This window comes from Pseudomonas sp. 65/3-MNA-CIBAN-0223 (assembly GCF_040310425.1).
Classification (GTDB): Bacteria; Pseudomonadota; Gammaproteobacteria; order Pseudomonadales; family Pseudomonadaceae; genus Aquipseudomonas; species Aquipseudomonas gregormendelii.
In genome coordinates this window covers 1-112,133 of the sequence record NZ_JBEOPV010000005.1, presented here as the reverse complement: position 1 = coordinate 112,133, position 112,133 = coordinate 1, and the positions used below count along the sequence as shown (strand labels likewise).

Here is a 112,133-nt window from a genome sequence, read left to right as displayed (position 1 = left end):
GTCGGCAAGCGGCTGTCTTCCTGGCTTTCCGGTTCCAGGTTGCCGACCATGCCGGCCAGGTTCGCTTCGACGTAGAGCAAGGCGCCCGCGACGTCCATCAGGATGGCGTCCGTGGGCTCACGCTGGCCTTGGGCCAGGCTCAGGACCACCGCCAACTGATCGATGATCACCTTGCGCGGCTGGCCAAAACCCAGCACCGCCAGGGTGTCGGCGATTTGCCGCAGGGGCGACAGCAGGCTGTCGAGATCGGCAATGTGTTGGCGGTCACTGCGCACGAACAGGTCCAGGCGTTCCTTGACCCGCACCAGCTCTTCGCACAGCGCCACCAGCACCGAGCGCATCGCATCGCGGTCGGGACCGCCCAGGCGCGCGCGCTCGTCATCAACCATTGCGCTGTCAGGCAACGCGTCCTCTAGGGAGTAGCGATCTTTCATGGTCAGCATGCGCCCGGTGGGGTGTTCGGCCTTGGCAATGTAGAACAGCAAACTCTTGAGCAGCTCTGGTGGTGCCGGTTGATTGATGCCGCGCATGCCTTCTTCGAGCAAGCGCTTGAGTTCCGTGTCAGCTTCCTTGAACAGGCTTCGCAGCGCCGGACTGTTGGCGATCGCACCGCCACGCATGCCTTCCACCAGCGCCGAGGCCACCTGCCACAACGGGCTGAGCGGCGCCTGACCGGAGATACTTTCGAGTCGCGCGAACACCTTTGCCAGGTAACCCAGGTGAGTGTCGTCAGCCTGTTCGCGCAGCAATCCAACGAGTGCCATCTGCAGCATTTGCCGCAACTTGCGCAACACATTGGCCAACTCTGGCGGCTCCAGCTGCGCCAGCGCTGCGTCGTCCAGCGGGGGCAAATCCGGCATTTGCGGGCTGAACAGGCTGGTTTCCGACAACAGCCCCTCGCCGCGGGCACTGCGCAAATCATTGATCAGGGGCAGCACCACCAGCGGCAAGTCCCGGCGCGCACCTTGCACCCGGTCGAGGTACACCGGCAACTGCGCCAGCGCCTGCAACAGCAGGTGGATCGCTTCTTCACGATGGCTCACACGGTTCTGCTGCAACGCCTGGGTCAGCTGTTCCATTTCTTCGGCCAGCAGTGCCGCGCCGTAGAATTCGACCATCTGCAAACTGCCGTGAACCTGGTGGATGCACGCCAGGCATTCAGCGAGCGCCAGGGGCGTCTGCTCTTCGTCCATCGCCATGCTCTCCAGATGGAGCGCCGCCTGCCTCAGCGTTTCGGCAATCTCGCCCTTGACCCACTCGAGGGCCACATAGTCGTGCCGATCACCCATAACCACTCCACTGGAAAAAACCTGCGCCTGCCACGCCCTATACTTTATCAGCAGCCTGCGCGCTCGCCGCGGGCAAGGTGAAACCGGACACCGAACGCCTCAGCTGGCTGGCCATCTTCGCCAGGTTACCGATGCTTTCGGCGGTTGCAGTGGAGCCGGAGGAGGTCTGCGAGGTGATCTGCTGGATCACGTTCATCGTCAGGGAGATCTGTCCGGCCGAGGACGTCTGCTGCTGGGCGGCATTGGAAATACTCTGGATCAGCGCCGCGAGCACTTTGGATACGCCTTCGATTTCCTCCAGCGCCACCCCGGCATCCTGCGCCAGACGTGCGCCACGCACCACTTCGGTGGTGGTCTGCTCCATGGAAATCACAGCTTCATTGGTGTCCGTCTGAATTGCCCGCACCAGGGTCTCTATCTGTCGGGTCGCAGCGGATGAGCGCTCGGCCAGGCGCTGCACCTCATCGGCTACCACGGCGAAACCGCGACCAGCGTCACCCGCCATCGAGGCCTGGATCGCAGCGTTGAGGGCCAGAATGTTGGTCTGATCGGCAATGTCGTCGATCAGGCTGACAATGTCGCCGATTTCCTGGGAAGACTCACCAAGGCGCTTGATTCGCTTGGCGGTATCCTGGATCTGCTCGCGAATGTTATCCATGCCGTGGATGGTGTTATGCACCACCTCGTTGCCCTTGTTGGCGATTTCCACCGACCGCTCAGCCACCGCCGAGGACTCGGCCGCGTTGGCCGACACCTGGTCAATGGATTGGGCCATGTCGTTGATGGCCGTGGAAGCTTCGGATATCTGCTGCGCCTGATGCTCGGAGGCTTGCGCCAGGTGCATGGCGGTGGCCTGGGTTTCCTGCACGGCGGCGGCGACCTGGCCGGCGGTCAGGTTGATGGTTGCCACCAGGTCGCGCAGCTGGTCGACGGAATAATTGATCGAGTCGGCAATGGAGCCGGTGAAATCTTCCGTCACCGAGGCCGTCACCGTCAGGTCACCGTCTGCCAGGTCTTCAATCTCGTCGAGCAGACGCATGATCGCCGTCTGGTTACGTTCGTTCTTTTCGGCGGTCTCACGCAGCTGCCGATTGGTTTCGCGCACCATCACCAGGCCGATCAGGATGATCGATGTCAGCGCCAGCAAGCCCAGGACATAGCCGCCGATGGTGTCGGTGTGACGGCCGCCGGCAAGGTTTTCAAAACCATTGGCCAGGTGCGAGGCTTCGTCCAGCAGCGTTTGCGACAGGCCGAAGATGTTGGTTGCTGACTCCCGGACCTTTAACAGTTCAGGCGAGGTTTCGATAATTTCATCGACGGAACCCGAGACGAACTCGAACAGTTCGGAAATCTCGAGCAGGCGGGCCCGGGCATCGCGGTCCTCGACCTGGCTGACTTTCAGCGCCGGATCCCCTTGCAACATGCCCGTCAGGACCTGGCCGAAGCGTGCCGCGTCACGCCCGAAGACGTCGGCAGCCTGTTGCGAATTCTCGTCCCCGGACAACACGGTATTCACCGCCCCCAGGATTCGCTCGGCCAGCAAGGATTGCCGTTGAGCCATCGCGACCTGGGCGGCGGGAGCGCCCCGCTGCAGCAGAATCTCGACGACTTTTTCATACTCAACCTGCAGTTGCGGCACAGTCTCGGCCAGGGTCGCGGCGACCTGGTGCAGCGACAGTACGGTCTGTTCGCTGGTGAGGATGGCGTCGGTATTTTTCAGCAGGCGCTCCCAGTCCGTTTGCACTGCGCGCATTTCCGGGCGCACGGCGGACGGCGCAGGGGGAAGACCGGTAGAAGGGTCGCCTTGCTTCAGATAACTCCAGCGCCGGGCAAAATCATTGCGCGCATCACTGAGCAGCTTGAACGCGGCAGCCTTGCCGGCAGCGGCTTCCGTAGCATTCTTGGCGATACGCTGGGACAGCACGCGTAACTCGCCTGCGTGGCCGATGTACTGTTTATCGTACGTAGCCTGGGTGTTGAGGTACGCGAAATTGGCGAACAACAGCATGATGAAGATGATCAGCGCGATAAACAGCACGATGATCTGCGACCGGCTGCGCGACCCTTCCATTGGCTTGCCTGCTTTTGCTTTTATCATCGGTCCTCGCCTGTTAACTCACATCTACCAACCCACCACAGATCGCTTTGTGGGGTCTGCGTTTACAAAGCGACGTGCATGAACGCCCGCGACTGCGCCAGCGCAAACGGGCTGAACACCTGCCAATCCTGCTCGCGCTTAAACCGGCCCTTGATGAACGGCGCAATCGCCCCGCTCAAGTTATCCACCGGCTCCAGACTTCCCTGGGCAAAATGCTGCAGCCCGTAAACTTCGTCGACCATCAACCCGGCAAACACCTCGTTGTGCTCCACCACCAACACCCGACGCTGCTTGCGCACCGCCGACAGCTCCAGGGCGAAGAAGCCGCAGACATCCATGATCGGCAGCAAGCGCCCCCGCAGGTTGGCCACGCCCTTGACCCAGGGTTTTACCCCGGGCAACTGGGTGAATCGCGGTTCGTGCAAGACTTCACTGATCTCGCCCATGGGAGCGACGTACCAGTGCTCGCCCAATCGAAATCCTATACCGCTCCAGCTGTCCTGGCGGGCCGGCTGGGAAGGCAGGTCTGCCGCCAGCAGACGGCAACGCTGATCGAGTTGCAGCAGCAGTTCGAAGGCAGTCAGCGATTCACTCATGGTCCGATGATCAGCCGGCAAGCACGTTGTTGAGGGTCTTGATCAGGGTGTCTTCGTCGACCGGCTTGGTCAGGTAATCCTTGGCGCCCTGGCGCGTGCCCCAGACCTTGTCGGTGTCTTGATCCTTGGTGGTGATGATAATCACCGGGATGTGCCCGGTTTCCGGGTCCTTGGTCAACTGCCGGGTGGCTTGAAAACCATTGAGGCCGGGCATGACGATGTCCATCAGCACCGCGTCAGGTTTTTCCTGGCGGGCCAGGGCCACGCCGTCGGCGCCGTTTTCGGCTTTCAACACTTCGTGACCATACTTTTCCAGCATGCCCGTCAGTTTGTACATTTCGGTCGGCGAGTCGTCGACGATCAGAATTCGTGCCATGGTCTTCCCCATTCTTGTCGACGCCGGGCCCGTTGGCCGAGCGTCACTGTGCGTGTCCTACTGCGGCAAAACGGCGGCAAACCCTGGAACATGGGCCTGGATCGCGTTCAGCAATTCCTCCCTGCTGAAAGGCTTGGTCAAAAACTGATCGGAGCCGACGATGCGCCCCTTGGCCTTGTCGAACAGCCCGTCCCTGGACGACAGCATGATCACTGGCGTGGATTTGAACGCGCTGTTGTTCTTGATCAGGGCGCAGGTCTGATAACCATCCAGACGCGGCATCATGACGTCGACAAAGATGATGCCGGGATGGTTGTCGGCGATTTTCGCCAGCGCATCGAAACCATCGATGGCCGTGATGACCTCGCAACCTACATTTTTCAGCAACGTTTCGGCGGTGCGGCGAATCGTCTTCGAATCGTCGATCACCATGACCTTCAAGGCGCTGGAATGCTGATCCATATTTACTCTACCGTCGCCTTTGCGAATCAAATTGTCCGTTTTCGGATCTTCCAGGGCTCGAAACCCTTGATGTTCAAGGGCAAAGCCTTTTTAGCACAGTCTCCAAATCCAATCTATCGGGTGACTGGCACTGTGGTTTTCCCTTGACCGCAAACACGCCCGGCGCCAATCTGACGCCACTTTTATATAGCCCTGTGGCCCGCTCCCCTGTGGGAGCGGGCTTGCTCGCGAAGGCGGCGTGTCAGCCAATACAAGTGGTGACTGACACACCGTATTCGCGAGCAAGCCCGCTTCCACAGGGGATCGCCAAAGCCCAAATTCGAGGAAAAACCCATGAGCGTTCGCGTCGGGATTGTCATGGATCCCATTGCCGGCATTTCCTATAAAAAGGATAGCTCGCTGGCCATGCTGCTGGCCGCGCAAAAGCGCGGCTGGGAACTGTTCTACATGGAGCAGCGCGACCTGTATCAGGGCGAAGGCGAAGCCCGGGCGCGCATGCGTCCGCTGAAAGTCTTCGCCAACCCGGAAAAGTGGTTCGAACTGGAGGCCGAGACTGACGCGCTCCTGAGCGATCTGGACGTGATTCTGATGCGCAAGGATCCGCCCTTCGACATGGAGTTCGTCTACTCCACCTACCTGCTGGAGCAAGCCGAGCGCGCCGGCGTGCTGGTCGTCAACAAACCGCAGAGCCTGCGCGACTGCAATGAAAAGCTGTTCGCCACACTGTTTCCCCAGTGCACCCCGCCAACCGTGGTCAGCCGCCGCGCCGACGTGCTGCGTGAGTTCGCCGCCAAGCATGGCGACGTGATCCTCAAGCCGCTGGACGGCATGGGCGGCACCTCGATCTTCCGTCATCGCGCTGGCGACCCGAACCTGTCGGTCATTCTCGAGACCCTGACCGCGATGGGCGCCCAGCAAATCATGGGCCAAGCCTACCTGCCGGCGATCAAGGACGGCGACAAGCGCATCCTGATGATCGACGGTGAGCCTGTGGATTACTGCCTGGCGCGGATTCCGGCCGCCGGTGAAACCCGCGGCAATCTCGCGGCTGGTGGTCGTGGCGAAGCCCGCCCATTGACCGACAAGGATCGCTGGATCGCCGCTCAGGTCGGCCCGACACTGCGCGAAAAAGGCCTGCTGTTCGTCGGCCTGGACGTGATTGGCGAGCACCTGACAGAAATCAACGTCACCAGCCCGACCTGCATCCGCGAGATCGATAATGCCTTTGGCACCGACATTGGCGGCCTGCTGATGGACGCCATCGAGAAGAAGTTGCAGAGCAAGCCATAAGCTGCAAGTGAGATTCGCTCAATGCAGCCTGTCGCTTGAAACTTCAAGCTTGAAGCTAAAAACCAACATTGCGTTATCATGCCGAGCCCTTAAAAACGCGATGTTGGTTTTTTCACCATGACACTTCCGTCCGATCTGCCTGCCGAACTCGCCCGCCGCGGTGTGCGCCCGGCCGATCGCCTCGGATTTACCCTGTTTCTCGCAGCGTTAATTCATTTGGCGTTGCTGCTGGGCGTGGGCTTCACCATGGTAGAGCCCAAGCAGATCAGCAAAACCCTGGAAATCACCCTCGCCACTTTCAAAAGTGAAAAGAAGCCCGAGAAAGCCGATTTCCTCGCCCAGGAAAACCAGCAAGGCAGCGGCACCCTGGATAAAAAGGCGACCCCCAAGACCACCGAGGTCGCGCCCTTCCAGGACAACAAGGTCAAGAAAGTCACGCCGCCTCCTGCCGCTAAACCTGAAGTCCAGGAAGCGCCGCCCAAGGCCGCAGTGACCACGGTTGCGCCGAAACCGAAGAAAGCACCGGCAAAAACCGAAGCGCCCAAGATCGATGCCAAACCCAAGGTGGCCGCGCCGACGTTCGACAGTGAACAGCTGTCCAGTGACATCGCCAGCCTCGAAGCCGAACTGGCCAACGAACAACAGCTGTACGCCAAGCGCCCGCGTATACACCGCCTGAGCGCCGCCTCGACCATGCGCGACAAGGGTGCCTGGTACAAGGATGAATGGCGCAAGAAAGTCGAGCGCATCGGCAACCTGAACTACCCGGACGAAGCGCGACGCAAGCAAATCTATGGCAATTTGCGCCTGATGGTCTCGATCAACCGCGACGGCTCGCTGTATGAAGTGCTGGTACTGGAATCCTCCGGCCAGCCGCTGCTGGACCAGGCCGCCCAGCGCATCGTGCGGCTCGCGGCGCCGTTTGCGCCGTTTACCGGGGACCTGTCGGACATCGACCGCCTGGAAATCATCCGCACCTGGAAATTTGCCCGCGGCGACAGACTTTCCAGCAACTGACCCCCATCTGTAGGAGCGAGCTCGCTCGCGATGGTCGTCAACGATAACGCTGAAAAATAGACACCCCACGGCGCTCTCGGGTTTCTCGCGAGCAAGCTCGCTCCTACAGGGGCAGTGGTTGTCGAGATTTGCGGTATTTCCTGTGCATCCCCAGCTTGTCAGTTTGCCCCTCCAACGCCACACTAGCGCTCATGAAAAACGTCAGCCCCAGTTACCTCAAGCATCATTTCCTGATCGCCATGCCGCACATGGCCGACCCGAACTTTGCCCACACCTTGACCTACATCGTCGAGCACACGGCCAATGGTGCCATGGGGCTGGTGGTCAACCGTCCGCAAGATCTGAATCTGGCTGATATCCTCGAGCAATTGCGCCCGGATATCGAACCACCGGCGCTATGCCAGCACGTACCGATCTTCATGGGCGGCCCGGTGCAGACCGATCGCGGTTTTGTCCTGCACCCCTCAGGCCAGACTTACCAGGCGACCGTTGATCTGGAAGGCGAGCTGTCGCTGTCCACGTCCCAGGACGTGCTGTTCGCGATTGCAGACGGCGTCGGTCCCGGGAAAAGCGTGATCACCCTCGGTTACGCCGGCTGGGAAGCCGGGCAACTGGAGTCGGAACTGGCTGACAACGCCTGGCTGACCTGCCCGTACAGCGCCGACATCCTGTTCAATACCAGCAGCGAACTGCGCCTGGAAGCGGCGGCCCGGCACCTGGGGATCAATCTCAGCCTGCTGACCAGCCAGGCGGGGCACGCCTGATGGCTCTGCGGTTGATTCTCGGCTTCGACTACGGCACCAAACAGATCGGCGTGGCGGTCGGCCAGGTGATTACCGGCCAGGCTCGCGAGCTGTGCACCCTGAAGGCGCAGAACGGCATACCCGACTGGAACCAGGTCGAAGCCCTGATCAAGGAATGGAAACCCGACGCTGTCGTGGTCGGCCTACCCCTGAACATGGACGGAACGCCCAGCGACATGTGCCTGCGCGCGGAAAAATTCGCCCGCCGCCTCAATGGCCGCTACAACCTGCCCTTCTATACCCACGATGAACGCCTGACCACCTTTGAGGCCAAAGGCGAGCGGCGGGATCGGGGCGGACAAAAGGGCAGCTACCGCGACAACCCGGTGGACGCCATCGCCGCCGCCCTGCTGCTGCAAGGCTGGCTCGACGAAAATACCGCACTGTTCGAATCCTGATCACACCCTATCCTGAAGAGCCGCCACGCGACTCTCTAAGCTGCAACCCGGGCCATTGCTCAAGCAGAATCTGGCCCGGGTCCAAGAAGGAGCAACCATGAGCCTGCCCAATCCCGCCGAACTGATCAGCCAGATGGCGACCCGTCTCAAGGCGCACCTGGAACATCGTGGCATCAGCGAGCCACGCTACATCGGCATTCGCACCGGCGGCGTCTGGGTCGCCCAGGCCTTGCTCGATGAACTGGGCAGCGACTCGCCACTCGGCACCCTGGACGTCTCCTTCTATCGCGACGACTTCAGCCAGAACGGCTTGCACCCGCAGGTCCGCCCTTCTGCCCTGCCGTTCGAGATCGAAGGCCAGCACCTGGTGCTGATCGACGACGTGCTGATGAGTGGCCGGACCATTCGCGCCGCGCTCAATGAGCTGTTCGACTACGGCCGCCCGGCCAGCGTGACGCTGGTCTGTCTGCTGGACCTCGACGCCGGTGAGCTGCCGATCCGCCCGAACGTAGTCGGCGCAACCCTGTCGCTGGCCGCCCATGAACGGGTGAAACTGTCCGGGCCATCGCCGCTCGTGCTGGAACTGCAAGATTTCGCCCTTTAATCCGCCCTATTGAGAGTCCCCCTCGCGATGACGCCTCTAGACACCAAGCGCCCGCTGCAGCTCAATGATCAGGGCCAGCTGCGCCACTTCCTCTCGCTCGACGGTTTGCGCCGCGAGCTGCTGACGGAAATCCTCGACACTGCCGACTCGTTCCTCGAAGTCGGCGCCCGGGCGGTGAAAAAAGTCCCGCTGCTGCGCGGCAAGACCGTGTGCAACGTGTTTTTCGAGAACTCTACCCGTACCCGCACCACCTTCGAACTGGCGGCCCAGCGCCTGTCGGCGGATGTCATCACCCTGAACGTGTCGACTTCCTCGGCGAGCAAGGGCGAAACGCTGCTCGACACCCTGCGCAATCTCGAAGCCATGGCCGCCGACATGTTCGTCGTGCGCCACGGTGACTCCGGCGCGGCGCACTTCATTGCCGAGCATGTCTGCCCGCAAGTGGCGATCATCAACGGCGGCGACGGCCGGCATGCGCACCCGACCCAGGGCATGCTCGACATGCTGACGATCCGTCGGCACAAGGGGGGGTTCGAAAACCTCTCGGTGGCCATTGTAGGCGACATCCTGCACTCGCGGGTCGCGCGCTCGAACATGCTGGCGCTCAAAACCCTCGGCTGCCCGGACATCCGCGTGATTGCGCCGAAGACCCTGCTGCCGATCGGCATCGAGCAATACGGCGTCAAGGTCTATACCGACATGACCGAAGGCCTGAAAGACGTCGACGTGGTGATCATGCTGCGCCTGCAGCGAGAACGCATGACTGGCGGCCTGCTGCCGAGCGAGGGCGAGTTCTACCGCCTATTCGGCCTGACGACAGCACGCCTCGCCGGCGCCAAGCCCGATTGCATTGTCATGCACCCGGGACCGATCAATCGCGGGGTGGAAATCGAGTCCGCAGTGGCCGATGGTCCGCACTCGGTCATCCTCAATCAGGTGACCTACGGGATTGCCATTCGTATGGCCGTTTTGTCCATGGCCATGAGCGGACAAACCGCCCAGCGCCAATTCGAGCAGGAGAACGCCCAGTGAAGCTCAGCATTCTCGGCGCACGCGTCATCGACCCCGTCAGCGGGCGGGATCAAGTCACCGATATCCACATTGAAGCCTGCAAGATCGTCGCCCTCGGTGCCGCACCTGCCGGTTTCGTCGCAGTCGATACCATAGACGCCCAGGGCCTGGTGGCCGCTCCCGGCCTGGTCGACCTGAACGTTGCCCTGCGCGAGCCAGGCTATAGCCGCAAAGGCTCGATCATCAGCGAAACCCGCGCGGCGGCTGCCGGCGGCGTCACCAGCCTGTGCTGCCCACCGAAAACCAAACCGGTCCTGGACACCTCGGCCGTCGCCGAACTGATCCTCGACCGCGCCCGTGAGGCCGGCAATACCAAAGTCTTCCCGATCGGCGCCCTGAGCAAAGGCCTCGATGGCGAACAGCTTGCAGAGCTGGTCGCATTGCGCGATGCCGGTTGCGTGGCCTTCGGCAACGGTCTGGAGAGTTTCCGCAACACCCGCACCCTGTGCCGGGCACTGGAATATGCGGCAACGTTCGACCTGACGGTAATCTTCAACTCCCAGGATCATGACCTGGCTGAAGGCGGCCTGGCCCACGAAGGCCCAACCGCGAGCTTCCTAGGCTTGCCAGGCATTCCGGAAACCGCCGAAACCGTGGCCCTGGCCCGTGATCTGTTACTGGTCGAGCAAAGCGGCGTACGCGCGCACTTCAGCCAGCTCACCAGCGCCCGCGGCGTAGCCCTGATCGCCCAGGCCCAGGCCCGTGGTCTGCCGGTGACCGCCGATGTGGCCCTGTATCAGTTGATCCTGACGGATGAAGCGCTGATCGACTTCAGCAGCCTCTATCACGTCCAGCCGCCGCTGCGCACCCGCGCTGACCGCGACGGCCTGCGCGAGGCGGTGAAGTCTGGCGTGGTGTCAGCCATCTCCAGCCACCACCAGCCCCACGAGCGCGATGCCAAACTGGCGCCGTTCGGCGCGACCGAACCGGGCATCAGCAGCGTCGAACTGCTGCTGCCGCTGGCCATGACGTTAGTGGAGGATGGGTTGCTCGACCTGCCGACACTGCTGGCGCGACTGAGCGCGGGCCCCGCCGAGGCGTTGCGCCTGCCGGCAGGCAAGCTGGTGGTAGGGGGTGCGGCGGATATCGTGTTGTTCGATCCGGCGGCCTCGACCGTAGCCGGTGAAAACTGGCTGTCCAAAGGCGAGAACTGCCCGTTCATTGGCCACAGCCTGCCGAGTGTGGTGCGGTACACCCTGGTGGATGGACGGATCAGCCACCAGGCCTGAAAACCAAAAGATCGCAGCCTGCGCCAGCTCCTAAAGGGAAACGCATATCCCTGTGCAGGAGCTGGCGAAGCCTGCGATCTTTTGATCTTGCTTAACGGCTCTGCGCGTTACGCACGGAAACCTGGTCATTCAACGTCCAGAAGTCATACAGCACCCCCAGGAAGAACAACCCACCCGTCACCAGGTACAGCAACCCGCTGATCCATTTCCCCTGGTACATGCGGTGTACACCGAACACTCCGAGGAAGGTCAGCAGAATCCACGCGACGTTGTATTCGATCGGCCCAGCGGTAAAGCGCAGGTCCGCCTCGCGATCCATGGCCGGGATCAGGAACACGTCGATCAGCCAGCCGATACCCAGCAAACCGAAGGTGAAGAACCAGATCGTCCCGGTCACCGGCTTGCCGTAATAAAAGCGGTGAGCACCGGTAAATCCGAGGATCCACAGCAGGTAGCCAATGAGCTTGCTATGGGTGTCCTGATGCGGAACAGGGTGCTGATAGGTATTCATGAATGACCTCGATTCAGACGATAGATAAATATTCTTTAATTCTTTGTGACTTTTTTACGCGTGGCCGACAAATGGCAAATGTTATCCTTCTGTTCTCTAAAGTCTTGTCGCATAAGGCATTTGCCTGAAGACCCTCGTACATCTGTCGCCAATTTGGTTCCCTTGAGACTTTTGCGAATCGACCAACGGACCCGGAATGGACAAAAAAGCTGTTATAAAGTTGCGCGCTAACCAATATGAGCCCTGCCTAATGCGTCCAATTTTCAAGACATGGCTAACCATTTGCCTTTTGATGCCACTGGCCGCCCACGCCACCAATCGTGAGCAACGTCTTCCCAACGTTAATGGTTACACCCCGAAATCCCATGCTTCTGCTCCTTCGAGCAAAAGCAAAAAAACCGCTCCAACCCTGACCAGTAAAAGCAGCCTGGTTCCGCCAATGGCGAGCAAGGAAAGCAGCAACGTGCTGAGCCGTGCGGTGAATGTGCTCGGTACTCCTTATCGTTGGGGCGGTAGCAGCCCAAGTAAAGGGTTTGACTGCAGCGGCCTGGTGAAATACGCGTTCAACGACGCGACATTCGACCTGCCCCGCACGTCGAACGCCATGGCCAGTGGTCATGGCGAGAAAGTCGATCGCAAGGATCTGAAGCCTGGCGACCTGATTTTCTTCAACATCAAGAGCCGTCGGGTCAATCACGTCGCCATTTACCTGGGCAACGACCGCTTCATCCACGCACCGCGTCGTGGCAAGTCGGTGAGTATCGATACGCTGAAAAAACCGTATTGGGAAAAACACTACGTAGTGGCCAAGCGGGTACTGCCGAAAGAACAGAGCGCGTTGCGGGTTGTTCAGCGCTGATCTGAAGCCAAAACATCTTCGCCGGACATTACGGCCCTATCGCGAGCAGGCTCGCTCCCACGTTGGAATGCATTCCGCTGTGGGAGCGGGCCTGCTCGCGATGGCATACTTGAAAGCGCCACCAATCTCCCTCAGAAGTTATCCGGCAACCTCGCCTTCTCCCGCGCATGCTCGCGGCTGATCAGCCCTTTGTTGACCAGATCCTTCAAGCACATATCCAGCGTCTGCATCCCCAACGACGCGCCGGTCTGAATCGACGAATACATCTGCGCCACCTTGTCCTCACGGATCAGGTTACGGATCGCCGACGTTCCTATCATGATCTCGTGCGCGGCAACCCGGCCGCCACCGACTTTCTTGATCAGCGCCTGCGAGACCACGGCCAGCAGGGACTCGGAGAGCATCGAACGCACCATCGACTTCTCGTCTCCCGGAAACACGTCCACCACCCGGTCGATGGTTTTCGCCGCCGACGTGGTGTGCAGCGTGCCAAACACCAGATGCCCGGTTTCCGCCGCCGTCAAGGCCAGCCGAATAGTCTCCAGATCGCGCATTTCACCCACCAGAATCACGTCCGGGTCCTCGCGCAGGGCCGAGCGCAGGGCCGTGGCAAAGCTGCGGGTATCACGGTGAACTTCGCGCTGATTGATCAGGCATTTGCGTGATTCGTGAACGAATTCGATAGGGTCCTCAATGGTTAGGATATGGTGATGACGATGGTTGTTCAGGTAATCGATCATGGCCGCGAGGGTGGTCGACTTGCCGGAGCCGGTAGGCCCGGTCACCAACACCAGGCCGCGCGGGGCCTCGGTGATTTTGCGAAATACCTCCCCCATGCCCAGGTCATCCATGCTCAGGACTTTTGAGGGAATGGTACGAAAAACCGCACCAGCGCCGCGGTTCTGGTTGAAGACATTGACGCGAAAGCGCGCCACGCCGGGCACATCAAAGGAAAAGTCGGTCTCCAGATGCTTCTCGAAATCCACCCGCTGGGTGTCGTTCATGATCGCGTAGATGAGCTCCTGCACCTGTTTGTGGTCCAGGGCAGGCAAGTTGATGCGGCGTACATCGCCATCGACGCGAATCATCGGTGGCAGGCCGGCGGACAAGTGCAGGTCGGACGCGCCCTGTTTGGCGCTGAAGGCCAGCAGCTCAGTGATATCCATAGCGCTCCTCAATTCCAGTAGAATGCCGCCAACCTCAGAACCGCTGGCGCCTCTTGAATGTCCACGATAGCAGACAACATCGCACAGGTTAGTTCGCGCATCCATGCTGCGGCCCAAGCCGCTCACCGCGACGAGCACAGCGTGCAGTTGCTCGCCGTGAGCAAGACCAAGCCCGCCGAAGCGTTGCGCGAAGCACACGCCGCCGGGATCTGCGACTTCGGCGAGAACTATCTGCAGGAAGCCCTGGGCAAACAGCTCGAATTGGCCGACCTGCCCTTGATCTGGCACTTCATCGGCCCCATTCAATCGAACAAGACTCGCGCTATCGCCGAGCACTTCGCCTGGGTGCATTCCGTGGATCGCTTGAAAATCGCACAACGCCTGTCCGAGCAACGTCCCGCCGATTTGCCTCCACTGAATATCTGCATCCAGGTCAACGTCAGCGGTGAAGCCAGCAAATCCGGCTGCACCCCTGAAGATCTGCCGGCGCTGGCGCAAGCCATCAGCCAATTGCCGCGCATCCGCTTGCGCGGGCTGATGGCGATTCCCGAGCCAACTGAAGATCGCGCCGCCCAGGACGCCGCCTTTGCTGCCGTACAGCAACTGCAAGCCAGTTTGAACTTGCCGCTCGACACACTTTCCATGGGCATGAGCCACGACCTCGAGTCGGCCATCGCCATGGGCGCCACCTGGGTCCGTATCGGTACGGCCCTGTTTGGCGCCCGCGGCTCTCAACCAATGCAGCCTTGATGGCTCTCTTTGTAAGGACCTGACATGAGCAAGACTCGTATTGCCTTTATCGGTGCCGGCAACATGGCCGCCAGCCTGATCGGCGGCCTGCGCGCCAAAGGTCTGGAAGCCGAGCTGATCCGCGCCAGCGATCCGGGCGCTGAAACCCGCTCGAAAGTCGCCGCTGAACACGCCATTGCTGTATTTGCCGACAACGCCGAGGCGATCAAGGACGCCGAAGTGGTCGTCCTGGCGGTCAAACCCCAGGCGATGAAGGCCGTGTGCGAAGCGATTCGCCCAAACCTGAAGCCGAACCAACTGGTGGTGTCCATCGCTGCCGGCATTACCTGCGCCAGCATGAACAACTGGCTCGGCGCACAGCCTATCGTGCGCTGCATGCCCAATACCCCGGCGCTGCTGCGCCAGGGTGTGAGCGGGTTGTTCGCTACGGCCGAAGTCAGCGCCGAGCAACGCCAGCAAGCCGAAGAGTTGCTGTCCGCCGTCGGCATCGCCCTGTGGCTTGACGAAGAACAGCAGCTGGACGCGGTCACTGCGGTGTCCGGCAGCGGCCCGGCGTACTTCTTTCTGCTGATTGAAGCGATGACCGCTGCCGGCGTGAAACTCGGCCTGCCAGCAGATATCGCCGCTCAACTGACCGTGCAAACGGCCTTGGGCGCTGCGCACATGGCGGTTGCCAGTGACGTCGACGCGGCTGAATTGCGTCGCCGCGTGACTTCCCCTGCAGGTACCACCGAAGCTGCAATCAAGTCGTTCCAGGCTGGCGGCTTTGAAGCGCTGGTAGAAAAAGCACTCGGCGCCGCTGCGCACCGCTCGGCCGAAATGGCCGAACAATTGGGTCAATAAGGAGCCTTACATGATTGGATTGAACACTGCAGCGGTCTACGTGCTGCAAACCCTCGGCAGTCTGTATCTGCTGATCGTACTGTTGCGTTTCGTGCTGCAACTGGTGCGGGCGAACTTCTATAACCCGCTCTGCCAATTCGCGGTAAAAGCCACCCAACCGCTGCTCAAGCCCCTGCGCCGGATTATCCCGAGCATGTTTGGCCTGGACATGTCGTCCCTGGTGCTGGCGATCCTGGTGCAATTGGCACTGATGGCGCTGACACTGCTGCTGACCTACGGCACGACCGGCAACCCGCTGCAACTGCTGATCTGGTCGCTGATCGGCGTGACCGCGCTGTTCCTGAAGATTTTCTTCTTTGCCCTGATCATCAGTGTGATCCTGTCGTGGGTTGCACCGGGTAGCCACAACCCTGGCGCCGAGCTGGTCAACCAGATCTGCGAACCGGCCCTTGCACCGTTCCGCAAGATCCTGCCAAACCTCGGCGGCCTGGATATCTCGCCGATCCTCGCCTTCATGGTGTTGAAGCTGATCGACATGCTGGTCATCAACAACCTGGCCGAGATGACGATGATGCCGCAGATCCTGCGCTTGCTCATCTAACTCCCAGGCTCACTGCAGTATCGTTCTTCGCGAGCAAGCCCGCTCCCACAGGTAAAGTGCAGACTTGTTGGAGCAAGGCTTGCCCGCGATGGCAACGCCTCGGTATGACAAGTAACAAACAGCCCCGGCCTTTGCTTGCCGCTAACCCCACCGGTCTTTAGACTTACGCCTCATTTCAACGAGAGCAGGGTCGATGCCAACTGCCTTTCCCGCCGATTCTGTTGGCCTGGTGACGCCGCAAGTGGCGCACTTCAGTGAACCCCTGGCCCTGGCCTGTGGCCGTTCGCTTCCAGCCTATGACCTGATCTACGAAACCTACGGCACGCTGAACGCCACGGCGAGTAACGCCGTGCTGATCTGCCACGCCTTGTCCGGCCACCACCACGCCGCCGGTTTCCACAGCCCCGACGACCGCAAACCCGGTTGGTGGGACAGCTGCATCGGCCCAGGCAAGCCCATTGATACGACTAAATTTTTTGTCGTCAGCCTGAACAACCTGGGCGGCTGCAATGGCTCCACCGGCCCGAGCAGCATCAACCCGGAGACCGGCAAGCCATTTGGAGCCGACTTCCCGGTGCTCACGGTAGAGGATTGGGTGCACAGCCAGGCACGCCTGGCGGACGTGCTCGGCATCAACCAATGGGCCGCCGTGATCGGCGGCAGCCTGGGCGGCATGCAGGCGATGCAATGGAGCATTACCTACCCCGATCGCATCCGGCACTGCCTGGCAATCGCCTCGGCCCCCAAGTTGTCGGCACAGAACATCGCGTTCAACGAAGTGGCGCGCCAGGCCATCCTGACCGACCCCGAATTCCACGGTGGCTCGTTCCAGGAAGCAGGCGTAATCCCCAAGCGCGGCTTGATGCTGGCACGGATGGTCGGGCACATCACTTATCTTTCCGATGACTCCATGGGCGAGAAATTCGGCCGCGGCCTGAAAAGTGAAAAGCTCAACTACGACTTCCACAGCGTCGAGTTTCAGGTTGAAAGCTACTTGCGTTACCAGGGGGAGGAGTTTTCCGGCCGCTTCGACGCCAACACCTATCTGTTGATGACCAAGGCGCTGGACTACTTCGATCCTGCGGCGAATTTCGACGACGACCTGGCGAAAACCTTCGCCAACGCCCAGGCCAAATTCTGCGTGATGTCGTTCACCACCGACTGGCGCTTCTCCCCTGCCCGCTCGCGGGAGCTGGTGGATGCGCTGATGGCCGCCAAGAAAGACGTGTGCTACCTCGAGATCGACGCTCCGCAAGGCCACGACGCCTTCCTGATTCCGATTCCGCGTTACCTGCAGGCGTTCAGCAACTACATGAACCGAATTTCGCTTTGAGGACATCATGAGAGCCGATCTGGAAATCATACAGGAATGGATCCCCGCCGGCAGCCGCGTACTCGACCTGGGTTGCGGCGACGGTGAACTGCTGACCTGGCTGCGCGACAACAAGCAGGTGACCGGCTACGGGCTGGAAAACGACCCGGACAATATTGCCGAATGCGTCGCCAAAGGCATCAACGTCATCGAGCAGGACCTGGACAAGGGCCTGGGCAACTTCGCCAGCAACAGTTTCGACATCGTGGTCATGACCCAGGCGTTGCAGGCGGTGCACTACCCGGACCTAATCCTCGACGAGATGCTGCGGGTCGGTCGCCAGTGCATCATCACCTTCCCGAATTTCGGCCACTGGCGCTGCCGCTGGTACCTCGCGAGCAAGGGGCGGATGCCCGTTTCCGATTTCCTGCCATACACTTGGTACAACACGCCGAACATCCACTTCTGCACTTTCGGCGACTTTGAAGAGTTGTGTCGCGAACGTGAAGCCAAGGTCATTGATCGGCTGGCTGTCGATCAACAGCATCGCCACGGGTGGGCCAGCAAGCTATGGCCTAATCTATTAGGTGAAATCGGCATCTACCGCGTCAGCAGCCCCGGCCTGCAGGATCACAAGATCGCGGTGTGAAACACGACATCTCGAGGAGAACCAACATGGGTCGTCTAGCGCTGTTTCTATTTACTGCCTGCCTGAGCGTGACCGCCATGGCCGCCGACGCCATCAAGGGTGAACGCCAGGAAAAATTCGGTGACGTGACGGTGCATTACAACACCTTCAATTCCACCTTCCTGACGCCGGACATTGCCAAAGCCGCGGAACTGACCCGCAGCAAGAACCAGGGCGTGATCAACATTTCGGTGCTCAAGGACGGCAAGCCGCTGATGGCCCAGGTCAGCGGCACCATCAAGGACCTGACCAGCCAGAGCGTAAAGCTCAACTTCCGCCAGATCACCGAACAGGGTGCGATTTACTATATCGCCCAATACCCGGTCGATCAGCAGGAGACCCGCACCTTTAATATTCAGGTGCAGACTGGCGATAAAATCAACACCATCAATTTCAACCAAGAGCTTTTCCCCGGCCAATGATGAACTTCACCCAACTCGTACTGGCCAGCCACAACGCCGGCAAACTCAAGGAACTCCAGGCCATGCTCGGCGATTCGGTGCAATTGCGCTCGATCGGCGAATTCAGCACTGTCGAGCCTGAAGAAACCGGCCTGTCGTTTGTCGAGAATGCCATTCTCAAGGCCCGCAACGCCGCGCGCATCTCCGGCCTGCCGGCGCTGGCCGATGATTCGGGCCTGGCAGTGGACTTCCTCGGTGGCGCACCGGGCATCTATTCGGCCCGTTACGCTGATGGCCAAGGCGATGCGGCGAACAACGCCAAGCTGCTCGACGCCTTGAAAGACGTACCTGAAACCGAACGCGGCGCGCAATTCGTCTGTGTACTGGCCCTGGTGCGGCACGCCGATGATCCGCTGCCGATACTCTGCGAAGGCTTGTGGCAAGGGCGCATCCTGACCCAGGCCAGTGGCGAGCATGGTTTTGGCTATGATCCGCTGTTCTGGGTGCCGGAACGCGACTGCTCCAGCGCAGAGCTGAGCCCTGGCGACAAGAACCTGATCAGCCACCGCGCCCGTGCAATGGAACTGCTGCGCCTGCGTCTGGGCTTGAAATGACCCACGACTCCTCCGCATCGCCGCTGATTTACGGCGGCGCTGCACAACCGCCTCGGGCAGCGCTTGCCGTACTGCCGCCCCTGGCGCTGTACATCCACATCCCGTGGTGTGTACGCAAATGCCCTTATTGCGACTTCAATTCCCACACGGCCAGCCCGGTGCTGCCGGAAGAGGAATACGTCGATGCCTTGCTGGCCGATCTCGATCAGGATCTGCACGCGGTGTATGGCCGCGAGCTGAGTTCGATCTTCTTTGGCGGTGGCACGCCGAGCCTGTTCAGCGCTGCGGCCCTGGGCCGACTGCTCAAGGGCGTCGAGCAGCGCATAACGTTCGCCGCAGACATCGAAATCACCCTGGAAGCCAATCCCGGGACCTTCGAGCAGGAAAAGTTCATGGCTTACCGCGCGCTGGGCATCAATCGCCTGTCGATCGGCGTCCAGAGCTTCCAGGAAGAGAAACTCAAGGCCCTGGGCCGCATTCATAACGGTGACGAAGCCCTCCGTGCTGCCGGCATGGCGCGTCAGGCCGGGTTCGACAACTTCAACCTGGACCTGATGCACGGCTTGCCCGATCAGTCCCTGGACGATGCGTTGAGTGACCTGCGCCAGGCCATCGCCCTTAAGCCGACTCACCTGTCCTGGTACCAACTGACCCTGGAACCGAACACGGTGTTCTGGAACCAGCCGCCGACGCTGCCGGAAGACGACACACTGTGGGACATTCAGGAAGCCGGCCAGGCGTTGCTCGCCGAGCACGGTTACGCGCAATACGAAGTCTCGGCGTATGCCCAACCCGGGCGCCCGGCGCGGCACAATCTCAATTACTGGAGCTTCGGTGACTTCATCGGCATCGGCGCCGGCGCTCACGGCAAGCTCAGTCATCCGGACGGGCGCATCGTGCGCACCTGGAAGACGCGCCTGCCGAAGGACTACCTGAACCCGGCGAAAAGCTTCAAGGCGGGCGAGAAAGCGCTGACCAATGAAGAAATGCCGTTCGAGTTCCTGATGAACGCCTTGCGCCTCACCGAAGGCGTCGAATCGCGGCTGTACCCTGAGCGTACCGGCCTGAGTCTGGAAAGCTTCGCCGAAGGCCGCCTCGAGGCCGAACAAAGCGGCTTGTTGCAGGTCGAACCGTCACGTCTGGCGGCCACCGAGCGCGGGCAACTGTTCCTCAATGACTTGCTGCAGAAATTTCTGAGCTGATTTCAGCCTTAAGGGAAAACGAATGGATTTGATACTCGACCTGCTCGCCACCGTCTCCCGCTGGAGCCGCAGCAACCTGTCGGAGATCTCTCTGGCGCTGGTGGGCTGTTTGCTGGTGCTGTTTGGCGCGGACATCAAGGGCTGGATCGACCAACGCCTGGGCAGCATCGCCGGCGCCTTGCGCGTCCCGCTGATGGCCTTGGTGTGCATGGTCGGCAGCGGCCTCGCGCTGATCTACGCCACGCCGTGGATCATCAAAGGCCTGAGCCAGTTCAACAACTACAGCCTGGCGCCGGTGTTGTTGGTGGTGTTGGTGCTCATCGGCGTAGTGGCCGACCGCCGCTGAATTTGAGCACATACAAAACATTGTGGGAGCGGGCTTGCCCGCGATGAGGCCGTAACATTCAACATCCACGTTGACTGTCAGACCACTGTCGCGGGCAAGCCCGCTCCCACAGGTTTTTGTATTACCGTTCAGGACTGCTTTTCGAACTTCAGATCCCACACGCCATGCCCAAGACGTTCGCCACGGCGTTCGAACTTGGTGATCGGCCGCTCGGCCGGGCGCGGTACGCACTTACCGTCTTCGGCCAGGTTGCGATAACCCGGCGCGACGTTCATCACTTCCAGCATGTACTCGGCGTACGGCTCCCAGTCCGTGGCCATGTGCAGCACGCCGCCGACCTTCAACTTGCTACGCACCAGCTCAGCGAACGACGCCTGAACGATGCGACGCTTGTGGTGACGACTCTTGTGCCATGGATCAGGGAAAAACAGCATCAGGCGATCGAGACTGTTATCCGCCACGCAGCGGTTGAGCACTTCGATCGCATCGCAATCGTAGACTCGAAGGTTGGTCAGGCCCTGGGTCAGCACGCCATTGAGTAGCGCGCCAACACCCGGACGGTGCACCTCAACGCCAATGAAATCCTGCTCCGGCGAAGCCGCAGCCATTTCCAGCAAGGAATGGCCCATGCCGAAGCCGATTTCCAGGGAGCGCGGCGCAGAGCGGCCAAACACTTGATCGAAGTCCACCGGCGCATCGGCGAGCGGCAGCACGAACAGTGGCGTGCCCTGCTCCAGGCCTTTCTGCTGGCCTTCGGTCATGCGCCCGGCGCGCATCACAAAACTCTTGATACGTCGGTGTTGGCGCTCTTCGCCTTCTTCCGGCTGGATAGGCGTTTCTTTTGATTCAGTCATCAATGGCTCTTACTTGATCAGACCATCCAGCGGCGAGGAGGCGCTGGCATAGAGTTTTTTCGGCATGCGACCGGCGAGGTAGGCCAGACGGCCCGCGACGATCGCATGTTTCATGGCTTCGGCCATCATGACCGGCTGCTGGGCATGGGCGATAGCCGAGTTCATCAGCACCGCCTCGCAGCCCAGTTCCATGGCAATCGTAGCGTCGGAAGCGGTACCCACACCAGCATCCACCAGTACGGGAATCTTGGCTTCTTCGAGGATGATCTGCAGGTTGTAAGGGTTGCAGATCCCCAGTCCCGTGCCGATCAGACCGGCCAGCGGCATCACCGCGATCACACCGATTTCCGCCAGCTGACGGGCAATGATCGGGTCATCGCTGGTGTAGACCATCACGTCAAAACCTTCCTTGACCAGCACTTCGGCAGCCTTCAGGGTTTCAATCACGTTGGGAAACAGGGTTTTCTGGTCCGCCAGCACTTCAAGCTTCACCAGGTTGTGGCCGCCCAGCAGCTCCCGGGCCAGCCGACAGGTGCGCACGGCCTCGGCGGCATCGAAGCAGCCTGCCGTGTTCGGCAGGAAAGTGTAGCGATCCGGCGACAGGACTTCGAGCAGGTTCGGTTCGCCCGGGTTCTGGCCGAGGTTGGTACGGCGCACGGCGAAGGTCACGATCTCGGCACCCGAGGCTTCGATGGCCAGGCGGGTTTCTTCCATGTCACGGTACTTGCCTGTGCCTACCAGCAAACGCGACTGGTAGGTACGACCGGCCAGGACGAAGGGCTTGTCGCTACGAACGATGCTCATGGGAAATCCTCTGTTGGGGTGAGGTTCTTGCAGAATTCTGTGCCCTTGCGGGCCGGGCGACTAGCCGCCGCCGATGGCGTGCACAACTTCGACTGAATCACCGTCGTTCAAGGTGGTTTCGGCATGCTGGCTGCGCGGGACGATGTCCAGATTGAGCTCGACCGCTACCCGGCGTCCGGTAAGTTCCAGACGGGTCAGCAGGGCCGCAACGGTTTCACCGTCGGGCAGTTCAAGGGATTCGCCGTTCAACTGAATGCGCATGCCGCAGGCCACCATCATTTTAAGGGGCTGGCATTCTAGCCCGATCAACCAGATCGACCCAAGCCATTCGTCTTGAAACGCAATCCTCCCGGTAGGAGCTGCCGCAGGCTGCGATCTTTTGATCTGGCTTTTTTGAAGATCAAAAGATCGCAGCCTGCGGCAGCTCCTACCGAGGTTTGGTTACCTCAGGCCAGGCGCCAGGCGGCAAGACCCAGGCAAAACCAGCCCACCAGAAACGCCAGCCCGCCAAACGGGGTGATGATCCCAAGTTTGCTGATGCCCGTCATGGTCAACACATACAGGCTGCCGGAAAACAGCAGGATGCCGATCGCAAACGAAGCACCTGCCCACGTGACCAGGCGTCCCTGCATTTGTGTGGCCAGCAGCGCCACGCCCAGCAACGCCAGGGTATGCACCAATTGATAAGTGACGCCGGTGTGGAATATCGCAAGGTATTCAGGCGTCAGGCGGCTCTTCAGGCCATGGGCAGCGAATGCGCCCAGGGCAACTCCGGTAAAGCCAAAAAAAGCGGCCAGCATCAGAAAGCCACGCAGCATGAGAACTCCAGTCAGACTCGATCAACAGGGTCTGTATAATGGCCCGCTCAACGGGTTCGGCCAAGCCATCTCTATGCTGCGTTTAATTGTACGAAGATTCACCAAGGCCGTGCTCTGGTTCGCGGGCGGCAGCGTATTGCTGGTGCTGATATTTCGCGTGGTGCCGCCTCCGGGAACGGCCTTGATGGTCGAGCGCAAGATCGAGTCATGGTTCGACGGCGAGCCCATTGACCTGCAACGCACCTGGAAACCCTGGGATGAGATCTCCGACGACCTCAAGCTTGCGGTGATTGCCGGTGAAGACCAGAAATTCCCGGAGCACTGGGGATTCGATTTTGGCGCGATTCAAAAAGCCCTGGCTCACAACGAGCTCGGCGGTTCGATTCGGGGCGCCAGCACCTTGAGCCAGCAGGTTTCGAAGAACCTGTTCTTGTGGTCCGGCCGCAGCTGGTTGCGCAAAGGCCTGGAAGCGTGGTTTACCGGGTTGATAGAAGTGCTCTGGCCCAAGCAGCGGATTCTTGAGGTTTACCTCAACAGTGTGGAGTGGGATGAGGGCGTGTTTGGCGCAGAGGCGGCAGCGCGGCACCACTTTGGTGTCAGCGCAAAAGGGCTCAGTCGTCAGCAATCCAGCCTGCTGGCGGCGGTCCTGCCAAACCCGCGAGTCTGGAGCGCGAGCCATCCCACCAGCTATGTTGCGCGACGCGCAGGATGGGTTCGACAACAGATGAGCCAGCTGGGTGGCGACAGCTATCTGCTGGGCCTGAACGGCTCGCGTCGGCCGCCTTGGGCGCAATGAACGCCCAGAGCAAAAGATCGCAGCCTTCAGCAGCTCCCACAGGTCTACACATTTGTCCGTAGGAGCTGCCGAAGGCTGCGATCTTTTGATCTTATGAACAAAAACGCCCCGATCATCGCTGATCGGGGCGTTTTTCATCGCGTTCGCGAGAGTTACGCCGCGATAGACAACTTGAGCTTGTTCATCGCGCTCTTCTCTAGCTGACGAATACGCTCGGCCGACACGTTGTACTTCTGCGCCAGGTCATGCAGCGTGGCTTTCTCTTCAGCCAACCAGCGCTGATAGAGAATGTCACGACTACGGTCGTCCAGCACTTCCAGCGCCTCGTGCAGGTTGTGGTTGGAGTTGTCACTCCAGTCAGCGTCCTCCAGTTGACGTGCCGGGTCGTACCGGTGGTCTTCCAGATAGTTGGCTGGCGACTGGAAAGCACTGTCGTCGTCTGCTTCGGCAGCCGGGTCGAAGGCCATGTCATGGCCGGTCAGTCGACTTTCCATCTCGCGCACTTCACGCGGTTCAACGCCGAGGCTTTCCGCCACGCGGTGAACTTCCTCGTTATTCAACCATGCCAGACGTTTCTTCTGGCCACGCAGGTTGAAGAACAGCTTGCGCTGGGCCTTGGTGGTCGCGACCTTCACGATGCGCCAGTTGCGCAGGATGAACTCGTGAATCTCAGCCTTGATCCAGTGCACGGCAAACGAAACCAGACGCACACCCATTTCCGGGTTGAAGCGCTTCACGGCCTTCATCAGGCCGACGTTGCCTTCCTGGATCAGGTCAGCCTGAGCCAGACCGTAGCCGGAATAGCTACGGGCAATGTGTACGACAAAACGCAGGTGGGCGAGCACCATCTGCCGAGCCGCCCCCAAATCCTGCTCATAATAGAGACTCTCGGCCAGTTCACGCTCCTGCTCCGGCGTCAGCAATGGAATGCTGTTCACCGTGTGCACATAGGCCTCCAGGTTCGCACCCGGGACCAGAGCATATGCAGGTTGCAAAGAATTGGTCATACGAAAAAACCTCCGTCTTACATAACTCGTGCAGTTCAGCACTGCGAAAATTGACCGGAAACCAAAGAATAAGTTCCCATAAACGCTGAAAGGTCAATACGAGCAAAATGATATTACTTCGGCGCAAGCTCCCGCAGGTGGCGTGCGACTGCAATCCATGCACCGATATACCCCAACAGCACCGCGCCAAGCAAGAGTGACAGACCATCGGCAACCGGTACCCCGGCCAAGGCAAAATCACTCCCGTACAAACCGGCCAGGCCGACCACCGCATCGTTCAGCCAGTCCAGGCCAAACGCCAACAAGCCCCACGAAAATATCCCTGCACCGAATCCATACAGCGCGCCCATGTACAGAAAGGGCCTGCGTACATAACTGTCAGTGCCGCCCACGAGTTTAATCACTTCTATCTCTGTGCGGCGGTTTTCAATATGAAGACGAATGGTATTGCCTATCACCAAAAGTAATGCAGAAACCAGCAGCACGGTCAGACCGAAGACAAAACGGTCGCCCAGCTTCAGGATCGCGGCCAAACGCTCGACCCAGACTAGATCAAGTTGCGCCTGCTGTACCTTGGGCAACTCGGAAAGTTTTTGTCTCAATGCTTCAAGAGCGGGCTTGTCGACCTCATTCGGAGTAACCAGTACCACGCCAGGCAGCGGGTTTTCCGGCAGCTCCTTGAGCGCGTCGCCCAAGCCGGACTGCTGCTGGAACTCTTCTAGCGCCTGGTCGCGGCCTACGTATTCAGCATCGGCGACGCCGGGGATAGCTTTTATCTGCTCACGCAATGCTTCCCCCTGCTCGGGGCTGGCGTCGAGTTGCAGGTAAAGGGAAATCTGCGCCGCACGCTGCCAGGAACCACCTAGACGCTCGACGTTACCGAGCAGAAGTGACAGCCCCATGGGCAGGCTCAGGGCGACCGCCATCACCATGCAGGTAAAGAAGCTGCCAATAGGCTGCTTGCCCAAACGACGCAGGCTGTCCATCAGACTGGCCCGATGGCTTTCAATCCAGGCATGGAACAGCGTGGCAAAATCGGGGCCGTCATCGTCGTCGCGTTTTTTCTTCTGCGGCTGCGGATCGGCGGCCTTCGGGGCAACGCGCTCGGAAACTTTGGGGCTGCGAGTCGCACTCATACGCCGGCCTCCCCGTCACCGATCAATCGACCGCGCTGCAGGGTCAGCATGCGGTGACGCATGCGGGCGATCAATGCCAGGTCGTGACTGGCGATCAGCACGCTGGTGCCGAGGCGATTGATGTCTTCAAATACCCCCATGATCTCTGCCGCCAGGCGCGGGTCGAGGTTACCGGTGGGTTCATCCGCCAGCAGCAAAGCCGGGCGATGGACGATGGCCCGGGCAATGCCGACGCGCTGTTGTTGACCGGTAGAGAGGTCGCCCGGGTACAGGTCGGTCTTGTCGGAAAGCGCCACACGCTCAAGGGCGGAGTCGACGCGCTTGACGATCTCGGCCTTCGACAAGCCGAGGATCTGCAGCGGCAAGGCAATGTTGTTGAACACCGTGCGATCGAACAGCAGCTGGTGATTCTGGAACACCACCCCGATCTGACGCCGCAGAAAGGGGATCTGCGCATTGCTGATGGTGGCCAGGTCCTGCCCGGCCAGCAGCAACTTGCCGGTAGTCGGGCGCTCCATGGCCAACAACAGCCGCAGCAATGTACTTTTACCGGCGCCGGAATGCCCGGTCACAAACAGGAACTCGCCCCGACGGACCCGAAAGCTCAGCTCGTGCAAGCCGACGTGACCGTTCGGATAGCGTTTACCGACCTGTTCGAAACGAATCATGAACGCTCCCGCTCGGCAAACAATGCCTGGACAAAGGGTTCTGCTTCAAAAGTGCGCAAGTCATCGATGCCTTCGCCGACGCCAATGTAGCGAATAGGCAAGCCGAACTGCTTGGCCAGGGCGAAAATCACCCCGCCCTTGGCCGTGCCATCGAGCTTGGTCAGCGCCAGCCCGGTCAATTCAACGGTCTGGTTGAATTGCTTGGCCTGGTTGATGGCGTTCTGGCCGGTCCCCGCGTCGAGCACCAGCAACACTTCGTGCGGCGCGTCCGCATCGAGCTTGCTGATCACCCGGCGAACCTTCTTCAGTTCTTCCATCAGGTTGTCTTTGGTATGCAGGCGCCCGGCCGTATCGGCTATCAATACATCGATGCCCCGGGCCTTCGCGGCCTGCACGGCGTCAAAGATAACCGATGCCGAGTCGGCGCCAGTGTGTTGGGCGATCACCGGGATCTTGTTGCGCTCGCCCCAGACCTGCAACTGCTCGACCGCAGCGGCGCGGAAGGTGTCACCGGCGGCCAGCATGACTTTCTTGCCTTCGAGCTGCAGCTTTTTGGCCAGCTTGCCAATGGTGGTGGTCTTGCCGGCTCCGTTGACGCCGACGACCAGAATGACAAACGGTTTGCTCTGCGAGGTGATTTTCAGCGGCTGCTCAACCGGCTTGAGCATCGCGGCCAACTCCGCCTGCAGCGATTTATACAGCGCAGCCGCATCGGCCAGCTCCTTGCGCGCGACCTTCTGGGTCAGGCGCTGGATGATCACCGAGGTAGCTTCGACGCCGACATCGGCTGTCAGCAGGCGGGTTTCGATGTCTTCGAGCAATTCGTCATCGATGAACTTCTTGCCCAGGAACAGGCTGGCCATGCCCTCGCCAATGCTGGCGCTAGTCTTGGACAAGCCCTGTTTGAGCCGGGCGAAGAAGCCCGCCTTGGATTCTTCGGTACGCACAGGCTCTGCAACAGGCTCAATGACGGCAACCGACGTCTCGACCACTGGCGCTGGTGCTGGCACCGCAGCTGGAACTGGAACTGGAACTGGAACTGGAACTGCAACTGCAACTGCAACTGCAACTGCAACAGGCTCAGGCTCAGGCTCAGGCTCAGTCAGCACCACGGGGGCGACAGGCGGCTCCACAAACAGTGCCTGAGCGGGCTCCGGCGCGACAACCGTCGGTGCCGGGATTGGCGGCGGCAGGTGCGGCGCCAGTTCATCCTCGACCAACGCCACCGGTTCTTCCGCGACGGGCAATTTTAACCAGGGTTCGGCGACCGGAACCGGAGTCGAGGGTTGCTCAGCCACGACTTCAGGTTCAGGCTCGACGATCGGCTGCAGCACCGGCTCGGCGATCGGCAGGACAATCGGCGAGGGTTCCTCATCCAGTACCGGCGCTGGAGCCGGCTCATTAAGTGGCTGTGGCTGTTCGACGACGGTTTCCTGCGGCTTTTTGCGCAGCCATCCGAACAGGCCTTTCTTCTCGCCAGCCGCAGCTGGGGTCTTCTTGTCGTCGTTGGAACCAAACATGGAGGACGGCTATCTCACGGTAGCGACGCGCCCACAGGCGCCTCGGCAAATAAATATTCAATGCTGAACAGACTGCAATAGATCGAGCTTGTTCACGCGCAACATTTTGTAGAGGTGTACGAGACACCTCAGGAAAACGATTTAACACAGGACTGATGCGGCAAAATCGGCGAAAAAGCAGAACTCTGCCAGTAAATGCCGAATTCCCGTCGCGAACCCATACAACCTGATCAAGCATCAAGGCCTGATAGGCGTGGCCGCCGCTAAAACGGATCAGTATCCTAGCACCCTCTCGCCCGCCGACGCTAAGACCAAGCGGGCCGCCCAACAGGTTTAAAAACGAATGAATGCTCTTGCCCGCCGCGCTGCAGGCCTGCTGCTCAGCACAGTTTGTCTGCCACTCTCAGCCTTGGCTGCCGATCCCCAACCCACCCACGAATTCACCCTGGACAACGGCCTCAAGGTCGTAGTGCGCGAAGACCATCGAGCGCCGGTGGTCGTTTCCCAGGTCTGGTACAAGGTCGGCTCCAGCTACGAGACCCCAGGCCAGACTGGCTTGTCCCATGCACTGGAACACATGATGTTCAAGGGCAGCGAAAAAATCGGCCCCGGTGAAGCCTCGTTGATCCTGCGCGACCTGGGCGCTGAAGAGAACGCATTCACCAGCGACGATTTCACAGCCTATTACCAGGTGCTGGCCCGTGATCGCCTCGGCGTCGCCTTCGAGCTTGAAGCCGACCGCATGGCCAGCCTGCGCCTGCCACCCGACGAGTTCGCCCGTGAAATCGAAGTCATCAAGGAAGAGCGCCGCTTGCGCACTGATGACAAGCCCATGTCCAAGGCCTATGAGCGCTTCAAAGCCATGGCCTACCCGGCCAGCGGCTACCACACGCCGACCATCGGCTGGATGGCCGACCTGGACCGCATGAAGGTCGAGGAGCTGCGCCATTGGTACCAATCCTGGTACGTGCCGAACAATGCCACCCTGGTGGTGGTCGGCGACGTCACTCCAGACGAGGTCAAGACCCTGGCCCAGCGCTATTTCGGCCCGATCCCCAAGCGTGACGTGCCTTCAGCCAAGCAGCCTCTGGAACTGGCCGAGCCCGGTGAACGGAAGATTACCCTGCACGTGCAGACCCAATTACCGAGCCTGATGCTGGGCTTCAATGTGCCGAGCATCGCCACGGCTGAAGACAAGCGCTCGGTCAACGCGCTGCGCCTCATCTCGGCCCTGCTGGACGGCGGCTACAGCGGCCGCATCCCGACCCAACTGGAACGCGGTGAAGAACTGGTGTCCGGCGGTTCGTCGAGCTATGACGCCTACACCCGTGGCGACAGCCTGTTCACCTTGTCGGCGACCCCCAACACCCAGAAAAACAAAACCATCGCCCAGGCCGAGGCCGGCTTGTGGAAACTGCTCGACCAGTTGAAAACCACCGCACCTGCCACTGAAGAGCTGGAGCGGGTGCGCGCACAGGTCATCGCCGGCCTGGTCTACGAGCGCGACTCGATAACCAGCCAGGCCACCTCCATTGGCCAGCTGGAAACGGTAGGCCTGTCGTGGAAACTGATGGACACCGAACTCGCCGACCTGGAAAGCGTGACCCCGCAAGACATCCAGAAGGCCGCCAAGCTGTATTTCACCCGCGAACGTCTCAGCGTCGCCCACGTACTGCCACAGGAGACGACTCATGAGTGAGCGTAAAAAACCGCGCCTGGCGCTGATCGGCCTCGTCGTTGTCGCGCTGATCGGCTCCGCGACCGTCTACCTGCTGCGGCCCGACGACTCGACAGCCAGCGAGGCCCTCGACAAGGCCAAGTCCAGCCAGAAGCTGCAATCCCTGGCCGAGCTCGATGGCAAGGCGCCGAGCCACCGCTCCCTGGATGTGCAGACCTGGAACACCGCCGAAGGCGCCAAAGTGCTGTTCGTCGAAGCTCGCGAGCTGCCGATGTTCGACCTGCGCCTGATTTTCGCCGCCGGCAGCAGTCAGGACGGCGACGCGCCCGGCCTCGCCCTGCTGACCAATGCCATGCTCAACGAAGGCGTTGCAGGCAAGGACGTCGGCGCTATCGCCCAGGGTTTTGAAGGCCTGGGCGCCGACTTTGGCAATGGTGCGTTCAAGGACATGGCGCTCGCCTCGCTGCGCAGCCTCAGCGCCGCGGATAAACGCGCGCCGGCCCTGGAACTGTTTTCCGAAGTGGTGGGCAAACCGACCTTTCCCGCCGACTCCTTTGCGCGCATCAAGAACCAGATGCTCGCCGGCTTCGAATACCAGAAGCAGAACCCCGGCAAACTTGCAGGCCTGGAGCTGATGACCCGTCTTTACGGCGACCACCCCTACGCCCACTCGAGCGACGGCACGGCGAAAACCGTTCCTGCAATTACCTTGGCGCAACTCAAGGCCTTCCATGAGAAAGCCTATGCCGCTGGCAACGTGGTCATTGCCCTGGTCGGAGACCTGTCTCGCGCCGATGCCGAGGCCATTGCCGCGCAAGTGTCCAGCGCCCTGCCAAAAGGCCCGGCACTGGCGAAAATCGCGCAACCGGTAGAGCCCCAGGCCAGCATCGGCCACATCGAGTTCCCATCCAAGCAGACCAACCTGATGCTCGCGCAGCTGGGCATCGACCGTGAAGATCCGGACTATGCCGCATTGTCCATGGGCAACCAGATTCTCGGCGGTGGCGGTTTTGGTACTCGGTTGATGACCGAAGTCCGGGAGAAACGCGGCCTGGCTTACGGCGTCTACTCCGGCTTCACGCCCATGCAGGCGCGCGGCCCATTCATGATCAACCTGCAGACCCGCGCCGAAATGAGCGAAGGAACCTTGAAACTGGTGCAGGATGTCCTCGCCGACTACCTCAAGACAGGTCCGACCCAGAAAGAACTCGACGACGCCAAGCGCGAACTGGCCGGAAGCTTCCCGCTGTCGACGGCCAGTAATGCCGATATAGTTGGCCAACTGGGCGCCATGGGGTTCTACAACCTGCCGCTGAGTTACCTGGACGATTTCATGCGCCAGTCGCAAAGCCTGACCGTCGAGCAGGTCAAGGCTGCATTGAACAAACACCTGAGCACGGACAAAATGGTCATCGTCAGCGCTGGCCCGACCGTGCCGCAAAAGCCGTTACCGGCCCCTACTGATAAACCTGCCGAGCAACCGCTCGGGGTTCCGGAGCATTAATGGCCAGTTCTCGCCCTAAAAAACCTGTTCACAACGTGCATAACGGCGTGAATCAATTGCGCATCATCGGCGGCGAATGGGGCAGCCGAAAGCTGAGCTTCCCCGACGCACCAGGCTTGCGCCCGACGCCGGACCGGGTGCGTGAAACCCTGTTCAACTGGCTCGCGCCTTACGTCGCCGGGGCGAAAGTGTTCGACCCCTTCGCCGGCAGCGGCGCGCTGTTCCTCGAGGCATTGTCCCGAGGCGCCGCCATGGGCCAGGCGCTCGACGCCAGCAACATTGCCGTGTCGAGCATCAAGGAGCACCTGGGCACGCTGCGTTGCACCACCGGGCAAATCCAGACGGCCGACGCCTTGCGTTACCTGGAAACCCAGGCCGCCGTGGCCTACGACCTGGTATTCCTCGACCCGCCGTTCAACCAGAACCTGTTGCCAACCGTGTGCACCCTGCTTGAAGAGCGCCAGTGGCTGGCCGACGAGGCCTGGATCTACACCGAGAGCGAAAACGCGCCATCGAGCCTTGGCTTGCCAGGCAACTGGCGCCTGCATCGGGAGCAGAAATCCGGGCGGGTGTACTACGCGTTGTGGCAACGTATGGCACAGATCGCGGGTTAATCGACCCGCCTGAAAAGGTGCCTGCCTCAATAGAGGCAAGCGCCGCCGCCTCGAGAGTAATCGTGTCCCCTCCGTCAGAACGCTTCACCCCCGCCTTCGGCCTTGGCAACCCGCACTTGCAAACATTGTGGGGACCGCTGTGGCGTAAAACCACCCACATTGAACGCGAGCGCGAGCGCCTGTGGCTTGAGGATGGGGACTTTCTTGACCTCGACTGGCATGGCCCGCAGGGCCCCGACACCCCCTTGGTGCTGGTTTTGCACGGGCTGACCGGCTCTTCGAATTCACCTTATGTCGCGGGCGTGCAAAAGGTGCTGGCGGCCCGGGGCTGGGCCAGCGTCGCACTGAACTGGCGCGGTTGCTCGGGGGAACCGAACCTGTTGCCGCGCAGTTACCATTCCGGCGCCAGCGAAGACCTGGCCGAAACCCTCAAGCACCTGCGCGCCAGGCGGCCACTCGCTCCGTTGTACGCAGTTGGTTACTCCCTGGGCGGTAATGTGTTGCTCAAATACCTGGGTGAAAGTGGCCGTGACAGTGGCTTGCAGGGTGCGGTGGCGGTATCGGTGCCCTTTCGCCTGGATCAATGTGCAGATCGCATCGGCCAGGGTTTTTCAAGGGTCTATCAGGCGCATTTCATGCGCGAGATGCTGGCCTACATCAAGAACAAGCAACGCCAGTTCCAGCATGACGGGCGCGAAGATGGGCTGGCGTCCCTGGCGGCCTTGGGCTCTCTGGAGAACATGCGCACTTTCTGGGACTTCGATGGCCGGGTGACCGCTCCACTGCACGGCTATGCCGATGCTGAAGATTATTATCGCCGAGCGTCGAGCCGTTATTTCCTTGGGCAGATCCAAACGCCAACGCTGATGATCCAGGCGGCTGACGATCCATTCGTATTCCCGCACAGTCTGCCCCGAGCCGACGAGTTATCGGCGTGCATCCAGTTCGAATTGCACGCCGCAGGTGGGCATGTCGGGTTTGTCGAGGGTTCGATGAGGCAGCCGGGATACTACCTGGAGCGGCGCATCCCAGCGTGGCTGGCAAATCCCCTGTAGGAGCGAGCTTGCTCGCGAAAAACCCGAGAGCGCTGCGGGGTGCCTGATTTCCAGCGTTATCGTTCACCTCCATCGCGAGCAAGCTCGCTCCTGCAGGTACTGGATTATTCGCCCCTGGCGACGCCTCGCGCAGGATCATTGATCCACTCGCTCCAAGACCCCGCATACAACGCCCCCAACGGATAACCCGCCAGGCACAGGGCGAACAGGTTATGGCACGCAGTCACCCCGGAGCCGCAATAGGCCACCAGTTCCGTCGGCGAACGGTCTGCCAGTTTCGCCGCAAAGCGCTGCTTTAACTGATCAGCCGGCAAGAATCGCCCGTCGCCGCCCAGGTTATCGGTGAACGCTGCGCATTGCGCCCCGGGAATATGCCCCGCTACCGGATCGATCGGCTCCACTTCGCCCTTGAAACGGACCAGGGCACGAGCATCGAGCAAGGTCATGGCCGGCTGGTCGAGACGCTGCTGCAATTGTTCGCTGCTCAGCACCAACGAGGCGTCCGGTTCACCGGTGAAGGTGCTGCGCTCTTTGCCGGGCGCATCCAGGCTCAGTGGCAAGCCGGCGGCATGCCAGGCCTTGAGTCCGCCATCAAGGATGAACACGCCGTCACGCTTGCCCAGCCAGGCCAGCAACCACCAGGCCCGCGCCGCGAACGCACCAGGACCGTCGTCATACAGAACCACTTCACTGTCGGGATTGATGCCCCATGCCTGCAGGCGTTCAATCAGGTCGTCGGGGTTTGGCAATGGATGTCGACCGGTCACGCCCCTGACGACGGTCCCGCTTAAATCCCGCTCCAGGTCGGCAAAACTCGACCCGGCGATATGGCCCTCCGAGTAACTGCGCTGTCCGTAGTCCGGATCTTCCAGGGCAAAACGACAATCCAGGATCACCAGCCCCGGCTGCTCCTTCTTCAGGTCCAACGCTTGCGGGCTGATCAACTGCGCAATAGGCATAACGGGCTCCTGTGATTAAAGCGGTTCTGATTCCTCATGCGCTTCTTCAAGCGCCTGACCCAGCGGCACATAAAATTCTTCATACAGCGCATTGACCTCATCACGCGCCTGATCCGTGACGAAGCCCGCCTCCAGCACCAGCACCTGATACACCCCACGCTTGACGGCTTGCTCACTCAAGTGATTGGAATTTTCCCGCGTCGTGCAGAGAAAACGCACCCAGGAGGTCAGGATAATCCAGGCGTTGAGGGTCAGGGACTCGATCTGCACCTTGTCCATGCGCAGGATCCCGGCCTCGACGAAGCCGGCGTAGATATGCGTGCCATGGATCAGGCAGCGCTGGGAAAAGCGTCGGTAGCGCCCGGCCAGCTCCGGATCGCTGTCGAGCAGGTGCTCGAGGTCACGATGCAGGAAGCGATACCGCCACATGGCTGCCAGCAGTTCCTTGAGGTAGAAACGCTTGTCTTCCACCGTGGAGGCGCGGCCCTGGGGTGGACGCAGGAAGCTGTCCACCAGGCTTTCGTACTCACTGAAGAGCACGGCAATGATCGCCTGCTTGTTAGGGAAGTGGTAGTAGAGGTTGCCCGGAGAAATCTCCATATGGGCAGCAATGTGGTTAGTGCTAATGCTGCGTTCGCCTTGCTGGTTAAACAGCTCGAGGCTGTTCTGCACGATGCGCTCGCTGGTTTTTATTCGAGGGGCCATGGCTTGAGCTTTAATTCAGGAATGCGATGGAGAGCATCTTACGGCCTATCCGCAACCGGATAAAACAAAGCTGCACCAGGATGTCAGTTGACTTTATAGAGCATAGACTCTAGAAAGTTATCCAGTAAAATAAAAATCCGGAGCTGACCATGACCGCTGACGTCGCCTACCTGCAAAACCTGCAGCAGCCGTTGGAAGAACTACGCAGCCTGTTTGATGCTCAACGCGCTGCGTACGCTGCCAACCCGATGCCTCCTGCAGCTCAGCGTCAGCAATGGCTCAAAGCGTTAAGGGATTTGCTCAGCACTGAGCGCCAGGCCCTGATCGACGCTATCAGCCAGGATTTCAGCCACCGCAGCGCCGATGAAACCCTGCTCGCTGAACTGATGCCCAGCCTGCATGGCATCCATTACGCGAGCCAGCACCTGAAAGGCTGGATGAAGCCCTCGCGACGCAAAGTCGGAGTTGCGTTCCAGCCTGCTTCAGCCAAAGTCGTGTACCAGCCTTTGGGCGTGGTCGGCGTGATCGTGCCGTGGAACTATCCGCTGTACCTGGCCATTGGGCCTCTGGTTGGCGCGTTGTCGGCGGGTAACCGGGTGATGCTCAAACTCAGCGAATCCACGCCAGCCACCGGATTGCTGCTAAAGGAACTGCTGGGACGGATTTTCCCCCAGGATCTGGTCTGCGTCGTGCTCGGTGAAGCTGATATTGGCGTAGCATTTTCCCGGCTGCGTTTTGACCATCTGCTGTTCACCGGCGCCACCAGTATCGGCAAGCACGTGATGCGCGCGGCAGCTGAGAACCTGACGCCAGTCACCCTGGAACTGGGCGGAAAATCCCCCGCGATCGTGTCCCACGATGTGCCGCTCAAAGACGCCGCCGAGCGCATCGCCTTTGGCAAGACGCTAAACGCCGGGCAAACCTGCGTGGCCCCCGACTACGTGCTGGTGCCGCACGACCGTGTCGGTGGCTTCGTTGAAGCCTATCGCCAGGCCGTTCGCGGGTTTTATCCGACACTGGCAGACAACCCGGACTACACCGCCATCATCAATGACCGCCAACTGGCGCGCCTCAACGGCTACATCAGCGACGCTACCAGCAAGGGCGCGCTGCTGATACCGCTGTTCGAGCAGGGTCAGGGACGCCGCATGAGCCATAGCCTGTTGCTCAACGTCAGCGATGACATGACCGTGATGCAGGACGAAATCTTCGGCCCGCTGCTGCCGATCGTGCCCTATACGGACCTGGCGCAAGCATTTGCCTACATCAACCAGCGCCCCCGTCCGCTCGCCCTGTATTACTTCGGCTACAACAAGGGCGAACAGCAGCGCGTTCTCCATGAAACCCACTCCGGCGGTGTCTGCCTCAATGACACCCTGCTGCACGTCGCACAGGACGACATGCCGTTTGGCGGCATCGGCGCATCCGGCATGGGCCATTACCACGGCCACGAGGGTTTTCTGACGTTCAGCAAAGCCAAGGGCGTTTTGATCAAGCAGCGCTTCAATGCGGCGAAGCTGATCTATCCGCCTTATGGCAAAGCCATCCAGAAGCTCATCCAGAAGCTGTTCATCCGCTAAACATCATCGCCGGGTAATAACAATAATGAATCCCAGCCTGTCCGATACACCCGCGCTGTCACGTCGCGGCCTGCTGAAATTCAGCTTGGGCGCCACGGCTTTCCTTGCCACGGCCGGTTTGGGCGCAAGCCTCAGCGGCTGCTCCTCAAGTACGCCGGCCAGCGGTTTCGCAATACTGCGCCGAGGGGACCTGCTGTTTTTGCGAGCACTGATTCCAGTGATGCTTGATGGCGCGGTGGCTACCGAGCAAATGCCGCACGCCGTCGATAGCACCCTAAAAAATCTGGACAACGGCCTCAATCATCTCTCGCCGCAGATGCTCAAGCTGACCCAGCAGTTGTTCGACGTGCTCGGCTTGACCGTCACTCGCGGCCCGCTGACCGGCGTTTGGGGCAGTTGGGAGAATGCCAGCGCCGATGAAGTCCGGCAGTTCCTTGATCGCTGGGAAAACAGTTCGTTAAGCCTGCTGCGCATGGGCCATAGCTCACTGCTGCAGCTGGTGATGATGGCTTGGTATAGCCGGCAAGAGTCGTGGGCACATTGCGGGTATCCGGGCCCGCCTGCTGTCTGAGACCGAGGCGAGCCCATCGCGAGCAGGCCCACTCCTACATGTATCGCGCAATCCTGTGGGAGCGGGCTTGCCCGCGATGGCGTCAGCCGATTCACCACAAAATCAAAACAATAACGAGAACCCGAACATGCCCGTACCTGATCCGTTCCGTGAAGGCCTGGCCCGCGGCTGGAAAACCTACAACGGCTCGCAACTGACCGAGGACCTGACCCTGGAAGCCGACGTGGCAATCATCGGCAGCGGCGCCGGCGGCGGCACCACGGCAGAAATCCTCAGCGCCGCCGGATTCAAGGTGTTGCTGATCGAAGAAGGTCCCCTCAAGACCAGCAGCGACTTCAAGATGCTCGAAGACCAGGCCTACGCCAGCCTCTATCAGGAAGGCATCGGCCGCATGAGCAAGGACGGCGCCATCACCATACTGCAAGGGCGCGCGGTGGGCGGCACCACGCTGATCAACTGGACATCGAGCTTTCGCACCCCGCCCCCGACGCTCGAACACTGGGCCCGGGAACATGACGTAAAAGGCCACAGCCCTGCCGACATGGCGCCGTGGTTCGAGAAAATGGAGCAGCGGCTCGGGGTCGCCCCCTGGATGGTACCGCCCAACGCCAATAACGATGTAATCCGCAAAGGCTGCGAAAAACTGGGCTACAGCTGGCACGTGATTCCGCGCAACGTTCGTGGCTGCTGGAACCTGGGTTACTGCGGCATGGGCTGTCCGACCAATGCCAAGCAGTCAATGCTGGTGACGACCATTCCCGCCACCCTGGAAAAAGGCGGTGAATTGCTCTATCTGGCTCGCGCTGAAAAGCTCTCGATCAAGGACGACAAGGTCATCGGCCTGAGCTGTGTCGCGATGGATGAGCGCTGCGTTGCGCCCACGGGCAGGACGATCACGGTCAAGGCGCGACATTACGTACTGGCCGGGGGCGCAATCAACAGCCCGGCGCTACTGCTGCGCTCCGCGGCCCCCGATCCGCACAAGCGCCTGGGCAAACGCACGTTCCTGCATTTGGTGAACATGTCTGCCGCCCTGTTCGATGAGGTGATCAACCCGTTCTACGGCGCTCCGCAGTCGATCTACTCCGATCACTTCCAGTGGCAGGACGGTACCAGCGGCAAGATGTCCTACAAACTGGAAGTACCACCGCTGCACCCGGCGCTCGCCACCACGCTGCTGGGCGGCTTCGGCGAAGAGAATTCCCGACACATGGAGAATTTGCCGCACACCCACGCCATGTTGGCGCTGCTACGTGACGGCTTTCACCCGGATAGTCCCGGCGGCAGCGTCGAATTGCGCGGTGACGACACCCCGGTGCTCGACTATCAGGTTTCTGCCTATGCCTGGGACGGCTTGCGCCGGGCGTTCCACAGCATGGCCGAAATCCAGTTTGCCGGTGGCGCCAATGCAGTGATGCCGATGCATGCTGATGCTCGCCACGTCAAAACCCTGGCCGAAGCGCGCACGCTGATCGACAGTTTGAGCCTGGAGCTCTACCGCACCCGCCTGGGCAGTGCCCATGTGATGGGCGGTTGCGCCATGGGCGAAGAGCCGAAAAACGCCGTGACCGACAGCCTCGGCCGTCATCACCAGATCAGCAACCTGTCGATCCATGATGGCTCGCTATTCCCCACCAGCATTGGTGCAAACCCTCAATTATCGGTGTACGGACTGACCGCGCAACTGGCCACCGCGCTCGCCGACCGTTTAAAAAATCCGTGAAAACGAGGAATATTCCCATCGTCTATAGTGCTTTCTTACCCAACAGGCGACTTGGCCGACCGGGAATGCTGCGATACCATCCGACTCCCCAACGGACTCCCGCCAGGACGACGCGATGAACCGAGTGTTGTACCCAGGTACCTTCGACCCTATTACCAAGGGCCATGGCGATCTGGTCGAACGCGCCTCGCGCCTGTTCGATCACGTGATCATTGCCGTCGCCGCCAGCCCGAAGAAAAACCCCTTGTTTCCCCTGGAACAACGGGTGGAGCTGGCTCGCGAGGTCACCAAGCATCTGCCGAACGTGGAAGTGGTCGGTTTCTCGACGCTGCTGGCGCATTTCGCCAAAGAGAAAAACGCCAACGTCTTTCTCCGTGGATTGCGCGCAGTGTCGGACTTCGAATACGAATTTCAGCTGGCCAACATGAACCGTCAGCTTGCACCGGATGTGGAAAGCCTGTTTCTCACTCCATCCGAGCGATACTCGTTCATCTCCTCGACGCTGGTCCGTGAAATTGCGGCCCTGGGCGGCGATATCACCAAATTCGTGCACCCTGCGGTGGCGGATGCCCTGACCGAACGCTTCAAGAAATAACGCAGGCTGCAGGAGCCAGCTTGCTGGCGATGAACGCTAACGAAGACGCGGGCTGCCTGGGTAAATTGGGCGCTCTGCCGTCCATCGCGAGCAAGCTGGCTCCTGCAGAACGTCGCGTTCGCGTGCACTGCGCTCGCCAATACGGCACAATTGCGCGCATTGGTTTATAGCGCCCGGGTCTTCCACCCTGGCTGGAGTTAGCATGTCCCTGATCATCACCGACGATTGCATCAACTGCGACGTCTGCGAGCCCGAGTGCCCGAACGCCGCCATCTCCCAAGGCGAAGAGATCTATGTGATCGACCCCAACCTGTGCACGCAGTGCGTCGGCCACTACGACGAGCCACAGTGCCAGCAAGTATGCCCGGTGGATTGCATTCCGCTGGATGAGGCACATCCGGAAACTGAAGAGCAGTTGATGGCGAAGTATCGGGTGATTACCGGTAAGGTCTGATTTCTGGAGTGTTGCAACTGGCCTCACTCCCGCTGCTCAAACCCCTCCCCAATGCACCCCAGGCACCGCACAAACGCTGCCCGCGCCGGGTCCACCACCAGCGCCTGCCCCGCATCCCCAATGCCGCCGCCCAGCGCGGTGAAGGGAAGCGACACCACAAACGCCCCTGCACCGATCACCGTCGCCACCACCAGCAAGGGTCGGGCGATCAGCAAGTCGCCGATCATGGCGTAGGCCGGGGGATTCTGGATGGTGTAGCGCGGGTCGCCGCTGCCATTGCTGGCTGCCAGCACCGGCGCTGCAACGCTCAATAACAACACGACGACTAGGGTTCGAAACGAATTCATGGCACGGTCCTTCGGCTGAGCAGTGAACACAGACTATAGCCCGTAGGGCCAGTCAACTTTGACAACGAGGGCAAAAGACACTCGCACGCTGCCCCAGCTTTACTTCTCGCAACCCGGTTCCGCAGACCTTGCAGTGCTCGCCACCACGGCCGTAGACAAACAATTCCTGCTGAAAATAACCCGGCTGCCCGTCACCGCCGATAAAGTCGCGCAAGGTGGTGCCGCCGCGCTCGATGGCGTGGATCAGGATGCGCTTGATCTCGATGGCCAGTTTCAGATAGCGCGTCCGGGAAATGCTCTTGGCCTCGCGGCGCGGGTCGATTCCGGCGGCGAACAGTGCCTCGGTCGCATAGATATTGCCCACCCCCACCACCACTGCGTTATCCATGATGAACGGCTTGACCGCCATGGATCGCCCACGGGACTGTTGAAACAGGCGCTCGCCGTCGAACAGCTCGGTCAACGGTTCCGGCCCCAGGCGTACCAGCAGCTCGTGATTGAGCGGGTCAAGGCTCCAGAGCATGGCGCCGAACCGACGCGGATCGGTGTAGCGCAGGGCCAGGCCTGATTCCAGCTCGATGTCCACGTGCTCATGCTTGGCCGCCGGGGTGCCGGCCTCCACCAGGCGCAAATTGCCGGACATGCCCAGGTGGCTGATCAAGGTGCCTACTTCGGCATTGATCAGCAGGTACTTGGCGCGCCGCTCCACCAGCACGATGCGCTGCCCGGACAGGCGCACGTCGAGGTCTTCGGGTATCGGCCAGCGCAGGCGTCGATCACGCACAATCACCCGGCTGACGCGCTGGCCTTCAAGGTGTGGCGCGATCCCGCGGCGAGTTGTTTCAACTTCTGGCAGTTCAGGCATGGCGCACTCGAATCAGGACTGGGTCAGAGAGGGATCAGCACTCAGCGATGATTGCCGAGGTCGCGAATGGTTTGCTTGAGGGTCTCGAAGTCGTAGTCCGAGAGGCCGACATAATCGAGCACCAGGTGACTGATGCTGTTCCACTCATGGTCGATTTTCTGATTGCCCAGCACCCGATACGACGCGCAGATGTGTTCGGCCATCTTGAGGATCGCCAGCAGGTTCTTCAACTGACTGTTGCGTGACGAGTCATCGCTGAAGATCGCCAGGGCATTGTGGTGGTTGGCGATCGCATGGGATACATGCTCCGGCAGACGCCAGGACTTCGCCGTGTAGTAGCCGACCACCGCATGGTTGGTGTTGAACCGGCTGTTTTCCGTATCGACCACCCGACATTCCGCACTGGCGTTGGCGTAGGCCTCCTCCAGCACACCCATGTAGTCGGGGAAACGCTGCAGCATCAGCGGCACACCGCAATCGTGAAACAGACCCAGGGCATAGGCTTCGTCGCCCGCCTGTCCGCCGAGGCGCTTGGCCAGGGTCAGGCACGTCATCGCCACGTCCTGGGCGGTGTCCCAGAATCGGTTCAAGGTGACGATGGTGTCGTCGTTCATCTCGCCCTTGATCGACATCGCATTGATCAGGTTGATGACCGAACGGCTACCCAGCAGATTCACCGCACGCTGGATCGAGGCGATCTTGTTGCTCAGGCCGTAATACGGCGAGTTGACGATCTTCAACAGTGAACCGGACAGGCCCGGGTCTTGGGAGATCAGCTTGGCGATCACCTCCAGGTCCGGGTCCGGCATGTACTGCTCCATTTGCAAATCCACCATGATCTGCGGCTGGGCCGGCACGCTAATGCCTTGCAGGGTCTGTTGAATCTGTTCGGTGGTCAGCTCTTGGGACATAAGTACGCGCTCTGGGACAGGCGGCAATTCTAACCTTTATGAAGTTGGATCCGACACACCAGCGGGCACATCGGAGGAACTTTCATCCACGTCCCGGCTTCGGACTGAGTAATGCCCACGGGCAAACATGTACTCACCTCAGGAGCTGTAATCATGTCTCATTCCCTGAACGGCAAGCGTGTCGCGATTCTGGTAACCGATGGTTTCGAGCAGGTTGAACTCACAGGTCCGAAACAGGCTCTGGAGGACGCCGGCGTTCAAGTCGATATCCTGTCGGCCGAGCAAGGCCAGGTCAAAGGCTGGAATCACGACGAGCCCGCGGATGATTTCAAGGTCGACGGCACGTTCAAGGGTGCCAGCGCCGACCATTACGACGCCATTGTGCTGCCGGGCGGTGTGCAGAACTCCGACACCATCCGCATCGACCAGGACGCCCAGCATCTGGTCAAGACCGGCACTTCGGCGGGCAAGCCTATCGCGGTGATTTGCCATGGCGGCTGGTTGCTGGTGTCTGCCGGACTGGTCAGCGGCAAGACCATGACCAGCTACAAGACGCTCAGGGACGATCTGGTGAATGCCGGGGCCAATTGGGTCGACAAGGAAGTGGTCAAGGACGGTAACCTGATCAGCAGCCGGCAGCCGGATGATATTCCGGCGTTCAATCGGGAGTTGATTGCTGCGCTTTCCGAGTATTAGTTCGAGGCCGCCTTCGCGGGCAAGCCCGCTCCCACAGGGATCTGCTGTGCATGCATAATTTGCATTCGGCACCAAAGCGCTGTGGGAGCCGGCGTTTCATCACCTGCAAGCCCGCCACCACCCCCAACACGCTATACTCCCGCTCTTTTTTCCGGAGCGACGTCATGTCCCTGCCTAGCCTGCGCCTCAAAGCCAACGCCGACCGTCGCCTGCGAAACGGCCACCTGTGGGTCTACAGCAACGAAATCGATGTAGCCGCCACACCGTTGCACGGCTTCAAGGCCGGCGATCAGGCGATCCTCGAAGCCGCCGGTGGCAAGACGCTGGGCATCGTTGCCATGAGCCCGAACAACCTCATCTGCGCCCGCCTGCTGTCGCGCGACATCAAGTTGCCGCTGGACAAGTCGTTGCTGGTGCACCGCCTCAACGTTGCCCTATCGCTGCGCGATCGCCTGTTCGACAAGCCGTTCTATCGCCTGGTCTACGGTGATTCCGACCTGCTGCCAGGCCTGGTCGTCGACCGTTTCGGCGACATCCTGGTGGTACAGATCGCCTCGGCGACCATGGAAGCGCACAAGGAAGACGTGATCGCCGCACTGACCCAAGTGCTCAAGCCAAGCGGCATTCTGTTCAAGAACGACTCCGCCGCCCGTGATGCCGAAGGCCTCAACCGCTACGTTGAAACCGTGTTTGGCCTGGTGCCTGAGTGGGTTGCACTGGAGGAGAACGGCGTGAAATTCGAAGCGCCGGTCATTCAAGGCCAGAAAACCGGCTGGTTCTATGACCACCGCATGAACCGTGCTCGCCTGGCGCCTTATGCCAAGGGCAAACGCGTACTCGACCTCTATAGCTACATTGGCGGCTGGGGCGTGCAAGCAGCGGCCTTCGGCGCCAGTGAAGTCTTCTGCGTCGACGCTTCGGCCTTCGCCCTCGATGGTGTCGAGCGCAACGCCGCGCTGAACGGCGTCGCCGAGAAGATGACCTGCCTTGAAGGCGATGTGTTTGATGCCCTTAAAGAACTCAAAGCCAGCGAAGAACGTTTCGACGTGATCGTGGCCGACCCGCCGGCGTTCATCAAACGCAAGAAAGACATGAAAAATGGCGAAGGCGCCTACCGCCGCCTGAACGAACAAGCCATGCGCCTGTTGACCAAGGACGGCATCCTGGTCAGCGCTTCGTGCTCGATGCACCTGCCGGAAGACGACCTGCAGAACATCCTGCTGACCAGCGCCCGTCACCTGGACCGTAACATCCAGCTGCTGGAACGCGGCGGCCAGGGTCCGGATCACCCGGTGCACCCGGCAATTGCCGAGACGCGCTACATCAAGAGCATCACCTGCCGGTTGCTGCCAAACAGCTAAACACTATCTGTAGGAGCGAGCTCGCTCACGATGGTCGTCAACGATGACGCTGGCAGCCTGACACCCCGCGGCGTCCTCTGGTTTTTCGCGAGCGAGCTCGCTCCTACAGGGAATTGCGTCAGAGTTTTCGGCCGCGACATACAGGAAGTTGCGTCATGGTGTGCGGCCGCGACATACAGGAAGTTGCGTCATGGTGTGCGGCCGCGACATACCCGGCTGTTGTAGGAGCGAGCTCGCTCGCGATGGTCGTCAACGATGACGCTGGCAGCCTGACACCCCGCGGCGTCCTCTGGTTTTTCGCGAGCGAGCTCGCTCCTACAGGGAATTGCGTCAGAGTTTTCGGCCGCGACATACAGGAAGTTGCGTCATGGTGTGCGGCCGCGACATACAGGAAGTTGCGTCATGGTGTGCGGCCGCGACATACCCGGCTGTTGTAGGAGCGAGCTCGCTCGCGATGGTCGTCAACGATGACGCTGGCAGCCTGACACCCCGCGGCGTCCTCTGGTTTTTCGCGAGCGAGCTCGCTCCTACAATGGCCGTGACATATCCAGAACTACTGTCATGGCGACAACCGCCACTCGTGCATCTACCGTTTCCCTTCCATCCCGGAAGAGGACAACGGAATGTCCAACACGCCAAAAGCCCATTGTTTAAGAATCGGCCGCTACTCTGAACCCGGCCGTATCTATCTGCTGACTGCGGTTACTCATCGACGACAATCGGATTTCAAGGATTGGCGTATGGGTCGCTTGCTGGTAAGCGAGTTCAGACGAGCCCAGGAAGACAGTAAGGCCACTTCCTTGGCCTGGGTTGTCATGCCTGATCACTTCCACTGGCTGGTCGAACTGCACAGCGGTGATTTGCCAAAACTGATGCAGACGACCAAATCGCGCAGCGCGAGAGCCATCAATCAGGCGCGAGGGGGTTCTGCGACCGTATGGCAAAAGGGCTACTTCGATCGGGCGCTTCGCCGAGAGGAAGATCTCAAAGCCATGGCCAGATACATTGTTGCCAATCCATTGCGAGCAGGGTTAGTCGCACGTATCGGTGACTACCCTCTCTGGGACGCCATCTGGATCTGAACCCCGCCCACTGTAGGAGCGAGCTCGCTCACGATGGTCGTCAACGATGACGCTGGCAGCCTGACACCCCGCGGCGTCCTCTGGTTTTTCGCGAGCGAGCTCGCTCCTACAGGGTGGCCGCACGTCTCGTGAGCGCGGCCAGTGCGCGTTCTGGCATTCCCTCTCGCCGCCAGCCGTGTAGAATCGCCTCATTCATCGCCAGTCATCCCCCGGCGGGTTTATGAGCTCAAGCTGAAGCGCGCGGCGATCCCGCAAAGTTATCGGCAACTTCCGGACACACGGCCATTTCTGAGTGTTCCAGACGTCAATAGAAGCTCACTTCCCCTTTGATACCTGATTAGCCGCCCGGAGTGCTTCATGCCTGATTACCGCTCGAAAACATCCACCCACGGCCGCAACATGGCCGGCGCCCGCGCACTGTGGCGCGCCACGGGGATGAAAGATGACGACTTCAAAAAGCCGATCATCGCCATTGCCAACTCCTTCACCCAGTTCGTACCGGGCCACGTCCACCTCAAGGACCTGGGCCAACTGGTCGCCCGTGAAATCGAACGCGCTGGCGGCGTGGCAAAAGAATTCAACACCATCGCCGTGGATGACGGCATCGCCATGGGCCATGACGGCATGCTGTATTCGCTGCCGAGCCGCGAGATCATCGCCGACTCCGTCGAGTACATGGTCAACGCCCACTGCGCCGATGCCATCGTCTGCATTTCCAACTGCGACAAGATCACCCCTGGCATGCTGATGGCCTCCCTGCGCCTGAACATCCCGGTGATTTTCGTTTCTGGCGGCCCGATGGAAGCCGGCAAGACCAAACTCGCCTCCCATGGCCTCGACCTGGTCGATGCTATGGTGATCGCCGCCGACTCCAGCGCTTCTGACGAGAAAGTCGCTGAGTACGAGCGCAGCGCCTGCCCGACCTGCGGTTCGTGCTCCGGCATGTTCACCGCCAACTCGATGAACTGCCTGGTCGAAGCCCTCGGCCTGGCGTTGCCGGGTAACGGTTCGACCCTGGCGACCCACAGCGACCGCGAACAGCTGTTCCTGCAGGCCGGCCGCACCATCGTCGAGCTGTGCAAGCGTTACTACGGCGAGAACGATGAGTCGGTACTGCCGCGCAACATCGCCAACTTCAAGGCGTTCGAAAACGCCATGACCCTGGACATCGCCATGGGCGGTTCCACCAACACCATCCTGCACTTGCTGGCCGCCGCCCAGGAAGCCGAGATGGAGTTCGACTTGCGCGACATCGACCGCCTGTCCCGATTCGTGCCGCAACTGTGCAAAGTCGCACCGAACATCCAGAAGTACCACATGGAAGACGTGCACCGCGCCGGCGGGATCTTCAGCATCCTCGGCTCGCTGGCCCGTGGCGGCCTGTTGCACACCGACCTGCCGACCGTGCACAGCAAAACCCTGGCCGAAGGCATCGCCAAGTGGGACATCACCCAGACCGACGATGAAGCCGTGCATCACTTCTTCAAAGCCGGCCCGGCGGGCATCCCGACGCAAACCGCATTCAGCCAGTCGACCCGTTGGGAAACCCTGGACGACGACCGTGAAAACGGCTGCATCCGCAGTGTTGAGCATGCGTATTCGAAAGAAGGCGGCCTGGCCGTTCTGTACGGCAACATCGCGCTGGACGGCTGCGTGGTGAAAACCGCCGGCGTCGATGAATCGATCCACGTGTTTGAAGGCAATGCGAAGATCTTCGAGAGCCAGGACAGCGCCGTACGCGGCATCCTCGCTGACGAAGTGAAGGCCGGCGACATCGTGATCATCCGTTACGAAGGCCCCAAAGGCGGCCCGGGCATGCAGGAAATGCTCTACCCGACGTCGTACCTGAAATCCAAAGGCCTGGGCAAAGCCTGTGCCCTGCTCACCGACGGTCGTTTCTCCGGCGGCACCTCGGGCCTGTCCATCGGCCACGCTTCGCCGGAAGCGGCAGCCGGTGGTGCGATTGGTCTGGTGCAGGACGGCGACAAGGTGCTGATCGACATTCCGAACCGTTCGATCAACCTGTTGATCAGCGATGAAGAAATGGCCGGCCGGCGTGCCGAGCAGGATCAGAAAGGCTGGAAGCCTGTGGAAAAACGTCCACGCAAGGTGACCACTGCCCTGAAGGCCTATGCCCTGCTGGCAACCAGCGCCGACAAGGGCGCGGTGCGTAACAAGGCGATGCTCGACGGGCTGTAAGGCTTAACCGTCGAACAAAACAATGCCCCGCCAAGCGCGGGGCATTTTTGTTTCAGAAGATCCCCCGTAGGAGCTGCCGGAGGCTGCGATCTTTTGATCTTTCTTGGACGCGACCTCTGAAGATCAAAAGATCGCAGCCTTCGGCAGCTCCTACAGGGATCGACAACTCTGGGATTATTGGATTTCTTCAGGCTTCACGATCACCCAGTTCTTGTCTGCCGTCACCGGCAATCCTTCCTTGGCCTGGGCCGCTGCATGCTTGGCCATCATGCCGTTTATCTGGGTCATGTATTTGTCCTTGCGGTTGATCCACAGGTGAATGCCACCCTTGGCCACGTCAACGCTGTGGAACAGCATGTAGCCGTCGCTGGTCGGGGTATCGCCACCCACCAGCACCGGTTTTTTCCACTCGTCAATGTAGGTCAGGATCGCCGCCTGCTTGCCCGCCATCCAAGTCGCCGGGGTCCACAGGTACGGGGTCAACTCCAGGCCCAGGTTGGCCTTCTCGTCATACTTGCCGGCAGTAATCTGCTTGCGTGCAGTGGTCAGTTCGCCGGTCTTGGTGTCCTTGAGCAGCAGGCTCACGCCGATCACGTTCTGCGGCTTGACGTTGTAGCCGTACTGCGGATCTGACGCCACCATGCGCACCAGCTCTTCCGATGCGGCAGTCATCACGTAGACCTCGATGCCGTTTTCCATCAGCTTGTTATAGAGCTCTTTTTGCCCAGTGAAGATTTTCGGCGGGTTAACGTCGAGTTTCTTCACCACGTCGCCTTCGTAGTAAGTGGCTGGCACGGGTTTGCCTGATGCCATCAACTCATCGACATAACCCTTGAGCTCTTTGAGCGTAAACCCGGAAAACACCTGCGCGACCCATGGATAGCAGACCATGTCGTCGAGTTCGCAAAGGCGATAGTAATAACTGAAGAGGCTTTCCTTGTGCTCGGCGGTGTCTTTGAACGGAATCAGCTTCAGGGAGGGATCAAGCTTCTCGCGGGTGATCAGGCCTTTGTTCTCCATGAACGGCAGCAACGACTCTTCCAGGTCATAGCGGTAACTGGTGTTGTCCATGTCAAACACCGCGTAGTTACCCTTGTTGGCGTTGGCCGCGATCATCGCGTCCAACGCCTTGGCCTGATCGGCTGGCCAATGTTTCAGATCCGTGGCGAAGGCCTGGCCAGCAAGGCCCAGGCAGAGTGCTGCGAGCAAAAATTTCGGAGCAAGCTTCATCGTAGTTCTCCCTGATTCAAAGAGCTCGACGCTATCAAATAAGTGTGACATTCCCCGCCCGCCTGCGACCGTTCACGTCTCCATTGCGCCAACTGCATTCCCGGAAGCGACATGCGCTTATTCCGAAAACGACAGTTATCATGCGTTTTTGATATTAATTCATTAGTTTTCAAGCTGTTAGGCTTGCCGGTTCGCAGCTGCCCCGCAAGGCAGCGGGCACAAGTCTTTCTCGGAGTTTTCATGAATCTGCCGCTGATCCTCAATCTGCTGGTGTTCCTGGCCTTGCTGTTCGGCTTGGCACAAACCCGCCACTCCAACTGGAGCCTGGCGAAAAAGGTCCTGCTTGCGCTGGTACTGGGCGTGGCGTTTGGCGTAGCTCTGCACACCATTTATGGCGCGGGCAACCCGGTGCTGAAGGCGTCGATCGGCTGGTTCGACCTGGTGGGTAACGGTTACGTACAACTGCTGCAGATGATCGTGATCCCGCTGGTGTTCGCCTCCATCCTCAGCGCAGTGGCGCGGCTGCATAACGCCTCGTCACTGGGCAAAATAAGCTTCCTGACCATTGGTACGCTGCTGTTCACCACGGCCATCGCCGCGCTTGTCGGTATCGGCCTCACCAACCTGTTCGGCCTGACCGCTGAGGGCCTGGTCGCAGGCACCCAGGAAATGGCCCGCCTGCAGACCATCCAGACCGACTACGCCGGTAAGGTCGCCGACCTGAATGTGCCGCAGTTGCTGCTGTCGTTCATCCCGCAAAACCCGTTCGCTGACCTCGCGCGCGCCAAGCCGACGTCGATCATCAGCGTGGTGATCTTCGCGGCCTTCCTAGGGGTTGCGGCCTTGCAACTGCTCAAGGATGACGTCGAGAAAGGTCAGAAAGTGATCAACGCTATCGACACCCTGCAAGCCTGGGTAATGCGCCTGGTGCGTCTGGTCATGAAGTTGACCCCCTACGGCGTGTTGGCCCTGATGACCAAGGTGGTCGCCGGTTCCAACCTGCAAGACATCATCAAGCTGGGCAGTTTTGTGGTGGTGTCCTACATCGGCCTGGGCTTGATGTTTGTGGTGCATGGCGTGCTGGTGTCGGCGGCCGGGATCAACCCGCTGCGTTTCTTCCGCAAGATCTGGCCGGTGCTGACGTTTGCCTTCACAAGCCGCTCGAGCGCCGCGACCATTCCGCTGAGCATCGAAGCCCAGACCAGCCGCCTGGGTATCCCACAGTCCATCGCCAGCTTCGCCGCCTCGTTTGGCGCGACCATCGGCCAGAATGGCTGTGCCGGCCTGTACCCGGCAATGCTGGCGGTGATGGTTGCACCGACCGTGGGCATCAACCCGCTGGACCCGCTATGGATCGCGACGTTGGTGGCGATTGTTACCTTGAGTTCGGCTGGGGTGGCCGGCGTCGGCGGTGGCGCGACCTTTGCCGCGCTGATCGTGTTGCCGGCAATGGGCTTGCCAGTGTCACTGGTGGCTTTGCTGATTTCGGTTGAGCCGCTGATCGACATGGGCCGCACCGCGTTGAACGTGAGCGGTTCGATTGCAGCTGGTGCGGTGACCAGCCAGATCATGCAGCAGACGGATAAGCAGTTGCTGGACGCGGATGAGCATGCGGAGTTGGCGCACGCTTAAGTTCTTTAGCGTCTGATCTGGCCTCATCGCCAGCAGGCTGGCTCCCACAGGGATTTTGGGTGTTCACACAATCTGTGTTTCACCTCAAACCCACTGTGGGAGCCAGCCTGCTGGCGATGTTTTTAGGCCTTTTCCCAAACTTCAAAGTTGTACGCTGGTTTGTCGCCTTCAGCTGGATTCAAGGTGTTGGACACCAATGTCCACTGCATCAAATCAAACTCCGGAAACCAGGCATCCCCCTCGGGGCTCAGCGCCACACGGGTCAGGTACAGGCGATCCGCCTGCGCCATGCCTTGGGCATACAGCTGCGCCCCGCCAATCAACATCACCTCATCGACGCCTTGCTGGTTCGCCCATTCCTGCGCCCGAACCACTGCGGACTCCAGCGACGGATAAACCTCGGCGCCGTCCAGCTGCAGACCGGCCTGGCGACTGACGACGATATTCAATCGTCCCGGCAGCGGGCGACCCAGGGAATCCCAGGTCTTGCGACCCATGATGATCGGCTTGCCCAGGGTGGTGGCCTTGAAGTACTTGAAGTCCCCCGGCAAGTGCCAGGGCATGCTGTTGTCGATGCCGATCACACGGTTTTCACCGAGGGCTGCGATCAGGCTGAGGGGGAGTGATTTAGTCATGTCGGCGAGGATACCAGAGCCTCAACTTCTCGCAACGCAGGCCCCCGACAAGCGCTGCAGCGGTTATGCTCACGGCTCAATTAAGCGACGGGATGCCGCGTGACTGAACTGACTAACCTCTGGCTGACTGAAACCATCCGCCTGCGCGAAGAACATGCCGGGGCCCTGGACGATCTTGAAGCCAATCGAATAGCCCGCAGCGAAGGCGGCGACCTGCCGACACGGATTCAACGCCGGGCCCTGTGGCTGGCGGAACGTGACGGGCTGAGCAGCGCCCTCAGCCATTGGCTGCAAGGTGCGCGACTGGCGCTGATTGTCCTGGCGGCACTGGCAGTGATCAGCGGCGCCGGCCTGGCGTTTGCCGCGCTGAGCGACGGGCAGATGCCGGTCAATGTGTTCTGGGCCTTGGGCAGCCTGCTCGGGCTCAATCTGATTTTGCTGCTGAGCTGGGCCCTGGGCCTGATGTTCGCCGGCGAACACGGCGCCAGTCTCGGTCGTTTGTGGCTGTGGCTCAGCGAAAAACTCGCCCGGGACGCCAAGGCCGCGCAACTGCCGCCCGCGCTGCTGCTGTTGCTGCAACGACACAAGCTCAATCGCTGGGCGATCGGCTTGCTGGTCAACGGCCTCTGGTTGCTGGCGATGCTTAGCGCACTGGTGATGCTGCTGACCCTGATGGCCACCCGGCGTTACGGCTTCGTCTGGGAGACCACCCTGCTTGGCGCCGACACCTTCGTCGCCATGACTCAAACCCTGGGTGCCCTGCCCGCCTTGCTTGGCTTCAACATACCGACGGTCGAGATGATCCGCGCCAGTGGCGATGCGGCGCTGAACATCGAAAGCGCCCGGCAAGCCTGGGCCACCTGGTTGGTGGGCGTGCTGGTGGTCTACGGGGTCGTTCCGCGCCTGCTCCTGACGTTGTTCTGCCTATGGCGCTGGAAAACCGGCCAGGCAAAATTGCACTTGGACCTCAACCTGGCCGGCTATGCGCAACTTCGCGAAAGGCTGATGCCCAGCAGCGAACGACTGGGCATCAGCGATGCTGCGCCCGAGCGGTTGCATCGGGTGCAAAGCAGCACCAGCGACTTGCAAAGTGAGGGCGCGCTACTGGTCGCTATCGAGCTGGACGATCAACGCCCGTGGCCTCCGCAGTTGCCGAAGAATGTCAGCAACGCGGGGATTCTCGACAGTCGTGAATCGCGCCACAAACTGCTCGAACAGCTCAGTCGGTTTCCCCCCGCGCGCCTGGCCATCGCCTGCGATCCACGCCGCTCGCCGGATCGCGGCAGCCTGGCGCTCATCGCCGAACTGGCTCGCAACGCCAGCGCCACACGTGTCTGGCTGCTGCAGGCCCCACCCGACGAGGCCCTGGATGCCGAGCGCCTGGGCGATTGGCATGTGGCGCTGCAACAGCTGGAACTGCCGTTCGCCGACAGCGCGCCATTGAACTGGCTGGAGAACGGTCATGACTGATTCGCGAAAAAACCCGCTGAAACTCGCGGTGGTGGGTCACACCAACGTCGGCAAAACCTCGTTGCTGCGAACCCTGACCCGGGATGTCGGATTCGGCGAAGTGTCTCATCGGCCCAGCACCACCCGCCATGTCGAAGGTGCGCGCCTGTCGGTGGACGGCGAGCCGTTGCTTGACCTGTTCGACACTCCGGGCCTGGAAGATGCCATCGCCCTGCTCGATTATCTCGAGCGCCTGGAGCGCCCCGGCGAGCGCCTCGACGGCCCGGCACGCCTGGCCCGATTCCTTGAGGGCAGCGAGGCCCGGCAGCGTTTCGAGCAGGAAGCCAAGGTACTGCGCCAGTTGCTCACCTGTGATGCCGGCCTTTATGTCATCGATGCCCGCGAACCGGTGTTATCCAAATACCGCGACGAGCTCGAAGTGCTGGCCAGTTGCGGCAAACCCCTGCTGCCGGTGCTGAACTTCGTCAGCAGCGCCAACCATCGTGAACCGGATTGGCGCGAAGCATTGGCGCGGCTGGGTCTGCATGCCCTGGTACGCTTCGACAGCGTCGCCCCGCCGGAAGATGGCGAACGTCGACTGTATGAAAGCCTGGCACTGCTGCTGGAGAACGCCCGGCCGCAGCTGGAACGCCTGATCGCCGATCAGCAAGCCCAGCGCCTGGCCCGCCAGCAGAGCGCCGCGCGGTTGATAGCCGAATTGTTGATCGACTGCGCCGCGTGTCGACGCAGCGTCGCCGCCGAGGCCGAGCAGGAACAGCAGGCGATCAGCGAACTGCGCAAGGCCGTGCGCCAGCGGGAACAGCGGTGCGTCGAAGCCTTGCTCAAACTCTACGCTTTCCGCCCGCAAGATGCCGCCGCCAGCGACTTGCCGTTGCTTGATGGCCGCTGGGGCGATGACCTGTTCAATCCCGAGACCCTCAAGCAACTGGGCGTTCGGGTCGGCGGTGGCATCGCCGCCGGCGCAGCCGCCGGTGCCGGTGTGGATTTGCTGGTCGGTGGTCTGACGCTGGGCGCCGCGGCACTGGCCGGCGCCATTGCCGGCGGCGCCCTGCAAACCGCGCGCAGCTACGGCAACCGCCTGCTGGGCAAGATCAAGGGCCAGCGAGAACTGACTGTCGACGACAGCGTGCTGCGGCTGTTGGCATTACGCCAGCGCCAACTGCTGCTGGCCCTGAATGCCCGCGGGCATGCAGCGCTGGAGAGCATCCAGGTCGCCATGCCACAGGACAAGACCTGGCGCGAAGGCAAGTTGCCGGAAGCACTGAACAAGGCCCGGGCCTATCCCCAGTGGTCGTCGCTCAACCCCCATGCGAAGTTGAATCAGGCGGAGCGGCAGGAGCAGATAGAGGTGCTGGCGCAGCAGCTTTAGACCTCTGGTTACTGTACAGCCCCTTTCGCGAGCAAGCCCGCTCCCACAGTGGATCGGTGTTGGACACACACTATGTGACCAACCCTGAACCAGGTGGGAGCGGGCTTGCTCAGGGCGGCGGTTCGACGAAGAAAGCAACGCGGTCCGTCTGCCCTAGATCACCAATAGCCGCAACGCCTTGGCCTTCAACACCGCCAGATCAATCACCGGAACATCCATCTCCTTGGCTAACTCATCCCACTGCCGCATGCGCAGGCTCACGGCGCACAAGGGATCACGCTCGAATGCCTCAGCTTCCTCAATGGACATCACCCCACCCTGATGCACCAGGGTCCGGCGACTGGCTTCACTCAATCGCTCGTAGTACCCAGGCTCCCTGAGGGTCAGATAACGCTTGGCCTGAACGTGATACTCGACCAGCCGCGCCAGGCGCTCGCTGAAACCTGCGCGCCGCAGATAATCGGCACCCAACTGCTCATGGCTGACCACGCCAAATCCGCCCATGTTCCTGGCGTCATCGGCAGCGCAGATATGCCCGATGTCGTGGAAGAACGCCGCCAGCACCACCTCATCGTCAAAACCTTCGGCCATGGCCAGTTCGGCGGCCTGTGACATATGCTCGATCTGCGACACCGGCTCGCCGATGTAGTCGCTGGCGCCGTAACGCTCGTACAGGGCGAAAACCTCGCCAATCACTTGCTCATTGCGCTCCATGATTATTCCCCCAGCAAGATCGCCACGTTGCGCTCAGCCATGGCCGGCCCGACGCTCATGCCGACCCCGCTGTGCATCAGCGCTGCACTCAACCCGCCGGCAGGACGCAGGAACGAAAAGGGCGCCGGCCCCCGTGAACCGTAGACGCCCTGCCAGCGCTCCACCACTTTGATCTTGCAGCCAAGCGTCTGCTCGGCCAGTTCGATCATGTAGTCATCCACCTGCTCGGCATTGAAGGGTGAGGCATCGTTGCCGTAATGGTGCGAGTCGCCAATGATCAATTCGCCGTAAGGCGTCGGGCTAATCAGCAGGTGAATGCCGTTTTCGTGCAAGTAGGGTGTTTCTCGCACAATCTGCGCCTGCACTGCCGCAGCTTCGGGCAGATCGGCAAAAGCACCGTAGTGCACGCAGCTCAGGCCGGTGAGCAGCGCATGTTGCAGGTTGAGGTTGACCTGCGGCCGCGCCCGCAGCATTTGCAGGCGACAGACTTGCGGGTTGAGCTCGGCGATGGGGCCGGCCAGCAGGGTCTGATAATCATGACCGGAGCAAACGATGATCTGCCCGGCACTGAATACCCCCGCAGTGCTGTGCACGCGGCCCGGTTCAATGTCGCGCACCAGCGTCGAAAAATGAAACTCGACGCCCAGCTCGCGGCGCAGGTAGTCGATCAATGCCGGGATCGCTTCCCGGGAATACAGTTGCTGATCCTCCAGGCCATGCAGCGCGGCCCGGTGATGGCGGAATTGACCGCCATACAAATCGCGTAGCGCTGAGCCGCGCAGCAGGTCGACGCGGTAATCGTGTTCCACCGCGCGGCCGGCACAAAAGGCTTCGAGCAAATCCTCTTCGGCTTCCGTGCGGGCGAACAGGTACGAGCCATTGCGCTTGAGCTGCAGCCCGGCAAGTTGCGCCCATTGGCCCCAGATATCACGGCTGGCCTTGGCCAGTTCGAGCATCGGGCCGGGTGGCTGGCCGGTGACCAGGGCCTGGCCGAAGTTGCGCACCGAGGCGCCCAGGGGTGTTTCGCTGCGTTCGAAAACGCTGACCTTGAGCCCGCGCCTGGCGGCGGCGTAGGCATGGGACAGACCCAGGATGCCGGCGCCGACGATCAGTATGTCGCTGTGTTGTGTCATGGGTTTTGTCCTGAATTCGAAGCCGCCTTCGCGGGCAAACCCGCTCCCACAGGTTCATTGGTGTTCACAACATCTGTGTTCACTACAAATCCCTATTGGAGCTGGCTTGCCAGGCCCCACAGGCTCTGTGGAGTTCACAGCATCTGTGTTCACTGCAGCTCCCACAGGGTTTGTAGTGAACGCCAAATTCGCGAACACCTCGAAACCTGTGGGAGCGGGCTTGCCCGCGAAGTGGCCCTGTCAGCCGATAAAGATCCTACTTGGCAGCCACTTTCTCGGACTTGCCGTCATAGCGCTTGCGCCACTCGGTCAGGATTTCGTCGCGATTCTTCGACGCCCAGGCAAAGTCGTTCTTGATCAAGCGCTGCTCGTAATCCGCCGGCAGCTCGGTCTGTGGCTTGGCGATTCCCGGCTGAGCCAGCACCGCAAAGTTCTCTTTATACAGCTCCATCGCCGCCGGACTGGCAGAGAAATCAGCCAGCTTCTTCGCCGCTTCTTCGTGCTGCGAGCCCTTGATCAGCGCGGTGGCTTCGATCTCCCAGCCAAGGCCTTCCTTCGGCAGGATGATGTCGAGCGGAGCGCCCTGGCGCTTGAGTTGAACGGCCGGGTATTCAAAGGAAATGCCGATCGGGAATTCGCCGGAGGCGGCGAGCTTGCAGGGCTTGGAGCCGGAGTGGACGTATTGCCCGATGTTCTGGTGCAGGTCGTCCATGTACTGCCAGCCCTGCTTCTCGCCGAAGGTTTGCAGCCAGGCGCTGACGTCGAGGAAACCAGTGCCGGACGACGCCGGGTTAGGCATCACGATTTTGCCTTTGTACTCAGGCTTGGTCAGGTCCTGCCAGCTTACCGGCTTGGTCAGCCCCTGTTTCTCGGCCTCGACGGTGTTGAAGCAGATGGTCGCGGCCCAGACATCCATGCCGACCCAGGCGGGTGGATTGGCGGCGTCACGGTAGTTGCCACCGATCTTGTCCAGGTCCTTGGGTGCATAGCTCTGCAGCATGCCTTGCTGGTCCAGAATCGCCAGGCTCGATGCCGCCAGGCCCCACACGGCATCAGCCTGCGGGCGGGCTTTCTCAGCCAGCAGCTTGGCAGTGATGATGCCTGTAGAGTCGCGAACCCACTTGATCCCGATGTCCGGGTTGGCTTTCTCAAATGCCTCTTTGTAAGTCTTGAGCTGTTCCGCTTCGAGCGCGGTGTACACCGTCAACTCGGTTTTCGCCGCAAAGGCGTTCAGGCTGAAAGCGGTGAGGACAGCAGCGGCCAGGGCCATAGGCTTGAACATGATGCAGCTCCTTTTATGGGGACAGATCTATTTTCCGGGCACGGTCTGCCGCCAGGCCTGGGAGCGACGCAGCAAACCGCGCGAGGCCCAGGCCAGCAGCAGGGACACGCCCGCCGAGGTGAACAGAATCAGGGTCGACATCGCGGCCGCACCGCCAACGTTGCCGGCGTCATCCATGTTCAGCACCGCCACCGCCGCGAGGATGGTGTCGGGGCTGTACAGGAAGATCGCGGCCGAGACGGTGGTCATCGCCGAGACGAACAGGTAGCGCACGATGTCCAGCAGCGCGGGCAGGCAGATCGGCACGGTGACACGCAGGTAGTGCCGATACAGCGGTGCCTTGAGCGACAACGCAGCGGCTTCGAACTCGCCATCGAGTTGGCGCAGCGCTGTGGTGGCGGTCATCTGGGCGGTGGTCAAATAATGAGCAATCGTGCACACCACCAGCAGCGTCATGGACCCGTACAGCACATGCAGCGGGTTGCCAGTGAGATTGAAGAAGAAGACATAACCCAGGCCGAGCACCAGGCCGGGCACCGCCATCGGCACAAAGCTGAGCATGCGCAAGGTCAGGTTCAGGCCGCGCTGGCCCTTGGTTTTTTCCATCAGGTAGGCGCCGGTGAAGATCAGCACGCTGCCGATCAGCGCTGTGCACACGGCCATCTTCACGCTGTTGCCGTAGGCCAGCCAGCCACCACCTGCCGTGTCGTTGAACTGGTAGTGATTGAGCGACAGCGACAGGTTGTACGGCCAGAATTTCACCAGCGACGAGAACACCGCCATGCCAAATACCAGCAACAGCACCGCGCAGATCAGCATCACGATCGCCAGGTAACACCTGTCTCGCAGGGGCGATGGCAGCGGTTTGAACACTTGCGCCCTACCGCTCATGGAGTCGCCGTGACGGCGACGCAACCAGGCGTCGACACCGAAGCTGAGCAGTGCCGGCAGCAGCAGGACCATGCCGATCAGAGCGCCACGGCCGAACTGTTGCTGGCCGACCACCGCCTTATAAGCTTCCAGTGCCAGCACTTGATAATCGCCGCCGACCACCACGGGCACGCCAAAGTCGGTAATGGTCAGGGTGAACACCAGGCAGAACGCCGCGAACACGGCCTGACGCGTCGCCGGCCAGGTGATGCTGCGAAAAGCTTTCGCCGGACTGGCGCCCATGCTGGAAGCCGCGTCGAACAGGCGCGCATCTGCCAATGACAGCGCTGACAGCAGGATCATCAAGGCATGCGGGAAGGTGTAGATAACCTCGCCCAGAACAATGCCCCAGAAACCGTAGATGTTGTCCGAGAGCAGGCCGCGCAACATGCCCTGGTTGCCGAACAGATAGACCAGGGCGATTCCCGGCAGCATTGAGGGCGCCATCAGCGGCAACAGGGAAATACCGCGCCAGACGCCTTTGCCTGGAATCAGCGTTCGTTGCAGCGCGTAGGCAAAGAGGTAGGCCAGCGGGACGACAATAGCCGCTACGCTGAGGGAAACTTTCAGGCTGTTGCCCAACAGCCAGTGGAAGTTCGCACTGGTTACCAACTCCCGGGCGGCGACCAGGCCACCGCCCTGCCCGGCCTCGGCGCTGAACCCGCGCCAGAAGATCGCCAGCAACGGCAGCAATACCGCGACGCCGAGCAATACCAGCAAAACCATTTTGCCGCCGACCACGAACAGCCGATCGCCGATCTCGGCCCGGGAAGTCTGCCGCACCTGCTTGTGCGGCATCGGCAGGGCGATGTTCGCGCTCATCAGGCGAATACCTGCAGGCTGCGCGGTGGCAAAGCCACCATGATCTGCTGCGCGCCAAGACGCGGCATGGCTTCAGGCGCCAGCTCGGCGAGCAGCGCATGGCCAGGCAATTGGTCGAGTTCGAAACTCATGCGGCAGCGGTTGCCGAGGAAAGTGATCTCGCGAACCTTGGCCGGGAACAGGTTTTCCTCATGCACCGTCGGGTTGACGCAGATGGCTTCAGGTCGGCAGAACAAGCGCCCCGATGCGGTTTTCGCGCCCCCCTCCGCCAGGCGCATGTTCATCCCGCCCACCTGGGCATGGCTGCCATTGCTGCGGCTGAACGGCAGCCAGTTGCCTTGGCCGACGAACTCGGCGACAAAGGGAGTCGCCGGACGGTCGTAGATTTCCTGCGCGGTAGCGTACTGCTCGACCTTGCCGTTGTTCATCACGGCGATGCGGTCGGCCATCAGCATGGCCTCGTCCTGGTTGTGCGTGACCATCAGGGTGGTAATGCCCAGGTTGCGCTGCAGCTGGCGCAGCTCGGTGCACAGATGCTCGCGAACCCGGGCGTCGAGGGCCGACATCGGCTCATCGAGCAGCAACAGCGACGGTGCCGGCGCCAATGCCCGCGCCAGGGCGACGCGTTGCTGCTGGCCGCCGGACAGTTGCCCGGGGTACTTTTTTTCACTGCCGATCAGGCCCACCAACTCCAGCATCTGCCCCACACGCTTACGCACTTCATCGCGACCACTGCCGGCTAGGCCATAGGCGATGTTTGCCTCGACGGTGAGATTGGGGAACAAGGCGTAGGACTGGAACAGAATGCCGTAGTCCCTGGCCTGGGGCGCCAGGTGGGAAACGTCGCGATCGCCCAGGTACAGCTCGCCGCTGTCCTGTTTCTCCAGGCCGGCGATGCAGCGTAGCAAAGTAGTCTTGCCGCAGCCCGACGGACCGAGCAGGCAAACCAGCTCGCCGGCTGCCACGTCGAGGGAAACGTTATCCAGCGCAGTGAACGCGCCAAAGCGTTTCTGCACGCCGCGCACTTTCATCGGGGCGCCGGGGTTGGTCAGGGCAGTTGCGATCGAGTGGTTCATGGACAGACCTCATAAAGCAGATGAGAGCCATCCTAGGGATGTAATGCGTACGTGATGTGGCAGTGAGGCAAAAACGGCTGATAGTGGTATTCAGGGATTTGGGTTGAAGTCAAAAGATCTCAGGCCGGCGCCATCTCTTGCGCCAACCCGAGAAACGCCGCCGGCAACCGCGCGCCCTTGCGCTCCTTGAGGCAGTACAGGTATTCAGGGATCTGCGGCGCATTCTCGATGGTCAACACCCGCAGTTGCGGATCATGCGGCACTTCCTGGCGGGCAATGATGCTGATACCGATATTGCGCAGCACTGCCTCGCGGATCGACTCCCGACTGCCAATTTCCAGCAGCGGTCCGAAACCCACGCCGGCACTGGCCAGCAGCTCTTCAGTCAGGCGCCGGGTGGTGGAGCCGGATTCGCGCATCAACAGGGTATGCCCGGCCAACGCGCTGAGCGGCACATGATCATGCACCGCCAGCGGATGATTGCGATGCACCGCCAGTACCAGTGGATCGGTACCCAGCACTCGACGGATCAATCGCGCATCATCCAGCAACTGCGAGGAAGCAGCGACGTCGACGCGGTACTCCTCCAGCGCCTCCAGCACCTGCTGCGAGTTGCCGATTTCCACCGACACTTCCACCTGGGGCAGGCGCTCGCGAAAGGTCTTCACCAGGTCGAGAATGTAATAAGGCGCAGTAGCCGCGATGCGCAAAGTGCCTTGAACCTGACCACTGTTGCGCAGGAAGAACTCGATGTCCGCCTCCTGCTGCATCAATGCCTTGACCATGGGCAGCAGCCGCGCCCCTTCATCGCTGACAGTGAGGCGGCGGCCACCGCGATAGAACAGTTCAACCGAGTACTGGCTTTCCAGATTGCGAATCTGGGTGGTCACCGTAGGCTGGCTCAGCCCGAGCTTTTTCGCCGCCTGGGTGATGCTGCCCAGGCGGGCCACCATATAAAACGCCTTCAGCTCCGCACTCAGCACACCCGATCCTCATCGCTTACTTGCGCAACAAACGCAAACCATTGAACACCACCAACAGGCTCACGCCCATGTCGGCGAACACCGCCATCCACATGGTGGCGACCCCGGCGAAGGTTACCCCAAGAAAGATCGCCTTGATTACCAATGCAAGGGCAATGTTCTGCTTGAGGATGCTCGACGTTTGCCGCGACAGGCGGATAAACGCGGGGATCTTGCGCAGATCGTCGTCCATCAGGGCGACATCGGCGGTCTCGATGGCGGTATCGGTACCAGCAGCCGCCATTGCGAAACCGATCTCTGCCCGAGCCAGTGCCGGCGCATCGTTGATGCCATCGCCGACCATGCCGACGTGATGGCCCTGTGCATAAAGTGCTTCGATGGCTTGCAGCTTGTCGGTTGGCAGCAGGTCGCCCTTGGCTTCGTCGATACCCACTTGCGCGGCAATCGCCTGAGCGGTGTGGACGTTGTCGCCGGTAAGCATCAGGGTTTTGATGCCCAGTTCGTGCAGTTGCCGGATCGCCTCGCGGCTGGACTCCTTGACCGTATCGGCCACGGCGAATAGCGCCAGCGGGCCGGACTTGTCGAGCAACAAGACCACCGATTTACCCTGTTTTTCCAGTGCAAACAGCTTCTCTTCCAGTTCCGGCGAGCAAAGATTCAGCTCTTCCACCAGCCGATGGTTGCCCAAATGGTAGACCTGACCGTTGATTTCACCGCGCACACCGCGACCAGCCAGCGCTTCAAAGTTATCCACAACCAGCGGCGCGGATTGTTTATCCACAGCCGCATTGGCGATGGCCAACGACACCGGGTGATCCGAGCGACCGGCCAGCGCCGCCGCAATCGCTGGGGCGGTTGCGTCAGCGGTTGGGTCAAGCGACAAATAATCGGTCTGCACCGGTTTGCCATGGGTGATGGTGCCGGTCTTGTCCAACGCCAGGTAATCGAGCTTGTAGCCGCCCTCCAGATAAACCCCGCCCTTCACCAGGATGCCTTTGCGCGCCGCCGCCGCGAGGCCGCTGACGATGGTCACCGGGGTGGAAATCACCAACGCGCATGGGCAAGCGACCACCAGCAAGACCAACGCCCGGTAGATCCAGTCGAACCAGGCGCCGCCCATGAATAGCGGCGCAATCACGGCAACGGCCAAGGCCAGCAGGAACACTGCCGGGGTATAGATTTTGGAGAACTGATCGACGAAACGCTGGGTCGGCGCCCGTGCGCCCTGCGCCTGTTCCACGGCGTGGATGATCCGCGCCAGCGTAGAGTTATTGGCCGCAGCAGTGACGGCATATTCCAGGGACCCTGCCTGGTTGATGGTCCCGGCGAACACCTTATCACCCACGGTCTTCTCGATCGGCAGGCTTTCGCCCGTGATCGGCGCCTGATCGATGGTGGAACTGCCCGACACGACTTCGCCGTCCAGACCAATCCGCTCGCCGGGACGCACCCGCACTCGCGCGCCGAGCTCGATGGTTTTGACGTCTTGCTCAACCCAGCGGCCGTCGGCTTGCTGCACCGTGGCCTGTTCCGGGGTCATCTGCATCAGGCCGCCAATGGCGTTGCGCGCTCGATCCAGCGACTTGGCTTCGATCAACTCGGCCACAGTGAACAGGAACATCACCATCGCCGCTTCCGGCCATTGGCCAATCAGGACCGCGCCGGTGACCGCGATGCTCATCAACGCGTTGATGTTCAGGTTGAGGTTCTTGAGCGCAATCCAGCCTTTTTTGTACGTAGTGAGGCCACCACTGAGGATCGAAACCAGCGCGATGATCGCCACCACCCAGTCCGGCGCGGCGTTGGTGAAGTGGATCACTTCTGCAGTCAGTGCACCCACACCCGACAGCGCCAGAGGCCACCAATGCTTTTTCTCGGGAATCGGCGCAGGCGTTTCGGCGCCCTGCTCCATCGGCTCGGCCACCATGCCCAGCGACTTGATCGCCTCGATGATCGGCGCCGTACTGGGCAGGTCATGGGTCACGCCCAGGACCCGATTGATCAGGTTGAATTCCAGTTGCTGCACACCTGCCAGTTTACCGAGCTTGTTCTGGATCAGCGTCTGCTCGGTCGGGCAGTCCATGGCATCGATGCGGAAACTGCTCAGGCGCGCGCCGTCGGTCGGCGTTTCGCTCAGCTTGATCAGCGACGGCGCAGCGGCTTTGGAAGCACAGCACGAGTCGCCATGGCTGCCATGGTCATGCTGTTGTACAGGCTGAAGCTTGGGGGCGTGATCATGATCGTGATCCGCGCCGGGTTTGTGGATGTGCTGGGAGTCGCTCATTGGTTTGCGTCCATGTAGGTGCCTGTTGCCAAGTAAAGACCCTGTAGCCACTATAGGGTCAAGCACCCATTTGGAGATTTGCAGCCATGAAGATCGGAGAGCTGGCCAAACTGACCGACTGCGCCGTGGAGACCATCCGCTATTACGAGCGTGAGAACCTGCTGCCAGAGCCCGCGCGCAGTGACGGCAACTACCGCGTATACACCCAGGCCCACGTCGAACGCCTGACGTTTATCCGCAACTGCCGCACCCTCGACATGACCCTGGAAGAGATCCGCAGCCTGCTGGCATTGCGCGACAGTCCGCAGGATCAGTGTGAAAGCGTGAATGCGCTGGTGGATGAGCACATCCATCACGTCAGGGCCCGGATCGAGGGCTTGCTGGCATTGCAGGCACAGCTTCTCGACCTGCGCCAACGTTGCGGCGAGGGACCAGGGAGCGAGCATTGCGGGATTTTGCAGCGGCTGGAGGTAAGTGGCGGGGTTGTCGCGACGGAAGTCGAGCCCTCCCATGTTGGCCGCAGCCACGGCCACTAAAAGCACCACCCATCCCCTGTAGGAGCTGCCGAAGGCTGCGATCTTTTGATCTTGCTGTGAATCAAGATCAAAAGATCGCAGCCTTCGGCAGCTCCTACGCAGAGAGATAACGGAGGCGTTAGACTGCCATAGGCGCGGTCATTGGCGCGTGGTGCTGATAGCCTTCCAGCGAGAAATCGCCAGGCTCGATCAGCTCCAGCCACTCAGGCTGATAAACACCGGTCTTGGCAAACTCCGGCACCCGGTCGCTGATCACCAGTTTGGGCATCGGGAACGGCTCACGCGTGAGCTGCTCGTTGAGCATGTCCAGATGGTTCTCGTACACGTGCGCATCACCGATGAAGTAGGTGAACCAGCGCGGTGTATAGCCGGTCAGGCGGCCGATCAGGCTCAGCAGCGCGGCGCCTTCGGTGAGGTTGAACGGCGTGCCCAGGCCCAAGTCATTGGAGCGGATGAAGAGGGTCAGGGAAATCTCCCTGGTTTCCACATTCGGGTGGAACTGGTACAGCAGGTGGCAAGGCGGCAGGGCCATTTCATCGAGCTGCGCGACGTTCCAGCCGTGGAACAGGATGCGCCGGCTACCTGGGTCCTTGATGATGGTGTCGATACACTGGCGGATCTGGTCGATCGCCTTGTACAGCACCACATAAGCCTCGCCGTCTTCTTCGCCCGCGGCGATCTGCCGATATCCCTGGCTCAGGGTCTGCTCGATCGCCGCCTGGTTGCTGACCGGGATCTGCTTGTATGCCGGCCATTTGCGCCACTGCACACCGTAGATCTCGCCGAGATCGTCTTCACCCTGGCGGAACGGGTTGGCCAGCCATTGCGCATTTTCGTTGGCGTTCTGGTCCCAGACCTTGCAGCCCAGGGCGCGGAATTCGGCGGCGTTGTTCACCCCTCGCAAGAATCCGCACATCTCGCCAATGGCCGATTTGAAGGCCATTTTGCGAGTGGTGATTGCCGGAAAACCTTCTTGCAGGTCATAACGCAGCATCGCACCGGGAAAACTGATGGTGTTCACGCCGGTACGGTTGGCCTGCTTGGTGCCGCTCTTGATGACGTGGGCGACCAGTTCGAGATATTGCTTCATGAGTTACCTGTGTCCTTGAGCCCGGGGCCCGAGCCCCGGGTTCGAATTTTATACTGCCGCTGCCGGAGTAGCCGGGGCGCGGTGATACGCCAGCCAGATCAGGAACAACCCGCCAACGATCATCGGTACGCACAGCACCTGACCCATGGTCAGCCAGTTCCAGGCCAGATAGCCCAGTTGCGCGTCCGGTACGCGGACGAATTCAACGATGAAGCGGAAGATGCCGTAGAACAGCGCGAACATCCCCGACACCGCCATGGTCGGCCGTGGCTTGCGGGAAAAAATCCACAGGATCGCAAACAGCGCCACGCCTTCCAGTGCGAACTGGTACAGCTGCGACGGGTGACGCGCCAGTTGCGCAGGATCGGTCGGGAACACCATCGCCCACGGCACGTCCGTTGCCTTGCCCCACAGTTCGGCGTTGATGAAGTTGCCGATACGGCCGGCACCCAGGCCGATCGGCACCATCGGTGCGATGAAATCCATCAGCTGGAAAAACGACTTGTTGTTCTTCTTGCCGAACCACAATGCCGCCAGCATCACGCCAATAAAGCCGCCGTGGAACGACATGCCGCCCTTCCACACTTCGAAAATCAGCGTCGGGTTGGCCAGATAGGCATTCAGATCGTAGAACAGCACATAGCCCAGGCGGCCGCCGACGATCACGCCCATCGACATCCAGAACACCATGTCGGAGAGCTTCTCCTTGGTCCAGGTCGGGTCGAAGCGGTTCAGCCGGCGGGACGCCAGCCACCATGCGCCGCCGATGCCGATCAGGTACATCAGGCCGTACCAGTGGATTTTCAGCGGACCGATGGCCAAGGCCACCGGGTCGATCTGCGGGTAAGGCAGCATTGCGACTCCTCGTTAGAGTTGAAACTTTCTAAATTCCCGGGCGACGCTGTCACGCCAGGATTAAGCCAGTATTGCGGAGCGCGTCAAAGCAGGAAGCTGAGCCCGACGCAGAACAGCAAAGCGGCAAACAGTCTTTTCAGCAATTTCGGCGACAGTCGGTGAGCCAGCCGCGCGCCCACCCGGGCGAAGAACATGCTGGTCAGGGCAATGCCCAGCAGCGCCGGTAAATAAATAAAACCGAGACTATGGGCCGGCAACAACGGATCGTGCCAGCCCAGAATCATGAAACTTAAAGCACTGGCCAGCGCAATCGGCAGGCCGCACGCCGATGACGTGGCCACCGCCTGCTGCATTGGCACGCTGCGCCAGGTCAGGAACGGCACGGTCAGCGAGCCACCGCCGATCCCGAAAATCGCCGAGGCCCAACCGATCACGCTGCCGGCCAGGGTCAGACCGACTTTGCCGGGCACCGTTCGGCTGGCCTTGGGCTTGACGTCCAGAGCCAGCTGCACAGCGATGACCAGCGCAAATACGCCAATAATCTTCTGCAGGTTCGGCCCGGAGATCGCTTCGGCCGTCAGCGCACCAAAGCCGGCGCCCATCAGGATACCCACGGTCATCCACGCGAAGATCGGCCAACGCACGGCCCCGCGGCGATGATGCTCGCGAACCGCATTGACCGAGGTAAAAATGATCGTCGCCAGGGATGTACCCACCGCCAGGTGAGTCAGGATCGACGCATCGAAACCCTGCAAAGTGAAACTGAACACCAGTACCGGGACGATAATGATGCCGCCCCCCACCCCGAACAGCCCGGCCAGTACGCCCGCACAGGCGCCCAGCGCCAGATAGAGCAGAATTTCCATGGCCATATCCCTAGCATCGTGAAATCAGGAGCGGCATGGTAACGGATGCGGGGGCCAAGGCTCCACTGTGCAAGGCGATGGATCGACGGACGATGACTGCGTACAGTGGAAAAAAATGCATGGGACCTTATTATGTGCCTGATTGTTTTTGCCTGGCGACCCGGGCATGCCCAGCCGCTGATCGTGGCGGCCAACCGCGACGAGTTCTACGCGCGTCCCAGCCTGCCCCTTGCGCAGTGGTCGCAAGCGCCCCAGGTGTACGCCGGTCGCGACCTGGAAGCCGGCGGCACCTGGCTCGGTATCGGCGCCAATGGCCGCTTCGCCGCGCTGACCAATATTCGCGATCCCCATCAGCCACCAGCGCGCAAATCCCGGGGCGAGCTGGTCGCACGGTTCCTCAGTGGCGACATACCAATTGATGATTATTTAACCGACGTTGTCGGACGTTCGGTTGAATATGCCGGCTTTAACCTGTTGGTTGGCAACAATCATGAGCTGTGGCACTTCAACGCCCGGGAGTCGGAGGCGGTGATGCTGCAGCCGGGAGTCTATGGTTTATCCAATGCCGGGCTCGACACGCCCTGGCCCAAGTTGCTCAAGGCCCGCTCGGCACTGGAAAGAGCGCTGGACGATCCACAGCCTGATGTTCTGCTCGCGCTGCTCAACGACCCGCAGACAGCCGACTTTGCCGAGCTGCCGGATACCGGGGTGGGGCTGGCAACCGAGGCGTTGCTGTCGAGTGTGTTCATTGCCAGCCCGACTTACGGGACACGGGCGAGTACGGCGCTGATTGTGCAGGCGGATGGCACGCGGCATATGGTCGAGCGGAGCTTCGGGCCGTATGGCGGGCATTTGGGGGAAGTGGAAATCAGGGTTTGATTTTGTCTTGCCTGTGCCGGCCTCATCGCGGGCAAGCCCGCGATGAGGCCATCAGCGGTTTAGAGCACCTTGGCAGTCGCCGGATTATTGATCCGCGCCAACCCAAGGTTCTTCAGCGCCAACTGCAACGAGCTGTGGATAACTTGCGGGTTGTCGATGGTCATCAGCTCTGCCAGCAACTCCTTGGCCTTGCTCAGATTGATCTGGCGCAGCATCCATTTCACCTTGGGCAGGTTGGTGGCGTTCATCGACAGGCTGTCGAAACCCATCGCCATCAACAACACCGCCGCCGCAGGATCACCGGCCATCTCGCCGCAGATACTCACCGGCTTACCCTCGGCATGGGCATCACGCACCACGTTCTGCAGCGCTTGAAGCACTGCCGGGTGCAGGTAATCGTAGAGATCGGCCACCCGCGGGTTGTTGCGATCCACCGCCAGCAGGTACTGGGTCAGGTCGTTCGAACCGACCGAAAGGAAATCGACTTGTCGCGCCAGCTCCTTGGTCTGGTACACCGCCGCCGGAATCTCGATCATCACGCCAATCGGGGGCATCGGAACATCCGTGCCCTCGTCGCGCACTTCACCCCAGGCCCGATGGATCAGGTGCAGGGCTTCTTCGAGCTCGTGGGTGCCGGAGATCATCGGCAACAGGATTCGCAGGTTGTTCAGGCCCTCACTGGCCTTGAGCATGGCCCGGGTCTGCACCAGAAAGATTTCCGGGTGGTCGAGGGTGACGCGAATGCCGCGCCATCCCAGGAACGGGTTGTCTTCCTTGATGGGGAAATACGACAGCGACTTGTCACCGCCGATATCCAGGCTGCGCATGGTGACCGGCTGCGGGTGGAACGCGGCGAGCTGCTCGCGATAGATCGCCAGCTGCTCCTTCTCGCTCGGGAAGCGCTGGTTGATCATGAACGGCACTTCGGTGCGATACAGGCCAACGCCCTCGGCGCCACGCTTCTGCGCCCGCGCCACGTCCGCCAGCAGGCCGGTGTTGACCCACAGCGGCATGCGGTGGCCGTCGAGGGTCACGCATGGCAGGTCTCGCAAAGAGTCGAGACCCAGGGCCAGTTGCTTCTCTTCTTCCACCACCTCGGCGAATTGCTTGCGCAGCACGTCACTGGGGTTGGTGTAGACCTCGCCACGATTGCCGTCGACGATCAGCTCGATGCCGTCAACCTTGGCGTATGGCAGGTCAACCAGGCCCATAACCGTCGGGATACCCATGGCCCGAGCCAGGATCGCAACGTGGGAGTTACCCGAGCCGAGCACCGAGACCAGGCCAACCAGTGTGCCTTCCGGAACCTCGCCGAGCATCGCCGGCGTCAGTTCTTCGCTGACCAGAATGGTTTTTTCCGGGTAGACCAGGTTTTGCTGGCGCTCCTCCTGCAAGTAAGCCAACAGGCGTCGGCCGAGGTCCTTGACGTCCGATGCGCGCTCACGCAGGTAGGCGTCGTCCATCAGTTCGAAGCGGTTGACGTGATCGGTGACGACCTGGCGCAACGCGCCTTGGGCCCACTGCCCGGTCTTGATCACGGTGGTGACTTCGTTGCCCAGCGCGGCATCGTCGAGCATCATCAGATAGACGTCGAACAACGCGCGCTCTTCCGGGCGCAGCTGGGTCGCAAGCTTGGCCGACAAGGCACGCATGTCGGCACGCACACCTTCGATGGCAGTCTTGAACAGCCCAAGTTCGGCATCGATGTCGGTAATGGTCTTGTCCGGCACCACATCCAGATCCGCCGGCGGCAGCATGACCACCGCCGTACCGACCGCCGCGCCCGGCGAACCGGGAACGCCGACGAACTTCGCCTCCTGGATGCCCTTGCCCTGGCGCCCCAGCCCTCGGATCGAGCCGGTGGCCTCGGCGTGGGCAATAACGCCGGCGAGCTGCGCGCTCATGGTCACGAGGAAGGCTTCTTCACCTTCATCGAACTGGCGGCGTTCTTTCTGTTGAATGACCAGCACGCCGACGACGCGGCGGTGGTGAATGATCGGCGCCCCAAGGAAGGAGGCGTAGCGCTCTTCCCCCGTCTCGGCGAAGTAACGGTAGCGCGGGTGATCCGCAGCGTTTTCCAGGTTCAGGGGTTCTTCACGCGTACCGACCAGGCCCACCAGACCTTCGTTCGGCGCCATGCTGACCTTGCCGATCGAGCGCTTGTTGAGGCCTTCGGTGGCCATCAGGACGAAGCGGTTGGTCTCGGGGTCGAGCAGGTAGACCGAGCAAACCTGGCTGCCCATGGCCTCTTTGACGCGCAACACAATAATCCCCAACGCCGCCTTGAGATCCTTGGCGGAGTTAACTTCCTGGACGATCTTGCGCAGCGTATTGAGCATGGCTCGGGGTCGAACTCCGTCGTCAGTCGCGCGTTAAAAGGCGCGGGGCAAGCTCTTTGAGAGCGCGTCGATACACCTCGCGCTTGAATGTCACCACCTGGCCCAACGGATACCAATAGCTGACCCAGCGCCAGCCATCGAACTCCGGTTTACCGGTCAAATCCATCCGCACCCGCTGCTCGTTGGAGATCAGGCGCAGGAGAAACCACTTCTGTTTCTGGCCGATGCACAGCGGTTGGCTGTGGGTCCTGACCAGACGTTGCGGCAAACGATAGCGCAACCAGCCCCGGGTACAGGCGAGAATTTCAACATCTTCGCGTTCCAGGCCCACTTCTTCGTTCAACTCGCGGTACAAGGCGTCTTCCGGCGTCTCCTGGGGATTGATTCCACCCTGGGGAAACTGCCAGGCATCTTGATTGATACGGCGAGCCCATAGCACCTGTCCGGCATCATTCGTGAGAATGATCCCGACATTGGGGCGGAAACCATCGGGGTCGATCACGGCAACAACCTCGCAAACGCATGTCGTCGCATTGTTCCACAAAGGTTGTGAAGGCAGCAACGAGCCGGCCTACCTTATGTGCACTCTTGTGAAAAGTCCGTATTCTGGACGCCTTTCTACAGACTTTTCAGCGAGTAACTGCAATGCGGCTGGCTTTATTCGACTTGGACAACACACTTCTGGGCGGCGACAGCGACCACGCCTGGGGCGATTACCTGTGCGAGCGCGGGTTCCTCGACGCGGTTGCCTACAAGACACGCAACGACGAGTTCTATCAGGATTACCTGGCCGGCAAGCTCGATAACGCCGCTTACCTGAACTTTTGCCTGGAGGTCCTGGGCCGCACCGAAATGGCCACGCTGGCGCAATGGCACCAGGACTACATGCGCGACTGCATTGAGCCGATCGTGTTGCCCAAGGCTATCGAACTGCTGGCCAAGCACCGCGACGCAGGTGACAAGCTGGTGATCATCACCGCGACCAACCGTTTCGTAACCGGGCCGATTGCCGAGCGCCTGGGCGTTGAAACCCTGATTGCTACCGAGTGCGAAATGCTCGACGGCCGCTACACCGGGCGCAGCACCGACGTGCCGTGCTTCCGCGAAGGCAAGGTCACCCGATTGAATCGCTGGCTGCAAGAGACCGGGCATTCGTTGGACGACAGCTATTTCTATAGCGATTCGATGAATGATTTGCCGCTGCTGGAGCAGGTGGCGAATCCGGTGGCGGTTGATCCGGACCCTAACTTGCGGGCTGAGGCCGAGAAGCGCGGTTGGCCGGTGATCACCCTGCGCGACTGAAGATCAAAAGATCGTCCGAAGGCTCGGGCCGCGTTCGGACGATCTACTCGGGCTAAACCGGCTTAGCGCCCATTAACCCCGCAATCGCGACCAGGCAAACAAAACTGAACAGCGCCAAGGCAAAGGTAAATCTGCCATTACCCCCCGGCGCCTTGCGCAATTTGTTCAGCCGCACCAGCAGCCAGAACCACCCCAACGCCGCCAAGGTATAAAGCACACTGGAGGCCAGCAGCCAGGTCTGCCCCAAGGGCCAGCCCACCAGGTGCACCATCCACCAGCCGGTGAATGGCATGCTCAGCAGGGCCAGGCCCATCAGCAGCCAGACAAACACCCGTGGCCGCTGCAAGGTGCGGCTGCCCGCCGTGGCGTCGCCACCGCGCCGCGCTTGCCACACCCAGATCCCCAGGCCCAGCGCACAACCCAGCAATATCGCGGTCGCCGCAGTGTGGGCCATTTTCAGGGCGGTTAACGTGTCCATTGTTCGATTTCCTTATGGCTTGCCCAACAGCGTAGTCGCTCAGCCCAGAAACAGCAGATAGGCCGGATTGTCGCTTTCGTCCCAATACGGATAGCCGATTTCTTCCAGCGCCGCAGGCACCAGGTGACGCTCGTCATGCGGTACCTGCAGCCCCGCGACCACTCGGCCGTCCGCAGCGCCGTGGTTGCGATAATGGAACATCGATATGTTCCAGCGCCCGCCCAGCTTGTTGAGGAAGTTGAACAGCGCGCCCGGCCGCTCCGGGAATTCAAACCGCAGAATCACTTCATCGACCACATGCGCGGCACGACCGCCCACCATGTGACGGATGTGCAACTTGGCCAGTTCGTTGTCGGTCAGGTCGAGCACCGGAAAGCCCTGCTCGCCCAGGCTGGCAATCAGCGCGCTGCGCGGATCGGTGTCCGGATGCGTTTGCACCCCGACAAAAATATGCGCTTCGCTGCCGGTGTTGTAGCGGTAGTTGAATTCGGTGATCTGGCGCTTGCCGATGGCTTCGCAGAACGCCTTGAAGCTGCCAGGCTTCTCGGGAATGGTCACGGCGATGATGGCTTCGCGACCCTCGCCCAGCTCGGCTCGCTCGGCGACGTGGCGCAGGCGGTCGAAGTTGACGTTGGCGCCGGAGTCGATGGCCACGAAGGTATGGCCGGTGACACCATGCTGTTCGACGTACTTTTTGATCCCGGCCACGCCCAGCGCGCCGGCGGGCTCGGTGATGGAGCGGGTGTCGTCGTAAATGTCCTTGATTGCCGCACAGATTTCGTCAGTGCTGACGGTGATGACTTCATCGACGTAGTCTTTGCAGATGTCGAATGTGTGCTGGCCGATCTGCGCCACCGCCACACCGTCGGCGAAGATGCCCACGGTCGGCAAGACCACGCGTTCACCGGCAGCCATGGCTGCTTGCAGGCAATTGGAATCGTCCGGCTCGACGCCGATGACCTTGATTTCAGGTCGAAGGTATTTAACGTACGCCGCAATACCGGCGATCAGCCCGCCACCGCCGACCGGAACAAAAATGGCATCCAGGCGCCCCGGGTGCTGGCGCAGGATCTCCATGGCCACCGTGCCCTGCCCGGCGATGGTATGAGGATCGTCGTAGGGATGAATGTAGACGTAGCCTTTTTCGTCAACCAGTTTCAGCGAGTAGGCCAGGGCTTCCGGGAATGAATCCCCGTGCAACACGACCTTGCCGCCGCGCGAGCGTACGCCTTCGACCTTGATTTCCGGGGTGGTCTTGGGCATCACGATGGTCGCTTTCACGCCCAGTACCTTGGCCGCCAGGGCCAGCCCTTGGGCATGGTTGCCGGCAGAAGCGGTGACGACACCGCGCGCCCGCTCTTCCTCGCTCAGTTGGGTGAGCTTGTTGTAGGCGCCGCGGATCTTGAACGAGAACACCGGTTGCAAGTCTTCGCGCTTGAGCCAAATGCTGTTGCCCAGCCGCTCGGAGAGCTGGCGAGCAGTCTGCAATGGGGTTTCTACGGCAACGTCATAAACGCGCGAGGTGAGGATCTTCTTGACGTACTGTTCGAGCATCGGAAAGCATCACTGAGCGGGTTGGGCAGGACCAACGAGTCTAACCCGGCTTCGCGCCACACGACCACACCCCAATCCAAAGCTTTGCCCCTACAGGGGTATGCCCCAGGTTTGAGCATGACCTTCCCTGCCCCGCAGCCTATAATGCCGGCCTTCAGCCCCCTCTTCGGCACTTCGGAGCCCGCATGACCCAGGATCAACTCAAACAGGCAGTGGCCCAGGCCGCCGTCGACTTCATCCTCCCGAAACTCGATGACAAGAGCATCGTCGGGGTCGGCACCGGCTCCACCGCCAATTGCTTCATCGACGCCCTGGCGCAACACAAAGGCGCATTTGATGGCGCCGTCGCCAGCTCCGAAGCCACTGCCGCGCGCCTCAAGGGCCACGGGATTCCGGTGTACGAACTCAATACCGTCAGCGACCTGGAGTTCTACGTCGACGGCGCCGATGAAAGCGACGAGCACCTGAACCTGATCAAGGGCGGTGGCGCCGCCCTGACTCGCGAGAAGATCGTTGCCGCCGTGGCCAAGACGTTCATCTGCATTGCCGACGCCAGCAAGCTGGTGCCGGTCCTGGGCGAGTTCCCGCTGCCAGTGGAAGTGATCCCGATGGCCCGCAGCCACGTGGCCCGCGAACTGGTCAAGCTGGGCGGCGACCCGGTCTACCGCGAAGGTGTGCTGACCGACAATGGCAACATCATCCTCGACGTGTACAACATGCAGATCACCAACCCGGTGCAGCTGGAGACGCAGATCAATGCGATCGTCGGCGTGGTGACCAATGGTTTGTTTGCTGCACGCCCCGCGGACTTGCTGTTGCTGGGCACCAGCGAAGGCGTGAAAACCCTGCGCGCAGAATAACCAGAAACACCGATAAACCTGTGGGAGCGGGCTTGCCCGCGATGAGGCCATTACAATCAACATTCTGTTGACTGACCGGCCGCCATCGCGAGCAAGTCCGCTCCCACAGTGTTTTGGGGTATTGGTTAGTTTTGTGCGGGTTTCTTGAACACGTAGAACAGGTTCGGCTCGCTCACCAGGTACATTGTGCCTTCGTCATCCATGGCGATCCCCTCCGCCTGCGGCACGGTCTTTTGCAGGCCCTGGCGCCCCTTGCTCAGTGACATGGTACTGAGCGGGCGCCCGTCCACGTCCAGTTCCAGGATCAACCGCGACTCGTCCGACAGCGCCAGCAGATGGCCGCTGCGCTCGTCGTACTGCAGACTGGACAGGTCTCGCACGAACATCCCGGCATCGCGCTTGGGGTTATTGACCACATGTACCGCGTAGGACTTTTCCGGATTGTAGTGCGGAAAACCCTGTACTTCGTAGATCAGCATCGGGTCGCGCTCCTTGGCAACAAACAGGCGCTTGCCCACCGAGTCGTACGCCAGGCCCTCAAAGCCCTTGTTACTGGCCATATGCACACCAAGGGTCATCTGCTCGGCGTCCGCCGCGTCGAGGAAGGTGGTGTCTTCCTCCAGATGAATCTTGATCAATCGCTGCTCGCGCTCGTCAGTGATCACGTAGGTGTCGGCGCTGATGTACTCCACCGCTTCCGGATCGCCAAAGCCCACCAGCGAAATGCGCCGGATAATCTGGCCATCCAGAGACAGCTCGATCAATTCGGAATTCTTGTTGGTGACCGTGAACAGGCTTTTGCGCACTGGATCGAATGTCAGGGCCGACACGTCGTCATCCAGGCCATCGATCACCCGCGCCTCGACCGTGACCTGATAACGATCAAGACCAATGGAAAGTGCGCTCTCGGCCTGCCACAGCGCATGCAGATTGAACCAGCCGCGCTCGAACAGGCGCAGGTATTGGCCCATGGCGATCAATGCCAGCAGCGCGATCATCGCGAAGATCAGGATCAGGGGTTTGGGACGGGCCAATCGACGCATTCTGGTGTGCTCGGATTCAAAACAGGCGGATGAAATACCACGCCTGTCTGAACTGAAGCTTAATGGCCACTTGCCTGCGCCTACAACGTCCAAATTTCTTCTGTAGGAGCTGCCGCAGGCTGCGATCTTTTGATGTTGTTTCTAACAGCAAAATCAAAAGATCGCAGCCTGCGGCAGCTCCTACAGGTTTTCAGCGTGTTTTTCGGATCAGTGTTGTTTTTCGAAGCGGTAGAACAGGTTCGGCTCGCTCACCATGTACAGGTTGCCAGCGTCATCCATGGTCACGCCTTCGGCCCGGGGGATGGTGTTCTCCAACCCGTTGAAGCCCCCCAGCAAGGTCATGAAGCTGACCTGCTTGCCCTGCTCGTCCAGCTCCAGCAGCAGGTGGGAATCGGCTGACAGCACCAGGGTATGGCCGGTGCGTGGGTCGATGGCCAGGGCAGACAGATTACGCAGGTCCAGTTCGTCACTGTCGAGCTTCTGTTTGTCGCCCGCCAGCGAGACGCCGTCGCTGCTTTTCCAGGTGAACAGCGCCGGTGGACGCTCTTCACCTAACAACATCTGCTGATTGCGCGAGTCCCAGACGATGGCTTCGAACGCCTTGTTCTGATCTTTCGAAGGGCCAAGATCGTACTTGGGGAAGTCGCCGATGTTCAGCTCCCGGGTATCGGCATCGACCTTGACGATGGACAGCAGGTGCTCGCGCTCGTCGACGATGGCCATCAGGCCATTGCCCATCACCGTCAGGCCTTCCGGATTGCTCCAGCCGGCCAGGGGCATCTTGCGCAGCACGTCGCCCTGCAAGGACAGTTCGACGAGGAACGGGTTCTTGCCCATGACCGAGAACAGGGTTTTGGTCTGAGGGTTGTACGCCAGGTCGGACGCTTCGTCCTTCTCCATGCCTGGCAGCAATTTGGCGTCGATGACTGCGGTGTAATTCGGCAGCCAGATACTTTCCTGGCGCTCGGCGGGGCTTTCGAAACGTTCCTGCAACCAGAGCGCACCGCGGTCATCCCAATGCATGGCAATGGCCAGGCCATAGGTTATGGCGGCAACCAGCAATAGCCAGTAATACCAGCGCATGAAAAAGCGCGGGCGGCGGGCAGGTTTCAGCGTGGGCAGCGGTGGGTTGGCCATTAACGGATGGATTCCGGATAGTCATGAATGGGAGTCATGGGAGCAATCCCGGTTGGGATGCAATTCCTGTGGGAGCAACGCTTGCTCGCGATGAGGCCTTTGAATTCAACATTGAAGTTGAATGGTGGACCGCTATCGCGAGCAAGCGTTGCTCCCACAGGCAGCTCTCCACAGGCAGCTTTGCTTCCACGGGAGGCTGTGCTGTCAGCGGACGCTGGTGGTAAAGCTGCTGGCGCCGGGCAATTCGATGACCAGTTCGTCGCCGACATTCAGCGGGCCAACGCCCACTGGCGTGCCGGTCAGGATCACGTCACCGGCCTGCAGCGAGAAGCATCCGGCCATGTGCTGGATCATCGGCACGATAGGGTTGAGCATGGCGCTGCTGTTGCCGTCCTGGCGAACTTCACCATTGATGGTCAGGCGAATGCCGATGTCGGTCAGGTCGGCGAAGGTGCTGCCGGATACGAACGGCGCAATCACCGCCGCGCCGTCGAATGACTTGGCGATTTCCCAGGGCAGGCCCTTGGATTTCAGTTCAGCCTGCTTGTCGCGCAGCGTCAGGTCCAGGGCCGGTGCGAAACCCGAGATCGCATCCAGCACTTCTTCCCGGCTTGGCTTGGTCGACAGCGGCTTGCCGATCAATACGGCGATTTCTGCTTCGTAATGCACCGAACCACGCTCGGTCGGAATGCTGAAGCCGCCTTCGAGCGGCACGACGCAACTGCCCGGCTTGATGAACAGCAGCGGTTCGGTAGGCACCGGGTTGTCCAGTTCCTTGGCGTGTTCGGCGTAGTTACGACCGATGCAGACCACTTTGCCCAGTGGAAAGTGGATACGCGTACCGTCGACATACTGGTGCTGATAGCTCATTGACCGGCTCCTGGTTCGTAGCGCTTAAGTTCGAAAGTCAAACAGCAAAAATCTTGCCCGGGTTCATGATGCCGTTCGGGTCGAACACTGCCTTGACGGCTTTCATGTACTCGATCTCAACCTCTGAACGGCTATAGGTCAAGTAGTCACGCTTGGTCATGCCCACGCCGTGTTCGGCGGAAATCGAACCGTTGTACTTCTGGACGGTTTCGAACACCCACTTGTTGACCGTGGCGCACTTGGCGAAGAACTCGTCCTTGCTCAGGTTATCCGGCTTGAGGATGTTCAAGTGCAGGTTGCCGTCGCCGATGTGACCAAACCAGACGATTTCGAAATCCGGATAGTGTTGGCCGACGATCGCGTCGATTTCCTTGAGGAACGCCGGCACTTTCGACACGGTGACCGAAATGTCGTTCTTGTACGGAGTCCAGTGGGAGATGGTCTCGGAGATGTATTCGCGCAGCTTCCAGAGGTTCTGCAGCTGGGTTTCGCTCTGGCTCATCACACCGTCCAGCACCCAGCCCTGCTCGACGCAGTGTTCGAAGGTTTCCAGGGCGTGGTTGGCCACTTCTTCAGTGGTCGCTTCAAATTCCAGCAGCGCGTAAAACGGGCAATCGGTTTCGAAAGGCGCCGGAACATCACCGCGCGCCATGACTTTGGCCAGGGCCTTGTCGGAGAAAAACTCAAAGGCCGTCAGGTCGAGTTTGCCCTGGAAAGCGTGCAGTACCGGCATGATCGAATCGAAATCGGCGGTACCGAGCACCATGGCAGTCAGGTTTTTCGGCGCGCGATCCAGGCGCATGGTCGCTTCGACCACAAAACCCAGGGTCCCTTCGGCACCGATGAACAGCTGACGCATGTCGTAGCCCGTGGCGTTCTTGATCAGGTCGCGGTTCAACTCAAGCAGGTCACCCTTGCCGGTGACGACCTTCATGCCGGCGACCCAATTGCGGGTCATCCCGTAGCGAATCACCTTGATTCCGCCGGCATTGGTACCGATATTACCGCCAATCTGGCTGGAACCGGCCGAGGCGAAATCTACCGGGTAGTACAGGCCCTTTTCTTCGGCGACATTCTGCAGGTGCTCGGTGACCACCCCCGGCTGGCACACGGCGGTGCGATCGGTGAGGTTTACCTCAAGAATCTGGTTCATGTAGTCGAACGACACAACCACTTCGCCGTTGGCTGCCACGGCGGCGGCGGAAAGCCCGGTACGACCGCCGGATGGCACCAGTGCCACCTTGCGTTCGTTGGCCCAACGGACAATGGCCTGAACCTGCTCGGTGGTCTTGGGAAACACGATCGCGGTGGGCGCCGGGGCGAAATGCTTGGTCCAATCCTTGCCATAAGCATTGAGGGAGTCGGCATCGGTCAGCACCTTGCCAGGCTCAACCAGGGTCTTCAGCTCATCAATCAGGGCAGGATTGGTCATCGACAGAACTCTCGAACAATTCATGGTCATCCTGAGAACGCTTCACGTCGCAGGAATGAGTGTTTAGCGGGGCGCCTATGCTAGCATACCGACCCCGCAGCATAGTGCCCAAAGGCGATTCTGCGGCGACGGCGTTCCTGCCGTCCGGGGTCAGCGTCTGCTGATTTCCTGCCATTTTTCTCCGGGATACAGGTTTACGCAGATGAGCAAGACTTCTCTCGATAAGAGCAAGATCAAGTTCCTTCTTCTCGAAGGCGTCCACCAATCGGCTGTCGACGTCCTCAAGGCGGCGGGCTACACCAGCATCGAGTACCTCACTGGTTCTCTGCCGGAAGCCCAACTGAAGGAAAAGATCGCTGATGCGCACTTCATCGGCATCCGCTCCCGCACGCAACTGACCGAAGAGATCTTCGATCACGCGAAGAAGCTCGTCGCTGTCGGTTGCTTCTGCATCGGCACCAACCAGGTCGACCTGAACGCGGCTCGCGAACGCGGGATCGCAGTGTTCAACGCACCGTACTCCAACACTCGCTCCGTAGCCGAGCTGGTGCTGGCCGAAGCGATTCTGTTGTTGCGTGGCATCCCCGAGAAGAACGCTTCCTGCCATCGTGGCGGCTGGATCAAGAGCGCGGCCAATTCCTTCGAAATCCGCGGCAAGAAGCTGGGCATCGTCGGTTACGGCTCGATCGGTACCCAACTGTCGGTACTGGCTGAAGGCCTGGGCATGCAAGTGTACTTCTATGACACAGTGACCAAGTTGCCACTGGGTAACGCGACCCAGGTCGGCAACCTGCACGACCTGCTGGGCATGTCCGACATCGTCACCCTGCACGTTCCGGAAACCGCTGCGACCCAGTGGATGATCGGCGAGAAGGAAATCCGCGCCATCAAGAAGGGCGGCATCCTGATCAACGCTGCGCGCGGCACCGTGGTCGAGCTGGACGCCCTGGCGGACGCGATCAAGGACAAACACCTGATCGGCGCAGCCATCGACGTGTTCCCGGTAGAACCCCGCTCCAACGACGAAGAGTTCGAAAGCCCGCTGCGTGGCCTGGACAACGTTATCCTGACCCCGCACATCGGTGGTTCCACCGCCGAGGCGCAGGCCAACATCGGTCTGGAAGTGGCTGAGAAGCTGGTCAAGTACAGCGATAACGGTACCTCGGTATCGTCGGTGAACTTCCCGGAAGTGGCCCTGCCGGCTCACCCTGGCAAGCATCGCCTGCTGCACATCCACGAGAACATTCCGGGCGTGATGAGCGAGATCAACAAGGTCTTCGCCGAAAACGGCATCAACATTTCCGGTCAGTTCCTGCAGACCAACGAGAAAGTCGGCTACGTAGTGATCGACGTCGACGCCGACTACTCGGAGATCGCCCAGGAGAAGCTGCAGCACATCAACGGCACCATTCGTTGCCGCGTATTGTTCTGACAGCGATGTTGAGCGACAAAAAAGGGAGCCTTCGGGCTCCCTTTTTCATGCCTGCGAAAAATTACTCTACAGTCACGGTGATCTTTTTCGACACGATCGGCGGATCGAACGGAATGTGGCCGCTGTCACCCAGCTCAAGCTGCAAGGTGTGCTTGCCTGGCGGCAGCTTGATGGTCGCTTCGGTCTGCGCCTTGCCGAAATGCATGTGGTTGGCGTCCGTCGGAATCGGCTGACCGGCGGTTGGGAGCTCTTTGACATCAATCAGCAGGTGGTGGTGACCGGTGTGTTTGGTCGTATCGCCAGCCGGGGCCAGGGAGATGTCCTTGACGCCAAACTTGACCTTGAATTCCTGTGCCACCTTGGCGCCGTCTTCGGGCGACACGATGAACGCTTCTGCTCCCTTGGGAGCCGGAGTGGCTGCCGTTGCCAGCATCGAAGCCCCCATCAACAGGCCAGCCAATGCTGCTCGTGACATAAAGGTTTTCATTCTCTTCTCCAGTTTTTACGTAAAATCTGCGCAGTCATGACAACTTCATGACCATTTGTTGTCGAAGGCACTCGACAACCATAGCAAAGCGAGCCGATCCAGAGCCTCGCAATAATGAATTCAAAGGAGTGACCATGCGTTTTTTGCCTGGCCTGATCTGCCTGCTACCCCTTTTGAGCCCACTGGCTCATGCCGAGTTGATTGACGACATCAACGACCGTGGCGAACTACGCATCGCTCTTGAGGCTAATACACCACCCTTCAATTTCAAGGACGACGGCAAGCTCGCCGGCTTTGAAGTCGAACTGGGCCAGCTGCTGGCCCAAGAGCTGGACGTGCGGGCCGACTTCGTCGTTGCCGATGCCAGTGAGCTGTTGCCTGGGGTTGAAAGCGGCAAATACGACGTCGCCATCAACCACATAGCACTGACCCCGGATCTGAAGGATCGTTTCGACTTCACCGAACCTTACAGCTATGCCAAGGCGGATCTGATCGCGCAGAAAGAAGCGGAGCCGCGCTCCATACTGCTAGTGCAGAGCCTGGCGCAGGACAAACCCAAGGCGGCTGTGCCGGTGAAACTGGCCATTCCGTTCCAGAAGGGCAACCCGGCGTTTCATGCCAGCCTGGAGAATGCGCTGGGGCGGATCAAGGCGGACGGACGCCTGCAGGCACTGTCGCAGAAGTGGTTTGGTGCGGATACGAGTGTGGCGCCGAAACCCTGAGCCGAGGCAGATGGATAACCCTGTGGGAGCGCGCTGCTCGCGATGAGGCCGGCATATCCAGCTAAAATGTTGAGTGACAGGCCGCCAACGCGAGAAGGCTCGCTCCCAAAGGAAACGTGTTCGGGCGGTTAGTCTTGTGCGGTCAAAGCACGGGCCGCTTCCGGCAGTTGCAGCTCGCTGAAGACTTGCACCCCGTGGCGTCGCAGCAATGCCGCTGTGACGCCCTCACCGTTGACCTTCACACCGCTGAACGTCCCGTCATAAGTCAACAGATTCCCGCACGACGGGCTGTTGGCCTTCAGCACCGCAATCCGGATGCCGTGCTTTTGCACCAGTTCCAGGGCCTGACAAGCCCCCGACAGGAACTCGGCGCTGACATCCGCACCATCAGTGGTGATGACCGCCGCCCGCCCATCCAGCACTTCACCGCCCTGCCCGCCGGGGATTTCCGCAGCAGCCCGGGGAGTCGGCAAGCCGCCGGCCACCTCGGGGCACAAAGGCACGACCCGACCCTCACCGACCCATTGCTGCAACTGATCGAAAGGCCCACTGGCACCGCCGTCGTAGCGAACGCGGTGACCCAGCAGGCAGCGGCTTACCAGAATTTTCTGCATGGTCAGAAGGGCTCGTTGCCGCGACGCCGGAACCAGCCGGTCAACGACAGGCGATTTCGGCTGGCGGGCAGGACTTCGTGGGGCACCTCGCCGGACAGGAAGACCACCAGGCAGCCGCCGGTTGGCACGACGTCATGCTGCACGCCTTCGTCCAGGTACATGCGCAACTGGCCTCCGTGCTCGGGTAGCCAGGCATCATTCAGGTAGACCACCGCCGACACCATGCGCCGGTCGTCGTCGCGAAAGCGGTCGACGTGCTTGAGGTAAAAAGCGCCAGGCGGGTACAGCGCAAAATGGCTTTCGAAATCCTCCAGGCCGAGGAACAGGCCCCGATTCATCGCCTCGCGCAGGCTGTCCATCAGCTGTAGATAACTGTCACACGCCAGCGCCTGGCCGGGCTCGATCCACTGAATGCGGTCACCACGAATGCCCTCGCGAATCTCCGAAGTGGGCCCCCGACCCACGGCGGCAGGCGCCAATTCACCTTCGGCTGAACGTTTATGGCACTCAGCAGCCAGTTCCCGGGTCAGACCCAGAGGCAGGAAAATATTCTGCTGCGACCAGCCATGTGTGGCCAGGTCGTCGACGATACGTAACAGCAGCGGATGATCAGAGGGTATTTGCATGGCGGGCATAGTATTCCTGTGCCTGCAAATCCGACAGAGCCGTGCAGCGGCTTGATACGAATTCTCGACAAGTCCGAATGCCACACGGAGAATAGTCGCCTGCTGACAGGAGTCCCTAATGCGTCGTTTGCTTTTCTCACTGTTGATGTTCTGCGTTATACCCGCCTGGGCAGACGACCACGACCAGTTGTACAAGGTCGCCGGTTGGCCGGAACAACGCGCGCATTTTAACGATGCCTTGTCGGCCGCCCAGCAGCGTTACCAGAACAGCCTGCCACCGGCTGTGTTCCAGGCATTGGTGAACAACAGCAACCAGCGTTTTGCGCCTCAAGCGGTCGATCAGCGGGCCGAGGCGCAACTGCGCAAGACCCTGGCCGATCCCAAGCCGGCATTGGCCTTTTTCCAGTCACCGCTGGGCAAAAAAATCGTCGCGGCGGAGTTGCTGGCAACCCGCCGCGATCAGTTGGCGAAGAATGCCAAGGGCTTGCCGAAAATCGAGGCCAGTGACACGCGCCTGTTGATCATCGGGCATCTGGCCCAGGCCCTGCCTGCGCGCGAAGCGGGCGCCGAGGTCAGCCTGGCGATTGCCGGCGTCGCGGCGGACAGTCTGAGCTCCATGATCCCCGGCCTGCTCGGTGGCGGCCAGGCTCAGGGCATGTTGAATGGTCAGCGCCAGCGCCTGATGGACCAGATCGGCAGCGACCTGAACAACACCTTGCTGTACGTCTATCGCGACCTGTCGGATACCGAGCTGGAAGAGTTCGCGACCTTTGCCGAATCGACCGAAGGCAAGGCTTATTACCAGGCGGCGCTGGCGGCTATTAGGGCAGGGTTGGCGGTGGGGCAGACTAACCTTGGCCAATAATTTTCAGTGCCTGGCATGACGCCATCGCGGGCAAGCCTTGCTCCCACAGGTTTTGTATCACCCACAAATGAAGGCTCCACCTCAGATCTGTGAAAGCAAGATTTGTGTGGGAGCAAGGCTTGCCCGCGATGGGGCCTTCACTGCCACTACAAATTCCGCCCCTTGATCCGCTTGGTCAAGAACCCGAAATACTCCGCCCGCAAAGCCAGCGTCTCATTCGCCAGATGATGCCGCGCCTCAGGCAGCATCAACACCTGCGGCCGGTCGAATTTGGTCCGCAACACACCAAGGTTATGCTGCCAGTCCACCGTCATGTCCGCCTGACCCTGCACGATCAGCGGCCGACGCGAGCTGTGCGGTGCTGCCTCGATGCGCTTGACCCAACGGGCGAGCGCGCCTACCCAGGCGGTGGGCAGGCGCAGCGGTTGTAATGGGTCGGCCTGCAGGAAGGGCAGGAAGTGCGGATCATTGGAGTTTTCGCTGAAGCGCCGGGCGATACCTTTGACGAAGGGTCTGAGCAGGTGATAACTCAATTGTGACCAACCCCACGCCCGTGGTCGAACCAGTGGCGACAGCAAAATCACCTGGCCCTGGGCTGGGCTTTGCGCGCCCGCGTTGAGCACATGATCAATCACAATCGCACCCCCGGTGCTTTGCCCGCACAAGTGCCACGGCTGGGGCAGATCAATCGACTTCGCTTCGGCGAACAAGCCCTGCAGCGTGTCCTGGTACTCGCTGAAATCCCGAATGCTCGCCCGCTCGCCACTGGACAGGCCATGCCCCGGCAGGTCGCAGGCAATGACGGCGAAGCCCTGATCCAGCGCCCAGTCGATCACGTGCCGATACAACCCGGTGTGATCGTAGAAACCGTGAAACAGGAACAACGTCGCTTTCGCCCGCGCCGGCCACCAGAACTGACTCACCAGCTGATAACCACCCGCCTCGAATCGGCCCAGGCCAGTGCGCAGTTCGCGCCCGGGAAAATCCAGGCCATAAAAGTGCCGATACGCCCGCGCTTGCTCCGACAATGGCTGGGCATCGGCCAATGGCCGCAGACTGGCGCGCAAGTGATCGGGGGCGAAAGTGGCAGACATGAGCAATTTCCAGCAAGTGAAACGGACTTTATCGGCCTGCGATATTCATCTGTCCCGGCAAGCATGGCAAGCTAACCGACCTCCAAGGAAAGCATTCCATGCGCCCGGCCTACCGCACCACACTGCTCGCCAGCCTGCTCACCCTCGTGTGCGCCGTCGTACTGTGGGCGGCATACGACTGGTTTCAAGGTCGCTACCTGCGCGCATTCAGTGAACATACGGCAGTATTCTCCGGCGACCCCTTGCGTCTGCCGGACGACCTTGCAGGCCCCGGGGCCATTCGCCTGGTGCACTTCTGGGACCCTGCGTGCCCCTGCAATGTCGGCAACCAGCAGCATCTCAGTGAGCTGGTCGAGCGTTATGTTCCACAGGGCATCGAGTTCTACTCGGTGCAAAAACCCGGTAGTCACGGGCAGTTACCGAGCACCCTCGGCGGGCTGAAAAACATCAACTTGTTGCCTGGCTCCGAGCAGATCCCCGCCAGCCCCGCCGTGGCGATATGGGATCGAACCGGCAAACTGGCCTATTTTGGCCCCTACAGCGAAGGCCTGACGTGCAATTCCAGTAACAGCTTCATCGAACCGATCCTGCAGGCGCTGAACGAAGGCCGTGAGGTGAGCGCCACTCACACACTGGCGGTGGGGTGTTACTGCCCCTGGCCTGTCGCGGCAACGAAGTAGGGAAGATCCGGCAATACGAATCCCTCCTAAGGGCGATGGGCCGTCGCGGCAGGTCGTGTTAAACAGTGTCGCCAGGGAATTGCTGTCACTCATAACAAGAACAAGGAATCACCATGAAACGCCTCCTGACCGTTCTCGTCCTGCTGGTTGTGGTGCTCGCTGCCGGCGCTGGCTGGTATGTCTACAGCAAACAGCCGACGCGCAAGGGCATGGTTGAACTGCAACACCTGCAGGGTCCGGTCACGGTGCGCTACGACGAACGCGGGGTCCCGCATATCCGCGCCGAAAACGAACCCGACCTGTACCGCGCGCTGGGCTATGTGCACGCCCAGGACCGGCTGTTCCAGATGGAAGTCCTGCGTCGCCTCGCCCGGGGTGAACTGGCCGAAGTGCTGGGGCCCAAACTGCTCGATACCGACAAGCTGATGCGTAGCCTGCGCATCCGGGAGCGCGCTGAGACCTACTTCGCCAACCTGGATCAACAGTCGCCGGCGTTTATCGCCATGCAGGCGTATCTGGATGGCATCAATCAGTACCAGGACAGCCATGCGCGACCGGTCGAGTTCGACGTGCTGGGCATTCCCAAGCGCCCGTTTACCGCACAGGACACCATCAGTATCGCCGGCTACATGGCCTACAGTTTCGCCGCAGCGTTTCGTACCGAGCCCCTGCTGACCTACGTGCGTGATCAACTCGGTGCGAACTACCTCAATGTGTTCGATCTCGACTGGCAGCCCAAAGGCGTGCTGGCCAATCACCAGGGTGGCGCTGCCAGGCCCCTTGCCAGTGTCGACTGGAAGGACCTCAACGCCCTCGCCCGCCTGAGTGAACAGGCCCTGGCGGAACACGGCCTGCCGCAGTTCGAAGGCAGCAACGCCTGGGTCGTCGCCGGCAGCCGCACCAAGAGCGGCAAGCCGCTGCTGGCGGGTGATCCGCACATTCGCTTCTCGGCGCCGTCGGTATGGTATGAGGCGCAGCTCTCGGCACCCGGCTTTGACCTTTACGGTCACTATCAGGCGCTGATGCCGTTTGCGTCACTCGGCCTGAATCACGATTTCGGCTGGAGCATCACCATGTTCCAGAACGATGACCTGGACCTGATCGCCGAGAAGGTCAATCCGGACAACCCCAACCAGGTCTGGTATCGCGGCAAGTGGGTGGACATGACTTCCAGCGAGCAGCAGATAGCGGTTAAGGGTCAGACCCCAGTGACCCTGGTACTGCGCCAGTCGCCCCATGGGCCGATCGTCAACGATGCGCTGGGCGCGAATGTGGGCAAGACCCCGATCGCCATGTGGTGGGGCTTCCTCGAAAGCCCGAACCCGATTCTCGAAGGCTTCTACCAGCTCAACCGCGCCGACACCCTGGCCAAGGCGCGCAGTGCCGCAGCCAAGGTCCAGGCGCCCGGCCTGAACATCGTCTGGGCCAATGCCAAGGGCGACATTGGCTGGTGGGCGGCAGCGCAGCTACCCAGGCGCCCCGCGGGCGTGCGGGGTGGCTTTATTCTCGATGGCAGCACTGCCGAGGCGGAGAAGGACGGCTTCTACCCGTTCAGCGCCAACCCTCAGGAAGAAAATCCGCCGCGGGGCTATATCGTGTCGGCCAACTTCCAGCCGGTATCGCCAACCGGCATGGACATCCCCGGGTACTACAACCTGGCGGATCGTGGCCAGCAGCTCAATCGCCAGCTCGGCGACAAAGCCGTCAAGTGGGACCTGGAAGCCAGCCAGAAGCTGCAACTGGGCACCACCACCGGCTACGGGCCACGCTTGCTCGCCCCGTTGTTGCCGGTGTTACGCGAAGTGGTGAGCGATCCTGCCGAACTGCGGTTGGTGGAGCAATTGGCCCAGTGGCAAGGTGATTACCCGCTGGACTCCACCAATGCCACGCTGTTCAACCAGTTCCTGTTCAACCTGACTGACGCGACCATGCATGACGAGCTGGGCGATGGGTTTTTCGACACCCTATTGTCGACCCGGGTGATCGATGCCGCACTGCCGCGCCTGGCCGCCAGCGCTGATTCACCGTGGTGGGACAACCGCGACACCCTGGTGAAGGAAACCCGCGCCGACACGGTCAAGGTGGCATGGCAAGCGAGCCTGGTGCACCTTCGGAACACGCTTGGCGCAGACTTCGCGCAGTGGCAGTGGGGCAAGGCGCATACCCTGACCCATGGTCATCCGGTAGGGCAGCAAAAACCGCTGGACCAGGTCTTCAACGTCGGCCCGTTCCCCGCGCCGGGCACTCATGAAGTCCCCAACAACCTGTCGGCGAAGATCGGCCCGGCGCCCTGGCCTGTCACCTATGGCCCGTCGACCCGGCGCCTGATCGACTTCGCCGACCCGGCCCACAGCCTGACCGTCAACCCGGTCGGTCAGAGCGGCGTGCCCTTTAACAGCCACTATGAAGACCAGGCCGAGGCGTATATCGAAGGGGTCTATTTCCAGGCTTACCTCAATGAGGAGGAAGTGGCGGCGAATACGCGCAGTACTTTGAAGTTGGTGCCAGTGGCTCAGTAGATTTGTGTTGCCTGGGCTGACGCCTTCGCGGGCAAGCCCGCTCCCACAGGATCTGCGCCGTACACATGATTTGTGATCGGCGCGACCATTGTGGGAGCGGGCTTGCCCGCGATGGGGCCCGCATGGACAACCCCAGACCTGCGCCTCACACCACCACCGCAAAATTCAGCCTGAACTGCTGGGGCGTCACCCCCAGCCGCCGGTTGAACACACTGCGCATGTGCTGTGCATCGCGAAAACCACACTGATACGCCACTGTCTTCAGTGGTGCACGGGTGCTCTCCAGCAACACCCGCGCCGCATCCACCCTAGCCCTTTCGACGAACTCCGCCGGGGTGGTCTTCGCTTCCCGGGCGAACACCCGGGAAAAATTACGGGCGCTCATGTTGGCGGCGTTGGCCAGGTCGGCGATGGTCAGGTCCCCGGTGAGGTTGGCCAGCACATGGAGCTGCACCAGCGCCACCGCCGAGGTCGGTTCGGCATGGGGCGTGAGGAATGGACTGAACTGCGACTGCCCGCCCGAGCGCTGGGTGAACACCACCAGGCGCTTCGCCACGCTCAAGGCGACTTCCGGGCCGTGATCCTGGGCCAGCAGGAACAGCGACAGATCAATCCCTGCAGTCACCCCCGCCGAGGTGTATAGCGCGCCATCCTGCACGTACAGCCGGTCGGCTTCGACACGCGTACCAGGACATAAAGCGGCCAGCGCCGCCGCATCGCCCCAGTGGGTGGTCACCGTTTTGCCTTCCAGCAACCCGGCTCGGGCAAGCATGAATGCGCCATTGCAGATCGAGCCGAACCGTTGCGCCCGAGCGCTGGCGTCGCGCAGCCAGGCATCAAAAGTTGCGCCGAAATTCATGTACGGCAACTGCGGGCCGCCGGCCACCAGAAGCAAGTCATAGTCCTCCAACGCGTCGCAGTAATGCCGATGGGCATTGAGTGCCAAACCGTTGGAACAGGCCATCACCCCATGCTCGACACCAATTACTTCAAGGTGATAGTGGTCGGCCGGTGCCAGGAAACGATTGGCCTCGGAAAACACATCCATGGGCCCGGTGACGTCCAGGGACTGAACGCCGGCAAAGACCACGATGGCAACGGTTTTACTCATGACAGACTTGCCCCCATTCAATGCCCCCTGCAGGAGTGAGCTTGCTCGCAATGGACTTAACGGCGCCATTTCGTCCAGGCAGCCCTCTCCATCGTTCAGCTCCATCGCGAGCAAGCTCGCGCCTACTGGAACTTAGCCAATCGCGGCGCAACAAGCGAGGCTGGCGCGATATGCATGTTCATTGGCAAGGATCGCAGCCATGGCTCGATTGCCCGCTGTGTGGTGCAGGAACAGACTTGTTCCATCAGCGCCACCAAGGCGTTCCCCACGAGGAAAGCACTCATGAGCAGCCACATCGCCGGCATCCAGATCCCCGACAGCGCCCTGGCCAGGGCCACTACCGAATACATTCGCGACGTCGAGTCAGACCTGCTTTATCACCACTCTCGCCGGGTGTTCCTGTTCGGCGCTCTTAGCGGCGAACGCCAGCAGTTGGCCTACGACCCCGAACTGCTTTACGTCGGCGCGATGTTTCATGACCTGGGCCTGGTGGAAGGCCACCGCTCTGCCGATGAGCGTTTCGAGGTCGACAGTGCGAACGCCGCCAAAGCCTTCCTCAAGCCCTATGGCTTAAGCGACGACGACATCGAACAGGTGTGGTTATCGATTGCCTTGCACACCACGCCAGGAGTGCCGCAACACCTTCGCCCCAACGTGGCCCTGGTAACAGCAGGGGTCGAGATGGATGTGCTGGGCATCGATTACGCGGCGTTTTCCACCGTGCAGCGCGAGGCGGTGGTACATGCCCATCCACGGGGTGACGGGTTCAAGGAGTGCATCCTGTGTGCCTTTGCCAATGGCTTCAAGGACAAGCCAGGCACCACCTTTGGCACAGTGAATGCGGATGTACTGGTGGACAATGAGCCAGGTTTCAAGCCGATGAACTTTGTCGAGATCATCCGCAAGTCCCCGTGGATTTCCTGACCGCTGAAAAACCTGTGGAAGACTTCATGCTGCTGGGCTGCGGCACCTGGACTCCGCACCCGGCGAACAGCCCTTGCGGGCGTGAGCCTGCTCGCGATTGCGGACTGACATTCAACATCTTCGTTGAACGTTAAACCCTCATCGCGAGCAGGCTCGCTCCCACAGGTGTTCGAGCCTACAGACTCAAACGGCTTGCGGTGCCTGCGCACGACGCACGTCCGGTTGCTTCCATGAGTCGGCAGCGCTTTCCTCAATGGCCTGCTGGATCGCTTTCTTGCGCGACTCTTCCGCACGACGGCTGAAGAACCACACCAGGAAGGTCACCAGCGACACCGCCAGCAGAATCAAACTGGCCACGGCGTTGATCTCAGGCTTCACGCCCAGGCGCACGGCCGAGAACACTTCCATCGGCAAGGTCGTCGACCCCGGCCCGGAAACGAAACTCGCCAACACCAGGTCATCCAGCGACAACGCGAAGGACATCATGCCCCCCGCTGCCAGCGACGGCGCGATCATCGGGATGGTGATCAGGAAGAACACCTTCCACGGTCGGGCGCCCAGGTCCATGGCGGCCTCTTCGATGGACAGGTCCAGCTCACGCAAGCGCGCCGACACCACCACCGCCACATACGCCGCACAGAACGTCGTGTGAGCAATCCAGATGGTGACGATGCCACGCTCCTGGGGCCAGCCGATCATCTGCGCCATTGCCACGAACAGCAGCAACAACGACAGACCGGTAATCACCTCGGGCATCACCAACGGTGCGGTGACCAGGCCACCGAACAACGTACGCCCCTTGAAGTGGGTGATCCGGGTCAACACGAAGGCCGCCAATGTACCCAGCGCTACCGCCGCAACCGCCGTGTAGCAGGCGATCTCAAGCGAGCGCAGCACCGAGCCCATCAGTTGGCTGTTGTCCATCAGACCCACGTACCACTTGATCGACCAGCCGCCCCATACCGTCACCAGTTTGGAGGCGTTGAACGAATAGATCACCAGGATCAGCATCGGCGCGTAGATGAACAGCAGCCCCACTACCAGCATGAAACTCGAGAAACGGAAGCGCTTCATTCCTTGCCCTCCATCTCTTTGGCCTGGCTACGGTTGAACAGGATGATCGGCACGATCAGGATCGCCAGCATCACCACCGCCAGGGCAGACGCCACCGGCCAGTCACGGTTGTTGAAGAATTCCTGCCACAGCACTTTACCGATCATCAGGGTTTCCGGACCGCCGAGCAGTTCCGGGATGACGAACTCACCCACGACCGGGATGAACACCAACATGCAGCCAGCGACGATGCCGTTCTTGGACAATGGAATGGTGATTTTCCAGAAGCTGTTGAACGTGCTCGAGCCCAGGTCGGAGGCCGCCTCCAGCAGGCTGTTATCGTGCTTCACCAGGTTGGCGTAGAGCGGCAGGATCATGAACGGCAGGTAGGAATAAACCACGCCGATATACACCGCCAGGTTGGTGTTGAGGATCTGCAGCGGCTCGTTGATCCAGCCCATGCTCATCAGGAAGCCGTTGAGCAGGCCGTTGTTGCTGAGGATGCCCATCCACGCATAAACGCGGATCAGGATCGCGGTCCAGGTCGGCATCATGATCAGCAGCACCAGCACCGTCTGCATCTCTTTGCGGGCACTGGCGATGGCGTAGGCCATCGGATAGCCGATCAGCAGGCAGAGGACCGTGCTGATCAGCGCCATCTTCAACGAGCCAAGATACGCGGCGATGTACAGCTCGTCGTCGCCCAGCATCGCGTAGTTGCCCAGGTTCAACAGCACCTGGAGCTTCTGGTCGATGAAGCTGTAGATCTCGGTGTACGGCGGAATGGCCACGTCGGCTTCGGCGAAGCTGATCTTCAATACGATGAAGAACGGCAACATGAAGAACAGGAACAGCCAGATGAACGGAACCCCGATGACCAGCTGGCGGCCACCGGGAATTATTCGATTGAGGCGGCGTTTGAATTTGCGCATGTTCATGAGCGGAGTACCACGCCGCTATCGTCTTCCCACCACACATAGACCTGGTCGCCCCAGGTCGGACGCTGGCCACGACGTTCGGCGTTGGCCACGAATGACTGCACCAGCTTGCCGCTTGGCAGCTCGACGTAGAACACCGAATGGCCGCCCAGGTAGGCGATGTCGTGGACCTTGCCGCTGGACCAGTTGTATTCGCACGTCGGCATGTCGGCGGTAACCAGCAGTTTTTCCGGACGGATCGCGTAGGTGACCGACTTGTCCTGCACCGAGGTGCTGATGCCGTGGCCCACGTAGATTTTGCGGTCCAGGTCCTTGCAGGTAATGATCGCGTGGCCTTCGGCGTCGTCGATGACTTCGCCTTCGAAGATGTTCACGTTACCGATGAATTCACAGACCAGGCGGCTGGTCGGGGTTTCGTAGATGTCGATCGGGCTGCCGATCTGGGCGATCCAGCCCAGGTGCATGATCGCGATGCGCTCGGCCATGGTCATGGCCTCTTCCTGGTCGTGGGTCACCATGACGCAGGTTACACCGACTCGTTCGATGATCTCGACCAGCTCCAGCTGCATCTGCGAGCGCAGTTTCTTGTCCAGTGCGCCCATTGGCTCATCGAGCAACAACAGCTTTGGCCGCTTGGCCAGGGAGCGCGCCAGTGCCACACGCTGACGCTGGCCGCCAGACAGTTGATGCGGCTTGCGCTTGGCGTACTGGCTCATCTGCACCAGCTTGAGCATTTCGGCTACGCGGGCGTCGACTTCAGCCGCGGGAATCTTGTCCTGCTTGAGGCCGAAGGCAATGTTCTGCGCCACGGTCATGTGCGGGAACAAGGCGTAGGACTGGAACATCATGTTGATCGGCCGCTCGTACGGCGGCATATCGGTAATGTCCACACCGTCGAGGAAAATGCGCCCCTCCGTAGGCCGTTCGAAACCCGCAAGCATGCGCAGCAACGTGGACTTGCCCGATCCCGAACCGCCGAGCAGGGCGAAAATCTCGCCTTTCTTGATTTCCAGGGACACATCGTCCACGGCAATCGTCTCGTCGAACTTCTTCGTGACCCGGTCGATTTTGACCAGCACCTGTTTAGGTGTCTGGTCGCCCTCGAGGGCTTTCTTGTAGGCGCCGGAGGCAACTGCCATTTACGAAACTCCCAAAAAAACAGAGTGCAGTTCGCTCAAGGTGAGCCAACCTTGGATAGTTTTGAAGCTATTTACCCGACTTGACCTTGGTCCAGCTGCGGGTCATCAAACGTTGAATATTGGGTGGCAGCTCGATGGACACGTAGGTCTTGTCGAGGACTGCCTGCGGTGGATAAACCGCTTCGTCGGTGCGAATGGACTGCTCCATCAGTTTGTCCGACCCAGGGTTAGGGTTGGCGTAGCCGACATAATCACTGACCTGGGCGATGACCTCAGGTTTCAGCAAATAGTTAATGAAGGCGTGGGCTTCCTTGACGTTGCTCGAGTCCTTCGGAATCGCCAGCATGTCAAACCACAGCGCGCCACCTTCCTTGGGAATCGAGTAGGCGATGTTCACGCCCTTCTTCGCTTCTTCAGCGCGGTTTTTCGCCTGGAACATGTCGCCGGAGAAACCGATAGCCACGCAGATGTCGCCGTTGGCCAGGTCCGAGATGTACTTGGAGGAGTGGAAGTAAGTCACGTAAGGCCGCACCGCCAGCAACTTGGCCTCAGCCTTTTTGTAGTCCTGCGGGTTGGTACTGTTGGCATCCAGGCCCATGTAGTTGAGCACTGTCGGCATCATTTCGTCAGCCGAATCGAGGAAGGCGACACCACAGCTGTGAAGCTTCTTGATGTTCTCCGGCTCGAACAGCACTGCCCAGGAATCGATCTTGTCGACACCCAGTACCGCCTTGACCTTATCGACGTTGTAACCGATGCCGTTAGTGCCCCACAGGTACGGCACGGCATAGAGGTTGCCCGGATCGTTCTGCTCCAGGCGCTTGAGCAGCACCGGGTCGAGGTTTGAATAGTTGGGCAGCTTCGACTTGTCGAGTTTCTGGAATGCGCCCGCCTTGATCTGCTTGCCCAGGAAGTGGTTGGACGGCACGACGACGTCGTAACCGGTGCGCCCGGCCAGCAACTTGCCTTCCAGGGTTTCGTTGGAGTCAAAGACGTCATACACCGGCTTGATGCCGGTCTCTTTCTGGAAGTCTTCCAGGGTGGTCTGACCGATGTAGTCCGACCAGTTATAAATATGCACCGTACCGGCGGCCTGGGCACCGACAGCAACTGTCAGTCCGGCAGCCATCAACAGGGCATTGCGAAACAAAGAAGAAATAGGCAAGTGGAGGTCCTCTGAAATTAGTTGGGCCCAAGTTGCCCCGCGCTGCATGACAGCCCTCGACTGCCCGACAACAAACCGGCGCGCAACTTACCCTCGAAAAACCGTTCCAGCAAAACTTTTATGCATACAGCCCTGTAGGAGCGAGCTCGCTCGCGATGGTCGCCAACGATAACTCGGGATGCCTGGCACCCAACGGTGCTCCAGCGTTCTTCGCGAGCGAGCTCGCTCCTGCAGGTTTATTTATTTACCCGATTTGATCTTGGTCCAGCTGCGGGTCAGGATTCGCTGGGTAGCGGCCGGCAAGTCGGCAATCGCGTACAGCTTGGCCAGAACGTCGGCTGGTGGATAAACGCCCGGGTCGCTGGTGATGTCTTTATCAACCAGCGGTGTTGCCGCAGCGTTACCGTTCGGGAAGCGCACGGCGTTGGTAATCTCTGCCATGATTTCCGGCTTCATCAGGAAGGTCATGAACTTGTAGGCGCCTTCGACGTTTTCGGCATCTTTCGGGATGGCGACCATGTCGTAGAAGCTGCCAGCACCTTCTTTCGGAATGTTGTAGCTGACCTTCACCTTGTCACCGGCTTCAGCCGCACGGGACTTGGCCTGGTAGATGTCGCCCGAGTAACCGATGGCCACACAGATGTTGCCGTTGGCGAGGTCGGAGATGTACTTGGACGAATGGAAGTAGCCGATCGAAGGACGGACTTTCAGGAACAGTGCTTCAGCTTCAGCCAGTTGTTTCTTGTCCTGGCTGTCGGTCGGATAGCCCAGGTAGTGCAGCGCCACCGGAATCATCTCGGTTGGCGAATCGAGGACACTGATGCCGCATGATTTCAGCTTGGCAGCATTTTCAGGCTTGAAGATCAGGTCCCAGGAATTGGTTGGTGCATCGGCGCCCAGTGCTGCCTTGACCTTTTCGTCGTTGAAGCCGATACCGATCGAACCCCACATGTACGGGAATGCATGTTCGTTACCCGGATCGCTCACCGATACCGCTTTGAGCAGGTCGGTATTGAGATTTTTCCACAACGGCAGTTTGGACTTGTCGAGTTTCTGGTAAACGCCAGCCTTGATCTGCTTGGCCAGGAAGTTGTTCGACGGCACGACGATGTCGTAGCCGGACTTGCCTGCCAGCAACTTCGCCTCCAGCGTTTCGTTGCTGTCGAATACGTCGTAGACCACCTTGATGCCCGACTCGGCTTCGAACTTCTTGACGGTGTCCGGTGCGATGTAATCAGACCAGTTGTAGACGTGCAGAACCTTATCGTCCGCCTGAACTGCGCCTGCCATCATGCCCATCAGGGACATGGCCAGGAGGGTCTTGCCAGCTATCTTCATACCTAATGCCTTCATGGGTAATGCTCCAATTTTTCTTTTTAACCACGTGCTCAGCGGCCTTTGCCGGGCATCTGAAACAACCGGTAGTCTGGCAAGATCCGAGGCTGCCTTTCAAGGAAAGACCCATCCTTTGTTTGCCCTGAGCGAAATGCAAACCTTGCACCCCGCTCAGAGCCTAGCACTTAGGCTTGCAGCGCACTCAGTGTCAGGTCCAGGCACTTGCGAGCCTTGGTCACCAGCTCATCGATTTCCGCCTTGGTGATCACCAGTGGCGGAGCAATGATCATGGTGTCGCCGACGGCGCGCATGATCAGGCCGTTATCGAAGCAGAAGGTGCGGCAAATCATGCCGACGCCTTTACCTTCGTAACGCTTGCGAGTGGCCTTGTCCTGGACCAGTTCGATCGCCCCCAGCAGCCCTACCCCACGTACTTCGCCCACCAGTGGGTGATCGTTCAGTTCCCGCAGGCGACTTTGCAAATACGGTGCCGTTTCTGCGTGGACGTGCTCGATGATTTTTTCATCACGTATGATGCGGATGTTTTCCAGCGCCACCGCAGCCGCCACCGGGTGACCGGAATAGGTGAAACCGTGGTTGAAGTCGCCGCCTTCGTTGAGCACTGCCACCACTTCGTCGCGCACGATCAGGCCGCCCATTGGGATGTAGCCGGAGGTGAGGCCTTTGGCGATGGTCATCATGTCGGGCTTGAGGTCGTAGAAATCGGAACCAAACCACTCGCCGGTGCGACCGAAACCGCAGATCACTTCGTCCGCCACGAACAGGATGTCGTACTTGGCGAGGATTTCCTTGATGCGCGGCCAGTAGGTCTCAGGCGGAATGATCACGCCACCGGCACCCTGGATCGGCTCGGCAATAAAGGCACCGACGTTATCAACGCCGATTTCCAGAATTTTCTCTTCCAGCTGGTTGGCAGCCCACACGCCAAACTCTTCAGGCGTCATGTCGCCGCCTTCGGCGAACCAGTACGGCTGGGCAATGTGAACGATGCCTGGAATCGGCAGGTCGCCCTGTTCGTGCATATAAGTCATGCCACCCAGGCTCGCGCCGGCCACAGTGGAACCGTGATAGCCGTTCTTGCGGCTGATGATGACTTTCTTGTTCGGCTGGCCCTTGATCGCCCAGTAGTGGCGCACCATCCGCAGCATGGTGTCATTGCCTTCGGAACCGGAGCCGGTGAAGAACACGTGGTTCATGCCTTGCGGCGCGATATCGGCAATGGCCTTGGCCAGTTCCAGTACGGGAGGGTGAGCAGTCTGGAAGAACAGGTTGTAGTACGGCAGCTCGCGCATCTGCTTGCTGGCTGCGTCAGCCAGTTCGTCGCGACCGTAACCGATAGCCACACACCACAGGCCGGCCATGCCGTCGAGGATCTTGTTGCCTTCGCTGTCCCACAGGTAGACGCCCTTGGCGCTGGTGATGATGCGCGGGCCTTTTTCCTTCAACTGCTTGAAGTCACTGAACGGTGCCAGGTGATGGTCGTTGCTCAGTGCTTGCCACTCACGGGTTTGCGGATTGTTACTAGTCATGCGAATTCTCCTAAGTTTGCAGTGAGGGCGCGGTTATTTCCTACCGCGCCGCAGCGCATCAGACGGCGAAGAGCAGGAATTCCCGCTCCCACGAACTGATCACGCGCTTGAAGTTTTCATGCTCGGCCCGCTTGACCGCGACGTAGCCAGTGATGAATTTTTTGCCGAGGTACTTCTCGACGGTCGCGCTGTTTTCCATGCGCTCCAACGCGTCCTCGATGGTCAGTGGCAGGCGCAGGTTGCGGCGTTCATAACCACGTCCCACCACCGGCGCACTTGGGTTCAAGCCTTCGACCATGCCGATGTAGCCGCAGAGCAGGCTCGCGGCGATCGCCAGGTAAGGGTTGGCATCGGCACCCGGCAGGCGGTTTTCCACTCGACGGTTCTGTGGCCCGGCATCCGGCACCCGCAGGCCCACCGTGCGGTTTTCTTCGCCCCACTCCACGTTTACCGGCGCCGAGGTATCCGGCAGGAAGCGGCGGAACGAGTTGACGTTCGGTGCGAACAGCGGCAGCAGCTCGGGGATCAGCTTCTGCAGCCCGCCGATGTGGTGCAGGAACAGCTGGCTCATGGTCCCGTCTTCATTAGAGAAGACATTCTTGCCGGTCTCGATGTCGATAATGCTCTGGTGCAAGTGCATCGCGCTGCCCGGCTCACCGGTCATGGGCTTGGCCATAAAGGTGGCGGCCACATCATGCTTGAGGGCCGCTTCGCGCATGGTGCGCTTGAAGATCAGGATCTGGTCGGCCAGGGACAGGGCATCGCCGTGACGGAAGTTGATTTCCATCTGCGCCGTACCGTCTTCGTGGATCAGCGTGTCGAGGTCCAGCTCCTGCAGTTCGCACCAGTCATAGACGTCTTCGAACAGCGGGTCGAACTCGTTCGCCGCCTCGATGGAAAACGACTGGCGACCGATTTCCGGACGACCGGAACGGCCAATTGGCGGTTGCAACGGGTAGTCCGGGTCGTCACTGCGCTTGGTCAGGTAAAACTCCATTTCCGGCGCCACGATCGGCTGCCAGCCTTTGTCGGCATAGAGTTTCAGCACTTTCTTGAGCACGTTGCGCGGCGACAGCTCAATCGGATTGCCTTGCTTGTCGTAGGTGTCATGGATCACCTGGGCGGTGGGCTCCACGGACCACGGCACCAGGTACACCGCGTTCTGGTCGGGGCGGCAGATCATGTCGATGTCGGCCGGGTCGAGCAGTTCGTAATAGATGTCGTCTTCGACATAGTCGCCAGTCACGGTCTGTAACAGAACGCTTTCGGGCAGGCGCATGCCTTTTTCCGCAATGAATTTGTTGGTCGGCGAAATCTTGCCCCGGGTGATACCGGTCAGATCGGCGATCATGCATTCGACTTCTGTGATCTTGTGGTCTTTCAACCAATCGGTGAGCTGGTCGAGGTTGTGACTCATAAATGCCTCTTAGGCTGGGTTTCCGGACTCTGGTAAGTCAGGCGTTGTTTGACGCATCGGCGTCGTGTGGTACAGATTGCCCTTGCAATTGCCGGGCACACGAATGCTCGCCTCGAAAGAAGCGTGGGGCAACAGGTGTATGGGTGATGCGTGCATAATTAACGGCAGTCTGCGCTACGAAGTACGGGCCGCTGGAGTAAAACGGTTCTATATTGGATGCAGAGCCGGTAAAGAGAATGCCATCCAGACCGTCCAGAATATCGGACGCTGCCAGGTGATCGGTCTGCCTTGAGCAGCCGGTGACGCCGATTAACGGCAGGCGAGACATGAAACACCCCGGTATTATTGCTGTTATGGGTTTGATTCGAGCTTAGCCTTGTTCATTTTTTTACACAACACCCCCGTAAAAAATACAACACGGCCCGCTCAAGCCTGCGGCCGGCAAAGAGCCCGAGGGCTTAAAAACGCCCCAAAGTGCCTCAAAAAAGCCTCATGGGCGCTTTTTTAGGGCAAAAAAGGCCTCGCTTGACTTCGGCATGCCGTTCGGGTTGACTGAAACCCGAAGAGATCAATGATTGATATTTTTAACAACAAAGGTGTTGCATCATGTCGGTACCCCCGCGTGCCGTTCAGCTTAACGAAGCGAACGCGTTCCTTAAGGAACATCCTGAGGTTCTGTACGTTGACCTTCTGATTGCGGATATGAATGGTGTGGTGCGCGGCAAGCGCATCGAACGCACCAGCCTCCACAAGGTTTACGAGAAAGGCATCAACCTGCCGGCCTCCCTCTTTGCCCTGGATATCAACGGCTCGACGGTGGAAAGCACCGGCCTGGGCCTGGACATCGGCGATGCTGACCGAATCTGTTATCCAATCCCTGACACCCTGTGCAACGAGCCTTGGCAGAAGCGCCCTACTGCGCAACTGTTGATGACCATGCACGAACTCGAAGGTGAACCCTTCTTCGCCGACCCCCGGGAAGTCCTGCGTCAGGTCGTCGCCAAGTTCGACGAAATGGGTCTTACGATCTGTGCCGCTTTCGAACTGGAGTTCTACCTGATCGACCAGGAGAACGTGAACGGTCGCCCGCAACCTCCGCGCTCGCCGATCTCCGGCAAACGCCCGCACTCGACACAGGTTTACCTGATCGACGACCTCGACGAATACGTCGACTGCCTCCAGGACATTCTGGAAGGTGCGAAGGAGCAAGGCATTCCTGCCGACGCGATCGTCAAGGAAAGTGCCCCGGCGCAGTTCGAAGTGAACCTGCACCACGTGGCCGACGCCATCAAGGCGTGTGACTACGCGGTACTGCTCAAGCGCCTGATCAAGAACATCGCCTACGATCATGAGATGGACACCACCTTCATGGCCAAGCCTTACCCGGGCCAGGCAGGTAATGGACTGCACGTCCATATCTCGATCCTTGATAAAGACGGCAAGAATATTTTTGCCAGTGAGGATCCCGAGCAGAACGCCGCATTGCGTCACGCGATCGGCGGTGTGCTCGAGACCCTACCGGCACAGATGGCTTTCCTGTGCCCGAACGTCAACTCCTACCGTCGCTTCGGCGCACAGTTCTACGTGCCCAACGCGCCGTGCTGGGGTCTGGATAACCGGACTGTAGCGGTACGTGTACCGACCGGTTCCGCCGACGCGGTCCGCCTGGAGCACCGTGTTGCCGGCGCCGACGCCAACCCGTACCTGCTGATGGCTTCGGTCCTGGCTGGCGTGCACCATGGCCTGGTCAACAAGATCGAACCGGGCGCGCCCGTGGAAGGCAACTCCTACGAGCAGAACGAGCAGAGCCTGCCGAACAACCTGCGTGATGCACTGCGCGAGCTGGACGACAGCGAAGTGATGGCCAAGTACATCGATCCAAAATACATCGACATTTTTGTCGCGTGTAAAGAGAGCGAGCTGGAGGAGTTTGAACACTCCATTTCCGATCTTGAGTACAACTGGTACCTGCATACCGTTTAAGCGGTTGCAGTAAAACAAACGCCGTCGGCTGGTAAAGCTGGCGGCGTTTTTTTATGGCCGCCTGCGGCGGATCGCTGGCAAGCCAGCTCCCACAAGTCACTTGCCGCACACACCATTTGTGTTTCGCTGGAAATCCTTGGGAGCTGGCTTGCCAGCGATGGCGGCCGACAAGACAACACATCACCCGGCTCGTACAATGCCCCCTGCCCCGCAGGAGTCTCCAATGACGCGCACCGCCACCGTTCGCAAACCTCGCGCCCGCAGCCAGGCGCGGATCGATTCCATACTCGACGCCGCCCGTACGCTGCTGGCCGCCGAAGGCGTGGGCAGCCTGTCGATCTACAGCGTGGCCGAGCGCGCGGAAATCCCGCCGTCCTCGGTGTATCACTTTTTCGCCAGCGTGCCGTCCCTGCTCGAAGCGCTGACGGCCGACGTCCACGCCGCTTTCCGGGCATGCCTGCAAGCCCCCATAGACCACAACGCCCTCAGCGGCTGGCGCGACCTGTCACGCCTGGTGGAGCAGCGCATGCTCGACATCTACAGCGACGACGCCGCCGCCCGACAATTGATTCTTGCCCAGCACGGCCTGACCGAAGTCACCCAGGCCGACCGCCAGCACGACATCGAGCTGGGCGAACTGATGCACAAGCTCTTCGATCATCACTTCGAACTGCCGAAGTTGCCGAGTGATGTCGATGTGTTTGCGCTGGCGATGGAGCTGGGGGATCGGGTGTATGCGCGTTCGGTGCAGCAACATGGGCAGATCACACCGCGTATGGCCGAGGAAGGGATGCGGGTGTTTGATGCGTATCTGGGGCTTTATCTGCCGCCTTATCTGCCCAAGCGACTTGCCTCATCCTGACTTTTCAGAGATAAGCCTGACGAAATCGTTCCGAGCGTTGACAGTCGTTTCAAATAGCCCGGAGCAGTAATCTATCGATAGAATGATTAGATGATTTATTGATGATCAGACTGGCCCTTTCACGCGTTGGCAAAATGTGCTCGACGAGGTTCGTCAAGTTGACCCGATCCCAGGTATCGGACGCCATTGATAAAGCCTCAAGATCCGACAGATTTTTAAATTTGTTGAAGTAAGACTCCGCTGACTGGAAAGCTGTGTTCTTTAAATAAACAAATCGTTCGAGATACCACTTTTTAATATCGTCTGGTGAAGCGTCAATATAGATCGAAAAATCTATAAAATCCAAAACATTTAAACCCGAGCACTTGTCCTCCTGCAGCACATTTAATCCTTCCAAGACAATGATATCGGGGGACTGTACCCGCTGCATTTCGTTAGGAACTATGTCATATCGAACATGTGAGTATGTTGGGATCTGAACCGCTTCCCCCTTGTTGCACACTGAGTGCAAAAAACCCAGAAACAGTGATTTATCGTACGACTCTGGAAAACCTTTTCTATGCAGCAGATTTTTCTCCGCGAGCGTCGCCAAAGGAAAAAGGAATGAGTCCGTTGTCACCAACTGTACATGGGGCGAACCAGGCCAAGATGATAATAGTGCCGACAATACTCTGGCAAAGCTACTTTTACCTACCGCAACACTACCGGATATACCGACTATATAGGGCGACCTTAATAATGGCACCCCGAGAAAATCAGCTTGTACCTGACTAACCGTCCGCGTTGCAGCAAAGTTAAGATTCAGCAGGCGTGATAGAGGAAGCAATATATTCATTACCTCTTCCGGCGTCATGGGCTGGGTAGAACTTATCAGTGCTTCCATTTCCGAAGACGAGAGGCTCATCGCCACCTCGGCCCGAAAGGTTGACCACCGCTCGCGACTAAACTCCCGGTACCCGAGATTGGCTTGCGAAAGCACTATTGCATCCTGCTCTGTAGTCATATCCATCCTGTATATGCCTCACCAAAATCAGGAAACATATCAGATCTGGTCGTCGTATCCAAATCGATGCATGGCGAAGCCATGAAATCCATTATAGAAAATCGACAAAACCTTATTTAGAGCGGAACTTCAAATGTTACTAATTCGAGCTCATCAACTCATGATCTTCAACCCACGAGTACTTGATTTAATATTCCCAGAAAACTCAACCAAACCCCTGACTCAACAAGAGCATGAAATCTTGAAATGGGCGTGCATCGGGAAGACCTACTCCGAGATATCACTAATCACCAGCATTAGCGTACGCACAGTAAAATTTCACATGCGCAATATCGTAGAAAAGCTTGATGTAGCCAATGCCAAGCATGCTATATCCAAAGCTCAGCAAGAAGGTCTGTGCTTACAGATGCCTTAGCGGCCCCTAAAAAGCAGAGCATAAAAACCCGCAGGGCTCCCACCCTCCGGGTTGTTGCTTCCACGCGCCCTTTACAACTTGGCGATCGACACCTCGGTGGATTTTACGAACGCGATCACTTCACTGCCGACCACCAACTCAAGCTCTTTGACAGAACGAGTGGTGATCACTGAAGTGACGATGCCCGAAGCGGTCTGCACGTCGATTTCCGACAGCACGTCGCCCAGCACGATTTCCTTGATCGAGCCTTTGAACTGGTTACGAACGTTGATGGCCTTGATAGTCATGAGGTTGTTTCCTGTCGTTGGATAAGGTGGGTTACTGCGCCCAACGCAATTGCGTGGGCAATGGTGAAACAGGTTCCGGTTCCGGCGGCTCGCCGGGCAGTGACAGCACGCGGTTGAGGACTTCGGTTTCCAGCGCCGCCAGCCGGTGGGAACCGCGAACCCGAGGGCGCGGTAGTTCCACGTGGAGGTCGAGGCCGACTTCACCCTCTTCGATCAGGATCACCCGATCGGCAATCGCGACCGCCTCACTGACGTCGTGGGTGACCAGCAACACCGTGAAGCCATGCTTTTGCCAGAGTCGTTCAATCAGTTGCTGCATCTCGATGCGCGTCAGGGCATCCAGGGCGCCCAGGGGCTCGTCCAGCAACAGCAAGCGCGGTTGGTGGATCAGCGCGCGGGCCAGGGCCACACGTTGCTTCTGGCCACCGGACAAGGCCGCCGGCCACTCATTGGCGCGGTCTGCCAGGCCTACCGACTCCAACGCGTCCAGTGCTTGTGGCCGCCAGTTGCCGTTGAGCCCGAGGCCGACGTTGTCGATAACTTTTTTCCACGGCAGCAGACGCGCTTCCTGGAACATCAAGCGGGTGTCTTCCAGCGCTGCGCTCAGCGGCGCCGAACCCGCCAACAGTTCACCGCCAGTAGGTTTGTCGAGGCCGGCGAGCAAGCGCAACAAGGTACTTTTGCCGCAACCGCTGCGCCCGACCACGGCCACGAACTGCCCGGCCGGAATGTGCAGGTCGATCTCGCGCAGCACTTGCCGCGTACCAAAGGTCTTTTGCAGCTTGCGCACCGCCAGCGGAATTCCGCGCAGCAGGCGTGGAGGTTGTTGAGCCGTCATGCGGCACCTCCCTTGGCAGCCTGATAGGCCGGATGCCAGCGCAGCCATACTCGTTCAAGTCCGCGCGCAGCGAGGTCGGCCAGTTTGCCGAGCACCGCGTACAACAGGATCGCCAGCACCACCACGTCGGTCTGCAGGAATTCCCGGGCATTCATTGCCAGGTAACCGATGCCGGAGCTGGCAGAAATGGTTTCCGCAACGATCAGCGTCAGCCACATGAAGCCCAACGCGAAGCGCACACCGACCAGGATCGAAGGCAGTGCGCCCGGCAGAATCACTTGGCGGAACAGGCTGAAACCGGACAAACCGTAACTGCGCGCCATCTCCACCAACGCCGGATCGACGTTGCGAATGCCGTGATAGGTGTTGAGGTAGATCGGGAACAATGTGCCCAGGGCCACCAGGAAAATCTTCGCCGACTCATCGATGCCAAACCACAGGATGACCAGGGGGATCAGCGCCAGGTGCGGTACGTTGCGCACCATCTGCACCGAACTGTCGAGCAGGCGCTCGCCCCATTTCGACAGGCCGGTGATGAAACCCAGCACCAGGCCGATGCTGCCGCCGATGGCAAAGCCCAAGGCAGCACGCCAGCCGCTGATTGCCAGATGGGTCCAGATTTCACCGCTGCGCACCAGGCTCACGCCGGCTTCAATGACGGCTATCGGCGCCGGCAGAATCCGTGTCGACAACCAACCCGCCGATACCGACAACTGCCACACCGCCAGCAACAGCACCGGCAACGCCCAGGGTGCCAGGTTGTGGATAACTTTCTTCATGGCGCGCCTCAGCTCTGCGACGCGGCTTTGGGAAGGATATCGTTGGCGACCATCTCGCCGAACGGGCTGACGTAGTTGGCACCCTGGGGCAGCTGCGCACGCTCGATATCCAGGTGCGGGAACAACAGCTCCGCAACACGATAGGACTCTTCCAGGTGTGGATAGCCGGAGAAGATGAACGTATCGATGCCCAGGTCCGCGTATTCCTTCACACGGGCGGCCACTGTCGGACCGTCACCCACCAGTGCCGTGCCGGCACCACCACGCACCAGGCCGACACCGGCCCAGAGGTTGGGGCTGACTTCCAGGTTGTCGCGACTGCCACCGTGCAGCGCGGCCATGCGTTGCTGGCCAACCGAATCGAAGCGCGACAGCGACGCCTGGGCGCGGGCGATGGTTTCATCATCCACGTGGGAGATCAGCCGGTCCGCCGCTTGCCAGGCTTCAGCATTGGTTTCCCGAACGATCACGTGCAAGCGAATCCCGAACCGCACGGTACGCCCCAACTTGGCGGCCTTGGCCCGTACCTGTTCGATCTTCTCGGCAACAGCGGCCGGCGGCTCACCCCAGGTCAGAACCATCTCGACCTGCTCCGCGGCAAGGTCCTGCGCCGCTTCCGACGAACCACCGAAGTACAGCGGTGGACGCGGTTGCTGGATCGGTGGGTAGAGCAGCTTGGCGCCCTTCACGCTGATGTGCTGACCGTCGTAGTCAACGGTTTCACCTTCCAGCACCCGACGCCAGATGCGAGTGAATTCCACCGAAGCCTGATAGCGTTCTTCGTGGCTCAGGAACAGGCCATCGCCGGCCAACTCTTCCGGATCCCCGCCGGTCACCAGGTTGAACAGCGCACGCCCGCCGGACAACCGATCCAGCGTCGCCGCCTGGCGCGCGGCCACCGTCGGGGAAATAATCCCGGGGCGCAGGGCGACCAGAAACTTCAGGCGCTGGGTTACCGGGATCAACGACGCGGCCACCAGCCACGAATCTTCGCAGGAGCGTCCGGTGGGGATCAGCACCCCGCCAAACCCCAGGCGGTCGGCTGCTTGCGCGATCTGTTGCAGGTAACCGTGGTCGACGGCGCGAGCGCCTTCGGCGGTGCCAAGGTAATGGCCGTCGCCGTGGGTAGGCAGGAACCAGAAGATGTTGAGGCTCATGGAGTGGTCTCCTTAGGAAGTCGAATTACGGTGCTTTGGCAACGGCCGCCGGTGGCGTCCAGATCACGTCCTTGATGCTCAGCGGCTTCGGAATCAGCTTGAGCTGGTAGAAGCTGTCGGCGATTTTCTGTTGCGCGGCCACCACTTCCGGGGTCAGGAATAGCGCGCCATAGCCCTGGCGTTTCACCGACGTCAGGGTGATGTCTGCCGGCAGGCCAAGCAGTGGCGAAACCTGTTGGGTCACGTCTTCAGGGTTGGCCTTGGACCATTCGCCGACTGCGCGCACTTGCTCCACCAAAGTCTTGATCACCTCGGGATTTTTCTGCGCGTAGGGTTTGGTCGCCAGGTAGAACTGATGGTTGTCGACGATGCCTTTGCCGTCACGCAGGGTGCGGGCCTGCAGTTGCTGTTCGGCCGCAGCCTGGTACGGGTCCCAGATGACCCAGGCGTCGACACTGCCACGCTCGAACGCGGCGCGGGCATCGGCTGGCGGCAGGAACACGGTCTGGATATCGCTGTATTTGAGGCCGGCGTCTTCCAGAGCCCGCACCAGCAGGTAGTGAACGTTGGAGCCTTTGTTCAGGGCGATTTTCTTGCCCTTGAGTTCCTGCACCGATTTGATCGGCGAGTCTTTGGGCACCAGGATCGCCTCGCTGTGAGGCGCTGGTGGTTCATAGGCGACATAGAGCAGATCAGCACCGGCCGCCTGGGCAAACACCGGCGGGGTTTCGCCGGTAACGCCGAAGTCGATGGAGCCGACGTTCAGGCCTTCCAGCAACTGCGGGCCACCGGGGAATTCAGTCCATTGCACGTCCACGCCTTGGGCGGCGAGGCGTTTCTCCAGAGTACCCTTGGCCTTGAGCAGCACCAGGGTGCCGTACTTCTGATAACCGATTCGAAGTGTCTCGGCCTGAGCTTGAGTAATGGCGCCGAAGGTGACAGCCGCAGCAAACAGAGCGACCAGACCACGACGCAAAATGACAGTGCGCATAGCGCTCTCCTTTTTGCAGTTGGGTTTTGGCTGCACCTGCTTGGCCGTTAGCGGCTGAGTAAGGTGGAGTGAAGCAAATTCAGGGGTGGATTGAGTGCGGGCTCAAATGCTCCAGCGAGCACTCAGCAAACGTTCATTCAACAGGTTCGGATCGATCGGTTTCGGCCGTCGCGCCATGGCGATAAGAAACAGCTCCAGTGACTCACCGAGTCGTTGTTCCAGCTCAGGCGCCAACTGCGCCTGGGCGCTGCCCTCGCCGTAAGCGATCTGACTGTCCACGGCGAAAATCCCGTGCAACATTTCCTGGGCTTTGAGCGCCGACAGCACCGGTTTGAGCGCGTAATCCACCGCCAGCATGTGCGCGATACTGCCGCCGGTAGCCATGGGTAAAACCACTTTGTGGTCCAACGCGCGCTCGGGCAGCAGGTCCAGCACGGTTTTTAGTGCACCGGAGAACGAGGCCTTGTAAACCGGCGTAGCGATCAGCAGGCCGTCAGCGTTTTCAATCTGTTGCAGCAGGTCGATCACCTTGGGGCTATCGAAGCGTGCATGCAGCAAGTCCTCGGCCGGGAAGTCCCGTACCTGGTAACTCACCACTTCCACACCTTGCTCGCGCAACCAGCGCTGAGAGTGGTCCAGCAGCACTCCGGAACGGGAGCGTTGGCTAGGACTGCCACCGATTGAGACAACCAGCATTCAGGAATTCCTTTAGCTATTTTGGCAATTCGCAGTGTGCGATCTCGCTTGGATGGAGTGACCTTAACAGCTGATTGTTATATCCATAAATCATATTTATTCATTTGGTTATTCTAATAAGAGATATGGAAAGAGTGGATGTCCAAGCAAAAAAAAAGGCCGTCGAAACGGCCTGAAATTCCCTGCTTTGTGGTGTGGGTTCAAAAAGATCGCAGCCTTCGGCAGCTCCTACAGGGCCCGCCTATCCGTGTAGGAGCTGCCGGAGGCTGCGATCTTTTGATCTTCAACGATTGGGTTGCGGCGTCAGGCGCAGGTACGGCTTCACCGCGCGATAACCTTTGGGAAAGCGCTTCTGGATTTCTTCCTCGTCCTTGAGCGATGGCACGATCACTACTTCATCACCGTCCTGCCAGTTGGCCGGGGTCGCCACCTTGTAGTTGTCGGTGAGTTGCAGCGAGTCGATTACCCGCAGGATTTCATGGAAGTTACGGCCAGTGCTCGCTGGGTAAGTGATGGTGAGCCGCACCTTCTTGTTCGGGTCGATGACGAACAGCGATCGCACGGTCAGGGTGTCGTTGGCATTGGGATGAATCAGATCATAAAGGTCCGACACCTTGCGATCGGCGTCAGCCAGAATCGGGAAATTGACCTGGGTGTCCTGGGTTTCGTTGATGTCTTCGATCCATTTGTGATGCGAATCCACCGGGTCCACGGACAGGGCAATCGCCTTGACGCCGCGCTCGGCGAACTGGTCTCTCAACTTGGCGGTAAAGCCCAGCTCGGTGGTGCATACCGGCGTGAAGTCTGCCGGGTGGGAGAACAGCACGCCCCAGCTATCGCCCAGCCATTCATGAAACCGAATGGTGCCGGCACTGGAATCCTGTTCGAAGTCGGGGGCGATGTCGCCAAGTCTGAGGCTCATGGTGCTGCTCCTGGTGAGTGCTTGATGAGCTCAACTGTGCCTGCGTTTTTTATCTATTAAAAAGAATAAATATCGATTTGTTTAGAATTAAAATGCATATAAAAGCCAGTTACAAAACACAAAAAACCCCGCCCGACAGTGTGCCGGGCAGGGCTTTTTTTACTTCAGTAACGCGAGCGCTATTACAATAGCGGGATCGAATAGCTGAGGATCAGGCGGTTTTCGTCCTGCGAACGGGTGTTCGGCAGGTCGGTGCGCCAGGTAGCATTTTTCCACATGAAGCCTACGTTTTTCAGCGGGCCTTCTGGTACCACGTAAGCCAGGGTGAAGTCGCGTTCCCACTCGGAGGCACCCGAAGCGGCCTGCTGACGGTTTGCACCAACGGTGTCGATATCGTCACCCTTGAGGTACACAGCACCAGCAGTCAGACCAGGCACGCCGACTTTAGCGAAGTCATAGGAGTAGCGTACTTGCCAGGTTTTCTCGCCAGCACGGCCGAATTTCTGGATCTGCATGTCAGTGATGGTGTAGTTCGACGAACCGTCGCCCTGGTTCAACCAAGGGAAATCGCTACTGCCGTTGCTGACCTGGTAACCGCCACCGAAGGTGTGACCGGCAACGGTGTACAGGAACAGGCCGCTGTACAGGTTGTTATCGACCGGGCCTTTACCGCTTGGCACGCCGTTGTAGTTACCGTTGCTGAAGTAAGCAGCGGTATTGGAGTTGGCACCGTCATCCGAGCTATTGAAATAACGCAGGTCAGATTTCAGAACCCCCGGGCCGATTGCCCAGTTGTGCACCAGACCCAGGAAGTGTTGCTTGTAGAAATCTTCCAGGTTGCCGTAGTAGTACTGGGCAGTCAGGTCTTTGGTGATCTTGTAGTCACCGCCGGCATAGATGAACTTGTTGCTGTTGGCGACACGAGCGTTGGCACCGCCGATCGACAGTTGTTCATTGTTGCTGGAGTTACGACCTTTGACGTGCTCGATCTGGCCACCGACCAAGGTCAGGTCCTTGATCTCGCCAGAAGTGATCTGGCCACCCTGCCAGGTTTGTGGCAGCAGGCGACCGTCGTTAGTGACAATGACCGGGTTCTTCGGCTGCAAGGTACCCAGCTTCAATTCAGTTTGGGAGATCTTGGCCTTGGCCGTCAGGCCCAGGCTGGAGAAGTTATCGACCGCTTCACCGTTGGATTTGCTAGGGAACACGGTGCCGCCATAGGAAGTGGCCGTCGCACCGTTAGTACCGCCACCGGAATCGAGGCGTACGCCCAGCAGGCCAATGGCATCGATACCGAAGCCAACAGTTCCTTGGGTGTAGCCCGAGATGAAACGCAGGTCGAAGCCTTGGCCCCATTCTTCGTTTTTATTGGCGCCGGTACCGTCACGGTTATCGGTGTTGATGTAGAAGTTGCGCAGGCCCAGGGTGGCTTTGCTGTCTTCGATGAAACCGGCGGCGCCTGCCTGCTGCGCCAAAACCCCTACGGCCACAGCCAGGGCCAAAGTGGACTTGTTCATTGTTTCGCTCCTATCGTCTCTAATTTTTTTTCGGTCCAGAGTCGAATGCTCTGGATCCTGAAATGCGCGGTGACCGCAAACCACGGGTCATCGCGTGATGCGTCTACCCCGGGCGTCTGACCAAGGGAAATGGGGCCCGCATGGTAAACGGATAAAAAATAATTTCATTCTTTTAATGCCATTCAGGAATAACGGATGGCATTTAATCGTGTCAGGCCACCGGTATCGGCCCCAGCGGGACGCACTTTAGGGCTTCGCATTAAAAGCTAAAAGGAATAATAAATTACATCGTAAGACCCAATTTGAATATAAGAAAAAATCCGAAAAAAAGCCCCGCCAGCTGGCAGGGCTTTTTCCGTGTTGGGTGTTACAGGAAGCTATAGGTGTAGTTGAAAATCACGCGGGTCTGGTCTTGCGCGGAGATGTTGGTGTCGCCGCGGTAGGTGCCGTGACGCAGGGTCGTGCCGAACCCCTTGAGCGCGCCGGTTTGAATCACGTAGTCCACGCGCAGGTCGCGCTCCCACTCGGTCTGGTCTTTGCCAACGCCGTTGGTGGCCTTGATGTCCTCGCCGCGCAGATAAGCGGCCGAGGCCTTCAGGCCTGGAACGCCCAGGGATGCGAAGTCGAAGGTGTACTGACCGAATGTGGTGTTCTCACCTGCACGCACGAAGCCGTTGATCATGGCGTCGGTGAACGAGTAGAAGCTCGAACCGCCGGCTCCTTCGTTGCGACCATTGCCGTCGACCACGCTGCCCTGGTTCAGGTAGACGAAACCACCGTCATCGCTGACTCGCTGATGGCCCAGCAAGAATGCGTTCGGACCCAGGGTGTAGGTGAACATGGCGCTCCAGGTCTGGTTATCCACCTCGCCCGGGTTCTTCGCATAACCGCCGTTGTTGTTGAAGCGGTAACCCGCATCACCGTTCTTGCCGTCGGAGCTGCTGTCGAAATAGCGCAGGTCAGTCTTGAACGACTGGGTGGCGCTGATCGGGTAGACGTGTACCAGGCCCAGGAAATGCTGCTTGTAGTAGTCTTCCAGATTGGCGTAGTAGTACTGCAGCATCAGGTCTTTGGTGACCTTCCAGTCAGCACCACCGTAACGGAATTTGTTGCTTTCTTCAGTGCCGCCAGCGACTGCCAGACCGGTGGTGTTCGACGACGCTCGACCCGCGGCGTGCTCGAGCTGGCCGGCGTTGAACGTGACGTTGTCGATTTCCTTCGAGGTGATGGTGCCGCCTTCGAAGGTCTGTGGCAGCAGGCGGCTGTCGTTCGCGATCAGTACCGGCATGCTCGGTTGCAAGGCACCACCGAGGTGGGCTTCGGTTTTCGAGATACGTGCCTTGACGTTACCGGCTACCCGGCTCCACGGGTCGGATGCCGAGCCGTCAGTGTCACTTGGGAAGAATGAGTTGTTGTCCGGGTGATGACCGCGACCACCGTCCAGATGAATGCCGACCAGCGCCTGGGCGTCAAAGCCGAAGCCGACCGTGCCTTGGGTGAAGCCCGACAGGTAGTCGAACTTGAGACCCTGAGCAGCTTCGCGCTGATCATTGGCGGCGCCTTCGCGAGTGTCGGCGTTGTAATACATGGTGCGAGAACTGACGGAAGCCTTGCTGTCTTCAATGAATCCGGCGGCGCCTGCCTGCTGCGCCATTACCCCTACGGCCACGGCCAAGGCCAAGGTGGACTTGTTCATTTTTTAAGCTCCTCTCGTTTCTAATTTTTGTATTCCTGGCCCTGGGTCAAATGCCCGGGATCCTAGGATTTGCGATTAGCGCCAGACCGTGACCTGCAAGTCAATCGTAACCGTATGTGACTACGACCATGGTCTAATCCCCGTGAATCCAGCGTCGGCAGATAAATGCGCTTTGCATAAATCCAATACGAAGCATCCGATGTTTTTTAATAGCCTTTAGGAACTGACCACAGCGCGCGGTCCGGTGAACGCGAGCCTATAAGCTAATACCTAAAAGATATTTATTGGCCGTTTTTTAGATCGATTAGATTTAACGGAAATCCGTATTTCCTCTCATCGAAGACCAGGCCATGACAATCAAGCGCGCACTATCCAATCCAATTGTTACAGTTTGTGTATCGGCTTTAATTTCTTTTAACGCCGTCGCCGCCAACCTGACCGTGGGATATCAGACCGGGATTGATCCCAGCAAGGTGCCGCAGGCCGACGGCCTGTATGAGAAAACCATTGGCCAGAAAATCGATTGGCGCCGCTTCAACAGCGGGCCGGAGGTGGTCACGGCCATTGCTTCCGGGGATGTGCAGATCGGGAATCTGGGCTCCAGCCCGCTGGCCGCCGCGGCTTCGCGGAACCTGCCAATCGTTGCCTTCATCGTTTCGGCGCAGATCAATGCCGCCGAGGCGCTGGTGGTCCGTAACGGGAGCGGGATCAATAAACCGGAAGATCTGATCGGCAAGACCATCGCCACGCCCTTCGTTTCCACCTCTCATTACAGCCTGCTCGGCGCACTGAAGCATTGGGGCCTGAGTACTTCGCAAGTGAAGGTGGTGAACCTGCAGCCGGCGGAAATTGCTGCTGCCTGGAAGCGTGGTGATATTGACGGGGCCTTCGTATGGTCGCCTGCCCTGGGCGAAATCCGCAAGACCGGCAAGACCCTGACCGATGCGGCCGAGGTTGGCCAATGGGGCGCTCCGACTTTCGAAGTGTGGGTGGCGCGCAAGGATTACGCAGAGAAGCACCCGGAAGTGATTGCCAGGTTCGCCAAGGTCACCCTGGACTCATTCGCTGACTACGCCGCGCATAAAGACACCTGGACTGCCGATTCGGTGCCGGTGCAGAAAATCGCTAAATTGACCGGGGCCAATGCCGCCGATGTGCCTGAACTGCTGGCCGGCTCGGCTTTCCCGGACGCCAAGGCACAGCAGACCACCGCGCTGCTGGAGGGCGGCACGGCCAAGGCGATTGGCGAGACCGCGAAGTTCCTGAAGGAACAGGGCAAAGTCGAGACGGTGCTGCCGGATTATTCGGCGTACGTCAGCTCTAAATACGTGGAATAAACGCGATCCCCCGTAGGAGCTGCCGCAGGCTGCGATCTTTTGACTTGTTTTTAGATCAAAAGATCGCAGCCTGCGGCAGCTCCTTGTATGTTGACCCAGCACCCAGCGAGAGAGGTCTAAGCTCGTTGGTGCTGACATACAAAGATGTGT

General features: G+C 60.1%; 112 protein-coding genes (1 of these 112 running past the window's edge). 49 read left to right on the top strand and 63 right to left on the bottom strand.

The genetic code is table 11. The features are described from left to right. The 5 genes from AAEZ09_RS07240 to pilG form a co-directional block, all read right to left on the bottom strand. Positions 1-1,289 carry the beginning of an Hpt domain-containing protein gene (locus tag AAEZ09_RS07240; protein ID WP_045059839.1) on the bottom strand. It extends 4,603 nt beyond the left edge of the window, so only the first 1,289 of its 5,892 coding nucleotides appear in the window; the start codon lies at positions 1,287-1,289; its stop codon lies off the left edge, out of view. Between the two features lie 37 nt (positions 1,290-1,326). Then, complete coding sequence (locus AAEZ09_RS07235; RefSeq protein ID WP_502947567.1) at positions 1,327-3,387, bottom strand: methyl-accepting chemotaxis protein; 2,061 nt, start codon at positions 3,385-3,387, stop codon at positions 1,327-1,329. Between the two features lie 62 nt (positions 3,388-3,449). Further along, positions 3,450-3,983 carry a chemotaxis protein CheW gene (locus AAEZ09_RS07230; RefSeq protein WP_045059837.1) on the bottom strand — a complete coding sequence of 178 codons (534 nt, stop codon included), beginning with the start codon at positions 3,981-3,983 and terminating at the stop codon, positions 3,450-3,452. 10 nt (positions 3,984-3,993) lie between these two features. Next, the gene (pilH, locus tag AAEZ09_RS07225; RefSeq protein WP_045059836.1) at positions 3,994-4,359 is read right to left on the bottom strand and encodes a twitching motility response regulator PilH; all 366 of its coding nucleotides are present in this window, start codon (positions 4,357-4,359) and stop codon (positions 3,994-3,996) included. A gap of 57 nt (positions 4,360-4,416) precedes the next feature. After that, the gene (gene pilG, locus AAEZ09_RS07220) at positions 4,417-4,821 is read right to left on the bottom strand and encodes a twitching motility response regulator PilG (RefSeq protein WP_045059835.1); all 405 of its coding nucleotides are present in this window, start codon (positions 4,819-4,821) and stop codon (positions 4,417-4,419) included. 333 nt (positions 4,822-5,154) lie between these two features. Between pilG and gshB the strand changes: the two genes are divergently transcribed. The 7 genes from gshB (at position 5,155) to AAEZ09_RS07185 (ending at position 11,233) form a co-directional block, all read left to right on the top strand. After that, positions 5,155-6,111 (top strand): glutathione synthase, encoded by a 957-nt coding sequence (gshB, locus tag AAEZ09_RS07215; protein ID WP_350598827.1) that lies wholly within the window; start codon positions 5,155-5,157, stop codon positions 6,109-6,111. A gap of 117 nt (positions 6,112-6,228) precedes the next feature. Continuing rightward, complete coding sequence (locus AAEZ09_RS07210) at positions 6,229-7,128, top strand: energy transducer TonB (RefSeq protein ID WP_350598825.1); 900 nt, start codon at positions 6,229-6,231, stop codon at positions 7,126-7,128. A gap of 191 nt (positions 7,129-7,319) precedes the next feature. Beyond that, the gene (locus AAEZ09_RS07205; protein ID WP_045059832.1) at positions 7,320-7,892 is read left to right on the top strand and encodes a YqgE/AlgH family protein; all 573 of its coding nucleotides are present in this window, start codon (positions 7,320-7,322) and stop codon (positions 7,890-7,892) included. Continuing rightward, a complete protein-coding gene (ruvX, locus tag AAEZ09_RS07200; RefSeq protein WP_005792259.1) occupies positions 7,892-8,329 on the top strand; it encodes a Holliday junction resolvase RuvX in 438 nt (145 codons plus the stop codon). Before AAEZ09_RS07205 ends, ruvX begins: the two co-directional genes overlap by 1 nt. 97 nt (positions 8,330-8,426) lie before the next feature. Continuing rightward, the gene (gene pyrR, locus AAEZ09_RS07195) at positions 8,427-8,933 is read left to right on the top strand and encodes a bifunctional pyr operon transcriptional regulator/uracil phosphoribosyltransferase PyrR (RefSeq protein ID WP_122841147.1); all 507 of its coding nucleotides are present in this window, start codon (positions 8,427-8,429) and stop codon (positions 8,931-8,933) included. A gap of 27 nt (positions 8,934-8,960) precedes the next feature. After that, positions 8,961-9,965 (top strand): aspartate carbamoyltransferase catalytic subunit, encoded by a 1,005-nt coding sequence (locus tag AAEZ09_RS07190; protein ID WP_007913665.1) that lies wholly within the window; start codon positions 8,961-8,963, stop codon positions 9,963-9,965. After that, positions 9,962-11,233: a dihydroorotase gene (locus tag AAEZ09_RS07185; protein WP_350598823.1), complete on the top strand. Its 1,272-nt coding sequence runs from the start codon at positions 9,962-9,964 to the stop codon at positions 11,231-11,233. The genes AAEZ09_RS07190 and AAEZ09_RS07185 overlap by 4 nt, the downstream gene beginning before the upstream one ends. A 91-nt stretch (positions 11,234-11,324) precedes the next feature. Here the strand turns inward: AAEZ09_RS07185 and AAEZ09_RS07180 are convergent, their stop codons facing one another. After that, the gene (locus AAEZ09_RS07180) at positions 11,325-11,744 is read right to left on the bottom strand and encodes an NINE protein (protein ID WP_045059829.1); all 420 of its coding nucleotides are present in this window, start codon (positions 11,742-11,744) and stop codon (positions 11,325-11,327) included. A gap of 250 nt (positions 11,745-11,994) precedes the next feature. On the opposite strand from AAEZ09_RS07180, the gene AAEZ09_RS07175 reads away from it, so the two are divergent. Then, entirely contained in the window at positions 11,995-12,603 is a 609-nt protein-coding gene (locus tag AAEZ09_RS07175; protein ID WP_045059828.1) for a C40 family peptidase, read from the top strand. A 131-nt stretch (positions 12,604-12,734) separates the two neighbouring features. On the opposite strand, the gene AAEZ09_RS07170 is transcribed toward AAEZ09_RS07175, so the two are convergent. Next, entirely contained in the window at positions 12,735-13,769 is a 1,035-nt protein-coding gene (locus tag AAEZ09_RS07170) for a type IV pilus twitching motility protein PilT (protein ID WP_122841143.1), read from the bottom strand. A 57-nt stretch (positions 13,770-13,826) separates the two neighbouring features. Here AAEZ09_RS07170 and AAEZ09_RS07165 point away from each other — a divergent pair, with 57 nt between their 5' ends. From AAEZ09_RS07165 to AAEZ09_RS07125, 9 genes are all read left to right on the top strand, one after another. Beyond that, on the top strand, positions 13,827-14,519 hold the full coding sequence (locus tag AAEZ09_RS07165) for a YggS family pyridoxal phosphate-dependent enzyme (protein ID WP_045059826.1): 693 nt from the start codon (positions 13,827-13,829) through the stop codon (positions 14,517-14,519). Between the two features lie 24 nt (positions 14,520-14,543). Then, a complete protein-coding gene (gene proC / locus AAEZ09_RS07160; RefSeq protein ID WP_350598820.1) occupies positions 14,544-15,362 on the top strand; it encodes a pyrroline-5-carboxylate reductase in 819 nt (272 codons plus the stop codon). A gap of 10 nt (positions 15,363-15,372) precedes the next feature. After that, positions 15,373-15,963, top strand: coding sequence for a YggT family protein (locus AAEZ09_RS07155; protein WP_045059824.1), 591 nt, complete (start codon positions 15,373-15,375; stop codon positions 15,961-15,963). Positions 15,964-16,156: 193 nt separating this feature from the next. Further along, positions 16,157-17,296: a homoserine O-succinyltransferase MetX gene (gene metX, locus AAEZ09_RS07150; protein WP_045059823.1), complete on the top strand. Its 1,140-nt coding sequence runs from the start codon at positions 16,157-16,159 to the stop codon at positions 17,294-17,296. Between the two features lie 7 nt (positions 17,297-17,303). Further along, positions 17,304-17,924, top strand: coding sequence for a methionine biosynthesis protein MetW (metW, locus tag AAEZ09_RS07145; protein ID WP_350598818.1), 621 nt, complete (start codon positions 17,304-17,306; stop codon positions 17,922-17,924). A 26-nt stretch (positions 17,925-17,950) separates the two neighbouring features. Beyond that, complete coding sequence (locus AAEZ09_RS07140) at positions 17,951-18,385, top strand: DUF4426 domain-containing protein (protein WP_045059821.1); 435 nt, start codon at positions 17,951-17,953, stop codon at positions 18,383-18,385. Continuing rightward, positions 18,382-18,978, top strand: a complete 597-nt coding sequence (gene rdgB, locus AAEZ09_RS07135; RefSeq protein ID WP_045059820.1) for an RdgB/HAM1 family non-canonical purine NTP pyrophosphatase — start codon at positions 18,382-18,384, stop codon at positions 18,976-18,978. The genes AAEZ09_RS07140 and rdgB overlap by 4 nt, the downstream gene beginning before the upstream one ends. After that, positions 18,975-20,180 carry a radical SAM family heme chaperone HemW gene (gene hemW / locus AAEZ09_RS07130; protein WP_237142233.1) on the top strand — a complete coding sequence of 402 codons (1,206 nt, stop codon included), beginning with the start codon at positions 18,975-18,977 and terminating at the stop codon, positions 20,178-20,180. Before rdgB ends, hemW begins: the two co-directional genes overlap by 4 nt. 22 nt (positions 20,181-20,202) lie before the next feature. Next, a complete protein-coding gene (locus AAEZ09_RS07125) occupies positions 20,203-20,526 on the top strand; it encodes a DUF3392 domain-containing protein (RefSeq protein WP_205892051.1) in 324 nt (107 codons plus the stop codon). A 128-nt stretch (positions 20,527-20,654) separates the two neighbouring features. Here the strand turns inward: AAEZ09_RS07125 and trmB are convergent, their stop codons facing one another. From trmB to AAEZ09_RS07105, 4 genes are all read right to left on the bottom strand, one after another. Next, entirely contained in the window at positions 20,655-21,380 is a 726-nt protein-coding gene (trmB, locus tag AAEZ09_RS07120) for a tRNA (guanosine(46)-N7)-methyltransferase TrmB (RefSeq protein WP_045059818.1), read from the bottom strand. A gap of 9 nt (positions 21,381-21,389) precedes the next feature. After that, on the bottom strand, positions 21,390-22,184 hold the full coding sequence (locus tag AAEZ09_RS07115; RefSeq protein WP_122841137.1) for a thiazole synthase: 795 nt from the start codon (positions 22,182-22,184) through the stop codon (positions 21,390-21,392). Positions 22,185-22,244: 60 nt separating this feature from the next. Next, positions 22,245-22,445, bottom strand: a complete 201-nt coding sequence (gene thiS / locus AAEZ09_RS07110) for a sulfur carrier protein ThiS (protein WP_007897898.1) — start codon at positions 22,443-22,445, stop codon at positions 22,245-22,247. Between the two features lie 185 nt (positions 22,446-22,630). Beyond that, positions 22,631-23,002, bottom strand: coding sequence for a DUF423 domain-containing protein (locus tag AAEZ09_RS07105; protein ID WP_205892050.1), 372 nt, complete (start codon positions 23,000-23,002; stop codon positions 22,631-22,633). Between the two features lie 73 nt (positions 23,003-23,075). On the opposite strand from AAEZ09_RS07105, the gene mtgA reads away from it, so the two are divergent. Further along, positions 23,076-23,798 carry a monofunctional biosynthetic peptidoglycan transglycosylase gene (mtgA, locus tag AAEZ09_RS07100; RefSeq protein ID WP_350598814.1) on the top strand — a complete coding sequence of 241 codons (723 nt, stop codon included), beginning with the start codon at positions 23,076-23,078 and terminating at the stop codon, positions 23,796-23,798. A 152-nt stretch (positions 23,799-23,950) separates the two neighbouring features. On the opposite strand, the gene rpoH is transcribed toward mtgA, so the two are convergent. From rpoH to ftsY, 4 genes are all read right to left on the bottom strand, one after another. Next, entirely contained in the window at positions 23,951-24,805 is an 855-nt protein-coding gene (gene rpoH / locus AAEZ09_RS07095; RefSeq protein WP_045059814.1) for an RNA polymerase sigma factor RpoH, read from the bottom strand. A gap of 113 nt (positions 24,806-24,918) precedes the next feature. After that, positions 24,919-25,941 carry a permease-like cell division protein FtsX gene (gene ftsX / locus AAEZ09_RS07090; RefSeq protein ID WP_045059813.1) on the bottom strand — a complete coding sequence of 341 codons (1,023 nt, stop codon included), beginning with the start codon at positions 25,939-25,941 and terminating at the stop codon, positions 24,919-24,921. Then, positions 25,938-26,609 carry a cell division ATP-binding protein FtsE gene (gene ftsE / locus AAEZ09_RS07085; RefSeq protein WP_045059812.1) on the bottom strand — a complete coding sequence of 224 codons (672 nt, stop codon included), beginning with the start codon at positions 26,607-26,609 and terminating at the stop codon, positions 25,938-25,940. Before ftsE ends, ftsX begins: the two co-directional genes overlap by 4 nt. Next, entirely contained in the window at positions 26,606-28,129 is a 1,524-nt protein-coding gene (gene ftsY, locus AAEZ09_RS07080; RefSeq protein WP_350598811.1) for a signal recognition particle-docking protein FtsY, read from the bottom strand. The genes ftsE and ftsY overlap by 4 nt, the downstream gene beginning before the upstream one ends. A gap of 343 nt (positions 28,130-28,472) precedes the next feature. Here ftsY and AAEZ09_RS07075 point away from each other — a divergent pair, with 343 nt between their 5' ends. The 4 genes from AAEZ09_RS07075 to AAEZ09_RS07060 all read left to right on the top strand — a co-directional run bounded on the left by AAEZ09_RS07075 (position 28,473) and on the right by AAEZ09_RS07060 (position 32,980). Beyond that, on the top strand, positions 28,473-29,828 hold the full coding sequence (locus AAEZ09_RS07075) for a M16 family metallopeptidase (RefSeq protein WP_045059810.1): 1,356 nt from the start codon (positions 28,473-28,475) through the stop codon (positions 29,826-29,828). Beyond that, entirely contained in the window at positions 29,821-31,311 is a 1,491-nt protein-coding gene (locus AAEZ09_RS07070) for a M16 family metallopeptidase (protein WP_045059809.1), read from the top strand. The genes AAEZ09_RS07075 and AAEZ09_RS07070 overlap by 8 nt, the downstream gene beginning before the upstream one ends. Continuing rightward, positions 31,311-31,925 (top strand): 16S rRNA (guanine(966)-N(2))-methyltransferase RsmD, encoded by a 615-nt coding sequence (gene rsmD / locus AAEZ09_RS07065; protein ID WP_045059808.1) that lies wholly within the window; start codon positions 31,311-31,313, stop codon positions 31,923-31,925. The genes AAEZ09_RS07070 and rsmD overlap by 1 nt, the downstream gene beginning before the upstream one ends. A gap of 62 nt (positions 31,926-31,987) precedes the next feature. Further along, on the top strand, positions 31,988-32,980 hold the full coding sequence (locus AAEZ09_RS07060) for a hydrolase (RefSeq protein WP_350598809.1): 993 nt from the start codon (positions 31,988-31,990) through the stop codon (positions 32,978-32,980). A gap of 104 nt (positions 32,981-33,084) precedes the next feature. Here the strand turns inward: AAEZ09_RS07060 and AAEZ09_RS07055 are convergent, their stop codons facing one another. Together AAEZ09_RS07055 and AAEZ09_RS07050 are read right to left on the bottom strand one after the other, a co-directional pair. Beyond that, the gene (locus tag AAEZ09_RS07055; RefSeq protein ID WP_350598807.1) at positions 33,085-33,939 is read right to left on the bottom strand and encodes a sulfurtransferase; all 855 of its coding nucleotides are present in this window, start codon (positions 33,937-33,939) and stop codon (positions 33,085-33,087) included. Positions 33,940-33,954: 15 nt separating this feature from the next. Beyond that, a complete protein-coding gene (locus tag AAEZ09_RS07050; protein ID WP_045059805.1) occupies positions 33,955-34,644 on the bottom strand; it encodes a TetR/AcrR family transcriptional regulator in 690 nt (229 codons plus the stop codon). A gap of 149 nt (positions 34,645-34,793) precedes the next feature. On the opposite strand from AAEZ09_RS07050, the gene AAEZ09_RS07045 reads away from it, so the two are divergent. The 5 genes from AAEZ09_RS07045 (at position 34,794) to AAEZ09_RS07025 (ending at position 39,567) form a co-directional block, all read left to right on the top strand. Continuing rightward, positions 34,794-36,224: a coniferyl aldehyde dehydrogenase gene (locus AAEZ09_RS07045; RefSeq protein WP_350598805.1), complete on the top strand. Its 1,431-nt coding sequence runs from the start codon at positions 34,794-34,796 to the stop codon at positions 36,222-36,224. 25 nt (positions 36,225-36,249) lie between these two features. Then, positions 36,250-36,795: a hypothetical protein gene (locus tag AAEZ09_RS07040; RefSeq protein WP_045059803.1), complete on the top strand. Its 546-nt coding sequence runs from the start codon at positions 36,250-36,252 to the stop codon at positions 36,793-36,795. A 127-nt stretch (positions 36,796-36,922) separates the two neighbouring features. Next, a complete protein-coding gene (locus AAEZ09_RS07035; RefSeq protein WP_205892045.1) occupies positions 36,923-38,518 on the top strand; it encodes a GMC family oxidoreductase in 1,596 nt (531 codons plus the stop codon). A gap of 115 nt (positions 38,519-38,633) precedes the next feature. Beyond that, complete coding sequence (coaD, locus tag AAEZ09_RS07030) at positions 38,634-39,113, top strand: pantetheine-phosphate adenylyltransferase (protein WP_045059801.1); 480 nt, start codon at positions 38,634-38,636, stop codon at positions 39,111-39,113. A gap of 202 nt (positions 39,114-39,315) precedes the next feature. After that, the gene (locus AAEZ09_RS07025) at positions 39,316-39,567 is read left to right on the top strand and encodes a YfhL family 4Fe-4S dicluster ferredoxin (RefSeq protein WP_028621174.1); all 252 of its coding nucleotides are present in this window, start codon (positions 39,316-39,318) and stop codon (positions 39,565-39,567) included. Positions 39,568-39,590: 23 nt separating this feature from the next. Here the strand turns inward: AAEZ09_RS07025 and AAEZ09_RS07020 are convergent, their stop codons facing one another. The 3 genes from AAEZ09_RS07020 to AAEZ09_RS07010 are packed head-to-tail and all read right to left on the bottom strand — an operon-like array spanning position 39,591 to position 41,636. Beyond that, a complete protein-coding gene (locus AAEZ09_RS07020; RefSeq protein ID WP_045059800.1) occupies positions 39,591-39,914 on the bottom strand; it encodes a hypothetical protein in 324 nt (107 codons plus the stop codon). 52 nt (positions 39,915-39,966) lie between these two features. Then, a complete protein-coding gene (gene mutM, locus AAEZ09_RS07015; protein WP_350598802.1) occupies positions 39,967-40,779 on the bottom strand; it encodes a bifunctional DNA-formamidopyrimidine glycosylase/DNA-(apurinic or apyrimidinic site) lyase in 813 nt (270 codons plus the stop codon). A gap of 41 nt (positions 40,780-40,820) precedes the next feature. Beyond that, on the bottom strand, positions 40,821-41,636 hold the full coding sequence (locus AAEZ09_RS07010; RefSeq protein ID WP_177328558.1) for an HDOD domain-containing protein: 816 nt from the start codon (positions 41,634-41,636) through the stop codon (positions 40,821-40,823). Between the two features lie 207 nt (positions 41,637-41,843). Between AAEZ09_RS07010 and AAEZ09_RS07005 the strand changes: the two genes are divergently transcribed. The 4 genes from AAEZ09_RS07005 (at position 41,844) to ilvD (ending at position 47,028) form a co-directional block, all read left to right on the top strand. Beyond that, a complete protein-coding gene (locus AAEZ09_RS07005) occupies positions 41,844-42,386 on the top strand; it encodes a type 1 glutamine amidotransferase domain-containing protein (protein WP_350598800.1) in 543 nt (180 codons plus the stop codon). Between the two features lie 164 nt (positions 42,387-42,550). Then, positions 42,551-43,747, top strand: coding sequence for a class I SAM-dependent rRNA methyltransferase (locus tag AAEZ09_RS07000; RefSeq protein WP_122841123.1), 1,197 nt, complete (start codon positions 42,551-42,553; stop codon positions 43,745-43,747). 623 nt (positions 43,748-44,370) lie between these two features. After that, positions 44,371-44,829 (top strand): REP-associated tyrosine transposase, encoded by a 459-nt coding sequence (locus AAEZ09_RS06980; RefSeq protein ID WP_350598798.1) that lies wholly within the window; start codon positions 44,371-44,373, stop codon positions 44,827-44,829. 357 nt (positions 44,830-45,186) lie between these two features. Further along, a complete protein-coding gene (gene ilvD / locus AAEZ09_RS06975) occupies positions 45,187-47,028 on the top strand; it encodes a dihydroxy-acid dehydratase (protein ID WP_045059795.1) in 1,842 nt (613 codons plus the stop codon). Between the two features lie 174 nt (positions 47,029-47,202). Here ilvD and AAEZ09_RS06970 read toward each other — a convergent pair whose 3' ends face one another. Continuing rightward, the gene (locus tag AAEZ09_RS06970; RefSeq protein WP_350598797.1) at positions 47,203-48,258 is read right to left on the bottom strand and encodes an HAD family hydrolase; all 1,056 of its coding nucleotides are present in this window, start codon (positions 48,256-48,258) and stop codon (positions 47,203-47,205) included. A 240-nt stretch (positions 48,259-48,498) separates the two neighbouring features. On the opposite strand from AAEZ09_RS06970, the gene AAEZ09_RS06965 reads away from it, so the two are divergent. Next, the gene (locus AAEZ09_RS06965; protein WP_350598796.1) at positions 48,499-49,890 is read left to right on the top strand and encodes an L-cystine transporter; all 1,392 of its coding nucleotides are present in this window, start codon (positions 48,499-48,501) and stop codon (positions 49,888-49,890) included. 122 nt (positions 49,891-50,012) lie between these two features. Here AAEZ09_RS06965 and AAEZ09_RS06960 read toward each other — a convergent pair whose 3' ends face one another. Continuing rightward, positions 50,013-50,525: a dihydrofolate reductase gene (locus AAEZ09_RS06960; RefSeq protein ID WP_350598794.1), complete on the bottom strand. Its 513-nt coding sequence runs from the start codon at positions 50,523-50,525 to the stop codon at positions 50,013-50,015. 99 nt (positions 50,526-50,624) lie between these two features. On the opposite strand from AAEZ09_RS06960, the gene AAEZ09_RS06955 reads away from it, so the two are divergent. Continuing rightward, complete coding sequence (locus AAEZ09_RS06955; protein WP_350598792.1) at positions 50,625-51,995, top strand: DUF2868 domain-containing protein; 1,371 nt, start codon at positions 50,625-50,627, stop codon at positions 51,993-51,995. Then, on the top strand, positions 51,988-53,364 hold the full coding sequence (locus AAEZ09_RS06950; protein WP_350598790.1) for a GTPase/DUF3482 domain-containing protein: 1,377 nt from the start codon (positions 51,988-51,990) through the stop codon (positions 53,362-53,364). Before AAEZ09_RS06955 ends, AAEZ09_RS06950 begins: the two co-directional genes overlap by 8 nt. Before the next feature lie 153 nt (positions 53,365-53,517). Here the strand turns inward: AAEZ09_RS06950 and AAEZ09_RS06945 are convergent, their stop codons facing one another. The 7 genes from AAEZ09_RS06945 to AAEZ09_RS06915 all read right to left on the bottom strand — a co-directional run bounded on the left by AAEZ09_RS06945 (position 53,518) and on the right by AAEZ09_RS06915 (position 62,588). Next, positions 53,518-54,078 (bottom strand): phosphonate degradation HD-domain oxygenase, encoded by a 561-nt coding sequence (locus AAEZ09_RS06945; protein ID WP_350598788.1) that lies wholly within the window; start codon positions 54,076-54,078, stop codon positions 53,518-53,520. Between the two features lie 2 nt (positions 54,079-54,080). Continuing rightward, entirely contained in the window at positions 54,081-55,211 is a 1,131-nt protein-coding gene (locus tag AAEZ09_RS06940; protein WP_205892038.1) for a TIGR03364 family FAD-dependent oxidoreductase, read from the bottom strand. Positions 55,212-55,467: 256 nt separating this feature from the next. Next, positions 55,468-56,493 carry a putative 2-aminoethylphosphonate ABC transporter substrate-binding protein gene (locus tag AAEZ09_RS06935; protein WP_045059787.1) on the bottom strand — a complete coding sequence of 342 codons (1,026 nt, stop codon included), beginning with the start codon at positions 56,491-56,493 and terminating at the stop codon, positions 55,468-55,470. 27 nt (positions 56,494-56,520) lie between these two features. Beyond that, positions 56,521-58,245: a putative 2-aminoethylphosphonate ABC transporter permease subunit gene (locus tag AAEZ09_RS06930; RefSeq protein ID WP_350598786.1), complete on the bottom strand. Its 1,725-nt coding sequence runs from the start codon at positions 58,243-58,245 to the stop codon at positions 56,521-56,523. Beyond that, the gene (locus AAEZ09_RS06925) at positions 58,245-59,321 is read right to left on the bottom strand and encodes a putative 2-aminoethylphosphonate ABC transporter ATP-binding protein (protein WP_045059785.1); all 1,077 of its coding nucleotides are present in this window, start codon (positions 59,319-59,321) and stop codon (positions 58,245-58,247) included. Before AAEZ09_RS06925 ends, AAEZ09_RS06930 begins: the two co-directional genes overlap by 1 nt. 119 nt (positions 59,322-59,440) lie before the next feature. Further along, entirely contained in the window at positions 59,441-60,304 is an 864-nt protein-coding gene (locus AAEZ09_RS06920) for a LysR family transcriptional regulator (protein ID WP_045059784.1), read from the bottom strand. A gap of 16 nt (positions 60,305-60,320) precedes the next feature. Then, positions 60,321-62,588 carry a heavy metal translocating P-type ATPase gene (locus AAEZ09_RS06915; protein WP_350598783.1) on the bottom strand — a complete coding sequence of 756 codons (2,268 nt, stop codon included), beginning with the start codon at positions 62,586-62,588 and terminating at the stop codon, positions 60,321-60,323. Between the two features lie 86 nt (positions 62,589-62,674). Between AAEZ09_RS06915 and cadR the strand changes: the two genes are divergently transcribed. Next, positions 62,675-63,124 carry a Cd(II)/Pb(II)-responsive transcriptional regulator gene (gene cadR, locus AAEZ09_RS06910; protein ID WP_045059782.1) on the top strand — a complete coding sequence of 150 codons (450 nt, stop codon included), beginning with the start codon at positions 62,675-62,677 and terminating at the stop codon, positions 63,122-63,124. Positions 63,125-63,242: 118 nt separating this feature from the next. Here cadR and AAEZ09_RS06905 read toward each other — a convergent pair whose 3' ends face one another. The 3 genes from AAEZ09_RS06905 to AAEZ09_RS06895 all read right to left on the bottom strand — a co-directional run bounded on the left by AAEZ09_RS06905 (position 63,243) and on the right by AAEZ09_RS06895 (position 65,935). Further along, positions 63,243-64,214, bottom strand: a complete 972-nt coding sequence (locus tag AAEZ09_RS06905) for a thymidylate synthase (RefSeq protein ID WP_350598780.1) — start codon at positions 64,212-64,214, stop codon at positions 63,243-63,245. A 48-nt stretch (positions 64,215-64,262) separates the two neighbouring features. Continuing rightward, positions 64,263-65,069: a prolipoprotein diacylglyceryl transferase gene (lgt, locus tag AAEZ09_RS06900; protein WP_045059780.1), complete on the bottom strand. Its 807-nt coding sequence runs from the start codon at positions 65,067-65,069 to the stop codon at positions 64,263-64,265. Positions 65,070-65,152: 83 nt separating this feature from the next. Then, a complete protein-coding gene (locus AAEZ09_RS06895; RefSeq protein ID WP_045059779.1) occupies positions 65,153-65,935 on the bottom strand; it encodes a sulfite exporter TauE/SafE family protein in 783 nt (260 codons plus the stop codon). 132 nt (positions 65,936-66,067) lie between these two features. Here AAEZ09_RS06895 and AAEZ09_RS06890 point away from each other — a divergent pair, with 132 nt between their 5' ends. After that, complete coding sequence (locus tag AAEZ09_RS06890) at positions 66,068-66,814, top strand: NRDE family protein (RefSeq protein ID WP_045059778.1); 747 nt, start codon at positions 66,068-66,070, stop codon at positions 66,812-66,814. A 59-nt stretch (positions 66,815-66,873) separates the two neighbouring features. On the opposite strand, the gene ptsP is transcribed toward AAEZ09_RS06890, so the two are convergent. Continuing rightward, the gene (gene ptsP, locus AAEZ09_RS06885; RefSeq protein ID WP_045059777.1) at positions 66,874-69,153 is read right to left on the bottom strand and encodes a phosphoenolpyruvate--protein phosphotransferase; all 2,280 of its coding nucleotides are present in this window, start codon (positions 69,151-69,153) and stop codon (positions 66,874-66,876) included. A 22-nt stretch (positions 69,154-69,175) separates the two neighbouring features. After that, positions 69,176-69,655: an RNA pyrophosphohydrolase gene (locus tag AAEZ09_RS06880; RefSeq protein ID WP_007945562.1), complete on the bottom strand. Its 480-nt coding sequence runs from the start codon at positions 69,653-69,655 to the stop codon at positions 69,176-69,178. 143 nt (positions 69,656-69,798) lie between these two features. Between AAEZ09_RS06880 and AAEZ09_RS06875 the strand changes: the two genes are divergently transcribed. Then, a complete protein-coding gene (locus tag AAEZ09_RS06875) occupies positions 69,799-70,455 on the top strand; it encodes a histidinol-phosphatase (protein WP_045059776.1) in 657 nt (218 codons plus the stop codon). A gap of 52 nt (positions 70,456-70,507) precedes the next feature. Here the strand turns inward: AAEZ09_RS06875 and AAEZ09_RS06870 are convergent, their stop codons facing one another. Both AAEZ09_RS06870 and ilvA read right to left on the bottom strand, forming a co-directional pair. Next, positions 70,508-70,933, bottom strand: coding sequence for a DUF2269 domain-containing protein (locus AAEZ09_RS06870; protein WP_350598776.1), 426 nt, complete (start codon positions 70,931-70,933; stop codon positions 70,508-70,510). Between the two features lie 39 nt (positions 70,934-70,972). Further along, positions 70,973-72,487, bottom strand: a complete 1,515-nt coding sequence (gene ilvA, locus AAEZ09_RS06865) for a threonine ammonia-lyase, biosynthetic (RefSeq protein WP_122841104.1) — start codon at positions 72,485-72,487, stop codon at positions 70,973-70,975. A 185-nt stretch (positions 72,488-72,672) separates the two neighbouring features. Here ilvA and rpiA point away from each other — a divergent pair, with 185 nt between their 5' ends. Continuing rightward, positions 72,673-73,347 (top strand): ribose-5-phosphate isomerase RpiA, encoded by a 675-nt coding sequence (rpiA, locus tag AAEZ09_RS06860; RefSeq protein WP_045059773.1) that lies wholly within the window; start codon positions 72,673-72,675, stop codon positions 73,345-73,347. A 125-nt stretch (positions 73,348-73,472) separates the two neighbouring features. Here rpiA and AAEZ09_RS06855 read toward each other — a convergent pair whose 3' ends face one another. The 4 genes from AAEZ09_RS06855 to AAEZ09_RS06840 all read right to left on the bottom strand — a co-directional run bounded on the left by AAEZ09_RS06855 (position 73,473) and on the right by AAEZ09_RS06840 (position 77,829). Continuing rightward, the gene (locus AAEZ09_RS06855) at positions 73,473-74,390 is read right to left on the bottom strand and encodes an SdiA-regulated domain-containing protein (protein ID WP_350598773.1); all 918 of its coding nucleotides are present in this window, start codon (positions 74,388-74,390) and stop codon (positions 73,473-73,475) included. A gap of 207 nt (positions 74,391-74,597) precedes the next feature. Further along, positions 74,598-75,527 carry an SdiA-regulated domain-containing protein gene (locus tag AAEZ09_RS06850; protein ID WP_350598771.1) on the bottom strand — a complete coding sequence of 310 codons (930 nt, stop codon included), beginning with the start codon at positions 75,525-75,527 and terminating at the stop codon, positions 74,598-74,600. A gap of 204 nt (positions 75,528-75,731) precedes the next feature. Next, positions 75,732-76,397: a fumarylacetoacetate hydrolase family protein gene (locus AAEZ09_RS06845; protein WP_266009416.1), complete on the bottom strand. Its 666-nt coding sequence runs from the start codon at positions 76,395-76,397 to the stop codon at positions 75,732-75,734. A 37-nt stretch (positions 76,398-76,434) separates the two neighbouring features. Next, positions 76,435-77,829 (bottom strand): D-2-hydroxyglutarate dehydrogenase, encoded by a 1,395-nt coding sequence (locus AAEZ09_RS06840; RefSeq protein WP_350598769.1) that lies wholly within the window; start codon positions 77,827-77,829, stop codon positions 76,435-76,437. A 202-nt stretch (positions 77,830-78,031) separates the two neighbouring features. Between AAEZ09_RS06840 and serA the strand changes: the two genes are divergently transcribed. Next, positions 78,032-79,261 carry a phosphoglycerate dehydrogenase gene (gene serA, locus AAEZ09_RS06835; RefSeq protein ID WP_122841096.1) on the top strand — a complete coding sequence of 410 codons (1,230 nt, stop codon included), beginning with the start codon at positions 78,032-78,034 and terminating at the stop codon, positions 79,259-79,261. 61 nt (positions 79,262-79,322) lie between these two features. Here serA and AAEZ09_RS06830 read toward each other — a convergent pair whose 3' ends face one another. Then, complete coding sequence (locus AAEZ09_RS06830) at positions 79,323-79,748, bottom strand: DUF4399 domain-containing protein (RefSeq protein WP_350598767.1); 426 nt, start codon at positions 79,746-79,748, stop codon at positions 79,323-79,325. A 134-nt stretch (positions 79,749-79,882) separates the two neighbouring features. On the opposite strand from AAEZ09_RS06830, the gene AAEZ09_RS06825 reads away from it, so the two are divergent. Then, positions 79,883-80,470: a transporter substrate-binding domain-containing protein gene (locus AAEZ09_RS06825; protein WP_045059766.1), complete on the top strand. Its 588-nt coding sequence runs from the start codon at positions 79,883-79,885 to the stop codon at positions 80,468-80,470. Between the two features lie 128 nt (positions 80,471-80,598). On the opposite strand, the gene AAEZ09_RS06820 is transcribed toward AAEZ09_RS06825, so the two are convergent. Continuing rightward, the gene (locus AAEZ09_RS06820; RefSeq protein ID WP_045059765.1) at positions 80,599-81,084 is read right to left on the bottom strand and encodes a 2-thiouracil desulfurase family protein; all 486 of its coding nucleotides are present in this window, start codon (positions 81,082-81,084) and stop codon (positions 80,599-80,601) included. A 2-nt stretch (positions 81,085-81,086) separates the two neighbouring features. Beyond that, entirely contained in the window at positions 81,087-81,719 is a 633-nt protein-coding gene (locus tag AAEZ09_RS06815; protein WP_350598763.1) for a 2OG-Fe(II) oxygenase, read from the bottom strand. A 109-nt stretch (positions 81,720-81,828) separates the two neighbouring features. On the opposite strand from AAEZ09_RS06815, the gene AAEZ09_RS06810 reads away from it, so the two are divergent. Next, positions 81,829-82,575, top strand: coding sequence for a DUF2059 domain-containing protein (locus tag AAEZ09_RS06810; protein WP_350598761.1), 747 nt, complete (start codon positions 81,829-81,831; stop codon positions 82,573-82,575). A gap of 146 nt (positions 82,576-82,721) precedes the next feature. On the opposite strand, the gene bipL is transcribed toward AAEZ09_RS06810, so the two are convergent. Further along, positions 82,722-83,669 (bottom strand): phospholipase BipL, encoded by a 948-nt coding sequence (gene bipL / locus AAEZ09_RS06805; RefSeq protein WP_350598759.1) that lies wholly within the window; start codon positions 83,667-83,669, stop codon positions 82,722-82,724. Positions 83,670-83,767: 98 nt separating this feature from the next. On the opposite strand from bipL, the gene AAEZ09_RS06800 reads away from it, so the two are divergent. Next, positions 83,768-84,349 (top strand): DUF6436 domain-containing protein, encoded by a 582-nt coding sequence (locus AAEZ09_RS06800; protein ID WP_350598757.1) that lies wholly within the window; start codon positions 83,768-83,770, stop codon positions 84,347-84,349. A gap of 113 nt (positions 84,350-84,462) precedes the next feature. Next, positions 84,463-86,868 carry a penicillin acylase family protein gene (locus AAEZ09_RS06795; RefSeq protein WP_205893134.1) on the top strand — a complete coding sequence of 802 codons (2,406 nt, stop codon included), beginning with the start codon at positions 84,463-84,465 and terminating at the stop codon, positions 86,866-86,868. A gap of 145 nt (positions 86,869-87,013) precedes the next feature. Here the strand turns inward: AAEZ09_RS06795 and AAEZ09_RS06790 are convergent, their stop codons facing one another. Then, the gene (locus AAEZ09_RS06790) at positions 87,014-87,979 is read right to left on the bottom strand and encodes a GlxA family transcriptional regulator (protein WP_350598755.1); all 966 of its coding nucleotides are present in this window, start codon (positions 87,977-87,979) and stop codon (positions 87,014-87,016) included. A 282-nt stretch (positions 87,980-88,261) separates the two neighbouring features. Here AAEZ09_RS06790 and AAEZ09_RS06785 point away from each other — a divergent pair, with 282 nt between their 5' ends. Together AAEZ09_RS06785 and AAEZ09_RS06780 are read left to right on the top strand one after the other, a co-directional pair. Further along, on the top strand, positions 88,262-88,903 hold the full coding sequence (locus AAEZ09_RS06785) for an HD domain-containing protein (protein WP_350598968.1): 642 nt from the start codon (positions 88,262-88,264) through the stop codon (positions 88,901-88,903). Next, positions 88,891-89,037, top strand: coding sequence for a hypothetical protein (locus AAEZ09_RS06780; protein WP_160298063.1), 147 nt, complete (start codon positions 88,891-88,893; stop codon positions 89,035-89,037). Before AAEZ09_RS06785 ends, AAEZ09_RS06780 begins: the two co-directional genes overlap by 13 nt. Before the next feature lie 49 nt (positions 89,038-89,086). Here AAEZ09_RS06780 and AAEZ09_RS06775 read toward each other — a convergent pair whose 3' ends face one another. The 8 genes from AAEZ09_RS06775 to AAEZ09_RS06740 form a co-directional block, all read right to left on the bottom strand. Next, on the bottom strand, positions 89,087-89,977 hold the full coding sequence (locus tag AAEZ09_RS06775) for an ABC transporter permease subunit (protein ID WP_350598753.1): 891 nt from the start codon (positions 89,975-89,977) through the stop codon (positions 89,087-89,089). Beyond that, positions 89,974-90,855, bottom strand: coding sequence for an ABC transporter permease subunit (locus tag AAEZ09_RS06770; protein WP_350598966.1), 882 nt, complete (start codon positions 90,853-90,855; stop codon positions 89,974-89,976). The genes AAEZ09_RS06775 and AAEZ09_RS06770 overlap by 4 nt, the downstream gene beginning before the upstream one ends. A 35-nt stretch (positions 90,856-90,890) precedes the next feature. Beyond that, positions 90,891-92,033, bottom strand: a complete 1,143-nt coding sequence (locus AAEZ09_RS06765; protein ID WP_045059756.1) for an ABC transporter ATP-binding protein — start codon at positions 92,031-92,033, stop codon at positions 90,891-90,893. Between the two features lie 67 nt (positions 92,034-92,100). Next, entirely contained in the window at positions 92,101-93,198 is a 1,098-nt protein-coding gene (locus AAEZ09_RS06760) for a polyamine ABC transporter substrate-binding protein (RefSeq protein ID WP_045059755.1), read from the bottom strand. Between the two features lie 240 nt (positions 93,199-93,438). Further along, positions 93,439-94,536 (bottom strand): polyamine ABC transporter substrate-binding protein, encoded by a 1,098-nt coding sequence (locus tag AAEZ09_RS06755; protein WP_045059754.1) that lies wholly within the window; start codon positions 94,534-94,536, stop codon positions 93,439-93,441. Positions 94,537-94,718: 182 nt separating this feature from the next. After that, the gene (locus AAEZ09_RS06750) at positions 94,719-96,083 is read right to left on the bottom strand and encodes an aspartate aminotransferase family protein (RefSeq protein ID WP_350598750.1); all 1,365 of its coding nucleotides are present in this window, start codon (positions 96,081-96,083) and stop codon (positions 94,719-94,721) included. 58 nt (positions 96,084-96,141) lie between these two features. Next, a complete protein-coding gene (locus tag AAEZ09_RS06745; RefSeq protein ID WP_045059752.1) occupies positions 96,142-97,500 on the bottom strand; it encodes a glutamine synthetase family protein in 1,359 nt (452 codons plus the stop codon). Positions 97,501-97,537: 37 nt separating this feature from the next. Further along, positions 97,538-97,828 carry a glutamine amidotransferase gene (locus AAEZ09_RS06740; RefSeq protein ID WP_350598748.1) on the bottom strand — a complete coding sequence of 97 codons (291 nt, stop codon included), beginning with the start codon at positions 97,826-97,828 and terminating at the stop codon, positions 97,538-97,540. A 278-nt stretch (positions 97,829-98,106) separates the two neighbouring features. On the opposite strand from AAEZ09_RS06740, the gene AAEZ09_RS06735 reads away from it, so the two are divergent. Both AAEZ09_RS06735 and AAEZ09_RS06730 read left to right on the top strand, forming a co-directional pair. After that, on the top strand, positions 98,107-99,483 hold the full coding sequence (locus tag AAEZ09_RS06735) for a glutamine synthetase family protein (RefSeq protein ID WP_122841083.1): 1,377 nt from the start codon (positions 98,107-98,109) through the stop codon (positions 99,481-99,483). A gap of 223 nt (positions 99,484-99,706) precedes the next feature. Then, positions 99,707-100,345, top strand: coding sequence for a TetR/AcrR family transcriptional regulator (locus tag AAEZ09_RS06730; protein WP_350598746.1), 639 nt, complete (start codon positions 99,707-99,709; stop codon positions 100,343-100,345). A gap of 49 nt (positions 100,346-100,394) precedes the next feature. Here AAEZ09_RS06730 and coaA read toward each other — a convergent pair whose 3' ends face one another. Beyond that, complete coding sequence (gene coaA, locus AAEZ09_RS06725; RefSeq protein ID WP_350598743.1) at positions 100,395-101,348, bottom strand: type I pantothenate kinase; 954 nt, start codon at positions 101,346-101,348, stop codon at positions 100,395-100,397. Positions 101,349-101,481: 133 nt separating this feature from the next. Here coaA and AAEZ09_RS06720 point away from each other — a divergent pair, with 133 nt between their 5' ends. After that, a complete protein-coding gene (locus AAEZ09_RS06720; RefSeq protein WP_350598741.1) occupies positions 101,482-101,763 on the top strand; it encodes a helix-turn-helix domain-containing protein in 282 nt (93 codons plus the stop codon). A 71-nt stretch (positions 101,764-101,834) separates the two neighbouring features. Here the strand turns inward: AAEZ09_RS06720 and AAEZ09_RS06715 are convergent, their stop codons facing one another. From AAEZ09_RS06715 to AAEZ09_RS06675, 9 genes are all read right to left on the bottom strand, one after another. Further along, complete coding sequence (locus AAEZ09_RS06715) at positions 101,835-102,050, bottom strand: TOBE domain-containing protein (RefSeq protein ID WP_003229256.1); 216 nt, start codon at positions 102,048-102,050, stop codon at positions 101,835-101,837. A gap of 31 nt (positions 102,051-102,081) precedes the next feature. Next, the gene (ssuB, locus tag AAEZ09_RS06710; protein WP_350598738.1) at positions 102,082-102,888 is read right to left on the bottom strand and encodes an aliphatic sulfonates ABC transporter ATP-binding protein; all 807 of its coding nucleotides are present in this window, start codon (positions 102,886-102,888) and stop codon (positions 102,082-102,084) included. Continuing rightward, positions 102,885-103,667, bottom strand: a complete 783-nt coding sequence (gene ssuC, locus AAEZ09_RS06705; protein WP_350598736.1) for an aliphatic sulfonate ABC transporter permease SsuC — start codon at positions 103,665-103,667, stop codon at positions 102,885-102,887. The genes ssuB and ssuC overlap by 4 nt, the downstream gene beginning before the upstream one ends. A gap of 8 nt (positions 103,668-103,675) precedes the next feature. After that, the gene (gene ssuD, locus AAEZ09_RS06700; RefSeq protein WP_350598733.1) at positions 103,676-104,824 is read right to left on the bottom strand and encodes an FMNH2-dependent alkanesulfonate monooxygenase; all 1,149 of its coding nucleotides are present in this window, start codon (positions 104,822-104,824) and stop codon (positions 103,676-103,678) included. Positions 104,825-104,849: 25 nt separating this feature from the next. Continuing rightward, positions 104,850-105,815 carry a sulfonate ABC transporter substrate-binding protein gene (locus tag AAEZ09_RS06695; protein WP_045059746.1) on the bottom strand — a complete coding sequence of 322 codons (966 nt, stop codon included), beginning with the start codon at positions 105,813-105,815 and terminating at the stop codon, positions 104,850-104,852. Between the two features lie 102 nt (positions 105,816-105,917). Beyond that, positions 105,918-106,511, bottom strand: a complete 594-nt coding sequence (gene ssuE, locus AAEZ09_RS06690) for an NADPH-dependent FMN reductase (RefSeq protein WP_205893137.1) — start codon at positions 106,509-106,511, stop codon at positions 105,918-105,920. Between the two features lie 283 nt (positions 106,512-106,794). After that, complete coding sequence (locus AAEZ09_RS06685; RefSeq protein ID WP_045059744.1) at positions 106,795-107,433, bottom strand: peroxiredoxin; 639 nt, start codon at positions 107,431-107,433, stop codon at positions 106,795-106,797. A gap of 182 nt (positions 107,434-107,615) precedes the next feature. Continuing rightward, positions 107,616-108,950, bottom strand: a complete 1,335-nt coding sequence (locus AAEZ09_RS06680) for an OprD family porin (RefSeq protein WP_045059628.1) — start codon at positions 108,948-108,950, stop codon at positions 107,616-107,618. A gap of 367 nt (positions 108,951-109,317) precedes the next feature. Next, positions 109,318-110,646, bottom strand: a complete 1,329-nt coding sequence (locus tag AAEZ09_RS06675; protein WP_045059629.1) for an OprD family porin — start codon at positions 110,644-110,646, stop codon at positions 109,318-109,320. 350 nt (positions 110,647-110,996) lie between these two features. On the opposite strand from AAEZ09_RS06675, the gene tauA reads away from it, so the two are divergent. Beyond that, positions 110,997-111,983 carry a taurine ABC transporter substrate-binding protein gene (gene tauA, locus AAEZ09_RS06670; RefSeq protein WP_350598729.1) on the top strand — a complete coding sequence of 329 codons (987 nt, stop codon included), beginning with the start codon at positions 110,997-110,999 and terminating at the stop codon, positions 111,981-111,983. Positions 111,984-112,133: the final 150 nt, after the last annotated feature.

Bases quoted from the DNA above. Each gene is read 5' to 3' on its own strand.
- AAEZ09_RS07235 (WP_502947567.1), bottom strand. From the start codon at position 3,387: ATGATAAAAGCAAAAGCAGGCAAGCCAATGGAAGGGTCGCGCAGCCGG.
- AAEZ09_RS07230 (WP_045059837.1), bottom strand. From the start codon at position 3,983: ATGAGTGAATCGCTGACTGCCTTCGAACTGCTGCTGCAACTCGATCAG.
- pilH (WP_045059836.1), bottom strand. From the start codon at position 4,359: ATGGCACGAATTCTGATCGTCGACGACTCGCCGACCGAAATGTACAAA.
- pilG (WP_045059835.1), bottom strand. From the start codon at position 4,821: ATGGATCAGCATTCCAGCGCCTTGAAGGTCATGGTGATCGACGATTCG.
- gshB (WP_350598827.1), top strand. From the start codon at position 5,155: ATGAGCGTTCGCGTCGGGATTGTCATGGATCCCATTGCCGGCATTTCC.
- AAEZ09_RS07210 (WP_350598825.1), top strand. From the start codon at position 6,229: ATGACACTTCCGTCCGATCTGCCTGCCGAACTCGCCCGCCGCGGTGTG.
- AAEZ09_RS07205 (WP_045059832.1), top strand. From the start codon at position 7,320: ATGAAAAACGTCAGCCCCAGTTACCTCAAGCATCATTTCCTGATCGCC.
- ruvX (WP_005792259.1), top strand. From the start codon at position 7,892: ATGGCTCTGCGGTTGATTCTCGGCTTCGACTACGGCACCAAACAGATC.
- pyrR (WP_122841147.1), top strand. From the start codon at position 8,427: ATGAGCCTGCCCAATCCCGCCGAACTGATCAGCCAGATGGCGACCCGT.
- AAEZ09_RS07190 (WP_007913665.1), top strand. From the start codon at position 8,961: ATGACGCCTCTAGACACCAAGCGCCCGCTGCAGCTCAATGATCAGGGC.
- AAEZ09_RS07180 (WP_045059829.1), bottom strand. From the start codon at position 11,744: ATGAATACCTATCAGCACCCTGTTCCGCATCAGGACACCCATAGCAAG.
- AAEZ09_RS07175 (WP_045059828.1), top strand. From the start codon at position 11,995: ATGCGTCCAATTTTCAAGACATGGCTAACCATTTGCCTTTTGATGCCA.
- AAEZ09_RS07170 (WP_122841143.1), bottom strand. From the start codon at position 13,769: ATGGATATCACTGAGCTGCTGGCCTTCAGCGCCAAACAGGGCGCGTCC.
- AAEZ09_RS07165 (WP_045059826.1), top strand. From the start codon at position 13,827: ATGTCCACGATAGCAGACAACATCGCACAGGTTAGTTCGCGCATCCAT.
- proC (WP_350598820.1), top strand. From the start codon at position 14,544: ATGAGCAAGACTCGTATTGCCTTTATCGGTGCCGGCAACATGGCCGCC.
- AAEZ09_RS07155 (WP_045059824.1), top strand. From the start codon at position 15,373: ATGATTGGATTGAACACTGCAGCGGTCTACGTGCTGCAAACCCTCGGC.
- metX (WP_045059823.1), top strand. From the start codon at position 16,157: ATGCCAACTGCCTTTCCCGCCGATTCTGTTGGCCTGGTGACGCCGCAA.
- metW (WP_350598818.1), top strand. From the start codon at position 17,304: ATGAGAGCCGATCTGGAAATCATACAGGAATGGATCCCCGCCGGCAGC.
- AAEZ09_RS07140 (WP_045059821.1), top strand. From the start codon at position 17,951: ATGGGTCGTCTAGCGCTGTTTCTATTTACTGCCTGCCTGAGCGTGACC.
- rdgB (WP_045059820.1), top strand. From the start codon at position 18,382: ATGATGAACTTCACCCAACTCGTACTGGCCAGCCACAACGCCGGCAAA.
- hemW (WP_237142233.1), top strand. From the start codon at position 18,975: ATGACCCACGACTCCTCCGCATCGCCGCTGATTTACGGCGGCGCTGCA.
- AAEZ09_RS07125 (WP_205892051.1), top strand. From the start codon at position 20,203: ATGGATTTGATACTCGACCTGCTCGCCACCGTCTCCCGCTGGAGCCGC.
- trmB (WP_045059818.1), bottom strand. From the start codon at position 21,380: ATGACTGAATCAAAAGAAACGCCTATCCAGCCGGAAGAAGGCGAAGAG.
- AAEZ09_RS07115 (WP_122841137.1), bottom strand. From the start codon at position 22,184: ATGAGCATCGTTCGTAGCGACAAGCCCTTCGTCCTGGCCGGTCGTACC.
- thiS (WP_007897898.1), bottom strand. From the start codon at position 22,445: ATGCGCATTCAGTTGAACGGCGAATCCCTTGAACTGCCCGACGGTGAA.
- AAEZ09_RS07105 (WP_205892050.1), bottom strand. From the start codon at position 23,002: ATGCTGCGTGGCTTTCTGATGCTGGCCGCTTTTTTTGGCTTTACCGGA.
- mtgA (WP_350598814.1), top strand. From the start codon at position 23,076: ATGCTGCGTTTAATTGTACGAAGATTCACCAAGGCCGTGCTCTGGTTC.
- rpoH (WP_045059814.1), bottom strand. From the start codon at position 24,805: ATGACCAATTCTTTGCAACCTGCATATGCTCTGGTCCCGGGTGCGAAC.
- ftsX (WP_045059813.1), bottom strand. From the start codon at position 25,941: ATGAGTGCGACTCGCAGCCCCAAAGTTTCCGAGCGCGTTGCCCCGAAG.
- ftsE (WP_045059812.1), bottom strand. From the start codon at position 26,609: ATGATTCGTTTCGAACAGGTCGGTAAACGCTATCCGAACGGTCACGTC.
- ftsY (WP_350598811.1), bottom strand. From the start codon at position 28,129: ATGTTTGGTTCCAACGACGACAAGAAGACCCCAGCTGCGGCTGGCGAG.
- AAEZ09_RS07075 (WP_045059810.1), top strand. From the start codon at position 28,473: ATGAATGCTCTTGCCCGCCGCGCTGCAGGCCTGCTGCTCAGCACAGTT.
- AAEZ09_RS07070 (WP_045059809.1), top strand. From the start codon at position 29,821: ATGAGTGAGCGTAAAAAACCGCGCCTGGCGCTGATCGGCCTCGTCGTT.
- rsmD (WP_045059808.1), top strand. From the start codon at position 31,311: ATGGCCAGTTCTCGCCCTAAAAAACCTGTTCACAACGTGCATAACGGC.
- AAEZ09_RS07055 (WP_350598807.1), bottom strand. From the start codon at position 33,939: ATGCCTATTGCGCAGTTGATCAGCCCGCAAGCGTTGGACCTGAAGAAG.
- AAEZ09_RS07050 (WP_045059805.1), bottom strand. From the start codon at position 34,644: ATGGCCCCTCGAATAAAAACCAGCGAGCGCATCGTGCAGAACAGCCTC.
- AAEZ09_RS07045 (WP_350598805.1), top strand. From the start codon at position 34,794: ATGACCGCTGACGTCGCCTACCTGCAAAACCTGCAGCAGCCGTTGGAA.
- AAEZ09_RS07040 (WP_045059803.1), top strand. From the start codon at position 36,250: ATGAATCCCAGCCTGTCCGATACACCCGCGCTGTCACGTCGCGGCCTG.
- AAEZ09_RS07035 (WP_205892045.1), top strand. From the start codon at position 36,923: ATGCCCGTACCTGATCCGTTCCGTGAAGGCCTGGCCCGCGGCTGGAAA.
- coaD (WP_045059801.1), top strand. From the start codon at position 38,634: ATGAACCGAGTGTTGTACCCAGGTACCTTCGACCCTATTACCAAGGGC.
- AAEZ09_RS07025 (WP_028621174.1), top strand. From the start codon at position 39,316: ATGTCCCTGATCATCACCGACGATTGCATCAACTGCGACGTCTGCGAG.
- AAEZ09_RS07020 (WP_045059800.1), bottom strand. From the start codon at position 39,914: ATGAATTCGTTTCGAACCCTAGTCGTCGTGTTGTTATTGAGCGTTGCA.
- mutM (WP_350598802.1), bottom strand. From the start codon at position 40,779: ATGCCTGAACTGCCAGAAGTTGAAACAACTCGCCGCGGGATCGCGCCA.
- AAEZ09_RS07005 (WP_350598800.1), top strand. From the start codon at position 41,844: ATGTCTCATTCCCTGAACGGCAAGCGTGTCGCGATTCTGGTAACCGAT.
- AAEZ09_RS07000 (WP_122841123.1), top strand. From the start codon at position 42,551: ATGTCCCTGCCTAGCCTGCGCCTCAAAGCCAACGCCGACCGTCGCCTG.
- AAEZ09_RS06980 (WP_350598798.1), top strand. From the start codon at position 44,371: ATGTCCAACACGCCAAAAGCCCATTGTTTAAGAATCGGCCGCTACTCT.
- ilvD (WP_045059795.1), top strand. From the start codon at position 45,187: ATGCCTGATTACCGCTCGAAAACATCCACCCACGGCCGCAACATGGCC.
- AAEZ09_RS06970 (WP_350598797.1), bottom strand. From the start codon at position 48,258: ATGAAGCTTGCTCCGAAATTTTTGCTCGCAGCACTCTGCCTGGGCCTT.
- AAEZ09_RS06965 (WP_350598796.1), top strand. From the start codon at position 48,499: ATGAATCTGCCGCTGATCCTCAATCTGCTGGTGTTCCTGGCCTTGCTG.
- AAEZ09_RS06960 (WP_350598794.1), bottom strand. From the start codon at position 50,525: ATGACTAAATCACTCCCCCTCAGCCTGATCGCAGCCCTCGGTGAAAAC.
- AAEZ09_RS06950 (WP_350598790.1), top strand. From the start codon at position 51,988: ATGACTGATTCGCGAAAAAACCCGCTGAAACTCGCGGTGGTGGGTCAC.
- AAEZ09_RS06945 (WP_350598788.1), bottom strand. From the start codon at position 54,078: ATGGAGCGCAATGAGCAAGTGATTGGCGAGGTTTTCGCCCTGTACGAG.
- AAEZ09_RS06940 (WP_205892038.1), bottom strand. From the start codon at position 55,211: ATGACACAACACAGCGACATACTGATCGTCGGCGCCGGCATCCTGGGT.
- AAEZ09_RS06935 (WP_045059787.1), bottom strand. From the start codon at position 56,493: ATGTTCAAGCCTATGGCCCTGGCCGCTGCTGTCCTCACCGCTTTCAGC.
- AAEZ09_RS06930 (WP_350598786.1), bottom strand. From the start codon at position 58,245: ATGAGCGCGAACATCGCCCTGCCGATGCCGCACAAGCAGGTGCGGCAG.
- AAEZ09_RS06925 (WP_045059785.1), bottom strand. From the start codon at position 59,321: ATGAACCACTCGATCGCAACTGCCCTGACCAACCCCGGCGCCCCGATG.
- AAEZ09_RS06915 (WP_350598783.1), bottom strand. From the start codon at position 62,588: ATGAGCGACTCCCAGCACATCCACAAACCCGGCGCGGATCACGATCAT.
- cadR (WP_045059782.1), top strand. From the start codon at position 62,675: ATGAAGATCGGAGAGCTGGCCAAACTGACCGACTGCGCCGTGGAGACC.
- AAEZ09_RS06905 (WP_350598780.1), bottom strand. From the start codon at position 64,214: ATGAAGCAATATCTCGAACTGGTCGCCCACGTCATCAAGAGCGGCACC.
- lgt (WP_045059780.1), bottom strand. From the start codon at position 65,069: ATGCTGCCTTACCCGCAGATCGACCCGGTGGCCTTGGCCATCGGTCCG.
- AAEZ09_RS06895 (WP_045059779.1), bottom strand. From the start codon at position 65,935: ATGGAAATTCTGCTCTATCTGGCGCTGGGCGCCTGTGCGGGCGTACTG.
- AAEZ09_RS06890 (WP_045059778.1), top strand. From the start codon at position 66,068: ATGTGCCTGATTGTTTTTGCCTGGCGACCCGGGCATGCCCAGCCGCTG.
- ptsP (WP_045059777.1), bottom strand. From the start codon at position 69,153: ATGCTCAATACGCTGCGCAAGATCGTCCAGGAAGTTAACTCCGCCAAG.
- AAEZ09_RS06875 (WP_045059776.1), top strand. From the start codon at position 69,799: ATGCGGCTGGCTTTATTCGACTTGGACAACACACTTCTGGGCGGCGAC.
- AAEZ09_RS06870 (WP_350598776.1), bottom strand. From the start codon at position 70,933: ATGGACACGTTAACCGCCCTGAAAATGGCCCACACTGCGGCGACCGCG.
- ilvA (WP_122841104.1), bottom strand. From the start codon at position 72,487: ATGCTCGAACAGTACGTCAAGAAGATCCTCACCTCGCGCGTTTATGAC.
- rpiA (WP_045059773.1), top strand. From the start codon at position 72,673: ATGACCCAGGATCAACTCAAACAGGCAGTGGCCCAGGCCGCCGTCGAC.
- AAEZ09_RS06855 (WP_350598773.1), bottom strand. From the start codon at position 74,390: ATGCGTCGATTGGCCCGTCCCAAACCCCTGATCCTGATCTTCGCGATG.
- AAEZ09_RS06850 (WP_350598771.1), bottom strand. From the start codon at position 75,527: ATGGCCAACCCACCGCTGCCCACGCTGAAACCTGCCCGCCGCCCGCGC.
- AAEZ09_RS06845 (WP_266009416.1), bottom strand. From the start codon at position 76,397: ATGAGCTATCAGCACCAGTATGTCGACGGTACGCGTATCCACTTTCCA.
- AAEZ09_RS06840 (WP_350598769.1), bottom strand. From the start codon at position 77,829: ATGACCAATCCTGCCCTGATTGATGAGCTGAAGACCCTGGTTGAGCCT.
- serA (WP_122841096.1), top strand. From the start codon at position 78,032: ATGAGCAAGACTTCTCTCGATAAGAGCAAGATCAAGTTCCTTCTTCTC.
- AAEZ09_RS06830 (WP_350598767.1), bottom strand. From the start codon at position 79,748: ATGAAAACCTTTATGTCACGAGCAGCATTGGCTGGCCTGTTGATGGGG.
- AAEZ09_RS06825 (WP_045059766.1), top strand. From the start codon at position 79,883: ATGCGTTTTTTGCCTGGCCTGATCTGCCTGCTACCCCTTTTGAGCCCA.
- AAEZ09_RS06820 (WP_045059765.1), bottom strand. From the start codon at position 81,084: ATGCAGAAAATTCTGGTAAGCCGCTGCCTGCTGGGTCACCGCGTTCGC.
- AAEZ09_RS06815 (WP_350598763.1), bottom strand. From the start codon at position 81,719: ATGCCCGCCATGCAAATACCCTCTGATCATCCGCTGCTGTTACGTATC.
- AAEZ09_RS06810 (WP_350598761.1), top strand. From the start codon at position 81,829: ATGCGTCGTTTGCTTTTCTCACTGTTGATGTTCTGCGTTATACCCGCC.
- bipL (WP_350598759.1), bottom strand. From the start codon at position 83,669: ATGTCTGCCACTTTCGCCCCCGATCACTTGCGCGCCAGTCTGCGGCCA.
- AAEZ09_RS06800 (WP_350598757.1), top strand. From the start codon at position 83,768: ATGCGCCCGGCCTACCGCACCACACTGCTCGCCAGCCTGCTCACCCTC.
- AAEZ09_RS06795 (WP_205893134.1), top strand. From the start codon at position 84,463: ATGAAACGCCTCCTGACCGTTCTCGTCCTGCTGGTTGTGGTGCTCGCT.
- AAEZ09_RS06790 (WP_350598755.1), bottom strand. From the start codon at position 87,979: ATGAGTAAAACCGTTGCCATCGTGGTCTTTGCCGGCGTTCAGTCCCTG.
- AAEZ09_RS06785 (WP_350598968.1), top strand. From the start codon at position 88,262: ATGAGCAGCCACATCGCCGGCATCCAGATCCCCGACAGCGCCCTGGCC.
- AAEZ09_RS06775 (WP_350598753.1), bottom strand. From the start codon at position 89,977: ATGAAGCGCTTCCGTTTCTCGAGTTTCATGCTGGTAGTGGGGCTGCTG.
- AAEZ09_RS06765 (WP_045059756.1), bottom strand. From the start codon at position 92,033: ATGGCAGTTGCCTCCGGCGCCTACAAGAAAGCCCTCGAGGGCGACCAG.
- AAEZ09_RS06755 (WP_045059754.1), bottom strand. From the start codon at position 94,536: ATGAAGATAGCTGGCAAGACCCTCCTGGCCATGTCCCTGATGGGCATG.
- AAEZ09_RS06750 (WP_350598750.1), bottom strand. From the start codon at position 96,083: ATGACTAGTAACAATCCGCAAACCCGTGAGTGGCAAGCACTGAGCAAC.
- AAEZ09_RS06745 (WP_045059752.1), bottom strand. From the start codon at position 97,500: ATGAGTCACAACCTCGACCAGCTCACCGATTGGTTGAAAGACCACAAG.
- AAEZ09_RS06740 (WP_350598748.1), bottom strand. From the start codon at position 97,828: ATGTCTCGCCTGCCGTTAATCGGCGTCACCGGCTGCTCAAGGCAGACC.
- AAEZ09_RS06735 (WP_122841083.1), top strand. From the start codon at position 98,107: ATGTCGGTACCCCCGCGTGCCGTTCAGCTTAACGAAGCGAACGCGTTC.
- AAEZ09_RS06730 (WP_350598746.1), top strand. From the start codon at position 99,707: ATGACGCGCACCGCCACCGTTCGCAAACCTCGCGCCCGCAGCCAGGCG.
- coaA (WP_350598743.1), bottom strand. From the start codon at position 101,348: ATGACTACAGAGCAGGATGCAATAGTGCTTTCGCAAGCCAATCTCGGG.
- AAEZ09_RS06720 (WP_350598741.1), top strand. From the start codon at position 101,482: ATGTTACTAATTCGAGCTCATCAACTCATGATCTTCAACCCACGAGTA.
- AAEZ09_RS06715 (WP_003229256.1), bottom strand. From the start codon at position 102,050: ATGACTATCAAGGCCATCAACGTTCGTAACCAGTTCAAAGGCTCGATC.
- ssuB (WP_350598738.1), bottom strand. From the start codon at position 102,888: ATGACGGCTCAACAACCTCCACGCCTGCTGCGCGGAATTCCGCTGGCG.
- ssuC (WP_350598736.1), bottom strand. From the start codon at position 103,667: ATGAAGAAAGTTATCCACAACCTGGCACCCTGGGCGTTGCCGGTGCTG.
- ssuD (WP_350598733.1), bottom strand. From the start codon at position 104,824: ATGAGCCTCAACATCTTCTGGTTCCTGCCTACCCACGGCGACGGCCAT.
- AAEZ09_RS06695 (WP_045059746.1), bottom strand. From the start codon at position 105,815: ATGCGCACTGTCATTTTGCGTCGTGGTCTGGTCGCTCTGTTTGCTGCG.
- ssuE (WP_205893137.1), bottom strand. From the start codon at position 106,511: ATGCTGGTTGTCTCAATCGGTGGCAGTCCTAGCCAACGCTCCCGTTCC.
- AAEZ09_RS06685 (WP_045059744.1), bottom strand. From the start codon at position 107,433: ATGAGCCTCAGACTTGGCGACATCGCCCCCGACTTCGAACAGGATTCC.
- AAEZ09_RS06680 (WP_045059628.1), bottom strand. From the start codon at position 108,950: ATGAACAAGTCCACTTTGGCCCTGGCTGTGGCCGTAGGGGTTTTGGCG.
- AAEZ09_RS06675 (WP_045059629.1), bottom strand. From the start codon at position 110,646: ATGAACAAGTCCACCTTGGCCTTGGCCGTGGCCGTAGGGGTAATGGCG.
- tauA (WP_350598729.1), top strand. From the start codon at position 110,997: ATGACAATCAAGCGCGCACTATCCAATCCAATTGTTACAGTTTGTGTA.